Here is a 115,343-nt window from a genome sequence, read left to right as displayed (position 1 = left end):
TGGCACTTCCGCTGATACACGGCGCTTCTGCGTGGGCGGAAGCTCCCGACAAACCGTTTGGAGTCGATGTGAAGGTCACTGCCCAGTCGGAAGACGACCGGGACCTTGGCACCCGCAATGGCGGTGATGTGAGTGGCATAGGTATCGACGTGCGGCCCTGGCTCTTCTTCCAGCGCGGCGACTGGAGCGCCTACGCCATGGCGCAAGCCGTCGCGGCCACCGACACGATCGAAACGGACACCCTTCAAACTGCTGATCTCGAAGAGGACAGCGGCGGCGGCAACAATGACCGCCAGGCCGACGACAGCTACCTGGCCATGCGCGAGTTCTGGATCGGTTACTCCGGCCTTACCGCCTACCCTGGCGAGGAAATGCGCTTTGGCCGTCAGCGCCTGCGTAATGACGACAGCCTGTGGCGCGACACCAACATCGAAGCGCTGAACTGGACCTTCGACACCACGCTGCTGCGCGCTCACCTCGGCCTGGCCGAGCGCTTCTCCGAATACCGCACCGATATCGACGAGCTGGCGCCGGAGGATGAGGACCGGCTGCACGTTTACGGCGACATCGCCTCGCAATGGACACCCGGTCATTGGGTAGGCCTTAACGTCCACTACAGCCATGACGACGGCGACCTGCGCAGCCCCGGCGAAGAGGTCGACGAGCTGGACAAGGACACCACGGGTGACCTGACCTGGATTGGCCTGCAAGCCAACAGCGATGCCTTCAACTGGCGCAACGAGCAGACGTTCAACTATTGGGCCAGCGTGATCTGGCTGGATGGCGACCGCGACCAATTGCTGACCACCAGTGGCCCCGGCGGCCAGCCCATCGCCACTGGCAAGCAAAGTGCCGACGTCAGCGCCTGGGGCACCGACCTTGGCGTGCGCTTCCGCCTCGATCCCAACTGGCAGGCCGGCGTTGCCTATGCACGCGGCAGTGGCGGCGGTGATGATGGCGACGAGAACTTCCAGCAGACCGGTCTGGAAAGCAACCGCAACAGCTTCACCGGCACGCGTTCGCGGGTGCACCGCTTCGGCGAGGCGTTCCGTGGCGAGCTGAGCAACCTGCAGGTCGCGACCCTGTTCGGTTCCTGGCAGCTGCGCGACGAGTACGACGCGAGCCTGGTGTACCACCGCTTCTGGCGCGCCGATGGCGACCAGCCGGTGGGTGACAGTGGCATCAATGCCGCGCTGACCTCCGACGACAAGGACATCGGCCAGGAGGTCGACCTGGTGCTCACCAAGTACTTCAAGGAAGGCCTGTTGCCTGAATCCATGAGCCAGGCAATCGACGAACCTTCGGCACTGGTGCGTTTCCGTGGCGGCTTGTTCTTCGCTGGCGATGCCTACGATGGCAGCGGAGTCGACTCGAGCATGCACCGGGCCTTCGTGGATGTGATCTGGCGCTTCTGACGGGAGGGCAATGAATGAACAGCCGGTGGCGCGTTTACTGCTCCCTGGCCTTACCCCTGCTGGTCGGCTCGCTGCTGACCAGCCTCGTGTTGGCCGCGTCACCGAGCTCCCCGTCCAGTAAAAATTCCGGCAAGGCCGCCCCGGCGGCCAAGACGTACACCGTCACCAGTTCCCCCGTGGAGCGGCTGAACCTGAGCGCACCTGCGCTGCCCGACCTATCCGGCTATACCGCCAACGCCGTCCAGGACAAGATCCAGCGAGACAAGCCCGGCCGCATCGGCGTACGCCGTATGCTGCGGCAACCCGTCCTCAAGCAGTTCGTCGGTGGCAAAAACCGCCTGGCCGAATGGGTCAGGCGCCAGGGCGGCATGCCCCAGGCGATCTTCATCGAAGGCGGCTACGCCGATCTGGCGACCCTGGCCAAGAAGCTCCCCAAGCAATATTTCCGCGCCATCGGAGACGACACCTACCTGGCTCGCCTGCCCATAGTCGTGGCCCGCGGCGCCACCCTGCACATCGATGGGAAGACGTTGCGCCTGTCCCAGGACCGCGGCGCGTTCCTGGTCAACGACGGCAAGCTCTTCGTGACTGATAGCACCCTCATCGGCTGGAATGAAAAAGCCAACGGCCCATCGGCATTTCGCAAGGACAAGGAATTCCGCCCCTTCCTTCTGTCCTGGGGCGGAACAGAGACCTACATCGTCAAGAGCCGCTTCAGCAGCCTTGGCTATAGCGGCGAGAAGTCCTATGGGCTGAGCATTTCCCAGTACACGCCTTCCATGCGCAAGCGCATGGGCCGCACCGCGCCGAGCGCCTGGCTGCTGGACTCGGAGTTCAGCGACATGTGGTTCGGCTTCTATTGCTTCGAGGCCGACGACGTCGTGATCAAGGGCAACACCTACCGCGACAACCTGGTCTACGGCATCGACCCCCACGACCGTTCACATCGCCTGATCATCGCCCACAACACCATCTCCGGCACCCGCAAGAAGCACGGTCTGATCGTCTCCCGCGAGGTGAACGACAGCTGGATCTTCAACAACCAGATCTTCGACAACAAGATTTCCGGCATCGTCCTCGACCGCAACAGCACCAACAACGTGCTGGCCTACAACGAGGTGTTCCAGAACCACGCCGACGGCATCACCCTCTACGAAAGTTCGAACAATCTCCTGTGGGGCAACAAGGTGGTCGGCAACGATCGCCACGGCGTTCGCCTCCGCAACAGCGCGAACATCCGCCTGTACGAGAACCTCGTCCTCGGCAATGGCCTGAGCGGCGTGTACGGGCATATCAAGGACCTCACCGGCCAGCACCGCGACCTCAAGCTCGACCCCTACGAAACCAAGGTGTCGCTGGTCGTGGTCGGCGGCCAGCTTGCCGGCAACGGCAGTGGCCCGCTGGCGGTCGATACACCGCTGTCCCTCGAACTGTATCGGGTGGACATGTCGATGCCGGACAAGGCCTCGGGCATTACCTTCAGCGGCATCCTCGGCGAACGCCAGGAAGAAATCCTCGATCTGCTGGTACGCCAGCGCAAAGCCGTCCGGATAGACCTGGTGGACAGTGGGACCAAACTTCAACCCTGAGGTTGAGCACCATGAACGCAAGCCAATCGATGCACCTGCCGCTGGCTCTCCTGCTCCTTGCCGCGACCGGCACGGTACAAGCCCAGGGCCCCGTCTACCATGCCGCGCCCTGCTGCAGTCTCTGTCCGGCGGCGCACGATGCCAGTCGCTACACCACCAACTATCAGAAGAACTTCGTCACCCTGGTAGAAGCCCAGGGCGACTGGCTGTTCCGCACGCGCGAGGACTTGCGCACGGAGTTCCAGACCACATCCGCTGGCTACCGGCGCCTGAAGCAGCTGCACGACGCCTTTGCGCGCAAGGGCATCGAACTGGTGGTGGTCTATCAACCGACCCGTGGTCTGGTCAATCGCAACAAGCTCAATCCGGCGGAGCTGGCCAGCTTCCAGTACCAGCGCGCGCTGACAAACTACCGGGCCATGCTCGGTCGCTTCCGCGACATGGGCTACCACGTGCCCGACCTCTCGGTGCTGGCCGATGAGCAGCAGACCCCCGCCTTCTTCTTCCGCGGCGACCAGCACTGGACACCCTATGGTGCGCAACGTACCGCCAGACTGGTGGCCGAGACGATCAAGCAGATGCCTGCCTACAAGGGCATACCCAAGCGCGAGTTCGAGAGCAAGGTGGTTGGCCGGATGGGCAAGAAAGGCACCCTCCACAACGTCGCCAGCCAGCTCTGTGGCGGCAGCTATGCCATCGAATACATGGACCAGTTCGCCACCGAGCCGAAGGACTCGAGCGACGGCGACGCAATGTTCAGCGATGCCGGGCATCCCCAGATATTCCTGATCGGCACCAGCCAGAGCGCACAGAACTACAACTTCAGCGGCTTCCTCTCCGAATACCTGCAGGCCGATATCTACAACGCCGCAGTTCCTGGCGGTGGCCTGGAAGGAGCCATGCTGCAGATGCTGGGCAGCAAGGACTTCCTCGAGAATCCACCGAAGATCGTCATCTGGGAATTCTCGCCGCTCTATCGCCTAGACCAGGAAAGCACCTACCGGCAGCTGTTCGCCATGCTCGACAACGGCTGCGTTGGCAAACCGGCGGTCATGTCAGCGAAGACCAAACTGCGGCCGGGCACCAACGAGGTACTGGTCAATGGCGATGGCGGTCTGAAGGACGTGCGCAATGGGCAGTACCAGATCGACGTGCGTTACGCCGATCCCACGGTGAAAACCCTCCAGGCTACCCTCTGGCACCTCAACGGCCGGCGCGAAACCCTCAAGCTCGACAAGCCCAAGACGGTCGACACCGATGGACGCTTCGCCTTCGAGCTGCGCACCGACTCGGACTGGGCCGACATGATCCTGCTCTCCCTGGAGCTGCAAGGCCCCCCTGCCGGCAGCCCACCGCAGGAAGTGGAAGTGAAGGTCTGTCAGCGAAACCGCAACGCCGGCCCGGTCCAGCACACCGCCCAGGCGGAACGTTGAGGACGTCATGATGCGCGCAACGGGCCTGTTCCTTCTCCTCCCTCTCCTGCTGGCCTCGGGTGCGACTCTGGGAGCAGGACTGGTGCCGCCTCCCGGCTACTACGCGGCCATCGAGAAGGAGCGCAAGGGCGAACCCGGAAAGTGCGACCAGGAAACGCCCTCTCCCTATACCGGAGCCCTGGTGTTCCGTAGCAAGTACGAAGGCTCGAACAAGGCCCGGGCGACGCTGAACCCCGAAGCCGAGAAGGATTTTCGCGAGAAGACCCGTGCCATCAACGATCTGGAACGCGGGGTCAACAAGCAGGTGATGCGATTCATGCGCGACGGCAAGCCTGAAAGCCTGCAATGCACCCTGCAGTGGCTCGGCGACTGGTCCAAGGCCGGCGCCCTTCTTTCCACCGAGTTCAATCACACGGGCAAATCCATGCGCAAATGGGCCCTGGGCAGCATGGCCTCGGCCTGGCTGCGCCTGAAGTTCTCCAGCTCGCGGCCGCTGGCGCCCTATGCCCTGCAGAGCCAGCAAATCGAAGCCTGGTTCGCCAGGCTGGCCGAGCAGACCGTCAAGGACTGGAGCGACCTGCCACTCAAGGAGATCAACAACCACTCCTACTGGGCCGCCTGGTCGGTCATGGCGAGCGCCGTGGCGACTGACCGCCGTGACCTGTTCGACTGGTCGGTGGCGCAGTTCCGGGTCGCCGCGGGCCAGGTCGACCCCGACGGCTTCCTGCCCAACGAACTCAGGCGGCAGAAGCGCGCCCTCGCCTACCACAACTACAGCCTGCCACCGCTGACAATGGTCGCGGCGTTCGCCAAGGCCAATGGCGTCGATCTGCGCGAGGACCACAACGGCGCGTTGCGCCGGCTCGCCGAGCGGGTCATGCAGGGTGTGGAAAACCCCGAGGTCTTCGCAGACAAGACCGGCAAAGGCCAATCGGTAGGCGAGCTGAAGGAGAACGGCAAATTCACCTGGTTGGAACCCTACTGCACGCTCTACCGCTGCAGTGACGAAACCCTCAAGTGGAAGCATTCCATGCAGCCGCTCATGAACTTCCGCCTTGGCGGAGACCTGACGCGGCTGTTCGATCCGCAGGCGGCGGAGAAAGCGAAAAACGGTTGACCGTCACGGGGCTGCGCACGGCGGGCGCGGCGAAGGACGTGGCACAGACAGCAGTAACCCGATCGCAACACAGGAGCGACGGGCGCAACACCTTGAACCAGGGGAGAAACGGGTGGGCCGCTTGGCCCTGACAGTTCTTCAATGGAGGAAACGCGGATGGTGTTTTCATCCAACGTATTCCTGTTCCTGTTCCTGCCGACCTTTCTCGGCTTGTACTACCTGAGCGGGCCGCGTTTTCACAACCTGCTGCTGCTGATCGCCAGCTACCTCTTCTACGCCTGGTGGCGGGTCGACTTCCTGGCGCTGTTCGCGGTGGTCACGGTATTCAACTACTGGATCGGACTGCGTATCGGTTCCGCCGGGGCGCGCACCAGACCCGCCCGGCACTGGCTGACCCTGGGCGTGATGGTGGACCTGTGCGTCCTCGGCTACTTCAAGTACGCCAACTTCGGCGTCGACAGCCTCAACGTGATCATCACCAGCCTCGGCATGGCACCCTTCGTGCTCACCCACATCCTCTTGCCGATCGGTATCTCCTTCTACATCTTCGAGTCCATCAGCTACATCATCGACGTCTACCGGGGAGACACGCCGGCGACCCACAAGCTGATCGACTTCGCGGCCTTCGTGGCGATTTTCCCGCACCTGATTGCCGGCCCGGTGCTGCGCTTCCGCGACCTGGCCGGTCAGTTCCATCACCGCACCCACAGCGTCGACAAGTTCGCCGAGGGCTGCACACGCTTCATGCAGGGTTTCATCAAGAAGGTGTTCATCGCCGATACCTTGGCGCCGCTGGTCAGCCACTGCTTTGCACTGGAGAACCCCAGCGCAGCCGACGCCTGGCTCGGCGCACTGGCCTATACCGCGCAACTGTACTTCGACTTCTCCGGCTACAGCGACATGGCCATCGGCCTTGGCCTGATGATGGGCTTCCGCTTCCTGGAAAACTTCAAGCAGCCGTATATCAGCCAGTCGATCACCGAATTCTGGCGGCGCTGGCACATCAGTTTGTCGACCTGGCTGCGGGACTACCTGTACGTCAGTCTCGGCGGCAATCGCGGCACCACCTTCCAGACTTATCGCAATCTGGTCCTGACCATGCTGCTGGGTGGTCTCTGGCACGGCGCGAATTTCACCTTCGTGCTCTGGGGCGCGTGGCACGGCACCTGGCTGGCCATCGAACGAGCCCTGGGCGTCGACGCCGCGCCACGGCGCTTCAACCCGCTGAAATGGTCCTTCACTTTCCTCCTGGTGATCCTCGGCTGGGTTCTGTTCCGTGCAGAGAACCTGCACGTCGCCGGACGCATGTACCAGGCAATGTTCGGCTTCAGCGCATGGCAGTTGTCGGAGCTCGGACGGGTCGGTTTCACCGATCTGCAGCTGGTCACCCTGCTTATCGCCTACGCCAGCCTGGCGCTGTTCGGCCTGCATGACTTCTACACCCGCCCCCTGGCTCATGGCGCGCCGAAGGTAGCGGCCCAAACCGCCGCCGACCAGGTGCCTCTCGTACCGCCACGCGCCCTGGGTGAGCGCGCGCTCGCCTGGGTTGGCGCGGTACAGCGCCCGCTCCTGCTCCTGCTGTTCTGCGCCTCGGTACTCAAGCTCTCGGCGCAGAGCTACTCCCCCTTCCTTTACTTCCAGTTCTGAGGCGGCGCCATGATTCGCTTCTCCCGCAATGCCTACATCGCCCTCTTCCTTGCCCCGTTGCTGGTCCTGGGCGTCTGGTCGGTGCGTGGACTGCTGGATCTGCGTCTGCCCCCCGACGCCTCCCTGCATGACGGCAAGATGGCCAAGGCGGTGGAGAACCACTACGAGGCGCAATTCCCACTGAAACGCCTGGGTACCAACCTGTGGGCAGCGCTCGATTACAGCCTGTTCGGCGAAGGTCGTCCGGGGGTGGTACTGGGTCGTCACGACTGGCTGTTCAGCGATGAAGAGTTCAATCCCGTACCCCGTGGCGAGCAGCAGATTGAGGCCAACCTGGAGCTGATCCGGGGCATCGACCAGCGCCTCAGCGAGCGCGGAGTGAAACTGCTGCTGGTGATCGTGCCGGCCAAGGCCCGCCTCTACCCGGAATACCTGGACGAAGAACAGCCCGCCCAGCAGCAGCTCGGGCTGTATCACCGCCTCCACGAGGCCGCCCAGCACGCCGATATCCTGGCCCCCGACCTGCTGGCCAGCCTGCTGCCGGCGAAGGACACGGGGCTGTTGTTCCTGCGTACCGATACCCACTGGACGCCCCACGGGGCCGAACTGGTCGCCCAGGAAGTCGCGCGAGCCGTGCAACGCAGTGCACCGCTCGATGGAGATCGCCAGCTCTTCACCACCCAACAGGCGGCGAGCAAGCCCTACCTGGGTGACCTGGCGCGGTTCCTGCCACTGGACCCGCTGTTCAGCGCCCTGCTGCCGGCTCCCGACCAGCTCCAGTCGCGCTCCACCCATGCAGTCGACGCGCACCCGAATGACGCCTCTGCGGCGCTGTTCGCCGATGTCCGGGTTCCCGTGGCCCTGGTCGGGACCAGCTACAGCGCCAACCCCGACTGGAACTTCCTCGGCGCCCTGCGTCAGGCCCTTGGCAGCGACATCCTCGACTTCGCCGAGAGCGGTCAGGGGCCGTTGCCGCCAATGCTCGAGTACCTGCAGAACGACGCGCTCAAGAACGCTCCACCGCAGTGGGTGATCTGGGAGTTTCCGGAACGCTACCTGCCGATGCCCCCCGACCTGAGCCAGTTCGAAAGGGAATGGATCTCCCAGCTGGTATCCGCCGGTTCGACCGGGTACCACCAGACCGCAACCGCCGACTCCGTATTCCCTGGGAGAAACCAACCATGAAACCGCTCCACCATCCCCGCCTGATCGCCACCGTGCTAATGACCAGTCTGTGCTGCTGGCAGGCCCAGGCTGACGACGCTGCCCTCTACGGCCCCGCCGCCCCTAAAGGCTCGACGTTCGTGCGCCTGTACAACGCCAGCAACCAGGAAGTCAGCGCCCTGGTCGGCACGGCCAACCTCGAAGATGTCGGTCCACTGGCGAGCACCGACTTCAGCTTCCTTCCCGGTGGCACCTATAGCGCCCGGGTCGGCAGCCAGAACATGTCGGTCCAGCTTGGCGCGAACCGCTACTACACCCTGGTCAATCTGCCCAACGGGCAGCCCCGGCTGGTGGAGGAAAAACCGTTCCGCAACAAGCAGAAAGCCCTGCTCAGGCTGCAGAACCTTTCCGACACGCCGCTCAGCGTGAAAACCGCCGACGGCAAGACCCCAGTGGTGGAGAACGTCGCACCGCAAAGCTCCGGCGACCGCGAGATCAACCCGGTCAAGGTCAACCTTGCCCTGTTCGCCGGCGACCAGAAGATCAGCGACCTGAAACCAGTCGCGCTCAATCGCGGCGAAGTGGTGTGCCTATACGTTACCGGTAGCAGCGGAAAGCTTGCTCCGGTGTGGGTCAAGCGGCCCTTGTCCAGCAACTGAAAACTCATAGCCCAGTAAGGCACTTGCAATTCACCAGCAGGAGATAACCATGATTCCCATTGTGCTTTCCGGTGGCAGCGGCTCGAGACTCTGGCCGCTATCCCGTCGACAGTTTCCCAAGCAGTTCCTCGCCCTTACCGGCGAGTACACACTGTTTCAGCAGACCCTCCAGCGCCTCACTTTCGACGGCATGCAGGCGCCCATCCTGGTCTGCAACAAGGACCACCGGTTCATCGTGCAGGAGCAACTCGACGCGCTGAAGCTCACGCCCCATGCGGTCCTGCTCGAACCCTTCGGGCGCAATACCGCACCGGCAGTGGCCATCGCCGCCATGCAACTGATCAGCGAAGGGCGCGACGAGCTACTGCTGGTACTGCCCTCGGACCATGTGCTGGAAGACCTCGAAGCCTTCCGCGACGCCCTGGTGCTCGCCACCAGCGCTGCCGAGCTAGGCGAGCTGGTGCTGTTCGGCGTACCGGCGACCCGGCCGGAAACCGGCTACGGCTACATCCGTTCCGAACAGGACCCGGTGTTGCCCGAGGGGATCAGCCGGGTCGCCCAGTTCGTGGAGAAACCCGATGCGGATCGCGCGCGGGAGTTCGTCGAGTCCGGTAACTACTTCTGGAACAGCGGCATGTTCCTGTTCCGCGCCAGTCGCTACCTGGAAGAGCTCAAGAAGCACGAATCCGATATCCACGACACGTGCCGGCTGGCTCTGGAACGCAGCAAGTGCCACGAAGACCATATCGATGTCGACGAGGCCACCTTCGCCTGCTGCCCGGACAACTCCATCGACTACGCGGTGATGGAGAAAACCGGACGCGCCTGCGTGGTACCGCTGGACGCAGGGTGGAGCGATGTCGGCTGCTGGGCATCGATCTGGGACGTGCATGACAAGGACGCCGACGGCAACGTCATCAAGGGTGACGTGGTCGTGCAGGACAGCCACAACTGCCTGGTGCACGGCAACGGCAAGCTGGTCTCGATCATCGGCATGGAGGACGTGGTGGTGGTGGAAACCAAGGACGCCATCATGGTCGCCAGCAAGAAGCACGTGCAGAAGGTCAAGCAGCTGGTGGAGAAGCTCAAGGCCGAGGGCCGCAGCGAGGTCGAGAACCACTGCCAGGTCTATCGCCCTTGGGGATACTACGACTCCGTGGACACCGGCGGACGCTTTCAGGTGAAGCACATCACGGTGAAACCCGGCGGTCGGCTATCGCTGCAGATGCACCACCACCGTGCTGAGCATTGGATAGTGGTATCTGGCACTGCCGAAGTGACCTGTGACGACAAGGTGTTCCTGCTCACCGAGAACCAGTCCACCGACATCCCCATCACGTCGGTCCACCGCCTCTCCAACCCGGGCAAGATTCCCCTGGTGCTGATCGAGGTGCAGACCGGCAGCTACCTCGGCGAGGATGACATCACCCGCCTGGACGACGTCTATGGTCGCGAGGAGCACGAGACGCTCGGGATCACGCCCCATCGCTGACTCATCGGTTACCTGTGGGAGCGATTTCAATCGCGGGTGAAATATGTCGAGGGGCAGAGTGGCCGAATGTGTAGGAGCGGGCTTGCTCGCGAATAAAGAAGGCTCGGACTGTTCGCGAGCAAGCTCGCTCCTACAGAAGTTTCTCTACGCCGACGGCTTGACCTTTCGATCAGCGCACAGGGAAATGACGAAATTGCGCAGTGCATCCCGCTCCACGATGCCCAACTCGCCGCGCTGGTAGCCGGCATCGATCAGCCCAATGCAATAGCCGTCGTACTCTTCGCACTGGTCGGCAGCCGAGAAGGCAAGATTGGCCACGGCGGCGTAGAAGGGTTTGATCGCGCCAGTATCCAGGCCGTCGATCATTTCCCGCAGCTCGACCGGGATCAACGCGGCGCCGGCAACGGCCCGGTCGTCTGCAATCTCACGGGTCCAGGAGTAACGATCAGTCATGCGCGGGGCCTCCAGGGGTGTCGGTGAGAGTGGGGACTGGAATGGTGATGGTAGTCCAGCTCCACAGGCCTCACCGGGTAGCGCGACGAGGCGAACCGACCGTTTACATGACCGCCGAGTCGCTCATGAAGGTTTCTAACCGCACCAGGGTATTCGGCGATACCGAAGTGCGGCTCACTGGCCTGACCGACCAGGTACAGGATCCTGGAAATCCCATCGGATCGACAACGCGCGCGGCCGAAGGACGGCTTGCTGTACGTCGAGGGTCCAGAGGCGTTGGGCACCCTCGAAGGCGGCAATCATCGGACTGTCGAACACCAGCTCGATCGCTCCGGACAGTTGCAACACGTTGCCGCTGAAGAAGTCGACGAAAAGCAGTCCGGCAACCGGGTTGAGCTGGAAGTTGCCCAGGGTGTTGAAGTGCTGGTTACCGGCATAGTCCGGAATGGTCAGGTGATTGCCCGTGACCATGATGAAGCCCGGTCGTCCGCCGCGATGGGAGACATCCACCGAGCGTTGGCCATCCTCGTGCTCGACGTAACTGGCGACGAAGAAGGTGTCGGCGTTGCGGATCATCGCTGTCAGGGTCTCGTTCAGCGCCGTGAAGTCCTGGCGCTCGCCCTGCCACCCGCCACGTGTCTCCTCGCGTGTGTAGGTACGCTGCTGGATGTACTGCGGGCAGTTGCCGAAGGACTGCTCGACGGCGACTTCCAGGCGCCCCGCTTCGACTCGTTGGAGGATGCCGTTCATGCGATTGCGCCGCCGCGTGTGCAGCTCGATGCCCAGCAGGCCGATGGTGCTGCCGGCGTCAAATCCGCTGGCAGCCGGGTCTTGCGGGTCGGGTTCAGTGACCAGCACAAGGCGCTGGGGATCGGGAGAACTGACAAAGCCTTCCGGCCCTTCGAGCAGCGTCGCCCAGGGTCGGCCCTGGGTATCCACCGCGCCGACGATGATGAATGGCAGTTGGTGAAAGAAGTCGCGGTGCTGGTCGGGCATGTAATCGCGGATCACCCGCTGACCGTAGGCTTCCATGTGTTCGGAGACGCCGACGCGTTCGTGCATCACCTTTTCACCGGCGTGCCAAGGGGAGAGACGGCGCTCGGGTAGATGGTCCATCGTGAATACCTCGCGGGAAGGCTGCCGGATTACCCGGCAGCGGGCTGCGGTGCGTTCCAAGGGCACGAAGCCAGGCACGCACGGAGGTCAGAGGAGGACGTCAGGCCCGAAGATTCCCCAGTACTTCTCGAATGCGCTGGGCGATATGGTCGACATGGGTTTCCAGGGCGAAGTGCCCGGTATCCAGCAATTCCACCACCGCAGCGGGATTGTCGCGCTTGAAGGCTTCGGCGCCCGGCGGGATGAAGAAGGGATCGTGCTTGCCCCAGATCACCAGGGTCGGCAGCCGGGTATCGCGGAAGAAGGCCTGGAACGCCGGGTAGAGCTTCAGGTTGTTGGCGTAGTCGAGGAACAGGTCGAGCTGGATGTCCTTGTTGCCCGGGCGTTCCAGGAGTAGCGCATCCAGGTAGTACGACTCGGGGGCCACCAGCTCCAGGTCCTTCACGCCATGCAGGTACTGCCAGCGGGTGCCTTCCAGGTGCAGCACGGCATCGTGCACCACCTTGCGGCGTTCGTGATTGTGCGGTTCGGCCCAGTAGGCGCGGATCGGTTCCCAGGCATCACCCAGGCCTTCCAGGTAGGCATTGCCATTTTGCGAAATCAGCCCGGTGACGCGATCCGGATGGGCCAGGGCCAGGCGCAGGCCGGTGGGTGCGCCGTAGTCGAACACATAGAGGGCGTAGCGTTGCAGGCCCAGCTTCTCGGCGAAGGCGCCGAGGGTTACAGCCAGGGCATCGAAGCTGTAGCGGTATTCGCGCTCGGGGGGTACCTCGGTGAAACCGAACCCCGGCAGGTCCGGCGCAACGATATGGAACCTGTCGGCCAGTAGCGGGATCAGGTCGCGGAACTGGTGGGACGAGCTGGGAAAGCCGTGCACCAGTAGCAAAGTGGGCGCGGCCGGATTACCGGCTTCCCGGTAGAAGACACGGACACCGTCGGCTTCGACGAACTGGTGGCGAACCGGGATATGCACGATGGGCGGAATCATGGTGGTCACTCCGTAACTTGTATAAACACTGTTAATGGTTACTTGTGGCGCTGAGTATGAACCCATCACGTAACCTGTCAATAGGATTAATAGTGGTTACAAGCATCGCCTTTCGTAACTATTCACTGATGCTTTACAGGGTTACCATTTCGCCATTCGTCTTCTGGAACGCCATCATGACCAGCGCCGCCTCCTCGCCTTCCCTCGAACCCTTCGTATTGGCCGACCACCCTGTGCTGGACATGCTCAACACCCTGGCCGCGATGGACGGTGCTCCCGTGGAGTTCTGGCGCAGCGATGAGGATGTCCAGGCCTGGCTGGACCGCACCGGCTGGGCCGTCCCCAAGGTGCGCTTTGCCAAGGGCGAGTTGCTGCAGGCGGCGTTGACCTTGCGCGAAACGGTGCGTGGGCTTGTGGAGCGGCGCAAGGCGGGCGGCCAGGGTTCGCCGGACGTACTCAATCGCTTCCTGGCGACACCCAGCTACCAGCAGCTGGACTGGCCGGCCAGTGGAGAACCGCGACTGGAGAACGTGTGGGCAACCGCTACCGCCGAACAGTATTTGGCGCCTCTGGCCGAAGCAGCCGCCAAGCTGCTGGTGGAAGGCGACTTCAATCTGGTGCGCGAATGCGAGCACCCGGACTGCGTGCTCTGGTTCTACGACCGCACCAAGTCCCATCGCCGCCGTTGGTGCAGCATGGCGCTGTGCGGTAACCGGCATAAGGTGGCCGAGTTCCGCAAACGCAAGCAGCAATGATGCAGGTCTTATCGGCCTGGCAGGGCAATGCTCTGCCGCCAACCAGCGGGTGAACGTTCAATTGAAAAAGCGAAAGACCTCCGCGCCAGGCTCTCGATTGCCAGCATCTGCCACTAAGCCACGGGGAGTTCCAGCGGACGAGCCTGTTAGGCGGTAACAAGTTGCGCGCCTCGGTGGTTCTGTTTGTCAGGGGCAGGCTGGCCACTTGAGCGACAGGTAGAGGGAGGAGCCAGGAAGCGAACTCCCTGGCTCCCGCAAAACTCAGCTTCGAACGAAGGCAAGCAGGTCGGCGTTGATCGTATCGGCGTTGATGGTAGGCATGCCGTGCGAGAACCCCGGGTAGATCTTCAGCGTGCTGTTCTTGAGCAGCTTCGCCGACAGCACGCCAGCGTTCTCATAGGGAACGATCTGGTCGTCGTCGCCATGCATCACCAGGACCGGAATCGTGATGCTTTTGAGGTCTTCGCTGAAATCGGTCTGGGAGAAGGCGACGATGCCGTCGTAGTGAGCCTTGGCACTGCCCATCATCCCCTGCCGCCACCAGTTCCGAATGATGCCCTCCGAAGGCTTCGCACCAGGGCGGTTATAACCGTAGAAAGGTCCCGCCGGAATATCCTGGAAAAACTGCGCACGGTTGGCGGCCAACTGGGCTTGCAGATCGTCGAAGACATCCTTGGCGAGACCGCCAGGATTGCTCGCGGTCTTCACCATCAACGGCGGTACCGCGCTGATGAGGACCGCCTTGGAAACAGGGTCTTCACGATGCCGCGCGATGTAGCGGACGACCTCGCCGCCGCCCGTGGAGTGGCCGGCATGGACGGCTCCCTGGACTCCGAGGTGGTTTACCACCGCAGCCGTGTCATCGGCGTAATGATCCATGTCGTGACCATCCCAGACCTGGCTGGATCGTCCATGGCCGCGGCGATCATGGGCGACTACGCGAAAACCCTGAGCCAGGAAGAAAAGCATCTGCGCATCCCAGTCGTCCGAACTGAGCGGCCAGCCGTGATGGAAGTAGATCACCTGGGCGTCCCGCGGCCCCCAGTCTTTGTAGAAGATTTCAACTCCATCTTTCGTTGTGACGTATCCCATGTTCGCTTCTCCTGTGTGATATGGAGGTCTGCAATTGGAGATGTTCGCCAATCGATAACGTTCATGACGTGGGTACTACACCTTTCTCGATGGGCGATACCTGGAAGCGGCTGGCTTTTCAATTGAGTCGGTTGGCCGCTATTGCACTCTAGGATTAAAGGGAACTTTAAGGTCGTGCTTTCTGCCGAGGTGCAGCACGAGAAGTAGCGAACTGGCTTGCTCCGGGTAGCCTCATCGACCTACCCGGAGAATTCAGACGCTGCATACGGGTGCATTTAGCTTTCCCGAAAACGCCTACTCCTTGTCCAGGATCGATTTCAGGGGTTGGGGGGCATAGAGCGCGCTTTGGAAATGGGGCACGTACTCATACTTCATCATTTTCCCCAGCTTCAGGGATTTCATGAACGTAGAAAGGCTGCCTTCATTCAGCGTGAGGCTGACCGACTCTTCATTCGTGCTGGAGGCGTGGCTCAGTTGGCGCGAGACAGCATAGCCGTATGTCAGCTCGCCAGTTCTATCGGTGTTCGTGAAGCCACTGGTCACCAGTTCGACTTCATCCGAAGGCGCGCTCAGCTTTTCTCCTTCAAAGACAACGTCGACCTTTCCGGTTTCGCTATCAAGGATCTCGAAGGTCACGGACTTGCCATCTTCCCGGCGATTGATACCGGTCAACCACTTCGGCAGGTTGTACCCGACCACGCCCCTTACCCTCGCAAGTTCGGTATTGACCGGAAGCTTCAGGACGTACCCCCAGAAATCCTTCGACATCGACTGCCCCATCAGGGAAATAGGCCCCAGATTCGACGTTCCAGGCTTGCTAGTAACGATGGACAGGGCAATCTCGTTGTAGCTGTCGTTATCGCAGTAGTCGTACGAGTAAGCGGTAAAGGCGACCAGGCCCCTGCCCGGCCAGACCTGAAGAGGTTGGACGTTCGCCAGGACTTCAGCGGGCATCAACTCTCTCAGCGTGTCCAGGTCCGCCGTGAAGACCGCGGTAATCCTGTTGTTCTTGTAATAGAAGTTTGGTGAGTAGGATTCGAATCCCATGTCGACCTTCGTTTTCTTGAGTCCCCTGAACCAACTCAGGTCAACATCTGGGGCTTCGGACTCTATGGTGGAAAGCGGAGGATTGGAGCGGAAGCGGTCGTACAGGCCACCTGCGACCACGGGAACTTCATGACCGCCAATGGTCATCATCACGCTTTCCGCCTCCTTCGTTTCGACTGGGCTATCCGCCCATGCGAAAGCCGATACGGCATTCATGAGTACTCCCGTCATTACCGCGAAACTGCCTCTCTTCATTTGCTAATGCCTCCGCCAAGTGCGTGAATGCTGATGTCTTGTGTCAGATGAAATCCGTCTTTATGGCCGGAGCTCGGAACTAGACCGCCATGCTTCTCGAGCCAGTCCAGGGCCAATATCCATCTCTTGGGTCGTGCCCTGTGGAGCCCGCCAACAGAACCCTAACGTTTAACTTAACTTTAAGGTCAAGCACTTACACGCAAACCTGCGAATCCCCTGCCCTGCTGGCTTGAGCCTGTCGGCTAGACGCGGAGGAAACCTCATGCAAAGGAGTGGCAAAGCTGCGCGAGGCAAGTCATCGCGCTTGGGGACTGCTGGCGGGACACTGAGCGGAGAAGTCTTGATATCGGTGTTGCGAAGAAGGTTTCTGGCGCGTCAGTCCTCGCCAATTCCAAGCGGTCTTCCTGACCGAGCAACTTGTTCGCACCCGCTGCCTTGCCTAACCTCGCTGCACTTAGCGAATGGAAGTCTCAGTCATCATGGATTTCATCAAGTACCACGCCGCCAGCAACGATTACCTGGTTTATTCAGGCGAGTCGCCTTTCGGTCTTTCGCCGGAGGAAATCTCAAGGATTTGCGATCGACACAGAGGGCTTGGGGCCGACGGAATTCTTGTTCCTGTCCTCGCACAGGGCGAAATACCCAAGGTGATCATCTACAACACCGACGGCTCAGAGGCTGAGAAAAGCGGCAACGGGCTGCGGATCTTCTGCCGCTATCTCTGGGATCATGGCTACGTATCAGCAGGCGAGTTCCAGGTGCACACTGCCGGTGGCGTGGTGTCCTGCGAGGTCCTGAGCGGAGGCCGGAGCGTCGCCATTCGCATGGGGCGAGCGCAGTTTCCAGACACGGGTGATATGGACGTGAGGATCGATGGACGCGAGCTTCGGCTGCATCCGGTCTCCATGGGTAATCCGCATTGCGTGATCTTCGTTGATCAACCCGATGAACAAACTGCACGGTCGCTGGGGCCGATCATCGAACATCTCGCCCCCTTCCCCAATCGCACCAACGTGCAGTTCGTGAAAGTGATCGACCGCCACAACCTTGAAGTCCGCATCTGGGAGCGGGGCGTTGGCTATACCCTCTCCTCGGGCACCAGCAGCTGCGCGGCGGCGGCGGTCTGTCGGCGATTGGGGCTGGTAGAGTCACAGGTGGACGTTCAAATGCCGGGGGGACTGATCCAGATCGTCCTGGATGAGAACTTCGAAGTCCTGATGCGAGGGCCGGTGTGCCGCGTAGGTCGATACTGCCTGGACAGGGAATGTTTGACCTGATCCTTGCAACTTGGCAGGGCCGATGATCGAACTGTGCTGAAAAGTTCCCGATCTGTTGTTTCACACGCATCGACCTCGGTTGCCTGCCCTTCGTTCTCCCCCGCTACGGCGCGCGCCAGTCAATGCGGCGATGAAGCTCCCATCGGCGCACAGGCTGTGAAATGCGCCGAACCAAGCGAGGAACTGGGGGCTCGAACAATCAGCAGGTGCTCGGGATGAGCCTAGGTCGGGATTGGGAATCGGCTGGCACGCGCAAGGACCGAAGTGGCAGTCTGCGAGAAGGCCTCCACAACGAGCACGAGCGGAGAATGCATCGATGTACGAAAGGGTTGCCCGCAGCGGCATTCGAATGGTTCAAGGTTGGACTGGAACTGGCCCATCCAAGACATCAGGGCGTCCATCGGATCGCACCGATCAACCCATGACGTTGTCCAGTTGAGTCCGCGGCGAGCACACTAAGTGGCAAACGTCTTGCCCTATGGCTGCTTATCCTTTCGCTGTTGCTTCACCTTGTACATTTCGCGGTCTGCCAGCTTGATAGCTTCCTCTGCAGTCATGCTGTCCGGCATCACTGCCACAACCCCAACACTCGCCCCCGCATAGCGGATGTCGTCGAGGCCATGGCCCAACGCATATTGCCCGACTGTCGCTTTGGTCAGGCGGTCCTGCAGCAGCGCGGCAGCATGTTGCATGTCCATTGCCAAGTCCACATGTTCGGACGGCGTACCCAGGGCGATCACAATGAATTCATCCCCTCCAGTACGTCCGATGATGTCGCTGGCGCGAAGGCCATTCTGCAACTGGACGGCTATGCCGCGCAGAAACTGATCTCCTGCCAGGTGGCCATAGGTATCGTTGATGAGCTTGAACCCATCCAGATCGATGACCCCAACCAGCACGTATTTGCTCTCACGCTGGGCCAGGGCGAACAGGCGCGCAGCATCACTCAGGATGGCACGCCGGTTGGACAGGCCGGTCAGGGAATCGGTAAGGGCCAGCCTTGCCAACTCGGCGTTGGCGATCTGGAGTCGCTCCACCAACTGTTCACGTTCAAGGGAATAGCTCAGCAACCCTGATAGCAACATCAGCAAAGGCTCAACGTCCGGAGAGCGCGCCACCTTATCCGAGCTGGCTGCACAGAATGTACCCAGCACTCGCCCGTCCTGGGACCTGATTGGAGCGCTCACGTAGGTCCTGATGCCCAGGGCCGCGGCGGCCTCCGAATCCCCCCAGCATTCGGCGACGTTGTCCGAGTACAAGCGGTTCTCGTCCAGCGCACGCTTGCAGAGAGTATCTGTCCAGGGCACGACCAGCCCTTCAGGAATCACCATGTCACCGACGTTGCGTGCGAACTCGACACGCTGGACACCCACATCGGTATCGATAGTGGTCAGGTAGGTCGACTCCATTCCGGTTACCTGGCTGAGCAGGGTCAGCAAGGGCCGTGTGAGCTGTTCCAGGGTTCGGGCTTTGGGAACGGTTTCGGAAAGAAGAGAAAGTATCTGATCCATCTGGGTGCTTCGGTAGCGAAGGAAAGAACCGATTGTCGGCCAATCGGCGGCTCACTGAACAGGTGTGGTCTTCACCAAAACCCGCAACGGTGCGTCAAAGCCAAATGCCAACGGAACTAGCAAGTACTCAAGTCGTGCGACGGCACTGTAGCCAGCAATCGCCCCCGGGCCGAATTGCCCCGACAGTGCAATCGCATGATGGAACCGAGCAGGGCCATTGCAACGGACCTGTCCGCGAGGGTTGGGTGGATTCAAATGGAGCAATTAACTGGCAACTGCGAAATCCGGAGTCCCGAAATTGCCAGGCCGCTCGGCCGGCGACTAAACTCCGCTAGATGAAACGCCACCTCCGGTTCCTTCTCATCTTTCTGATCAGCCTTGCGCTTCCGTTGAACGGGATGGCGGGCATCGAGGCGCCGACCGACCCCTGCCCCATGCAGGCGGCCGGTATGAGCCAGATGACGAACATGGATATGGATATGGATTGCTGCCAAGACCACGGCAAGATGGCCGAGCATGGCAAGAAAGCCTGCAAGACGGGGCAGGAATGCAAGACCGGCAGCATGCTCCAGGTTTCAATCCTCAAGCCACCGGTCTCCCTGGCCGGCCCCGCACTCCCTGCCCCCTACCCTGAAGCTGCTCCCGACCGCACCCCTGCCGACCTCTGGCGACCTCCCTGCGCCTGATTCCCCTCCCTGACTGAACTCCCACCTGCGTCGCTTGCGACTGCGGGAGGGCATGCGCTTACGCGCTGAATATTCAGAGGAGTCGTCAAATGACTGCCTTGAATCCTTGCTTCGGGCTGCCTGTTGTGGCCGCCCTGGCAATGATGCTCTTCACCCTGCCGAGCCGGGGGGCTTCGCTGTCGCTGGACGACGCATTGCGGTTGGCCGAGCGCAATGCACCGTCCTTGTCCGCTCAGGCGGCCAAGCTGGATGCGGCGAAGAATGCCGCGATACCTGCCGGTGAGCTACCTGATCCGAAGCTCGCTCTGGGCGTGCAGAACGTCCCCGTCGAGGGTGAAGACCGTTGGAGCCTGGATCGCGATTTCATGACCATGCAGATGGTCGGCGTGATGCAGGAAATGCCCAATCGCGACAAGCGCAAGGCGCGAGTCGAAACGGCCCAAGCTTCGGTGGATCGGGCTGCTGCCGAGGCGGAAGCCGAACGCGTGAAAGTCCGCAGGGAAACTGCCCTGGCCTGGATCGCGACCTACACCGAGCAGCGAAAGCTCGCCCGATTCGAGGACTTCTTCCGGGAGAATCGCCTGCTGGCGGAAACCGTTCGGGCCCGCCTGGCCGGAGGTCGAGGCCAGCCGCTTGATGCAGTTGAGCCCCGACAGGAAGCAGCCCAGTTGGCAGAGCAGCAGGACGACCTGACACTCCAGGCGGCCCAGGCGCGTGCGGCACTCAAGCGCTGGGTTGGCCACGAGGCCGCCCTACCCCTTGCCGGCGACTTTCCACACTGGCCCATCGACGCCCCCAGCTATCTGCGCGCCCTCCATCGACACCCCGAACTGGCGGCCTACGAGCCGATGGCACGAGAAGCCGAAGCCCAGGTGCGGGAGGCCGAAGCGGAGAAAAAATCGGACTGGAGCTGGGAGGTGGACTACCAGCGCCGTGGGCGCGAGTTCGGCGACATGATGACGGTGCAATTCACCTTCGACCTGCCACTGTTTCCCGGCACTCGCCAAGACCCAAAGATTGCCGCGCAACGCGCCCGGATGGATCAGCTGGAGGCAGAGCGCGAAGCCCTGGTGCGTGAGCACGCCCAACAACTGGAGGCGGATCTGGCGGATTACCAGCGCCTGGAACGTGCAGTGACACGCAGTCAGTCGACGCTGGTGCCCCTGGCCATCGACAAGGTAACGCTCGCCCTGGCCGGTTACCGCGCCGGGAACACCGAGTTGGCCAGTGTCATCGCGGCACGCCGTGAGCTTGTCCAGGCCAGGCTCAAGGAGCTTGATCTGCAAGGTTTGAAAGCATTGGCCGCTGCCCGCCTGCACTTCACCTACGGGGAGGGTCGGCCATGAGTCGTGCATCCTGGAAGTTGCCGGCGATGATGAGCCTGGCCCTGCTCGCAGGCGCGGCAGGTGGCTACTGGTATGCGGTCCAAGGGCGTATGCAGGAGGCATCCACGGTCACCGAAGGCAATCGCGGCACTCCCGAAGCCGACCGCCAACCGCTCTACTGGTACGACCCCATGTTCCCGCAGCAGAAGTTCGACAGCCCCGGCAAGTCGCCCTTCATGGAGATGCAGCTGGTTCCCAAGTATGCAGACGAAGCAGGCGATAGTTCGTCCGTACGCATCGAACCGGGCATCCAGCAGAACCTCGGCGTGCGGTTGACCACGGTCACCAAGGGCAAACTTGAGCGAACCCTGCAAGTATCCGGCGTCCTCGCCTTCAATGCGCGAGAGGTGGCACTGGTACAGGCGCGGGCCGGCGGATTTGTCGAACGCACCTACGCCCGCGCGCCTGGTGACCTCATCGAAGCCGGCGCGCCCCTCGCCGACCTGCTGATACCGGAATGGGCGGCCGCCCAGGAAGAGTTTCTGGCATTGCGCCACAGCGGCGACCAGGCCCTTTCAGCTGCGGCCCGCCAGCGTCTGCGACTGATCGGGATGCCCGCGGAACTGATCGCGCAGGTCGAGCGCGGTGGTAAAGCCAGGCCGGTCATGACGCTGACCAGCCCCATCAGCGGTGTCATTCGCGAGCTCGATGTGCGCCCTGGCATGACCCTGGCAGCCGGACAGACCCTTGCCCGGATCAACGGCCTGAAACACGTCTGGTTGGAGGCCGCCATCCCGGAGTCCCAGGCTGGCGTATTGCAGATCGGGCAGGCGGTCGAAGCGCGACTGCCGGCCCTCCCCGAGGAGGTGATCCACGGGGCACTCTCCACCGTGTTGCCCGAAAGCGATGCGCAAAGCCGCACGTTGCGCGTGCGCATCGAACTGGCCAATCCCGATGGCCGCTTGCGGCCAGGCATGACTGCGCAGGTTCGGCTGAACCAGCCAAGCCAGGCCGACCTGTTGCTGCTACCCAGCGAAGCGGTCATCCGCACGGGCAAACGCGCGCTGGTGATGCTCGCGGAAGAAAGCGGCCGCTTCCGGCCGGTTGAAATCCGGCTGGGTCAGGAGAGCGCGGATCAAGTGGCGGTGCTCGACGGATTGGCAGCTGGTCAGCGAGTCGTCGCGTCCGGGCAGTTCCTGATCGATTCCGAAGCCAGCCTGCGAGGTATCGAGGCCAGGTCGCTCGGCAAGCCAGCGATGCCCGTGGACCGCCCTACCCTGCATGAGGCCGAGGGCAGCGTCGTCGAAGTCGGCGCCCAGGAACTGACCGTTTCCCACGGTCCCTTCAAGACCTTGGCAATGCCAGGAATGACCATGACCTTTCCCCTGGCCAAACCCGAACTGGCACAGGGTCTGAAGACGGGTGATCGCATCAGGCTGCATGTGCGCGAAAGCGATTCCGGCTTGCTGATCGAGCAACTGGAGAAGCTGGAGGGCTCGCCATGATCGAGAAACTGATTCGCTGGTCGGTCGCCAATCGATTCCTGGTGCTGCTGGCCACCCTGTTTGCCGTTGTCTGGGGAGTCTGGTCGCTGCGCAGCACCCCCATCGACGCCTTGCCCGACCTCTCCGACGTACAGGTCATCATCCGCACGCCCTATCCAGGGCAGGCGCCGCAGATCGTCGAGAACCAGGTCACCTACCCGCTGACCACAACGATGCTATCGGTACCAGGAGCCAAAACGGTCAGGGGCTTCTCCTTCTTCGGTGACAGCTTCGTATACGTGCTGTTCGAGGACGGTACCGACCTGTACTGGGCGCGCTCGCGAGTGCTCGAATACCTGAACCAGGTGCAAGGGCGCTTGCCGGCGGCCGCCAAACCGGCGCTGGGCCCGGACGCCACGGGGGTTGGCTGGATTTTCCAGTACGCGCTGGTCGACCGCAGCGGAAACCACGATCTGGCACAACTTCGAGCGCTACAGGACTGGTTTCTCAAGTTCGAGCTGAAAACCCTGCCCAATGTGGCCGAAGTCGCCTCGGTGGGCGGCATGGTGAGGCAGTATCAGGTCCAGGTAGACCCGATCCGCCTTGCCGGTTTGGGTATCACCCAGCGCGAGGTGACGGAAGCCATCGGCAAGGCCAACCAGGAAACCGGTGGCGCCGTGCTGGAACTGGGCGAAGCCGAGTTCATGGTCAGGGCTTCGGGCTACCTGAAGACCCTCGCCGACTTCCGTGCCGTACCCCTGAAGCTGACGCCCGAGGGTACCCCCGTCACCCTCGGCGATGTGGCGACGATCCAGCTCGGGCCGGAGATGCGCCGGGGCATCGCCGAGCTCGATGGCGAGGGGGAAACTGTCGGCGGCGTAGTGATCCTGCGCAGCGGGAAGAACGCGCGTGACACCATCGCCGCCGTGAAGGCCAAGCTCGACGAGTTGGAAAAGAGCCTTCCCGACGGAGTCGAAGTGGTCATCACCTACGACCGCAGCCAGCTGATCGAACGGGCGGTACGCAATCTCAGCCAGAAACTGATCGAAGAGTTCATCGTGGTCGCATTGGTCTGCGCCGCGTTCCTCTGGCACCTGCGCTCGTCCATGGTTGCCATCGTCGCGCTACCGGTAGGCGTGCTGATCGCGTTCGCGGTCATGCGTTACCAGGGCATCAACGCCAACATCATGTCGCTGGGCGGAATCGCCATTGCGATAGGCGCCATGGTCGACGCCGCCGTCGTGATGATCGAGAACGCCCACAAGCGCATAGAAGCCTGGAACGCCAACCATCCCCACGAAACCTTGCGCGCAGACCAGCACTGGCGAGTTATGACCGATGCAGCGGTCGAGGTTGGCCCGGCGTTGTTCTTCAGCCTGATGATCATCACCCTGTCGTTCATTCCGGTGTTCAGCCTGGAGGCGCAGGAGGGTCGCCTCTTCGGCCCACTGGCCTTTACCAAGACCTACGCGATGGCGGCCGCTGCCGGTTTGTCGGTGACGCTGATCCCGGTGCTGATGGGTTACTGGATACGTGGGCGGCTACCAGCCGAGCAGCGCAATCCGCTCAATCGTGGGCTGATTCGGCTGTACCAGCCGGTCCTGGATGCCGTGTTGCGGCATCCCAGAACGACCCTTGCGATCGCTTTGCTGACATTCCTGACGACGCTTTGGCCAGTTTCCCGACTTGGCGGGGAGTTCCTGCCGCCCCTGGACGAAGGTGACCTGCTCTACATGCCTTCGGCGTTGCCCGGCCTTTCCGTGCAGAAAGCCTCGGAGCTGTTGCAGCAGACTGATCGACTGATCAAGACCGTCCCGGAGGTAGAGGGTGTGTCTGGCAAGGCTGGACGCGCCGAGTCGGCCACCGACCCTGCGCCGTTGGAGATGTTCGAGACCACGGTGCGCTTCAAGCCCAAGGATCAGTGGCGTGCGGGAATGACCAGCGAAAAACTGGTGGAAGAGCTTGATCGCGTGGTCAAGGTACCGGGCCTGACCAATATCTGGATTCCACCGATTCGCAATCGAATCGACATGCTGGCGACGGGTATCAAGAGCCCTATCGGGGTTAAGGTCGCCGGGACCAATCTCGCCGAGATCGACCAGGTGACCCAAGCCGTCGAGCGTGCAGCCAGAACGGTGCCGGGCGTAACTTCGGCCCTCGCCGAACGCCTTACAGGCGGTCGCTACATAGACGTGGATATCGATCGACAGGCTGCCGCTCGCTACGGGATGAACATCGCCGACGTGCAAGCGATCGTCGCCGGCGCCATTGGTGGCGAGAACATCGGCGAGACTGTGGAAGGACTGGCGCGCTATCCCATCAACCTGCGCTACCCGCGTGAGTGGCGGGACACGGTCGGTGCACTGGAGCAACTGCCCATCTACACCTCACAGGGTGGTCAGATCACGCTCGGGACAGTAGCGCGGATCCGGATCACCGATGGGCCGCCCATGCTCAAGAGCGAAAACGCTCGTCCCTCGGGCTGGGTGTACATCGACGTTCGCGGGCGAGACCTGGCCTCGGTCGTGGCCGACCTGCGCCAGGCGGTCGAAGGCTCGGTGAGACTGATGCCCGGCATGAGCCTCAGCTACTCCGGACAGTTCGAATTCCTGGAACGGGCCAATGCCCGTCTGAAGCTCGTGGTACCGGCCACGTTGGCGATCATATTCGTTCTGCTTTACCTCACCTTCGGTCGCGTCGATGAGGCCCTGCTGATCATGGCCACGCTCCCGCTCGCGTTGACCGGAGGCGTCTGGTTCCTCTACCTGATGGGCTTCAACCTGTCGGTTGCCACGGGAGTGGGCTTCATCGCCCTGGCCGGCGTGGCTGCCGAGTTCGGCGTAATCATGGTGCTCTACCTGAAGAACGCCTGGATTGACAAACAGGCGGCCGGACATTCCACGAATGAAGCGCTGCGCGGAGCCATTCGGGAAGGCGCAGTACAACGCGTGCGCCCCAAGGCGATGACCGTCGCCGTCATCATCGCCGGCCTGCTGCCAATCCTCTGGAGCGGCGGAACCGGCAGCGAAGTGATGAGCCGCATCGCTGTGCCCATGGTCGGCGGCATGATCACCGCCCCGCTGCTATCCCTGTTCGTCATTCCGGCAGCGTATTGGCTGATGCGCCGTCGCCCACAACCCCACCTCACTTCGCAAACCACCCTTGGAGAAGCTTCATGAGAACTGCACTCGGCGCTGCAGCGGCGCTCGTCCTTGCTTCGGCCCTACCCGCTCTCGCAGACGATATGCCCGGTATGAACATGGACAGCATGCCAACCGAGCCCTCCCGGGCGCAGGCACAAACTGCCGAGGCCAATGGCACGGTCAAGGCAGTCGATGTAGCCAAGGGCACAATCACGATTTCCCATGGAGCTGTGCCAACCCTGAAATGGCCGCCGATGACGATGGCATTTTCGCTGCCAGCCAGGAGCAACTCAAACGTGTTGAAGCGGGCGAGAACGTCACCTTCGCGTTCAAGGTGAAGGCGTGAATGCCTCCATCCTGAGCATCACCGGGGCGGAGTAACGCCCCGGACATACGAGGGGCCGGTTCTCAGCGTGAACGCATCGCTGTGAGACGGCGCCTCCAACCCGGGCAAGGGCTTGATCTTTATATATGGCGCTCCGTATATTCGAATTTTCGTATATTCAGACCCCAACGATGTTCAGCGCCCTGACCCCATCCGATCTCTTCAAATGCCTATCCGATGAAACCCGTGCCCGCGCGGCGCTCCTGATTGCTCAGGAGGGGGAGCTGTGCGTGTGCGAGTTGGTCTGCGCATTGGGCGATGGCCAACCGAAGATTTCCCGTCACCTCGCCCAACTGCGCGGATGTGGCCTGCTGCAGGATCGCCGCCAAGGGCAACGGGTGTACTACAAGCTCAATCCAGACCTCCCGGAATGGGCACATGCCGTGCTGCAAACCACGCTGGAAGCCAACGCTGTATGGCTTCGGCAGGACAGTTTCCGCCTTCAGCAAATGGGCGACCGCCCAGTTCGCAGCGCAGCCTGCTGCTGACATAGGGTTTCCGAGGAGTTTCCGTGATTTCTGCGTTTGTCATCTTTGCCATCACCATCACACTGGTGATCTGGCAGCCCAAGGGGCTGGGCGTCGGTTGGAGCGCATCATTCGGCGCGCTTCTCGCCCTGGTCACCGGAGTGGTATCCGTCGGCGATATACCGACCGTGTGGGACATCGTCTGGAATGCCACTGCAACCTTCATTGCCGTCATCATCATCAGCCTGCTGCTGGATGAGGCCGGTTTCTTCCAATGGTCGGCCCTGCATGTTGCGCGCTGGGCAAAAGGCAGTGGTCGGCGTCTGTTCGCCTTCACCGTGCTGCTGGGGGCAGCCGTCTCGGCGCTGTTCGCCAACGACGGTGCGGCGCTCATCCTCACGCCAATCGTGATTTCAATGCTGATGGCGCTGCGCTTTTCAGCGGCCTCTACCCTGGCATTCGTCATGGCAGCGGGCTTCATTGCCGACACCGCCAGCCTGCCGCTGGTGGTGTCGAACCTGGTGAACATTGTGTCTGCCGACTACTTCGATCTGGGATTCAGCGAGTACGCCGCGGTGATGGTTCCGGTCAACCTGGTCAGCGTCGCCGCCACAATGTGTGCGCTGTTGCTGTTCTTCCGTCGCGACATTCCGTCTACCTATGACCTGGCGCAACTTAAAGACCCGCAACTGGCCATCCGTGATCGTGCGACGTTCCGGGTAGGCTGGTGCGTTCTGGCGGCCTTGCTGCTCGGTCTGTTCGCGCTGGAGCCCCTGGGCATTCCGATCAGTATCGTGGCGGCCGCGTGCGCGACCGTGTTGTTCGCCGTGGCCGCGCGCGGCCATGTGATCGCCACCCGACGCGTACTACGTGAAGCCCCGTGGCAGGTCGTGATCTTCTCCCTGGGCATGTACCTGGTGGTCTATGGCCTGAAGAACGCAGGCCTGACGAACTACCTGACAGCCGCGCTCGACGCCCTCGCCGGGTATGGCGTTTGGGGCGCGGCTCTGGGTACCGGCTTGCTGACGGCACTACTGTCGTCGGTGATGAACAACATGCCTACCGTGCTGGTCGGCGCCTTGTCGATTCAGGCGACCGACGCCTCGGACGTTGTTCGGGATGCCATGGTTTACGCCAATGTCATCGGCTGCGACCTCGGTCCCAAGATCACCCCGATCGGCAGCCTCGCCACGCTGCTCTGGCTGCATGTGCTGGAACGCAAGGGCATCCGCATCACCTGGGGTTACTACTTCAGGGTCGGCATTCTGCTGACCCTGCCGGTGCTCTTGATCACGCTTTCGGCGCTGGCACTGCGCCTTAGCCTTTGACGTCCGTCCGGAGGCGGCAGAGGTAAAGATGCGCGTCCTGTTCATGTGCACAGCCAACAGCGGCCGCAGCATTCTTTCCGAAGCCATGCTCAACCACCTGGCTCCAGAAGGATTCGAAGCCGTGAGCGCCGGAAGCTTTCCCAGAGGCGCGGTCTTGCCCCGCAGTCTCACCACGCTGCAACAGGCCGGAATCGCCATCGATGGTTTGCGCAGCAAGGGCAACGACGCCTTCGAGGACAACCCGCCCGATATCGTCATCACCGTCTGCGACAAGGCTGCGGGTGAAGCTTGCCCTGTGTACTTCGGCCCGGTGCTGAATGCCCACTGGAGGCTGGCAGACCCCTTACAAGTCAGCGGAGAGGAAAGCGAGGTGGATACGGCTGTCGGGCTCCCCTCACCCCAACCCTCTCCCGGAGGGAGAGGGTGCAGTCGCAGCCAACGTTCGACCTCAGCGCTTTTCCTGCAGGGGCGAATTCATTCGCCAAGCAGGACACGGTCCTGCCGTAGGTTGGTCCGAGGAACGAGACCCAACATTGCAGCGCCTGGGCAACGCAGGTTAGTGGATGGGAAAGGCGGTATCCCTTGAAACCGTCGCGAACCTACAGCCCGTTACCGATGAACCAGCGGTAATAGGGGTTGTTGCCATCGCTGCGGGCCAGCTCGCGGGTTTCACGGGCCCATGCCTGGCGGTTGCCGTTGTAGGCGTGCAGCGTCAGGGCGTAGAAGCGGGCCAGGGAGCGCCACTGGTCGTCCACCGCGCCCCGGAAACCGGCGTCGGCATTCACCAGTGGCGGCGTTGTGCGCAGGGCCAGCAGCTCCGGCAGTACACGCGTGATCTCCTTGTTGCGTACCCAGGATGCGTATTCGATTCGTGGACGATCATCGGTGACCGCAAGCGCATCACCGGCATAACGTTCCAGACCGTCACGGTCAGTTACCCAGGTGGCCAACAGGGCCGCTGCCGAATCCACGCCAACCGCTCCCAGTGCCGCGGCGACTTCGGGTTGCTCGAAGCGTTGGCGGATTCGCGCAACATCCAGCTCCTGAGGCTCCAGCGAGCCGATCAGCAGCATCTCGTGGAACTCGGTGGTCCACAGCGACGCATGGGGGAAGACATCGAGGAAGCTGCGTACCAGGGAGCGGCTGTCCTCGTCGTTCTGGGTCGGCAGCGGCAGCCATTGTGCGACAAGGCCGCCGACCTGGAGTCGCGAAGCCGCCAGTTGGTAGAAGTCGCGCGAATAGAGGTTGACCACCCCGGCTGCCGAGGGTGGCGGCGGTTCCAGGGTGACCAGGTCGTAGCGCTCGGCACTGCGCAGCAGTTCGCGGCGGCCATCGCGCAGGCGGATATCCAGACGTGGGTCGTTCACGGCGTCGAAATTGCCTTTGAACAGTGGCGCGGCCGCCAGCACCTCGGGCAGTAGCTCCGCTACTACCGGTCGTTGCAGGCCGGGGTAACGCAGCATGGCGCCTGCGGTGATGCCAGTGCCGAAACCGATGACCAACGCCGACTGCGGTTTCTGACGATGGATCAGCAGTGGAAGCAGCGCTTGCAGACGCATGTAGCGCAAGGACGGCATGGCGTCGCCGGTATTGGACACACCCTGGATGTAGAGGCGGCTGAACTCGCGCCCCTGGCGTCCCTGGGTGACGACGGCGACGGTGCCACCCCTGCCCTCCTCGTAGAACGTGATCTGCCCGTTGCGTGCACCGGGCAGTAGCTCCGCCAGCCGCTGAGGCGGCGTTAACACGGCGATAGCCAGTGTCGTGACGGCCAAGGCCAGGATCGTCCCACGCATGCTTGGACCGACTTCTGCCCCGCGCCAGGCGGCAATGCAACCCACCAGCGCGGCCAGCACGGCGAGCACTGCCAAGGTACGCACCAGGCCCACGCCGGGTACCAGCAGGAAGCCAGTGAGCATGACGCCGATGATGCCGCCCAGTGTATTGAGAGCGACTACCACACCCACGTCGCGACCGACGTGCCCGCTGTCCACTGCCAGCCGCAGGGCCAAGGGGAAAGCGGCACCCAGCAAGGTGGTGGGCAGGAAGACCATGCTCAACGCCGCCGTGGCAAAGCGCGCGCACATGCCGGCCAGTTCATTGCCGGTGACCTGAAGCACGAGCATTTCCATCTGGGTCTGGGCAATTACCAACCAGCGACCTAAACCGGCGACCTGCAGCAAGGCGATCAAGCCGGCAGCGGCGATCAGCAGGCCAAACAGCCCCCACGGATCGCGAATCCGGTCGGCGCGTCGGGCATACAGGGCGCTACCCAACACGAGACCGGTTAGGTAGGTAGCGAGCACCATTGCGAAGGCGAAGGTGCGTGTGCTCATGAACTGAACGATGGACTGGCTCCAGACCACTTCGTAGCCGAGCGCCACGCCACCGGCCACACAATACAGAGCGATAGCGAGGCGCGCCGCTGTTGAGCGCGGCATCCGCGCGGATACGGGCGGCTGCGCCGGGAGATCGTCACCGCGCCGGAAAAGCCAGGCACCGGCAGCCGCCGCCAGGTTGAGGCAAGCTGCCGCGAACGCGCTGCCGGTAACTCCCAGTTGCGGCAACAGGACGAAGGCTGCCAGCAAGGTTCCGGCAATCGCGCCAGCTGTGTTGGCCGCGTAAAGCCGCCCACCGGCTTCGCCCATTTGACCGTCCGCAGGCGTCAGGGAGCGGACCAGCACCGGAAGCGTGCCGCCCATGAGAAAGGCTGGCAGCCCGACCAGCAGGAAGGGTAACAACCAGGCCAGCAGGCCGATCCGGTCTTCCAATCGCGCGAACAGCCCGGCCGAGTTGGCCAGGGCCAGCGTGGCGCCGACCCCAAGCACGGCCACGGCGAGTTCCAGCAACGCGTAGAGCCGCACGGGACGGCGCAGGCGATCGGCCCAGCGACCGAATACCAGCCCTCCGAGGGCGAGTCCGGCGAAGAACGCACTGATACCGGTGGTGACGGCGTAGACCTCCACCCCCACCACCAGGGAAAGCTGCTTGACCCAAAGCACCTGGTAGACCAGTGCCGCGCCACCGGAAATGAATAGCAGCGCTGCGGGAATCAGTATCTGCAAGGGGAGCCGTTTGCGGGCATCTTCACGCGCCGTGGCTCGGGAACGCGCACGGGACGAACTCGCGGCTGAGGACATCGACTGGCCTTATCGGATTGGGCAACCCGCAAAAGGTAGTTGAAAGGAAGGTGCCCGCCAGCGGGCGGGCACCGGGCCTTGCTACTGCTGTTTCATCTTCTCTTCGATTTTCTTGTCCACGTCGGCGCGGATCTGGTCGATGCTGAAGCTGGCCGGACGCTGACTCGGCGGGTACTCGACGAAGGTCTGCAAGAACTTCGCTGCCTTCTGCGTCCCCTGGAAGAGCAGGTAATCGTTCTTGGTCAGCCAGTCGTAGTACTGGTCGGACACGACATCGGCCCGCTCGTAGGGGTCCATCCGCAAGTTGAACAGTTTGGGAACCCGCAGGCAGGTAAAGGGCTCGCTCCACACCTGCAGACCGCCCGGTGCACGCTGTTCGCACCAGACGATCTTCCAATCGGCAAAGCGCATGCCCACCAACTCTGCCTCGTCATTGAAGTAATAGAACTCACTGCGGGCACTCTTGTCGGTTTTGCCGGTCAGCAGGTCCAGCTGGTTATACCCGTCCAGGTGCACCTTGAAGGTCTTGCCACCGAGATCCGTCCCTTTCAGCAGGCGGTCCTTGATGTCCGTGTCACCCACTGCGGCAAGCAAGGTCGGGAACCAGTCGAGACCGGAGAACATCTGGGTGGAGACGGTGTCGGGTTTGACCTTGCCCGGCCAACGGATGATCGCCGGTACACGGTAAGCGCCCTCCCAGTTCGAGTTCTTCTCGTTCCGGAATGGCGTGGTTGCCGCATCCGGCCAGGACCACTGGTTCGGGCCGTTGTCGGTGGTGTAGACCACGATGGTGTTGTCAGTGATCTTCAGGTCATCGAGGGTCTTGAGCAGCTTGCCGACATCGCCATCGTGCTCGAGCATGCCGTCGGCGTAGTCATTGCCCACCATCCCGCTCTGCCCCTTCATCGAATCGCGAATGTGGGTGAAGGCGTGCATGCGGGTGGTGTTCATCCAGACAAAAAAGGGCTTGTTGGCCTTGACCTGCTTGTCGATGAAGTTGATGGCGGCCTGGGTGGTTTCGTCGTCGATGGTTTCCATGCGCTTGCTGTTCAGCGCGCCGGTATCCTCGATCTTGCCATCGGCAAAGGAGTGGATCACCCCACGCGGCGAGGCAGCCTTGACGAAGGCCGCGTCGTCCTTCGGCCAGTAGGGGCGCTCTGGCTCCTCTTCGGCGTTGAGGTGATAGAGGTTGCCGAAGAATTCATCGAATCCGTGGGCAGTGGGCAGGTACTCGTCCCGGTCGCCCAGGTGGTTCTTGCCGAACTGACCAGTAGCGTAGCCATGGGACTTGAGCGCCTGGGCGATGGTGACATCCCGCGCTTGCAGTCCCACCGGTACGCCGGGCATGCCGACCTTGGACAAGCCTGTACGCAAGATCGCCTGCCCGGTAATGAAGGTCGAACGACCCGCCGTGCAACTGTTCTCCGCGTAGTAGTCGGTGAACATCATGCCTTCCTTGGCAATGCGGTCGATGTTCGGCGTCTGGTAGCCCACAACACCCTTGCTATAGGCACTGATGTTGGTCTGGCCGATGTCATCGCCAAAGATCACCAGGATGTTGGGCGTCTCAGCAGCGTTTGCTGTACAGATTCCCAACGCCGCTGTAGCGGCCAGGGCAAATGTCGTTATCCATCTTCCACTGCGCTTCATATGGCCTTTCTCCGTCTCACGTTGCTGTCGTCTCCACGACTACGTACACGAGAGATGCCGACTGCCTGGCTGGAGTCCCTGTGTTCCTGCGGTTCCTCGTTAGGGGTGGTCAGTTGTTCTCGAAGGGATAGACACGGCTCCACTCCCCTGCCATGTCCACCACTGTCCAGTTGCCGGCTTTCGCCGCGTCCAGCGCCTTGTCCAACCGGCCGATCTTGCTTTCGCGGTCATAGGCCCATTCGCGCGTGGCGTCGGTGTGGTGGACCAGACCGGCGAAGCGCTTGCCATTGCCGGCCATGGTCCACTGGAGCATCTGCAGGTCGCCGTCGGAGTTGCCGAAAGCGAAGATCGGCCGCCGGCCGATGATTGTGTCGATGCTGACCGGTTTGCCCGGCCCGTCGTCGTTGTGCGCCAGCTTCGGCAAGCGCTGGATCGACAGCTGGCCGTCCTTGTCCTGGAACTGGGATTCGAAAGTGGTGCCGATCACCTGTTCCGGGGGAATTCCGTAGACCTCTTCAGCAAAGGCACGCATGAACGCCACTTCGCCGCCAGAAACGATATAGGTCCTGAAACCGTTGGCCCGCAGGTAGGCCAGCAGTTCCAGCATCGGCTGGTAGACCATTTCGGTGTAGGGCTTCTTGCTGCGGGGGTGGACCGCCTTCGCCAGCCAACCCTGGCTCTGCTCGATGAATTGCTCGGTGCTCATGCCCGAGTGGGTAGCGCCAATGATTTTCATCAAGCCTTCGGTACCGCTCTCGGCCAATGCTTTCTGGTCACCTTCCAGCACCGCCTTGAAGGGTTGCTGCTCCTTCCATTCCGGGTGCTGCGGGGCAAGGCGCTTCACTTCGTCCAGGGCGAACAGCACTTCGAAGTACATCGGCTGCTCGCTCCAGAGGGTGCCATCGTTGTCGAACACCGCGATACGTTCTGCGGGGGGAACGTAATCCTTGCCGCCCTCTTTGGTCACAGCGCTGACGAAAGCCTCGATGGCCTGGCGCGAGGGGCCGTCCTTCCAGGAAGGCAACGGTTCCTGCGCCTGCACCAGCAGAGGCAGGATCAGGAGGAGCGTGAACAACCAGCGCAGATTGCGCGAAGCGAGCGACTGGCGCATTTGACGTCCTTGCTGAGTAGCGGTTTGCCTGAGACGACCGGCTCAGGGATTTAGCGGTTTCAGTCCGCGCCGTGCACGGGGTGTCTTCTTCATTGCGGCTACCGCTCGCCCTACATCCGGCAATGCCTGCGACGCGTCGGTTGCTGCTTGACTCTCAGCATGTGCCGCCCCGTAGTGAACTTTGAGGAAGGCTAGCAAATGATTTGTAGTCCGGTCGGGCAACGCACGGGAAAATTCCGACAGTGTCCTACTGCCATTACTGCGGCGAACCCAAAGATACAGACCGCCCAACTGAACAGGACGGGCTTTCAACTGCTGCTGTGCCAGTCGCCGGGCATACTCTGCCGAGTCCAGCCAGGCCTGCTGGCGGGCCGCTCGCCAATGCCGCAGCCAAGTCAGCGTGGCATGCCCCCAGGGCCGACCGAAGTATGCGAGCCCGGCCAGCAAAGACAGCAGCACGGCCAATAGCAACCAGTGGCCGGATATCCTCACCTGCGCCTTCCGCCCGAGGGCACGCAGGTCTTCGTTGATGGAGAACGGAGCCTGGTAAGCACCTTTGGCAGCCTCGAGCGGCACCGCCGGTACCGAGACACTTTGCGCCTCGCCGGTAGCAGCATCCCACCACTTCAGTTCGACGGCCGGCAGGCTGTACGTGCCGATATCGCCAATCACGTACGTGGCCGAGTCCTCGCGGGTGCCACCGCTGGTGCCGCCACGCCCATCGCTGAGGGGTTGCACCTTGGGGGTCTGCACATAGCGTTTGAGCCCTTTCACCTCGGCGAACAGCGGTGGCGGAATGAGCATGGCCTGGGCGCCCTCGGCCTCTACGCGCAGGCGGCGCGTGATGCTGTCTCCCTGGCGCAACGGATCGTGGGAGCGCTGGATCTCCTGGGTGAGTTTCACGCTGCGCGCCACCAGCCGGCTCTCGTCACCCGCTCCGGCCAGGGCCCTGGCGACGAAGGACAGCGGCTGGCCACTGATTTTCACCGGGCCGCTGGCCTGTCCCGGCTGGACCTGGAATGCCAGTGCGGGGATATCGAAACGCTGGGCCGCCTGCGGGGTGATCTGGTACGTGAAGCGCAGGCCGAAGAACGTTTTGCCATCCAGTTGTTCGGTCAGGTGCTGCGCTTCGCCGCTGGGCGGGTCAACCACCGCACCGGGCAGGTCCAGCCCCGGCAGGATGGGCGCTTCGGTGAACCAGGTATCCACCAGGAGATCCACCTCCAGATTGACGATGCCTCCCACCACCGCGCCTTCCGCTGGCACCAAACGCTGCTGTACCCGTACCTCGGGCTCAGTCGCCTGTACCAGCCACGACAGGCAGAGCAGCAGCAGGCATGCCAGGCGCTTCATCGGGTTGCCTCCTGAGCTTTCTGGCGGGCGGCTTCCTGCAACGAGAACTTGCGCTTGAGGAACATCGCCGGCGAGGTAGTCAGGTTGTTCAGCCAGACCTGGTCGGAAGCGGCCTGGGCCTTGTCCTGTTGCACCGACTTGCCGCCCTGCGAGGGCGTCTGGTCTTCCACCACCTTGTCGGGCTTCTCGTTGGGAGTGCCCTCCTCCTGCTGGTCCTCGTAATCCTTCAGCAACGCCTCGGCCAGGGCCAGGTTGGCAGTGGCCTCGGGAAAATCGGGCTGCTTCTGCAAGGCCTGCTTATAGGCGGCGATGGCTTCAGGGAATTTGAATAGCCGGACGTAGGTGTTGCCGAGGTAGAAGTACGCAACCGCGCTGTCCAGCCGCGCAAAGCTGGCCAGCGCCAGGTCGAAATCCGCGGCCTGGTAAGCGGCCAGCCCTTTCCAGTAAGGGTCGGAAAAGTGCGCGGCGGCCTCCGGGTAATGCTGATGTTCGAAGGCCCAGCGCCCCTGCTGGTCAGGGGTGAAGAAAGCATCCGCCAGGGCGCCGGCCCGTGTGGGCGCCGATGTGCCAAGTAGCGACACGGCAAGCATCAGCCCACCCAGCCAGCGAACCTGCCAACCGCGCCGCACGCAGCACAAGGCAATAAGCGCCAGGGGCCAGCACAGCCAGTAGCCGGCGTCTTTCCAGTGCACTTGCCGGCCATCGCCCTGCACTGCCTGGAAGTGCTGCTGGGCGTGCAGTTCGATCCAATCGAGGTCATCGTCGTTGAGGGTCAGGCTGCCCAGCGGGGCATCGGCGGCATCGGCGAGGCGCTTCAGTCCAGCCTCGTCGAAGCTCGCCGCTACCGGCCGGCCATCCGCCGCGATGCGCGGCTGGCCACGAGCATCGCGAACCAGACCGCCGTCCCGACTTCCCACAGCAAGGACGAGCATCTGCAGGTCGCCACCCGCCAGGCGCTTGCCGATCGACTCGAACTGGCTGGCGTCGGCGCCATCGGTAATCAGCACCAGGGTACCGGGTGCCTTCTCCGCATCCAGCAACTTGCGTGCTTCGTCGATCACACCGAGCACGTCCTTGCCGGGTTGCGCAATCAGATCGGTGGCCATGGCCTGGACGAAGGTGTCCAACAGCAGCGGGTCTTCGGTGGCGGGAAGCACCAGGTGGGCCCCACCGGCATAGGCGATCAGCGCAGTGCGGGCCCCTGCGCGGCGCTGGATCAGGTCATGCAGCTTATGCTTGGTGGCGGCAAGCCGCGTAGGCGGCACGTCGTCGGCATCCATGGACGGCGAAAGGTCGACAGCGAGGATCAGCGGCGCCCGGTTATCGAGGAAGGCCGGTTTGTCCTGTTCCCAGGTAGGGCCGGCCGCGGCCAGCCCACCAAGGACCAGCAAGGCGCCGAGCAGATACACCGGGCGCAGGCGCTGGCGGTCCTCGGGGGTGATGAGCAGTCGCTCCATCAGGTGCGGCGCGATGACACCCTCGAGCTGGTGCTTGAGGTCATGGCGACGTATCCAGAGGAGCGGCAGCAGCACGCCAGGAAGGATCAGCAACAACCAGAAGGGTCGCAGGAAATGGAAGGCGCCGAAGTCAATTTCCATCTCAGCGTCCCCTTTCCGTCCGAGCAGCCGGACCTTTGGAAAGCCGGCCGAACGATGCCGCAAGCAGATGACAGCCCGCCAGGAGCAGGAGTGCCGCGCCCAGCGGCCACCAGAACAGGTCCCGCTTGGGCTGATGGCTGAAGGTCTTCACCTTGTGCGGAGTAAGCCGGTCGAGGGTGGCGTAGACGTCCAGCAGTGCGCCGCGATCATCGGCACGGAAGAAGCGGCCACCCGTGGTCGCGGCGATGTCCTGGAGCGTTTGCAGGTCCACCTTGGCATCGCCAGTGGCCTCGGGGTCGCCGATTCCGATGGTGTGCACGATGATCCCGCGCTCCCGGGCCATCTTCGCGGCATGAGCCGGAGTGATAGCGCTACCGGTATCGTTGCCGTCGGTGAGCAGGATCAGCACCTTTTCCTGCTCCTTGGCGGTCTCCAGCAGCTTGATGGTCAGCCCGACGGCATCGCCCAGGGCGGTATTCGGTCCGGCCATGCCGATGCCGACCTCATCCAGCAGCACTCGCAAGCTGGCGTGGTCGAGGGTGAGCGGGGACTGGGGGTACGCGCCGGTGCCGAACACGATGAGGCCGATGCGGTCCTCCTTGCGCCGCTCGATGAAGTCACGCACCACGCCTTTGACTGCCGTCAGGCGGTCCACCTGTTTGCCGCTGGCGTCGGTGTAGTCGGTGGTTTCCATGGACTGGGAAATATCGATGGCGAGCATCAGGTCGCGGATCGGTTGTTCGTGCTGGATGGCCTTCTCGACGAACACCGGGCGTGCGCAGGCAGCCAGCAGCAGGGCCCAGACCAGCATATTGAGCAGTAGCTGCCAGCGCCCTTCCCGCTTTCCGTTGTGTCCCGGTACCTGACCCACGGCCCGGCTCATCGCCGAGAAGAACGGCACCCGCAAGGCGCTGTGGGCTTCGCGGTATTCGTCCAGATAACGCCACGCCAGCCACGGCAACGGCAGCAGGAAGAGCACCCAGGGGTAGTCAAACTGCCACACGGTGCGCCTCTATCCAGTGTCGGCTGGTGATGAAGAGCGAGCGCACCTCCGCATCCGGGATCGCCAGGACTCGGGCATCCGGTGCGTAGGCGATAGTGAACAGGCCTTTGGCGAAACCCTCTGGCAAGGGCGCAGGGGCGCGCTCGGCGAGGAACGCCTGCCATGTCTGGCCCCCCAGGCGCGCCACTGATGGCGCATCGGGCATGGACAGGGCAACCCGCTTGAGCAGCTCGGGCAGTTCACGCAGGGCCGCAAGACGCTGCCCGGCGTCTTCCAGTGCCCCTACCAGGGTATCGAGACGTACCAGGGCTTCCCGCCGGTAGCGGTCACGCTGCCAGCGTCGCCATTTCAGGGCGCCCCACACCAGGGCAATGGACACCACCACCAGCAGCAACACCAGCCAGCCCCAGGTCTGCGGAAAATAATTGTAGGGGGGCACCGGCAGGGCCAGTTCCTTGAGCTGGTCGATACCCGGCACCGGCGTGGCGCTCATCGCGGCATCCCCGACAGCCGGCCCAGCTCGCGGCGCACCTGATCGAGGCTGTCCTCACCGGTACTGATCATCATCACCGGCACCTGGCTGCGGCGCAGCAGCTCGGCTACATCCCGCAGGCGTCCGGAGAGGAACTCACCCAAGGGGCGATGAACCTGGCGACGCTCCACCTCCAGTTCGACCTGCAGCTCTCCCTGTGTGACAGTGACGCGCCCCTTCTCGGGAACATTCAGCGCAAGCGGGTCGTAGACCTGCATGGCGATCACATCGTTGTGAGCGCTGAGCTGGCGCAGCAGTTGCACCGTCTGCGAAGTGACGCCGGCGAAGTCGCTGATGATGCAGATCAGGTGGTCATGCCCCGCCACACCGATACAGCTGCGCAGCACGTTATCGAGTTGGTCGTTGTCCTCGCTGTCCGGCATCGTAGCGTTCAGGCCTTGGTTGGCCCGGACCACCGCCGCGCACAGGGCCTGGACCCGGTTTCGGCTGCGCAGCGGGCGGATGTGCTCCAGCCGCTGGTCGTTGAACACCAGACCGCCCACCCGGTCGCCGGCGTGGAAAGCCACCCAGGCCGACAAAGCTGCCAGCTCCGCCGCCGTGACCGACTTGAAGTTGCGCCGGGAGCCGAAATACATGTTCATGCGCTGATCCACCACCACCAGTGTCGGCCGGTCGCGCTCCTCGGTATAGGTGCGCACGAAGGGCTTGCTGAAGCGCATCGAAGCACGCCAGTCGAGATGCCGCAGGTCGTCACCGGGGATGTAGTGGCGCAGTTCGTCGAAGCTCAGCCCACGTCCTCGCAGGCGGGAAGCGTGGTTACCTGAGAGGATGCTCGACAACGGCTGCCGCGAAAGGAAACTCAGGCCACGGACACGCTGCTCCAGCGCCATCAGTTGGGCGAGCGTGGCGTAAACGAATCCGTCGGGAGCCGATTGGGTCAGTTGCATGGCCTTGGGTCCACTCAGGCAGGAATCGCCACCTTGTCCAGCAGGCGGTCCAGCACCTGGTCCGCACTTACGCCGTCGGCAATGGCGTCGTAGGAAAGCTGCAGGCGGTGGCGCAATACCGGGTGCAGCACGGCACGCACGTCGTCCGGTGACACGAACTCGTTGCCGGACAGCCAGGCGTGCGCCCGCGAAACGCGATCCAGACTGATGCCACCCCGAGGACTGGCACCGATATTGATCCAGCGGGCAAGGTCGGCGTCGTAGTCGGCCGGGTGCCGTGTCGCATTGATCAGGTCGATCAAGTAGCGATCGATGGCCTCCGAAACATGCACGCTGGCCATGTCACGCCGCGCCTCGAAGAGCACCTCCTGGGGCAGGCGTACCGGCTCCCGCTGCTCGCCCTGCGCGGCCTGTTCCTCGCCACGCACCAGGCGTAGGACTCGCGTCTCGTCTTCCACTTTCGGGTAATCCAGTTGCAGCTTCATCAGGAAACGGTCCATCTGCGCTTCCGGCAGCGGATAAGTGCCTTCCTGCTCGATGGGGTTCTGCGTCGCCAGCACCATGAACAGGCCGGGCATCGGGTAGCTATGGCCGGCGACGGTGATCTGCCGCTCCTCCATGGCTTCCAGCAGAGCGGCCTGGACTTTGGCTGGTGCACGATTGATCTCGTCGGCGAGGATCACATTGCCGAACAGCGGCCCCGGCTGGAACTTGATCTGGTTGCCCTCGGCGGTTTGCTGGAGAATCTCGCCGCCGGTGATGTCCGAGGGCAACAGGTCAGGGGTGAACTGGATACGGCGCATTTGCGCTTCGAGATGGGTGGCGAGCGCCTTGACGGTACGGGTCTTGGCCAGGCCCGGCAGGCTTTCCAGGAGTACATGACCATTGGCCAACAGCCCCAGCAGGACGTGGCGAATGGTTTCGGCCTGCCCCAGGACCAACTCCGAAACACTGGCCTCCAACTCGGCAATCTGCTCGCGTGTAGTCACTTATCGATTCCCTGACTGAACGTGGTTCGGAAGGTTGACCATCGACGCCTGCATAGCGTGGCGAACTGCTTCCACTACACAGGCCTGGATCGACCACACGAGACGCATTCGTGAACTGCGGCTTTCGTAACTCTAGCCGCAAGTGCTCCATGCGCCAGCTAGCACCTGACCGGACGATCAGGGAATTCGCTCTGAGAAGTGCGGCGCCAAGTCGAGTTGCACGCAGAGGACGAGCATCTAGGCTGGATAACGTCGACGCCCCACGCAGTCAGGCGGGTACGGCGCCATCTGGTTCGACTGACCGGCAGAGGAAGCACCATGTCCAGTACCCGCTCCCTAGCACCACGCGTCATCAGACTCTCCGCCCTGACCACTGCGCTCTGGACGCTTCCGGGAGCAAGCTGGGCGGGCGGCATCCTGATCTACGAGGCCGGACAGGAAGGCGCCGGCCTGGCCAATGCCGGCGCGGCGGCACTGGCCACCGACCCCAGCGTGTTGATGAACAACCCCGCAGGCCTCACCGAACTGCCCGGCACCCAGATCAGCGCCAACGGCCAGGTGATCTTCGGCGACATCACCTTTTCCCGCGATGCCGGCAACCAGTTCGACGGCAACGAAGGTGGCAACGCGCTCCAGTACCTGCCGGGCACCAGCCTGTTCGTCAGCCACCAGATCAACGACCAGGCAAGCATCGGCTTCGGCATGTACGGGAATTTCGGCCTGGCGCTGGACTACGACGACGACTGGGCCGGCCGATACTTCACCCAGGAGTCCGCCATCATTGGTGTGTCGCTGCAGCCGACCTATGCCTACAAGATCAACGACGACCTCTCCATCGGCTTCGGGCCGCGCATGATGTACGCCTACTACCGGACCGAAGTGGCGGTCAACAACAACCTGCTCGGCCTGGCCGACCGCCCGGATGGCCAGCTCGAATACAAGGACACCGACTTCGGCGTGGGCTTCAACATCGGCCTGCTGTACCGACTCGATGAACGTACCCAGGTCGGTCTCGCCTACACCAGCAAAGTGGACCTTGAGTTCTCCGACCGCCCCAGCGTCGACGATATCAGCAACCCGCTGCTGAACCTGGCGCTGCGGCGCTTGGACGTGGACAACCTGGACATCGACATGGAAGTGCCGCAAACCGCGGTACTGAGCATCGCCCACGACCTGGATCCGCAATGGAAGCTGCTGGCCAGCCTCGGCTGGCAGGACTGGAGCGAGTTCGGGAACATCGGTGTCGAAGTGGACGCTGACAACTTCGGCACCAGCCGGACCGTGAACCGGCAGTACAAGGACACCTGGCACGCCTCGGTAGGCGCCCAGTACCAGGCCACTCATCAACTGCGCTGGAGCATGGGCGTCGGCTACGACAGCTCGGCGGTGGACGACGAAGACCGCACCGTGGACAACCCCATGGCCGAATCCTGGCGCCTGGCTGCGGGTGTGAACTATCAGGTCGACGAAGGGCTCGACCTGCACATGGTCTATACCCTGATCTGGCTGGGCGACATGGACGTTGAGCAGACCAAGCAGCGCTCGGGCAATAGCCTGTCCGGCAGCTATGACAATGCCGCGCTGCACGTTATCGGCGGTGGCGCAACCTGGCGGTTTTGAAAGGCCCAGCCCCCGTAGACAGCCCGTCCGTTGGGCTTCGCTCTGCGCCAACCTACGAGAAGCGGTCGAATTCACCGGCCGTAGGTTGGTCCGAGGAACGAGGCCCAACGTTCGAGGCGCCAAATGCCGGACAACACAGCCTGAAACTACCCGCTCCCCAAAAGGGTGAGGCACAAACAATCCTGAAGCCACCAGCGGCCTGAAGCTGGGCAGCTGATCGCGAGCAGAATTCGCTTCTGCAGATATTCCACCACCCACAAAAATGCCCTCCTAAGAGGGCATTTTCGTTTGCGAGTGGTATCAGCTCGGCAGCTTGGCGTAGCGAGCCAGTTGCTGGTCACGGCTCATCACGTCGAGAGTCGCGGCGAGTACCTCTTCGCCGGTCGCGTCAGGACTTGCGAAGATGCTCGAGAAGTTGGCCTGGGTGACCTTCGCGAAGTGGGCGCGGTCAGCCTGTTCGATGCCCAGCAGGGTGGCATAGGCATCCAGCGCTTCGCCCTGCCCCTGCGCCATGTCCTCGGCGATGCTGTCGAGCATGCCATTCATGGCGAACAGGGAACGGCCGCCGTAGCCCAGCTTCACGCTGGAGTCGCAACCGTTGGTACCCGAGGTCAAGCCAAAGGTGGCGTTGCCCGAGGTGCCGTTGGTGGTGGTGGCCAGCAGGTGCGGAACCAGGCCGCGCTGACCTTCGAACACCATGTTCCCCCAGCCGCAGCCGCCGCCCCCGGCCTGCCCCGCGTACGCCGCAACGCCGGCGGTGCTGAGAAGTCCGAAGATAATGGCCTTGCCAATCAGTTTGTTCGTCATGTTTTTCATTCCTTGGTTGTTAGACAGCAAGTCACGTGACTGCACGTACGACTTCCACACTGAACGACACGTAAACGTTTTGAAGGTTTAGGCGAGAGAACCACGACTTTCAAATGCGATGTCGCCAGTAAGCTCGCCTGTTTGCGCTGCCTGCCGTGTCTCACTGCCGCCAATAGGGCTCGATCGCGTGCAGGCGAGGGTCATCCGGTGCCACTTCACGCATGCGTTTGACGTATTCGAACGCCTCGCTTCGCTCGCCCTCCACAGCGTGCAGATAGATCAGCGAATAGAGCAGGTCCGGGTCCGACGGGGATTGCTCAAGGCCGCTACGCAGCGCACTCAGCGCGTCATTGCGACGGTGCATGCGTGACAGCAGCAACCCCTGGTTGTAGCGGATACGTGAATTGCCGGGCAGTTCGACTGCGGCCTTTTCCATCCAGTTCAACGCCTCCTCCGCCCTGCCCCGTTCCACGAGCAGCAAGGCCAGCATGTAGGCCAGGTTGCCGTGGTCGGTTTCCGGCATCTTTTCCAGCGCCAGGCCTTCGCGCAGCAGCCGCTCGGCCTCGTCGGGCTGCGTCGCACTGGCCAGGGTGACCAGGTTCACTCGTGCCGGCGAGAAGTACGGGTCGAGCCTGAGCGCCTGGCGATACTCCTCCATCGCCTCGCCATCACGCCCCTGACGCGACAACAGTACTGCCAGGTTGAGGCGGCCACCGGGTAGATCGGCATTGCCGCGCAGGCGCCGTTCATAGTCGGCCAGCAATGCCTTGAACGGCTCTCGCCGCTCGACCGGCAATAGATCAGGCGGGACATCCGCCAGGGCACGGACGGTTTCATCCCGCACCGCTCGCGTCGGGTCATCCAGCAATGCCAGCAACGGCTTCAGCCGCTCGGCCGGCGGCACGCTGGTAAAGCCCGAAACGGCATAGGCACGCACCAGCTCGCTGTCGTCCTTGAGCGCCCACTGCAAATTGGAGATGGCCGGCGGGCCGAGGTCGGCCATCTGCTCGGCGGCGGTGGCGCGGACGATGGCCGACTTGCCCTTGTCCGCCAACACCGAGCCGAGCAGGCTCAGCGAGATACCCTGGCCGCTGCGCACCGCATGAAGGTCCTCGCCATAGTGCGGTGGCCGTTGCGGCTTGCCGAACCAGCCTTCAATGGCCTTGGCTGCCCATGCGGGTTTCTGGTTCTGATGGCAGCTGGTGCAAGCATCCGGGCTTCCGTCCTTGTCGGCTAGGTCCGGGCGCGGAATGCGCAGGCTGTGATCGCGGCGCGGGTCCACGACCATGTAAGTCTTGCTCGGCATGTGGCAGCTGACGCACTGCGCACCAGCCGTGCCTGGCTCATGGCGGTGGTGAGCCTTGCTGTCGTAGTCCTTGGACGGGAGGCTGGCGAAGCGCGCCAGCGGCGGATTGCTGTTGTGGCATTGCAGGCAGAGGCCGTTGCCTTCGATCTTCACTTGGGTGGTATGCGGGTTGTGGCAGTCGGTACAGGCAACGCCGGCCGCGTACATCTTGCTCTGGGTGAACGAACCGAACTCATAGACTTCGCCGTCAATCTGGCCGTCAGCGTGGTAGAGGCCCGCGCGCAGCGTGGCCGGCAGGCTCTGGTCCAGTTGCGGCTGCCCCGGTTCCTGCCCCGTGCCCAGCCCCTGTCGGCGGCTATGGCAGTAGGCGCACTGCTCCACCAGACCCTGGCTGCCCAACGCCTTGAAGTCGACCTTCAGTCCCAGGTCGGCGGCCGCAGCGTAGGTCTTGTTGGCCGACTTGTTCTGCTTCGCCCAGTCGACGTGAGCCTGGCCCGGACCGTGGCAACCCTGGCAGCCGACCGTTTGTTCGTGCCAGGTGGAGGCGAAGCTGTCCTGCCTGTCGTCGTAGTTCTTCATCAGGCGCGTCGAGTGGCAGTCGGCGCACATGGCATTCCAGTTCTGGTAGCGGCCGGTCCAGTGCAGCGGGTCGCTCGGCGCAAAACGCTGCCCCGGATAGAGGGAGAACCAGCGTTGGCCACCCTCCCCCTTGGGACGGCTGTCCCAGGCGATCGTCAGGGCCTGCAGGCGTCCACGCGGCAGGGCCACCAGGTACTGCTGCAACGGGGAGAAGCCGAAGGTGTAGAGGATCTGGAAGTCAGCGGACTTGCCGTCTTCACCTTCCGTGTTGACGAAGTAGTCATCGCCCTTGCGGAAGAAACGCGCCTTGACACCAGCCTCATCGAAAGTGGCCGCATCGAAGTCGCCCAGCACATTGCCTGCCTCTGCCTTGCGCATGGCCCAACCGTGGTCGGAGTCTTTCCATTGCCCGGCCTCCGTGGCGTGACATCCCAGACAACTGTCGCTGGCGGCATAGCCTTCCACCTCGCTGGCAGGTCCCGGCAACCTGCCTGGCGCTTCCCCGACAGCCCAGGCTGCCTGCCCCGTCATCAGCGCCAGCGTCAACACTGCGGACTGCAGAACGGCGCAAAGTCGTCCCTCCGAATCTCGCCCCCTCATTCCCTTGCTCCATGATCAGTTCGACTTGCCCCTGGTCGGGCTTATTTCCTGTTTGCAGCGAGTCCAGGACGGATTCGATCACCGCCCGCCTTCTTCCTGATCCACTTCTCTAGCGGGTGCCGTGTACCAGCGCTCCTTTGGCACCCACTTCTCCTGCGTGGGATCGCCCAGGTAGTGCGGCGACATGATCTGCACGCCGTACTCGTTGAACACGTCCTGGATATTGGCGTGCAGCATCGTCAGCAGCTCGGCCCGTGGACGTGGTTCGCTGGGCACTGCCTGTGCCACCAGCCGGTACTCGGGGTAGAAGTCCGACAGCGCCGTCTGGAACACCTGTGGCACGGGATTCTGGAGGATGCCGGGAGTGCGTCGGGCCGCTTCCAGCAGCATGGCCTCGACCTGGCGCCAGGGCGTGTCGTAGCCGATGGTCACAGTGGTATCGACCACATAGCCCCGGCCCTGTACGACACGGGAGTAGTTGCGCGTCACCGAGCCGGTGATCATCGAGTTGGGGATGGTCAGCACCTCACCCAGGCCGGTGCGGATACTGGTGGTGAACATACCCAGCTCGGTGACTGTACCCTCGTTGTCGCCAATGCGGACGTACTCGCCGGGCCTCAGGGTGCGGGTGTAAGTCAGAATCAGCCCTGCCGCTGCCTGCCCGACCACGCTGGACGCGCCCAGGGAAATCATCAGACCGATCAGCACGGACAACCCTTTGAACGCCTCGGTCCCGGCGCCCGGCAGGTAGGGATAGGCCATGGCCAGGGCGAACAGCCAGATGGCCAGTGAAGTCAGACGCGTGGTGGGTTGCAGTGTTTCGTCGTTGAGCCAGGTGATGGTGCCAGGACGGGAAAGGCGCTCCAGCAGACGTTTGCTGAAGGCGCTGATGCCGCGCGCGATGAAGAAGATCAGCAGCGCGATGACCAGCCCCGGTATGGCGCTGACCATGGCGTCCAGTACGTAACGCACCAGGTCCACCAGGTAGTGGTTCAGGCTTTCGCCCCAGGGCCGGGTATAGGGGAATTGCTGTAGTACGAAGCTCAGCCATTCATAGGTGAGCAGCAGCACCAGTGACCAGAACACCAGTGCCAACAGGCGCCGAACCACCGGAAACAGGTTGCTGGTATCCACCAGCTGGGTTTCCCCGATCTTCAGTGCACTGGTGTGCCTGCGCATGTGCCTGGGTAACCAGGACAACGCCTTGCGATGCGCCCAGCCGAGCAATTTCAACAATGCGATATACAGCAGCGTGGCCGCCACCGAGTACCCGCCTGCGGTCAGCAGGAAGCGCAGACTACGGGCTTGCGCAGACTCCGCCACCACCAGGCGCAACCGCTGGGCCGCATCTTCGGCATCCTGCCGCACCGAGGTTTCACCGGCATCCAGATCGTTCGGCGAGACGATGAAGGCGCGCCGGTCACCCAGCAACACCATGTAGTTGTCCTGGATGCTATCGAGCCTGACGTCGGTCTCCTCAGTGCCGTCCAGCATCTCGCGGATCACGGCGCGGGCGCGGCTAGCGCGAGCGGCGGGTGATTCACCCAGGAGCGTGGCACGAAAGACGAAGATGCTGCGATTGGCGATTTTCAGTTCGGAGGGTTCCGCCGCGGCGTTCGCCGCTTCATCGGCGCCATGTGCGGTAGCGGAAAGCACCATCGAGAAAATCCAGAAGATCGTGGCTCCCCACCAACTGATCCGTTTGTCCATGTAGCGCGCTCCAGCCAATTCTTTTTGTTCGCCGGGCGCCCCCAACTCCTGGCCCGGCCAGTTGCAGCCTAGTTCAGTTCGTTGAACCGGGGTTGCCTCCCTGCGCGCCTGATTCACCCCGGCTCGCCAGTTGGGGATTCATCCGCACTCTCGATCTCTACATGCGATGGCCGACCCCGTCACGGTTTCGCCTCGAAAGTAGCGCGTCAGCTGGATTTGCCACGCCTTGTGGCGGACGGATGGGCTGGCGTTTCAATAAAACTTGTGTAGGCTCATCGTGAGAATTTTCTGACAGAAAACGGACTTCTGCTCAGCAAACCGGACTTCAGGACTGGACTCCGCCGCAGACAGGCGAAACTTCCCACCTTGGCTTTTGACGGGTCATCGACATGCCCCGGACGACGCCGGGTTTCTGCGCCGCAGTACCCAGTACAGGTTGAACCCGCATCTTGCACCCTCCGGGGCGCGAGGTGCTCTCGATGTACTGAATCTCAAACGTTGCAGGCCTGCCCATACGTGACAGGTTTCTTGGTGAACATATGGATATTGATACCAAGCCCGGTACCTTTGTGCCGCCCGCATTCAGACCCCAGCGCCGTGCCCTGGCCCTGGAGCCCCGCATTCTCTTCGACGGTGCAGCCGCCACCGCAGCGGACCAGCAGCACCAGGACACTGGCGACGCCGGCAAACCCGTCGCCGATCACGCCACGCCCAGCGACGCCCGCAGTGAGCCCGGCCAGCAACCTTCCGCAAGCCGCCACCTGCTGGTGCTCGACAGTCGCATCGACGGTCGCGAGAAGCTGACGGCGCAGCTCCCAGGCAACGTCGAAGTACTGGTGGTGGAAGCCAACCAGGATGGCCTCGCCGCCATCTCTGCTGCACTGACCCAGCTTGGCCAGGTGGATTCCATCCAGATCCTGTCCCACGGTGCTTCAGGCGAGTTCACCCTCGGCAAGACCACCCTGACCGCCGACAACATCGACCAGTTCGCCCAGCCCCTCAGCCAGTGGAGCCAGTCGCTCAGCGAAGGCGCCGATATCCAGCTTTATGGTTGCAAGGTCGGCGAAGGCAGCGCCGGGCGCACCCTGGTCAACGAGCTGGCGCGCTGGACCGGCGCCGACGTCGCAGCCTCCAGCGATGACACCGGCAGCGCCCGCGCGGGCGGCGACTGGGAGCTGGAAGTCGCCCGCGGCGACATCGACAAGCCCATCGCGCTGGCTGTCGCGGCCACCGCTGGCTACGACCGGCTGCTGGCGGCCGGACCGACCACCACCCTCACTGGTGGCGCGGATGTGCTGCTGGGAGAAACCTTCAGCTTCAACGTTACGTTTACCAATATCACCACCGATACGGGCTACGCGCCCTTCATCGACCTGTTCTTCCCGGCTACGGGCAAGGATGGTGCTGGCGCGGAAATAGACGACGGTGTCACCTTCGTCTCCGCCACCTATCTCGGGCAGAACCTCACCGCCCACGTGCTGACCTTCGACGCCAACGGCCAGGCCAGCCACCCGCTGGCAGTAGGAACCGACGGCAAGCCGCTGATCATCAACGCCGCAGACTTCGGCATGCGTGCCGGCGACCAGATGGTGGTGGTAGAACTGCCGTTCGCCAGTGTCACCCTGGGCCAGCCGCCCATCACCGTGCAAGTGACGGCTTCTCTGAGCGACCTGGCTGACACCGACTTCTCCTTCTCCGGGACGACGCCGGACCTGACCATCCGTGCGCGCAGCGGCTTCCAGTACGGCAATGACTCGCTGAACAACCCGGCCACCGACCCCAGCATTCTGGAGCCATCGGCCAACGCCGACAGCTTCGTGGTGCATCCGACGGTAATCACCTTCGACCAGGTGATCACCACGCCCGAAGGCGAAACCGCGACCGGACCGAACTATGGCCGCGAACTGGACGTCACCATCAATCCGGCCGACTCCCAGACCTTGACCAACGTGGTACTGACCCAGCCGGTACCGGACAACGTCATCGTGACCGCCATCACACCCGGTGGCGGCGGCACCATCACCTCGATCACCCTTCACAACGGCAATACAGTCACCGACCCGACGTTCATTCAGCGCATCCTGGCGCAGAACAGCGACGGTGACCTCAGCAACGACCTGTACATCAGCGAGTTCACTGTCAGCTATGCGACCTTGACCGCACCGACCACCACCAACGTACAGTTCTTCGTTCCGGACGACGACGCCGATGGTGTGCCGGTGCTCAACGCCGCCACCGGCGACGATGTCACCATCACGTTCGCCAGGCCCGAGGCCGCGGGGAACTGGATACCCCTCGACCCGCGCGATGCTCCCAATGGCCAGATCGCCTTCGACGGCACCGGCAACGACGTCAGCTTCGTCGCCAAGTCCATCACCCTGCAGAAGCAGGTCAGCGTACGCACCGATGTCGGCAGCCCCGGCATCAGTCCGGGGGATGTCCTGGACTACAGGCTGAACATCGCGCTGTCGGACTACTTCGCCTTCGGCAAGACCTTCCTCGGCAACGGCAGCTTCCTGGTATCGGACCAGCTGGGCGACGGGCAGAACCTGATAGCCGGCACCGCGACCCTGACGATCACCCAGAACGGCGTGACCCAGACCATCGCCCTGGTCAGCAGCAGCGTGGCCAATGCCGACGGCAGCACCTCGATGCAGTTCGACATTGCCCAGTCGCTGGCCAACGCATTCGGCATCCGCAATTGGCTCAACGGTGACCTGGCCTTCGATGACCTGCTGCAAGGTGCCACCCTGGCGGTAATCGGTTATCAGGCTCGGGTTGCCCAAAGTTACACGCCGCCCGCCGGCGCGCCCCACAGCGAAATCAACGAAGGCGACTCGGTCGGCAATAACGCCACGGTGACCGCCACCATACTGTTCGACCCGAACAACCTTAGCGGTTTCGACGAAAGCGACACCTCCAACACCGTCAGCACCATTCCTACCAGCCAGGTGCAGATCGATCTGGCCGGCCTCAACGGTGGAGGTGCGCCGGCGCCCGGCACCGAATTGCGGCCAGGCGATACCGTCACCTTCCGCCTGACCTACGACCTGGTTACCGGCGATTACGAGAACTTCAAGCTCACCGCCTACCTGCCGCTGCCGCTGTTCGACCTGAGTGGCGTCGATCCCAATGCCATCTGGCGCCTGGCCACGGGCAATACCAACCCCAACAGCCCTATCTCGGTCACCATCGGCGCCGGCAATTCGCTGGTATTCACCTTCGCCGACTACGTGAACCCCGGTATCAACGGCAGCCGCGTCGCCATCGACTTCACCCTCACCGTCAGCGACCAGCCGTTCGCCGACCAGCGCGCCTTCAACGTGCTGGGCGAATCCAGCCAGACCCGTACCCTGGACAAGAGCGTCCTGCTCACCACCGATGACGTGACCCTGATCGCCTCGGTGGCCGAACCGGTGCTCACCATGAGCCACGGCGTGGTTTCCACCAGCCATGGCACGGTGACCGGCACCACCGGCGCCTGGAACGCGCCGGGCACCACCGGCGTGCCCTTCAGCGGCAGCATCACCGATATCCTCGCGGTCAATGGCAATGTCGCTGGCATCGATGCCAGCGACCGCCTGCGCCTGGCTACCGCCATCGAGAACCATGGGGGCGGCAACGCCTATGACGTCAGCACCCGCATCAGCCTGCCGCCGGGCCTGTCCTTCGTGGGTGGCAACCTGGCCAGTTCAAACCTGCTGATCTATCGCGGCGACGGCACCCGACTGATAGCCGGCACCCACTTCACCGTGGACAACGCCACCAACACCATCACCTTCATCGACTCACCCGGAGCTGGCGCCCTGCTGGCCGGCCGCCCCGGGACCGCGGCGGATAACAGCGGCGCCAACGTCGTGGTCATTACCTATGACGTGCAGGTGGCGGCGGCCATCGGCGCCAGCGCCACCCTGCAAAGCACTGCCGAGCTGACCCACTACGCCAGCGCCGAGGGTGGGCAGAACTTCGTGCCGGTGCCGCTCTCCGACCTCGCCAGCCAGCAGGTCGCAGCGCCGGTGATCAGCAAGAACTTCGCCGGCGGCAGCCTGGACAATGGCGATTCCAGTGCCGCTCACACCACCGGTGCGAACCTGGTAGTCGGCGAAAGCATGCTCTACGACATCATCGTCACGCTGCCTGAAGGCACTACCCAGAGTTTGCGCATCGACGACCTGATCCCGCCCGGCCTGCGCCTGGACACCAGCTTCAATGCCAACCAGGGCTACCAATTGATTACCACCGCTGGCGGCGCGTTGACCGCCAACTTCGCCGGCACGGTCACCATCGGTAGTCTCACCGCCCCCACCGGCACCCTGGGTGCCGACGGCGCCGATGCGCGCTTCATTTTCAGCGCCTCCGGCGCCACGGGCGACAACAACATCGGCAACAACAGCTTCGTCATCCGCGTGCGGCTGGTGGCCAGCAACGTGCTCGGCAACCAGGCCGGTGGCGTGCGCCAGAACGACGCCCGCCTGAGCTACAGCGACCCCGATGGGAACACCCCAAACGGCACCGCGCCGCTGAATCGCGATGTGAACCTGACAGGTGCCAAACCGGCCATCACCCTCCAGGAACCGACGCTGCAGCTCAGCCAGCAACTGATTACCGACCCGGGCCTGGGTTTCGACGAGGGCGACCGGGTCGACTTCAGCATCACCATCGCCAATGGCAACGCCGGTAGCGATTACGACGCCTTCGACATCGCCTTCTCCAGCCAGCTGCCCACCGAACTGGACCAGCTCACATTGGTCAGCGTGACCTATACCGTAGGCGGGGTCAGCACCGATATCAGGGGCAGCTTCGTCCTCGACCCGAATGGCCGTACGCTGATCAACACCGGCAACGTCGACATCGCCAAGGGCGGCACCATCACCATCCGCATCAGTGGCGTAGTCAATGCCACCGGTGCCTCCGTCGCTCGCTTCGACAACCTGGCGGATGTGCGCTGGACCAGCCTCAACGGCAGCAACACCAATGGCGCCGCTGACCCAACTGGCGAGCGCACCGGCCAGGACGGCCTGCTCAACACCGGCGTGCTCAACGACTACCAGCGCGACAGCATCCTGATCATCCCGGTGGCGCAAGGCATTCGCCTCTCCCGTGTCGGCGGCCTGGGTGATACCCCCGCGCCGAATCCCACCAACGCGGCGTTCGAAACCGTGACCATCGGCGAGATCATCCGCTACCGCACCGCCGTACTGGTGCCCGAAGGAAGCAACCCCAATTACCAGTTGATCATCACCCTGGACGACGGGCTGACGGTGGATGACCTCAGCACCATGCGCATCGGCTTCGTTTCCGATGGTGGGCTGGTCACCAGCCTGGGGGATCTGATCATCGGCGGCACGCTGCAGATCCTTGGTAACGAGGACAGCCCGCAAGCCCAGCTCATCACCGCCAATCTTTCCGGGCCGGCCCCCACTGGTGTGATCAACCCCATCTACGTCGTTCTGAGTACCGACGCCAACGGCAACCAGGTGGTGACCCTCAACCTGGGCAACCTCACCAACGGGCCGTTCGGTAACGGCAACGATGGCAACGACGATGACCTTGAAGGCGTGGTCTTCGAGTTCAACGCCCGCGTGGACAACAGCCTCGGCAACCAGTCGGCCACGCAACTCGGTGTCACCGTGCAGGACCGGGTGAACGGCAACTTGCGCGCCACCAGCGACACCCTGTTCGAGCGCATCGTGGAACCTGGCTTCGCCAACCTGGACAAGACTGTCACCGACTTCAACGCAAATCCCGGCGGCACCCTCGGCACCGCAACCGTCACCATCGGTTTCACCGCCAACGGCAGCCTGCCGGCCTATGACGTGCACCTGACCGATGGTTTCCCAACCGGCAGCAGTTACACGCTGCTCAGCATCACCATTGGCGGCAACACCTTCGGCCCGGGCAACCTGCCGGCCGGTGTCAGCTTCAGCGGTGCGGGCGGCGTGACCGTGGATATCGCGCGCATCGATCCGGGCACCAGCGTCAGCGTGGTCTACAGCGTCCAGGTGCCGAACAACGCGACCATCGCCAGCACCGATGCCACGCTGAGCTGGAGCAGCCTGCCGGAATCCTTCACCGGTTGGGGCGGCACGGCAGTGGGCCCGGACGGCACGGCCACGGGCGAGCGGACCGGCGCAGATGGCCCCGGTGCCAATGCCCTGAACAACTACGTGCTCCGCGAAGGCGCCGGCCTCGGGATCATCAGCGGCACCCTGTGGAACGATACGGGCACGGCCGCCACCGCCCCCAACGACGCCACACCGGATCCGGACCCGGTTCCCGGCACCCCCGCGTACGAACTGGCCATCGCCAACCAGACCATCAACCTGATCTGGGCCGGTAACGACGGCGTGTTCGGTAGTGGCGACGACAAGACCTTCACCACCACTACCAACACCAACGGCCGTTTTTCCTTCGGCGTGCTACCCAGCGGCCTGTTCCGCATCGATGCACCGACCACTGTGAACAGCATTGCCCAGTTCGGCGAACTGCGGATTCGCATCGACACTGATGCCGGAACCCTCGGCCAGGTCCAGGTGACCCTTGGCGAAGGTGTCACGCAGCAGGCCAACTCCGGCTATGTCGAGCTCAACGATGCGCCGGTCAATACCCTGCCCGGCTTCCAGCAGGGACGAGAAGACACGCCCCTGGCGATTTCCGGCATCAGCGTCAGCGACATCGATGCCGAGCGCGATCCGGTCGTCGCCAGCCGCGCCATCGAGGTCAACCTCAACGTTCTTCACGGCACGCTCACACTCACCGGTCCGACCACTGGCGTAACGGTGACCGGGGCCGGGACGACGAACCTGGTCCTGCTGGGCCGGATCGCCGACATCAACGCGGCCCTGGCCGGCGTCAGCTATCTGGGTAACCTCGACTTCAACGGCGTCGATTTCCTCGAGGTGCTGACCAACGACCTGGGCAACTACGGCGACTTCAACGGCAATGGCATTCCCGGCGAACTGGCGGACGCCCGCACCGACAGCGACTTCCTGGTGATCCGCCTCGATCCGGTGAACGACGCGCCGAACGCCGTGGACGACAACGCCACGGCGGTGGAAGCTGGCGGTACCGCCAACCGCCTCCCGGGCATCGATCCGCGCGGCAATCTGCTGAGCAACGATACCGACATCGATATCGGTACCAACGGCGACCAGATATTCGTCGTATCGGTCACCTCCCCACTCGGCGTAGTGGTTCCGGTTCCAGCGCTGGGATCGGTGGAGGTGTTCGGGCGCTACGGCAAGCTGGTGCTGCAGTCCAATGGCGCCTACCAGTACATCATCGACAACGCCAATCCCGAGGTGCAGGCGCTGCGCCAGGCGGGCGACCAGTTGAACGAGAGTTTCACCTACGTGATCTCGGACATCGGCCTGGGCGGTCCACCGTTGCAATCCTCAGCCAACTTCTCGGTGGTCATCCAGGGCGCCAACGACACCCCGGTGGGTGTCAATGACGTAGGCACAGCCATCGAGAAAGGTGGCGTCAACAACACCGATATCGGTAACCCCGGCGACACCCCGCCGGCCGGCTTCCCCGCTCCCGGTGCCAACGCCACCGGTAATGTGCTGGACAACGACTTCGATGTGGACGGCGGCGAAAACCCGGCGGACCCGATCGACTATGGCGAAACCAAGACAGTCACCGGCGCGCGCGCCCTGCGTGAGCTCGCGCAGGGCGTGCTGACCATCGTCCCCACTGGTGGCAGCGTAAACATCATCGGCACTTACGGCACCCTGACCATCGCGTCCGATGGCACGTACACCTATGTGCTGAACGAGAACGCCACCGCCGTGCAACGGCTGGGGCCCAACGACACGCTGACCGAGTTTTTCAGCTACCAGGTCACTGACACGGCTGGCTTGAACGACCTCGCGGAATTGCGCATCACCATTCGTGGCAACTACGACAACCCCCTGGCCAGCGATGACCAGGCCGTGGCCCAGGCCGGCTCCGGCCCCGCTGCCATCGGTGAAAGCAACCCCAGCGGCAACGTCATCCGCTTCCCCAGCCGCCCCGGCCCGGTCACCCAGCCCGGTGGCAACGGCGTGGACAACGACGTTGACGCGGCCGACCGGCCCAATACCCTGCTCCGGGTCAATGGCGTGCGTTCGGGCCTGGAAACCGCCGGCGGGGTGCTGATTGGAGTAGCGACCGGTTCCACCAGCACCACCGGCGCCACCTTGCTACTGGGCAACTTCGGCCTCCTGCGCATGGGTGCTGACGGTTCCTTCACCTATGACGTAGACAGCGCCAACCCCACGGTCCAGGCCCTGCTCGCCGGCCAGACGCTGACCGAGACCTTCACTTACCAGATCATCGACACCAACGGTTTCACCGACCTGGCGCAACTGGTCATTACTGTCCGCGGCGTAAACGACCCGCCGGTGGCTCAGAATCACTTCAACATCGCCGTCGAACGCGGCGGCGTCGCCAACGGCCAGGCAGGCATCGACCCCACGGGCGACGCTCTGCTGTTCGATGTCGACCCTGACGGCGACCCGATCACGGTGGTCTCCGTCAGCAACGACGAACTGGGAACCACCGGCGTGATCGGCCAGGCCTTCGCGGGCCAGTACGGCACCCTGACCCTGAACGCCGATGGCACCTACAGCTACGTCCTGGATAACACCAATCCCGAAGTGGAGGCCCTGCGCCTGCTCTCGGATTTCCTCATCGAGCGCTTCACCTACGCCATTTCCGATGGCCAGGAAGCGCCTGAATCAGCGCAACTGGTGATCCTCATCCTTGGCCGCAACGACAACCCGGTGGCGACCGACGATGACGCCACGGCCGTCGAAGCAGGTGGAGTGAACAACGGCAGCGCCGGGGTCGACCCGAGCGGCAATGTGCTGGACAACGACACCGATGTCGACGGCGGCGCCCTCGACACCATCGACTACGGTGAAGCCAAGGCGGTGGAATCGGTACGTACCGGTATCGTGGAAGGTGCAGGTACGGCGGGCGTCCTCGGCAGCGAGCTGCGTGGCCAATACGGCTGGCTGACCCTGAACGCCGACGGCAGCTACAGCTATCGCCTGGACAACAGCCTGGCAGCGGTTCAAGCCCTACGCGCCGGCAACACGCTGATCGACACCTTCAACTACAGCGTCATCGATACCGCTGGCGCCACCGACATTGCGCTGCTCAACGTCACCATCGAAGGCGCCAACGACGCCCCTGTCGCCAACGATGACAGTGCAATCGCCGTCGAGGCCGGCGGCCTCGACAACATCCTGGACGGCGTCGACCCAAGCGGCAACGTCCTGACCAATGACGTCGATGTCGACCAGTTCGGCGAGACGCTTACCGTGGTCGGTGTACGACACGGTGTCGATGTCGGCACTATTGGCAGCGCACTGGTGGGCGAGTACGGCACCCTGACCCTCAACGCCGACGGCAGCTACACCTACATCGTCGATAACGACGACCCGCGTGTGGAGGCCCTGCGCATCATTGGTGACACGCTGAGCGAAACCTTCACCTACACCATCCGCGATCTGGCCGGCGCCACCAGCACCGCCACCCTCACCATCACTATCCAGGGCCGTAACGACAACCCGCACGCCATCCGCGTGGACGTCATTGCCGTGGAAGCCGGTGGTACCAACAACGGCACGCTTGGTATCGACCCGCGCATCAACGTCCTCGATAACGACCGCGACGTCGATGCCGGCGATACCAAGACGCTCATCGGCATCCGCGTCGGCGACGAGCTGGGAGGCGCGAACTTCACCCTGGTCACCGGCAGCCAGAGCATCGACGGTCTCTACGGCACCTTGATCGTGCAGCCCAACGGCGAGTCGCATTACGTGGTGAACAACGCCCTGGAGGCGGTCCAGGCCTTGAAGCCGGGCGACACACTGCGTGAAGTCTTCTCCTATCGCATGCGGGACACCGCCAGCGCCCTGAGCATCGCCCGCATCACCATCACCATCCAGGGCGCCTGGGATGCGCCGGTCGCCGCGGACGACCTGAACGTCGGCGTCACCGACAATGGCGACGGCCTGGTGCTCAACCCCAGCGGCAACGTCCTGCCCAATGACACCGATATCGACCAGGGCGACCAGCTCACCGTCACCGGTATCCGTACGGGGCCGGAGAACGGCAGCGGCACCGCCGGCTCGGTCGGCAGCGTGCTGGTCGGCCAGTACGGCACCCTGGTGATCAATGCCGACGGCAGCTACCACTACACCATCGACATATCCAACCCGGACGTGCTCGCCCTCGACCTGCTGGACACCCTGGTGGATCACTTCACCTATGAGGTCACCGACCTGGGCGGCCTCACCGACCTGGCGCAACTGTCGATCATCGTCGTCGGCCGCAACGACGTGCCGGATGGCTTCGACGACGAGGCCACCGCTATCGAGGCCGGCGGCTTGAACAACGACGTACCGGGCGTGAATCCCAGCGGCAATGTGCTGAGCAACGACACGGATCTCGAAGGGCAGCAGCTGTCGGTATTGGCCATTCGCACCGGCAGCGAAGCCGGCAGTGGCACCAGCGGGACCGTCGGCACGGTGCTGCGCGGCCTCTACGGCGATCTGACGATGAATGCCGATGGCAGCTGGACCTACGTGGTCGACAACAGCCTGGCTGTAGTCCAGGCGCTGCGCATCAGTGGCCAGACCCTGGTGGACACCTTCACCTACACGCTTGCCGACACGCATCTGGCCACCGATACCGCCGAGCTGCGCATCACCATCGATGGTCGCAACGACACGCCGGTCGCCCAGGATGACGACACCACGGCGGTCGAGGCAGGCGGCGTGGGCAACGACGTCCCTGGCAGCGACCCTACCGGCAATGTCCTGACCAACGACCAGGACGTGGACAGCGTCGCCAATGGCGAGACCCGGCAGGTCCTTTCGGCCACCAGCGAGCTGGGCAGCGGCGCTCTTGCGGGACAGGCCCTGGTGGGTCGCTACGGCACGCTGACCCTCAATGCCGATGGCAGCTATGTCTATGTGCTGGATAACACCAACCCGCTGGTGCAAGCCCTGCGCACTGCCGGTGAATCCCTGCGCGAGTCCTTCACCTACGTCATGCGCGACACGACAGGTGCACAATCGGAAGCCCGCCTGAACATCCTGATCCAGGGTGCCAACGACAATCCGGTCGCCCGGGACGACAGCAACGTCGCCAGCGACCAGACCCCGGCGCCCCAGGCTACGGGCAATGTGCTGCCCAATGACTCGGACGTGGACGGTGGCGAACAGTTGCAAGTGGTGGGCATCCGCAGCGGTGCGGAGAATGGCAGCGGCACGACCGGGCTCGTCGGCCAACCCATCGCCGGTCGCTACGGCACCCTGGTGATCAATGCCGACGGCAGCTACACCTACAGCATCGACCTGACCAACCCCGAAGTGCTCAGGGCCGCCGGCCTCGGCCGCGTCCTGCAGGACGTCTTCACCTACACGCTCGGCGACCGCGCCGGTGCAACCGACCTGGCGCAACTGGTGATAGACCTGGATATCGCCGCGCCCTTCATCCCCGCTCCCAACCATGACCCCATTGGCCCACACGAGGACCGTGGCGATCTCGATCCATTCCGGCGTCTGCCTCTGCCCGGCGTGGACCCGGTGGTCTTCGTCGGCCCGGTGGTGGAACGGAATGATCGCCAGCTGATGTTGTCCGGCTGGGACGCTGACGGCAGCGATCTGCGGCTGGGGCTGGAGCCGGAAATCGAGAGCGAAACCCTGAGCGCGCACTTCGGCCAGGTCAAGGGCCAGTTCGTCTCCCACGCCGTACGCGATAGCAGTGCCAGCAGCGACCTGGACCTGGCCTGGATTCTCGGTCGCCACGGCCGAATCAGCCTGAGCGCCGACGGCCTGCTGCCCGACCCCTCGGTGTTCGCCACCACCCCGGACAACCTGACCCAGGGCGATGCCCAGCTGCCGCCGCCTTCCGACTCCCGTACCGCCCCCGGCTTCCGTGCCCAGTTGCGCGAGGCCGCCGAGCGCCTGCGCGCGCTGGGCAACCGGTCAACCGAATAAGCAAGGAACAAGGATCGACCATGCCAAGAACGCCCCAAACGCTCCTCAGCGCCGCCATCGCCTCCAGCCTGCTGCTAGGTGCCTGCTCGGCCATGAAACCCCACGAGTACACGGATGAGGAAAGCCGGCAGCGCATCATTCGCGATCAGTCACAGATGTATTCCAATCAGGAGCCGGTGACCGCCCCGATCACCTTCTACGAGGCCGCGGCCCGGGCCCTGAAATACAACCTGGACTATCGCCTCAAGCTCATGGAAAGCGCCCTGGCCAGTGACCTGCGCGACGTCTCCAGTCACGAAATGCTGCCGCGCCTGGTCGCCTCGGCCGGATATGCCGGGCGTAACAACGACTCCGGCGGCACCTCCATCGGCATCGAGGACCGTGAAGAAAGCTTGCGGGCTTCCACCTCCGAAGAGCGCTACCGCGAACTCTACGGCCTGGGTCTGTCCTGGAGCCTGCTGGACTTCGGCGTCGCCTACTACCGTACCCAGCAGAAGAGCGACCAGATCCTCATGGCCGAGGAACGCCGCCGCAAGGTAGCGCAGAACGTCCTGCAGGACGTGCGCAACGCCTACTGGCGCGCCGTCGGTGCCCAGCGCCTGATGCCCCAGGTCGACCGCCTTCTGGTACGTACTCACCAGGCACTGCTTTCCGCCCGCGAGGCCGAGACCAAGGGCCTGCTGCCGCGCCAGGAAGTGCTGTCCTACCAGCGCGCCCTGCTCGACTCGATCTACCTGCTCACCGTACGCCGCCAGGACCTGGAGTTCGCTCAAGCCGAACTGTCCGCGCTGATGTCGCTGCCGCCAGGCTCGAAGCTGATCCTCGCCGACCAGGCCGAGCCGCCACTGCCGGAACTGAATCAGGACATCAACCGGCTGGAACAGATCTCCCTGGAGAACCGTCCGGAAATCATGGAGGAGTGGTACCGCAAGCGGGTCAACGAGAATGACCTGAAGATCGCCAAGGCCCAGCTCTGGCCTAACGTCAGCCTGGACTTCGGCTACAAGTACGACTCCAACAAATTCCTCTACAACAGTCACTGGACCGAGACCGGCCTGCAGGTGTCGCTGAATCTGCTGCGCCTGCTGCAACTGCCGTCGCTGAACGCGGCTGCCGAATCCCAGGAGCAGACCGACGACATGCGCCGTGTCGCACTGTCCATGGCCATCCTCACTCAGGTACGGGTGGGCACCCTGCGCTATCAGCTGGCGCGCCAGGAAGTGGAATTCGCCGACCAGAGCCTGCGGGTGGACCAGAGCCTGCTGGACTACGCCCAGGCCGCACGTACGACCTCCTATGGTTCGGAACTGGAGCTGATCCGTGCCGAAGGCCGCTACCTGCTTTCGCGCTACCAGCGCGAGGCCGCCTACTCCGACGCCCAGGCGGCCTGGGGTCGGCTGTACAACTCCATTGGCCTGGATACCCTCCCGGAGCAGATCGAAAAGCACGACATCCAGACGCTCGCCCGGGAAATCCAGCGCACCCTGGGTGAACAGGAACACAGCAAACTTCTCGTCAGCAAATAAGGAACACCGCATGCCGTACAACGCTGAGCGCAGTCTGCTCGCCCTGTTTGCGTCCCTTGTCCTGTCTTTTCCATTACCCGGCGCCTTTGCCGATGACCTGCCGCCGGCCAACCCTGCCGAGGACCCCGGCGCCATCCGCGTACTGCTCAGCGCAGACCTGGAGACCACGCTCTCAAGCCAGATGAACGGCACCCTCGGCGAGCTCAAGGCCTCCCTCGGCCAGCCGGTAGCAAAGGACGCCCTGCTGGCCCAGCTCAATTGCGAGGAAGCCCACGCTCGCGCCAAGGTTGCCGCCGCCGAGCTGACCATGGCCCGGCAGAACCTCGATGCCAAACGCAATCTGCGCAAGCTGGATGCGGTAGGCGACCTGGAAGTGGCCATGGCCAACACCGAAGTCCAGAAGGCCGAAGGCGCACGCTCCCTGGCCCAGGCCCAGAGTGGCTACTGCCGGATACAAGCGCCCTTCTCCGGACGGGTCGCCAAGGTCCACGTGAAGCCCTACCAGACGGTGGCGGCCGGAACGCCGCTGTTCGACCTGGTCAGCGACGGCGCCCTCAAGGTGCGCCTCAACGTGCCGTCGAGCCTGTTGCCACAGCTCAAGCCCGGCATACCGTTGGAGGTCAGCATCCTGGAAACCGGCAAGTCCTATGGCGCCCATATCAGCGCCATCAACTCGCGGGTCGACGCCGTGGCCCAGACCGTGGAACTGGAAGCACGGCTCGATGCCGAGCACCCGGAACTGATCGCCGGCATGAGCGGCACTGCACGATTCCCGCAAGCCCATGAATGACCGCCTGCCGCACCCGCAATTGCTGCTTGCCCTGGCCGCACTGCGCGACCGCGCCCTGGCCGCCGACTCGCTCAATGCCCTGGCTTTCTCCATTGCCAATGACCCCTATGCGTTGCTGCGTTACCACCAGGCACTGGTGCTCGCGCAGCGCGGCGCGGACCTGGAACTGCTCTGCGTATCCGGCCTTGCCCGGCCCAGCGAAGATTCGCCCTACCTGGTCTGGTTGCGCCGCGCCAGCCGCTGGCTGAACACCCAATTGACCGACGCCCAGCCACGCTGGCTGGCCCGCGAGGCCGTGGAGCCCCCCGAGGACATCGCCGAAGGCTGGGCCGAGTGGTGGCCGTCCGGACTCTGGTGCATTCCCCTGCATGACCGCGAAGGCACGCGCCTGGGGCTGGTGCTGTTCCTGCTGGATGCGCCGCCGGCCGAATCCCTGGCGCCGCTGACCGATGGGCTCTGGCAGACCTGGGCCCACTGCTGGGCCGCCTTCGCTGGCCGGCGCCGTCTGTTCGGCTGGCGCCCCAGCAAGCGCCAGCTCCTGGCCGCACTGGCGGTGGCCGCTGCGCTGATGCTGGTGCCGGTGCGGCAAACGGCGCTGGCGCCGACTGAGATCGTCTCGCGCCAGGCGGAGGTCATCAGCTCCCCCATCGATGGGGTGATCGAGCGCATGCAGGTGCGGCCGAATCAACCCGTGGAAGCAGGCACCCTGCTCTTCACCCTCGACGAAACCACCCTGAAAAGCCGCGCCGAAGTGCTCGGCAAGGAAGTGGCGGTAGCCGATGCCGAGCTGATGGCGGCCAGCCAGCGCGCATTCGACAACCCGCAGAGCAAGAGCGAGCTGACCTTGCTCAACGGCCGCGCCCAGCAGCGCCGAGCCGAACTGGCGGCGGTCCAGGCGCAGTTGCAACGTACCCGCGTGCGCTCGCCGCGCGCTGGCGTGGCTGTGTTCAGCGACCCCAACGATTGGCTGGGCAAACCGGTGGCAACCGGGGAACGCATTCTCCAGGTGGCCGACCCTGCGCAACCGGCCATGCTGATCCAGCTGCCGGTGGCCGACGCCATCGCCCTGGAACCCGGCGCCGAGGTCACCCTGTTTCTCACCGCCTACCCACTCTCGCCGCTAAAAGGCCAGGTGCTGGAAACCAGCTACCAGGCCCGCGCCAATGAAGAGGGTGTAGTGGCCTACCGGCTGCTCGCCAGCATCGAAGGCCAGCCGGAACACGCCCGCCTCGGCCTGCACGGTACCGCCAAGCTCTACGGCGAGCGGGTGGTGCTGGGCTACTACCTGCTGCGCCGGCCATACGCCGCGCTGCGTGCCTGGACCGGGCTGTGATCGTCGACGCGGCGCAGATGCCGCTCCCGCCTTTGCGCGAAGACCTGCGGCTGCTGGAGACCGCGCCCGGCAGCGACGGCGAGCCGGCGTGGGTGATCCAGGACACAGTGATCAATCGCTTCTATCGCATTGGCTGGCTGGAGTTCGAATGCCTGCTGCGCTGGGAAGACACGCCGCAACGGATCTGCCAGGACATCCAGCAACAGACGCCACTGCGCCCGGATGTGGAGCAGGTACTGGAGCTCCGCCAGTTCCTCGAACAGCACCAGCTGTTGCGCCCGACGCCGGATGCCGCCGCCCGCTTGGCGTCCCGCAGTGAAGGCAATGCCTGGCTCAACTGGAAATGGTGGCTGCACCACTACCTGTTCTTTCGTATCCCGTTGCTGCGCCCGCAACGGCATCTGGAACACCTGGCGGGCTATCTGGACTGGTTGTTCCGGCCACTGACCGGGGTGCTGGTGGTGACCTTGGGCGTGATCGGCGTGCTACTGGTATTGCAACAATGGGACGCCTTCACCACGGCGGTGGTGGAATCCTTCTCCGCGTCCGGGCTGGTCAGCTTCGCCTTGGCGCTGGCCCTGGCCAAGACCCTTCACGAACTCGGCCACGCTTTGGTGGCGACACGCCTCGGCCTTCGCGTCGGGCACATGGGCATCGCCTTCGTGGTGCTCTGGCCAATGCTCTATACCGATACCGGTGAGAGCTGGAAGCTGCGCAGCTCCCGGCAACGCCTGGCCATCGCCTCGGCGGGCATCCTCACCGAACTGGCCCTGGCGGGCCTCGCCACACTCGGTTGGGCCCTGTCCGACCCCGGCCCGTTGCGCAACGCCCTGCTCTACCTCGCCACGACCAGTTGGGTCCTGTCGCTGGCCCTGAACGCCAGTCCGTTCATGCGTTTTGACGGCTACTTCATCCTGTCCGACCTGCTGGACTTCCCCAACCTCCATGAGCGCTCTTCGGCCCTGGCCCGGACCACCCTGCGGCGCATGCTGCTAGGCCTTGACGAAGACTGGCCGGAAGCCTTCAGCCCCGGTAAACGCCGCGCCCTGGTGGCGTTCGCCATCGTCACCTGGGTCTATCGCCTGGTGCTGTTCCTCGGTATTGCCGTGGCGGTTTACCTGCTCTTCTTCAAACTGCTCGGGATACTGCTGTTCGCCGTGGAAATCTCCTGGTTCATCGTCATGCCGATAGCGCGCGAATTGAAACACTGGTGGGCCAATCGAGCCGCCATCCACAATAGCCGCAGGTACTTCTGGTGGGGCGTGCTGGCCGCGCTCCTGCTACTCCTGGCGGTGCCCTGGCGCAGCGAGATCCATGCGCTTGGCGTCGCTCGCGCGGAGCAGCAATTGCGTGTTTTCGCGCCCTACCCCGCGCGCTTGCAGGCCATTCACCCGGCCGGTGAGGTTGAGGCTGGCGCGACCCTGGTCACCCTTGAGGAACCGGACATCTCGTCGCGCCTGTCCAGTAGCGAAGCCAGCGTGAAGAGCTACGAGGCGCGCCTTGGCGGCCTGATCGCCGACCCGAGTGGCGCCGACCAGGCCCTGGCCACTCGCCAGCGCCTGCGCGTGCAGTTCGAGGAGGCCCGTGCCGCACGCTCGGAGATCGCCCGGCTCAAGCTCCAGGCCCCCTTCTCCGGGCGCTGGCTGGACCTCGACCCCGACTGGCGCCCCGGCCAATGGGTGCACAGCCGCGAGCCCATCGGCATGCTGGTGGACCCGAGCCGCTGGCAGGTGGATGCCTACGTCGACCAGGATGACGTGCAGCGTCTGGTGCAAGGCAGCGCGGTGAGTTTCTATCCCGAAGGCCAGCCGACGCCCATCCCCGGCAAGGTGGTGGCCATTGGCAGCACCCGCGTCAGCAAACTCGAACACCCGATGCTCGCCTCCCGCTACGGCGGCCCGCTGACCGTGGCCAGCCAGGGCAAGGAACTGGTGCCGACGCCGCCGCTGTTCCATGTGCTGGTGCAGCTTGAAGCCGCCCCGCACACCCTGCGCGAAACCCGCGGCCATCTGCAGATCGACGGCAACCGCCGCAGCCTGTTGGCCGAAGGCCTGACCCATGTAGCGGCGGTATTGCTGAGGGAAAGCGGGTTCTGAGCTTTGTGTAGGAGCAAGCTTGCTCGCGAAACGCCTGCCCTGAAGGTTCGCGAGCAAGCTCGCTCCTACAAGTGCGCCGTGGCACCCCGTAGGGTGGAAATCGTTTTCTATCTCCACCACACGAGGCCAACCGCTGACATCGGATTCCAAGGCTTTGTGTAGGAGCGAGCTTGCTCGCGAAAGGCCGGTGCTGAAGGTTCGCGAGCAAGCTCGCTCCTACAAGTGCTCCGTGGTACCCCGTAGGGTGGAACTCGTTTTCTATCTCCACCACACGAGGCCAACCGCTGACATCGGATTCCAAGGCTCGCTCCTACAAGTGCGCCGTGGTACCCCGTAGGGTGGAACTCGTTTTTTATTTCCACCAGACGAGGCCAACCGCCAATGGTGGACCGGTGAAGCGTGGTCCAGCCTACGAGAGCTTTTCAGATCGATGATGGCTCAATTCCCCGCCGACACCCCCCTATCAATCGCCATGTCCGCACCGGTGATCGAGCGCGCGCCTGGCTGGCAGAGGAAGTACGCCAGCTCGGCAACCTCCTCGGGCTGGATGAAGCAGGCCCGGTCGCCCTGCGGATACTTGGCCAACAGCTCGCGGTAGTAGCCTTCGGGGTCGCCCTGGCCGTAATGCTCGGCCTGGAACTTCAGCATCGGCGTCTCGATATCACCGGGCGACACGGCGTTGCAGCGCACGCCGCATGGCGCCAGGTCCAGAGCCAGGGTCTTGGTCAGCAACGTCACCCCGCCCTTGCTGGCGCAGTAGGCCGCCGCATTACGGTTGCCCTGGCGGCCGGCATCGCTGGAGATGTTGACGATGGCGCCAGCGGATGCCTTGAGCGGTGGAATCGCGGCCGAGCACATGAAGAAGGTGGCCTTCAGGTTCACATCGAGCACCAGATCGAAGTCCTCTTCGCTGAAGGATTCCACCGGACCTTCGCGCCACACGCCGGCAGCGTTGACCAGCGCATCCAGCCGGCCGAAGGACGCCAGTGCCGCGGCGACCACTGCGGTGCAGGTCGACGGCCGACGGATATCGCCGGCGAAGATGCCGCAGGCAGGATGCTCCGCTTGCAGTCGTGCCAGCCCCTCGGTCGAGAGGTCGGTGGTGAAGACCTGCCAGCCGCCCTGAATGAAGCGTTTGACCAACGCCCGGCCAACACCGCCTGCCGCGCCCGTGACCAGTACAACGGGATTGCTCATGGTGACCACCTCCCTCAAGGCGCTTTGTTCTCGATCAGGCAGTTGCCGCCATCCACCACCAGCGTTTCGCCGGTGATGTAGCTGGCTTCGGGCGAAGCGAGGAACGCCACCGCTGCCGCAACCTCTTCGGGCCGCCCTGCCCGGCCCACGGGAACGTAGCTGGCCGCATGACGCTCTTCATCCGTGCTGGAGCCAGTGCCGATCCAGCCCGGCGCAACGCAGTTGACAGTGATGCCCTGGCGCGCGACTTCCAGCGCCAATCCCATGTTCAGGCCCACCATGCCGGCCTTGGCAGCACTGTAGGCGGCTTCGCCCGGATTGCTGCCACGGGTGCCGGTGGTTGAGCTGATCTGCACGACACGCCCATATCCCCTCGCCTGCATGCCCGGCAGCACGGCGCGGGTCAGCAGGAAGGCGGTAGTCAGGTTTCGCGAGATGGACAGGTTCCAGGTTTCCAGGTCCATGCTGGCGACTTCAGCGAAAGGCTCGGGGCTGCCTTGCATGGCCATGCCGGCATTGTTCACCAGGATGTCGATGCGGCCCCAGAGTGCTTCGGCCCAGTCAGCCAGCGCGCGAACCTGGGTTTCATCGGTCAGGTCCGCCGCCCGGCCTTCCGCCTCGAAGCCCTCCGCGCGCAGCTCGGCCACCCGTTCGGCAATACGCGCGCTGCTCGCCGTGACGATCAGCTTCGCCCCGGCAGCCCCGAGCCTGCGGGCAATGGCCATGCCGATTCCCAGTTCGCTGCCGGCACCACTGACCAGTGCCACCTGGCCCTGCCAATTCGTTTGGGTCATTTCAAGCTCCTCATGCTCGTTGTCATCGCTGGAGTAGAAATTACGTGCGCGCTCCTGATAGAAAAAGACAACTATCATCAGGAAAACTGAAAACAACATGGCCTTTACCAGCGAATCCCTGAAAGTGTTCCTTGCCGTGCTGGACGGCGGTTCCTTCTCCGCGGCCGCGCGAAACCTTGGTCGCGTGCCATCCGCCGTCAGCATGGCCATCGCCCAGCTGGAGGCCGAACTGGACATGCCGCTGTTCGATCGCGCCACGCGCAAGGCGCTGCCAACAGCGGCGGCCCTTGCATTGGAGCCCCAGGCGCGGCAGGTCGCCAGCCAGCTCAATCTGCTGGACGCCCATGCGCTGCAATTGCATCAGGGCCTGGAGCGACGCCTGGTCCTGGCCATGGCGCCCGAGCTGCAAACGGGCGCCTGGAGCCGCCCGCTGGCGATCCTGGCCCGTGAGTTTCCAACACTGGAGATCGAGGTGCGCTCGGCTTCGCAATCCGAAGCTGTGCGCATGCTGCATGAGGGTAGCGTGCAACTGGCACTGGTATTCGAGCGACCAGGAATCGACGAGCGCGAGGCCTTTCTCGAGGCTGGCAGCCAGTTGCTGGTCGCCGTGGCGGCGCCCGGTTTCCCGGCTGCGGGTGGGCAGTTGCCCCTGGGTGAAGCGCAGATGGCCGACACCCGCCAGATCATCGTCGCCACTGGCGAACCCACCGCGTCCGATCCGCAGATCGTGCTGTCGCACCGGGTCTGGCTGACCGACAGCTACCTGGCAACCCTAGACCTGGTGCAGGCGGGCCTTGGCTGGGCATACCTGCCGCAGCCGCTGATCCAGCCCTTGCTGGCATCGGGCACGCTCACCGAAGTGGTCTTCGACAACATGGCCAGCCAGTTGCGGCTCTGGGTAGACGTGGTGTGGATCAAGGCCCGTCCGCGCGGGCTGGGTGCCACCCGTTACCTGGAACTCTTGCGGGAACAGTTGAGGGGCGAGCCCGCAAGACCCTGACGCCATGCGATAACAGCGTCAGCGGGACGTTGCCGAAATTACTGAGCTGAGGGTTCCGGCAATATCGATACCAAAGATGTCATTCTCGCCAATATCGATACATCCAGTCGTGGCCGTACCTTTGGGCCGTTCCCATGTGGGATCGCCTTTAGGAGAAAGCGCAATGATCAAGCTCGCACTGTTCGCCCGACTGGAAGCCAAGCCCGGCAAGGAGGCCGATGTGGCCGCCTTTTTGGAGACCGGACTGGCCCTGGCCAACCAGGAAGCCACCACGCCGCTCTGGTTCGCCCTGCGTTTGTCGCCAACGACCTTCGGTGTATTCGATGCCTTCATCGACGAAGCCGGCCGCCAGGCTCACCTGAACGGTCCCATCGCCGCCGCACTGATGGCTAACGCAGCGGAAATGCTCGCCTACCCGCCGAGCATCGAGCCCATCGAAGTACTGGGTCTGAAGAACACCGCAGCCGCCTGAGCCGCAATGCCGTGCCGCGAGTGGGCATCCCCTCTCGCGGCACGGCAAGCGTCAGGACGCGCCGTCCAGCGCCATCGCCGCTTCAGGCGATGCAGGCGAATGAACAGCCGGTACGGCGGAGAATTGCAGGCAGGCATCGGCGACCGGGCCTTTGCGCAGCAGCTTCACATCCTTGAAGTAATCCATGGACATCACCCAGGGCATGCCCGGCCCCTGGCGCGGCAGGTTGGCCAGGACACGCTGCACGTAGCCGGCACCGAAATCCAGCAGCGGCCGGGTCTCCATGCCCGCTGGCGCAAGGGGCTGGCATACGGCGTGGTCGTGGTCATCCATGTAGCCCAGCAATCGGCAGAAGTGCTCGCAGAGCAGGCTCACCTTGAGCGTCCAGGATGCGTTGGTGTAGCCCACCGCGAAAGCGAAGTTGGGAATGCCGGACAGCATCATGCCCTTGTAGGCGACCGTTTCGTTCCAGGCGATGGGCTGGCCGTCGCGGGAAAGCTGGACACCGCCGAACACCTGCACGTTGAGGCCCGTCGCAGTGATGACGATGTCCGCCTCCAGTTCCGCGCCGGACTTCAGGCGTACGCCCTGCTCGGTAAAGATCTCGATGTGATCGGTGACGATGGACGCCTTGCCGCTGCCCAGCGCCCGGAACAAGTCGCTGTCCGGTACGACGCACAGACGCTGGTCCCAAGGGTTGTAGGGCGGGTTGAAGTGCTGATCGACCGGGTAGTCCCTGGGCAACGCACGCTGGTTGACGAAGCGGATGATGCGCCGCGCGGCATTGGGAAAGCGCTGGCAGAAGCGCCACATGGCCAGCGCCACCTTGGCGTTCTTGTAGCGAACCAGGGCGTAGGCGGTTTGCTCCGGAAGCAACTTGCGCAGCAGCAGTGCGATCGGATCCTTCGCCGGCAGCGGAATCACGTAGCTCGGCGTGCGTTGCAGCATGGTCACGTGGGCTGCCTTTTCGGCCATCGCCGGCACCAAAGTCACGGCGGTGGCGCCGCTGCCGATCACCACGACGCGCTTGCCGCTGTAATCCAGGTCCTCCGGCCAGTGCTGCGGATGGATCACCTGCCCTCGGAATCGTTCGACGCCCTCGAAAGCAGGGGCGAAACCCTGGTCATAGCGGTAGTACCCACCTGCCGAGAACAGCCAGCGGCTGCGTACGATGCTGCGCTGGCCAGTCGCGACATCCTCCACCAGCACTTCCCAGCAGCCACGTTCGCTATGCCAGTCCGCCGACACCACCTTCTGGCCGTAGCGAATGTGCTGCTCGATGCAATGCTCCGCCACGGTTTCGCGCAGGTACCCCATGATCGCGCTGGCATCGGCGATCGCCTTCTCGTCCTTCCAGGGCTTGAACTCGAAGCCGAAGGTATAGAGGTCGGAATCCGAGCGGATGCCGGGATAGCGGAACAGGTCCCAGGTACCGCCCAGGTCGTTGCGCGCTTCGAGTACCTGGAAGCGTTTGGAGGGTTGGTCCCGCTTCAGGTAACAGGCGGCGCCGATACCGGATAGACCGGCGCCGACGATCAGCACATCGAGTAGATCGGACGATGGGTTCGATTGGGCGGTCATGGCGGTTCCTTGTGCTTGTTGTCAGGACCACGCGTGGCAAAGCCATGCTTGAGGCTAGAGCCGGACTATGGTTCCAACAAGCACCGGTCGGCACCATCCAAAAGCATGGAATCGCGGGTCCGTCCGCCAAGGATGTGTGCCATGCCCGCGGGTGCCTGTGGTCGCCGATGCGATTGCCAGTGCATTCGAGACCGTTACTGGAAAGTAGCTGCCTGCGACAGCGAACACTCGGTAGGTGCTGGTGACACGAACTCAATGCCTGTCAGCCATTCGTTGGCCACGATCGAGGAGAACATGCCGCACACCGGCTCGGCGCACGGATCGATGCAAAGGTGCAGACGCCAGGCGCAACCTTCGGCCGATATCGACTGGAGCGTCCAGGCGACGCCGGGCAGGCACTGGCTGATGATCTGTTCGATGGCTGCGGCAGCCAGGGGGCGGGTGAGAATCATGACCGTCAGGCTCATGGCAGGCTCCGGGCATGTAGATCGGGGCCTGGGATCGCCCGTTACAGGACGGGCGACCCAGACGATTGGTTAGCGACTACGGGTATCAGGCAACAACCGGGATCAGCGGATCGGCGGCAGCCAGCGCGGTGGCGCGATCAGCCGCCGGCGGATAGATCCACACGGAGTTGATCTGCTGCTTGATGGACTTGCCTTCCTGGCGTTCGAACTTGATCTGGCGGTCCCAACCTTCGGTGAACACGGCCCCCCAGGCGCCGAGATCCAGGCAGGTGACGTACTTGGGCTGGCTGTAGGGGATCGATGCGACGCCCAGCAGGCTGGCGGCGACGTTGTTGCCGGCGGAACGCCCCAGGGCGATCGCGTGCTGGCAGGACATCAGTGCATGGTTGCCCTGGTCGTCGCATGCCGCGCGGGCAACGTCGCCGGTAGCGAACACGTCGTCATGTCCATGCACCTGCAGATTGGCGTTTACGTGGAGACGGCCCTGGCCGTCACGCTCCGCCGGAACCTGCTCGGTCAGCGAGCTGGCGCGCACGCCAACGGTCCAGATCACGGTGTCCGCTTCGATGCGCTCACCACTGAAGAGGGTTACCCCGGCGGCATCCACCGAAGCCACGCCGCTGTTCAGGCGCCACTCGATACCCAGTTCGGTGGACGCCTCGACGATGGCCCTGCGCGGCCCCTCGCCCAGTGCTGCACCGATTTCGCTGCCACGGTCGACGACGATCACTCGGACATCAGCGCCCTCGCCAAGCACTGCACGTAGGCGGGCCGGCATTTCGGCAGCGGTCTCGATACCGGTGAAACCGCCACCGGCGACAACCACGGTGTTGCGACTGATGGACTGGGGACGCTCGGCCAGGGACTGGATGTGGCGATCCAGTCGAATTGCCTCATCCAGTTGGTCGACATCGAAAGCGTGTTCGACGCCAGACATTGCCGGGCGCACTACGTGGCTTCCAGTGGCCAGGACCAAGCGGTCGTAGCTCAGTTCAGCGAACTGGCCGTCGACACCACGATAACCGACGCGCTTGCCCTCGACATCGATACGTTCGGCGAAGCCTTTGACAAAGGTAACGCCCACTGCGTCGAACAGCTCACCCAGCGGTGCCACCATCTTGTGCACCTCGGGTTCGTAGAAGCGCGGACGTACGCGCAGCTCGGCCTGGGGTGCAAGTACCACCACTTCGACGTCGTGGCGGCCATGCTGGTCCAGCAAGCGAGTCGCGCTCAAAGCGCTCCACATACCACCGAAACCGGCGCCGACAATCAGAATGCGTTGTTTCATAGTTTTCTCCACAAGGCGAAAAGCGAGGTTATTCCGGGCGGATGCGCCCGACATCTACATGCCGGGCTGTGAGGTCATCGCCCCTAACCACACCGGCTAACTACGACTGTATTAGTCGCAGTTACTTTCGGCAAGCGTTTTTTCTTGCCGGGGAGTGCCGCTCGTCGCCATCATTCGCTTCACGCCGCGACAAATCTGGGCGTTAAGGCTTCAATCCTTTAGCATTAAGGCGTATGAAGTGATAGAAGGCTTCCTGAAGGAAGCTCGAAACACGGGAAGAGCAATAGAGAACAGTCGCAACAATGGCGACACAATTAGTCGGAGTTACCCATGGCTTTGTACAGTGCAGGCGTGGAGTACGGCATCCATTGCCTCCTCTACCTGGCGGACGAAAAAGGCGACGGTCGCGAAGCCAGCGTGCGCACCCTGGCCGAATTGCAGGGCGTACCACCAGAATTGCTGGCCAAGGTATTCACCCGCCTGGCGCGAGCGGGCCTGGTGGCAGCAACCGAAGGCGTGCGCGGCGGTTTCCGCCTGGCACGGCCTGCCGACCAGATCAGCGTGCTGGATATCGTCCGCGCCATCGATGGCGAAAAGCAGATCTTCGAATGCCGGGGCGTGCGCGAGCGTTGCGCCATCTTCGGGAGTGACTGCCCGGCGCCGAACTGGGCCGTTGCCGACCCCTGCTCCATCCACGCCGTGATGCAGCAGGCGCAGAAACGCATGGAAGAAGCCCTCGCCCAGCAAACCGTGCTCGACCTGGTGCGTCGCGTCGCACGCAAGGCTCCGCCCGAATTCGGCGAACAGGTACTGCGCTGGATGAACGACCGTCACGACGGCAAGGTGGAAATCGGACCGCTCTGATAACGCCCAGTGGCAATGATCCCTGTGGTGCCCCTGTGAGACATTCGTAGTGATTGACCTTCTAGACGATCAGTCTAAAATCTCCTCCCCATGACCGACACTCCACCCAAACCCCGCCGCGGCCGGCCGCCCAAGGTCGACCGCGACTTCGCCGATACCCGTGCCGCGCTGATTCGCTGCGGCATGGAGATCCTGACCGAGCAGGGATTCATGTCCACTGGTATCGACGCGGTGCTCAAACGCGTGGGTGTGCCGAAGGGCTCGTTCTATCACTACTTCGACAGCAAGGAAGCCTTCGGGCAGGCGGTGCTGCAGAGCTATGCCGGCTACTTCGCCCACAAGCTCGATCGCTACCTGCTGCAAGAGGACGTGCCCCCGCTGCAACGCCTCGACAACTTCGTCGAAGATGCCAAGGCCGGCATGCTCCGCCACCAGTTCTGCCGAGGTTGCCTGGTGGGCAACCTTGGCCAGGAAGTGGCCATCCTGCCGGAGGGTTTCCGCCTGGAACTGGAGGCCATCCTGTGCAGTTGGCAGGACCGCCTGGCCCAATGCCTGCGCGAAGCCCGTGCGGCTGGTGAGTTGTCGGCGAAGGCGGACTGCGACGGGCTTGCGGCATTCTTCTGGATCGGCTGGGAAGGTGCTGTGTTGCGTGCCCGGCTGACGCGGGACAACGTTCCGCTGGATGTTTTCTTCAAAGGCTTTTTAGCCGGACTGCCGCGCTAGCCCAACGGGCGCGCGGTTTTCCGGGGCTATTTATAGACGAGTGGTCTAATTGGAGGTGCAAGCATGTTCGACGCAATCCTGATCGAGAAAGACGAGGCCGGTTACCGCGCCCGCAATACCCAACTGGATGAAGCGCAGTTGCCGGAAGGCGACGTCACGGTTCGCGTGGCCTACAGCACCCTGAACTACAAGGATGGGTTGGCCATTACCGGCAAGAGCCCGGTGGTACGGCAGTTCCCCATGGTGCCGGGCATCGACCTGGCCGGCACGGTAGAGAGCAGCAGCCACCCGGACTACCAGGTGGGCGACGCGGTCGTGCTCAATGGCTGGGGCGTGGGCGAAACCCATTGGGGCGGACTGGCGCAGAAGGCCCGCCTGAAAGGTGACTGGCTGATCCCACTGCCCAGCGCCTTCACCCTGCGCCAGGCCATGGCCATCGGCACTGCCGGCTACACCGCCATGCTCTGCCTGCTGGCACTGGAGCGCCACGGCCTGAAACCCGGCCAGGGTGATGTGTTGGTCACCGGCGCCAACGGCGGCGTGGGCAGTTTTTCCATCGCACTGCTTGCTCGCCTCGGTTACCGCGTTGTCGCGGCCACCGGCCGTACCAGTGAAGTGGATTATCTGAAGGGCCTGGGTGCTGCCGAAATCATCGACCGCGCGGAGCTGTCCGAACCAGGTCGCCCGCTGGCCAAGGAACGCTGGGTCGCCGCCATTGATTCGGTGGGCAGCCATACCCTCGCCAACGTCTGCGCCGGACTCCGTGCCGACGGTGCTGTTGCCGCCTGTGGCTTGGCCCAGGGCGTGGATTTCCCCGCCAGCGTGGCACCGTTCATCCTGCGTGGCGTGAGCCTGCTGGGCATCAATAGCGTCACCCGCCCACGCGCCGAGCGCATCGAAGCCTGGGACCGACTGGCACGGGACCTGGATATCGCCCAGCTGGACGCCATCACCCGCGAGATCGGCCTGGGCGATGCCATCGCCGTGGCAGACGACCTGCTGGCCGGCAAGGTGCGCGGCCGGGTGGTGGTTAACGTCAACGCCTGACGCCGCAGGGCGTCCTCAGGCGCCCTGTTCCAACAACCCCGCCATCCGTTGTGCCAGCCCTCGCTGCCCGGCGAGGCGCTGGACGATCCGTTCGACGATCTCGACCCGTGCCGCCGCACCGGCCCTCATCTCACCCATTGCATGGAGGGCCGCGGCGGACTTTTCCAGTCCCGCGCGGGTTGATCCGCTGACATGCTCCATGCCCGCCCTCGCCTCCTCGGCCGCCTTTTGCAGGCCCTCGGCAATCAGGCGAATCTGCCCACTGGACTCATTGGCGCGCAGCGACAGGTTGCGCACTTCATCCGCCACCACGGCGAAGCCGCGACCATGGGAGCCGGCCCGCGCTGCTTCGATGGCGGCATTCAACGCCAGCAGGTTGGTCTGCTTTGCGATGTCCTGGATGCTGCCGACGATGGCGCCGATGCGCATGGACTGGCTGCCCAGCTCGTTGAACACCTGGCCGATGTGGGCCATGTAGGCATCCAGCTCGCCGATAGCCCCGGCCGTGGCCTGCATGCTTTCCGCGCCCAGCTGGACCTTCTCGCCTGCGGCGCGAGCGAGGGCGTTGGCGTACTGCATGTCTGACTCGCAATGGAGAATGGCATCGAGCAACTCGTCCAGTGGACCTTGCAGGTGAGCATTCGAGGGGATGCGGACCGGCTCCGGCTCGGTAGCGGCGACTACTCGGGCGACTCGCTCGACCGGCACCTCCACGCGCACTTCAACCACTAGCGGCGGCTGGAAGTGATACAGCAGGCCAGCGGCAACGAGGGCGGCGAGAGTACCGGCCATCAGCCATCCGCTAGCCGTCAGGAAGGCCAACAGGGAGAGCACGCCGCCACTGCCAAGCAGCAGTGCGGCGAGGGGTTTGCGGGGCATTGAAAGGAACTCCTTCCATATCGCGGGATACAAGATCCTGTAGGGGCGAATTCATTCGCCAAGGGCAGCGCGGCTGCCCCCATCTGGGCCTGAACGTGGCGGGCCTATGTCCCGCTTGGCGATTGAAATCGCCCCTACAGGTAAAGCAGTCCGTGCCCATGCCGGGCAGCGGCGCTCGAACTCAGAACAGCGTCCAGGTGTAGGACAGGATCAGCCGGTTCTCGTCGATATCGGTGCGGTAGTTGGAGCGCGCCATAACGTTGCGCACACGCACGCCGAGTCCCTTGAGGGCGCCGCTCTGGAAGGCGTAGCTGATGTCCAGGTCGCGCTCCCGGTCCTTGCCTTCGAAGCCCTGGCCGGTATCCACGTTGTCTCCGGTGATGTAGCGGGTACTGGCCACCAGGCCGGGAATGCCGAGGGCGGCGAAGTCATAGTCATAGCGCACCTGCCAGGAGCGTTCGTCGGCGAAGGCGAACTCGTAGGTGGGCACTTCGTTACCTAGCGGGCTGACGTTGGCGAACACGCGCGGGAATGAGCTGTCGCCATACATCGCCTGATAGCCGACATAGAAGGTATGGCCGCCACGCTTGGCCGACAGCAGTGAGAAGAAGGCCTGGTTGTCGATGTCGCCAATCAGTTTCTTGCCGTCTTCGCTGGAGTCGAAGTAGCCGACGTTGGCGCCCAGCACCCAGTTGCCCACCGGCTCGCTGTGCTTGAGGCCGAAGAAGCGCTGGTCGTAGATATCTTCCAGCTGCGCATACCAGGCGCTGAGCGTGGTGCGATTGGAATTGAAGGCGTAATCGGCGCCAGCGTAGTTGAAAGCGTCGCTGGATACCTGACGCTGCGGCACGTGTCCGAGCATGGCCTGCATCTTGTCGTCACCCGCCTCGTTGCGCAGGCTGGTGCTGGTGAGGTGGCCGCCCTGCAAGGTCAGTCCGGCGACTTCGTTGGAGGTGATGCTCGCGCCCTGGTAGCTCGGCGGCAGCAGGCGGATATCGCTGAACACCAGCACCGGCAGATTGGGTTGCAACTCGCCGACTTTCAGCTCGGTCTTGGAAAAACGCATCTTGCCGGCCACGCCCAGGCGACTGTAATCGTCGGCTGCCCTGCCGTCTTCCTTCACCGGCAGCAGGCCGGTATTGACCCGGTCAGGGCTGCTGTCGAGCTTGATGCCGAGGGTGCCGATGGCATCGAGGCCGAAACCCACCGCGCCAGGCGTGTAGCCGGACTTGAAGTTAAGGATGAAGCCCTGGGCCCATTCTTCGGCCTTGGACTGCTTGTTAGCGCCGACGATGTCGGAATAGTCACGGCTGAAGTAGTAGTTGCGCGCCTGCAGGGTCGCGGTGGAGTCCTCGATGAATCCGGACTCGGTGGCCTGGGCGAAGCCGGCGCTGACGCTGGCGCAAAGCATTACGGAAAGCTTGCTCGTGGTGTTGGTCATTTCGTCGCTCTTGTTTTTATTGGGACAAAGCTTCCCCGCCGACCCTCTTTCGGGGCCATGCACGCAAGTCGGGGAAGGTGTGGCGATGGCTGCGGACAGCTCCCGCAGTCGTTCCATCACCGGGTCAGGTCAGGGATTGGGTTCGAGCACCTCCTCCCGTTCCGGTGAAGCCTTGGGTATGCGGCGGGCAGTCAGCAGCAGGTGGGCGAAGATGCCGAAGATCAGCCCCCAGAACGCAGCCGACAGACCGAGGAAGGACATCCCCGACGCTGTGACCAGGAAGGTGATCAGGGCGGACTCACGGTCTTCGGGCACAGCCATGGACCCGGCCAGCGCACCGGCGATGGCGCCGAACAGTGCCAGGCCCGCGAGTGCGGCGATCAGCTCCTTGGGCAGCGCGGTGAAGATCGATACCAGGGTTGCGCCGAAGACCCCCAGCAACAGGTAGAACACCCCACCCACAACGCCGGAGACGTAACGCCGGGCTGGGTCCTCATGGGCCTCGCGGCCAGTGCAGATGGCCGCGGTGATGGCCGCCAGGGTCAGGCCGTGGCAACCGAAAGGCGCCAGCAACAGACTGCCCAGACCGCTGGCGGAAATGATCGGGCTCGCCGGGGTCGGGTAACCGGCATTGCGCAGCACGGCCACGCCAGGCACGAACTGCCCGGTCAGGGCCACCATTACCAGCGGCAGCGCGATGTTGAACAACCCGTGCCAGCTGAAAGCCGGCGTCACCCATTCCGGGGTGGCGAAGCCGATCACCAGGGCCGAGGTGTTGAGCTGGCCACTGCCAGCGGCGATGGTGCAGCCCACCAGCAGCACGGCCATTACCGCGTAACGCGACGACAGGCGCCGCACCACCAGGTAGGTGATGAACATCGCCATCACCATCGCCGGTTCGTCCTTGAGGGAGGTGAATAGCCGGGTGCCAAAGCTGAACAGGATGCCCGCCAGCATCGCCGCGGAGATGGCCGCCGGCAGCTTGCCGACGATGCGGTCAAAGGCGCCTGACAGGCCCACCAGCAGGATGATAGCGTTGGCCATCACATAGGCGCCCACCGCCTCAGCGGCGCTGATACCCGGCAGCATCGACACCAGCAGTGCCGAGCCCGGCGCCGACCAGGCGATGATCACCGGCACCCGGTAGCGCAGGCTGAGGACGATTCCCAGCACCCCGCTACCGATGGAGATGGCCCACACCCAGGAAGACAGTAGCTCTGCCGGCATGCCGCCGCTCTCGGCCGCCTGGAACACGATGACCAGGGGGCCGGCGTAGGAAATCATGGTGGCGATGAAACCCGCCACCACAGCGGACAATGAACATTCCTTGAACAAGGTGCGCATGCTGCCTCCTGGCCAGTGGTGCGACGCGTGGTTGGACTCAGCCCTGTGCAGCGGTCGCCAGCGGTGCAACGCGGGTTTGCTGCAGGTGGACGAAGCACATGGCCAGGGCGGCAATGGCACCGGGAATGGCGAAGGCCATGAAGTTCAGTTGCAGCGGCAGGTTGATACCCAGCAGCGCACCGCCCAGCAGCGGGCCGACGATGGCACCGTTGCGACCGATACCCGAGGCCCAACCGAGACCGGTCGAACGGATCGCCAGGCCGTAAAACTGCGCGGCGGTGGCGTACAACAGGATCTGCGTGCCGATGGTGGTGGCACCGGCGATCCCGATCAGCAGGTAGAGCACCGGAGTCGGACTCTTGAAGCCCAGCAGGCTGATGGAGACGGCCGCGACGATGAAGAAGGCGGCAACCACCTTCGGCAGGTTGAAGCGGTCACCGAGGAAGCCGCCGGCAATGGCGCCGAACATGCCGCCGAAGTTCAGGGCGAGCAGGAACGACAGGCTGGAGCCCAGGCTGTAGCCGGCGTTGGCCATCAACTTCGGCAGCCAGGAACTCAGGGCGTAGACCATCAACAGGCAGCAGAAGAACGCTACCCAGATCATCAGGGTGCGCAGCGCACGGCCTTCGCGGAAGAGCTCCAGCACCGGAGCGCCTTGTTTCTTCGCTTCGGTGAGTTCCAGGAGGTCGTCATCACGCAGTTCGAGCTGCGGGTTGACGCGCTTGAGGATGGCGCGCGCCTGCTCGACACGGCCCTGGCGCAGCAGGAAGCCGACCGATTCGGGCAGGTACCAGAGGATCAGCGGCAGCATCAGCAGCGGAACGGCGGCGGCGAAGAACATGGCTTCCCAGCCGAAACGCGGGAGCATGTAGATGCCCACGCCGGCGGACAGCATGCCGCCCAGGGAATAGCCGCTGAACATGATGGCGACCAGGGTGCTGCGCAGTTTCTTCGGCGCATACTCGTTCATCAGCGCCACCACATTGGGCATCAGCCCGCCGATACCCAGGCCCGCCATGAAACGGCAGATACCGAACTCGGTGGGCGTGCTGGTGAAGCCGTTGAGCACGGTAAAGCCGGAGAAAAGCACGAAGCAGATGGCGATGCCCTTCTTGCGGCCGATCCTGTCAGCCAGAGGGCCGAAGAACAGCGCGCCGAACATCATCCCGAACAACGCGTAGCTGCCCAGGGCGCCGGCTTCCAGCGGGGTCAGGCCCCACTCCTTCATCAGTACCGGCAGTACCACGCCGTAGATGAACAGGTCATAGCCGTCGAAGATGAGCAGGAGTGCGCACCAGCACATCACCATCCAGTGGAAGGGCGTGAAGCGCGCGTTATCGATGATCTCGTGTACGTCGAGTTTTCGCATGGCATCTGTCTCTTTTGTTTTTGTTGTGTAGAAACCGCAGGGACGGGCGCGTGACGGTGCCTGTCCGGTATTGCTCTGCAGGAGACCTCTTGTGGGAGCGAGTTCATTCGCGAATGAATTCGCTCCCACTGGCTGTTATCCCAGGTCACCTCCGCCCACCGGCAGGGTCACGCCGGTGATGTAGGAGGCGTCGTCGGAGGCCAGGAAGAGGATGGCGCCGGCCTGCTCGTCGATGGTGCCGTAGCGCTTCATCAGACTGCTGTCGATCGTCTGGTCGACGATCTGCTGGTACCAGACCTTCTCCTGTTCGCTCTGCTGGGTCGTGTTGCGCGGGATGCGACGCGGCGGCGCTTCGGTACCACCCGGCGCGGTGGCGTTGACGCGGATACCGCGCTCGGCGTTCTCGAAGGCGAGGCAGGCAGTCAGGGCGTTCACTCCGCCCTTGGCGGCGCCGTAGGGGACGCGATTCACCCCACGGGTGGCGATGGAGGACACGTTGACGATGGCGCCCGCGCCCTGCTCCAGCATGTAAGGCAGCGCGGCGTGACAGCACCAGAGCGTGGGGAACAGCGAGCGACGCACTTCGGCCTCGATCTCGTGCTGCTGGTAATGCTCGTAGGGCTTGGCCCAGATGGTCCCGCCCACGTTGTTGATCAGGATGTCCAGGCGGCCGAAGCGCTCCACCGCGGCGGCAGCTACACGGTGGCACTCGGTGAACTGTTCCAGGTCGGCGGTGAGCGCCAGCATCGAGGCGGCGGCACTCAGTTCGTCCTGCAGCTCGAAGACCAGTTCAGAGCGATCCACGGCAACGACGTGCGCGCCCTCTTCCACCAGCCGCTCGACAACGCGACGACCGATGCCCTGCGCCGCGCCAGTAACGACCGCGACTTTGTCTTGGAATCTCTTGTACATGGCAGCCCCTGCAATTGGGTTCTGGTATCGCGGATTCGATCCGGGATACGGATCAGCCCCCTCTCCCTTCAGGGAGAGGGTTGGGGAGAGGGTGACGTCCGAGTCAGCTGAACGGCCCTCTCCCCGGCCCCTCTCCCGCAAGCGGGAGAGGGGCGCTTCAAGCCGCGCTGGCGGCGAACTTCTCGTAGTAGAAGTTCGCCGGCGAAATGCCCTGCTCGCGGATGTACTGGCTGACCGCCTCGACCATGGGCGGCGGGCCACACAGGTAGACATCCACGTCGCCGTCGTTGAGGTGCTTGGGCGCGATGTGCTGGGTCACGTAGCCCTTCTGCGGATAGCTGCTGTCCGGACTGGCCACGCAAGCGCTGAAGGTGAAGTTGGGGATGCGCGCGGCGAAGGCTTCCAGCTTGTCCATCTCGACCAGGTCGTGGTCGTGGGTCACGCCATAGATCAGGTGCAGCGGGTGCTCGCTGCCCTCTTCCGCAATTTTCTCCAGCATCGCGGTGAAGGGCGCAAGGCCGGTACCGCCAGCAAGCAGCAGCAGAGGACGACGGATGTCACGCAGGTAGAAGCTGCCAAGCGGGCCGGCCAGGGACATGCTGTCGCCAGCCTTGGCCAGGCCGGTGAGGAAGCTGCTCATCAGGCCGCCGGGGACATTGCGGATCAGGAAACTGACTTCACCGTCCTTCTGCAAGGAGCTGAAGGAGTAGGCGCGGGTCTGTTCGCTGCCCGGCACTTGCAGGTTGACGTACTGGCCCGGCAGGAAGGCCAGCTTGCTCAGGGACTCGCCCTTGATGGACAACGCGATGGTGCTGTCGGACAGCTGGCGGACCGCACTGATGCTGGCCTCGAAGCTGGCCTGCTGGGTCTTGCAGACGTCGGAGGACGCAGGTACGCGCACCACGCAGTCGCTCTCGGCGCGCATCTGGCAGGTGAGCACGTAGCCCTGTGCGGCTTCGTCCTCGCTAAGGGCGTCCTCGATGTAGTCCTGGCCCAGGTCGTAGCGGCCGGCTTCAGCGAAGCACTTGCAGGTGCCGCAGGCGCCGTCGCGGCAGTCCAGCGGGATATTGATGCCCTGGCGATAGGCCGCATCGGCCACGGTTTCGCTCGGGGTGGCGTCGATGAAACGGGTGACGCCGTCTTCGAAAGTCAGTGCGATTTTGTGAGTCATGACCGTGCCCTCAGATGTGGTAGATGTCGATCACTTGGCGAACGTAGTCATTCTTGAGAACGACCTTCTTCGCCTTGATCAGCGGGCTCTCGCCGCGCACGTCGAGGGTGTAGAAGCTGGTGCCGAAGTAGCTGTCCACGGTCTTGTAGCGGAAGCTCAGGGTGTGCCAGTTGAAACGCACCTTGCACTGCCCGTCGGCCACTTCGAGGATCTCGATGTTGCTGATGTTGTGGGAGGTGCGAGTGTCCGGCATGGTCGCGCTGGAACGGTCGGTCTTGATGCGGAAGACGCGGTCTTCCAGGCCGCCGCGGCTGCCGTACCAGATCAGCGAGATTTCAGTCTGCGGATCGATGGTCAGCTCGTCGCGATCGTCCCAGGAAGGCATCCAGAAACTGGCGTCGCTGGCGTACAGCTCCAGCCAGTTGTCCCAGTCCTTGTCGTCCAGGTAGCGCGCTTCGCGATAGAGGAAGTCGCGCACGGCGTCGTAAGAGATGCTCATTGCACGGCCTCCACGGGGATCAGTTGCTGCTCGGCCGCGGCGGCCTTGAGCATGGTCTCCTGCCAGTACTTGTGCTGCAGCACGAACAGGCCTTCGTCTTCGGTGCGTACGCCGGAAAGCAACGGGTGCAGGTCGATTTCCTGGGCGGCGGCATCGGCGCCTTCGACCCAGTGCTCGGCACCACGGGACATGTCGTTCCAGCCACGGCTGCCCTGATAGCCCAGCTGACAGGAGCGGAATTCCTCGAGGTCGTCCGGGGTGGCCATGCCGCTGACGTTGAAGAAGTCTTCGTACTGGCGGATGCGCTTGGCGCGGGCGTCCGGACTCTCGCCTTTCGGCGCGATGCAGTAGATGGTGATCTCGGTCTGGTTGACGGAAATCGGCCGGGCGATACGGATCTGCGAGCTGAACTGGTCCATCAGGTACACGTTCGGGTACAGGCAGAGGTTGCGGGAGTTCTCGATCATCCAGTCGGCACGAGCCTTGCCGAAGTCCTGGACGAGTTCATCGCGGCGCTCGTAGAGCGGACGATCTTCGGGGTTGGCCCAGCGGGTCCAGAGCAGCAGGTGGCCGTGGTCGAAGGAGTAGAAGCCGCCGCCGTTCTTGGCCCAGCTGCCAGCACTCATGGTCTTGATTTCTTCGCCCGCTTCGCGCTGCTTGCGCTGGTTCTGGGTGGCGGCGTAGTTCCAGTGCACGGAGCTCACGTGGTAGCCGTCGGCGCCGTTCTCGGCGGTCAGCTTCCAGTTGCCCTCGTAGATGTAGCTGCTTGATCCGCGCAGGACTTCCAGGCCCTCGGGGGACTGGTCGACGATCATATCGATGATCTTGGCGGACTCGCCGAGATGCTCGACCAGGGGTTTCACGTCGGCATTCAGGCTGCCGAAGAGGAAGCCGCGATAAGACTCGAAGCGAGCCACTTTCGTCAGGTCGTGGGAGCCCTCGCAGTTGAAGCTGGACGGATAGCCGGCTTCGGCCGGGTCCTTCACTTTCAGCAGCTTGCCGGAGTTGTTGAACGTCCAGCCATGGAACGGGCAGGTATAGGAGGAACGGTTGCCGCTCTTGTGCCGGCACAGCTGTGCACCGCGATGGCTGCAGGCGTTGAGGAAAGCGTTGAGTACCCCGTCCTTGTTGCGCGCGATGAAGATCGGCTGGCGCCCCATGTTGAGGGTGAGGTAGTCGTTCTTCTCGGGAATCTGGCTCTCGTGGGCGAGATAGATCCAGTTACCTTCGAAGATATGTTTCATTTCCAGTTCGAACAGACGCGGGTCGGTGAACATCTCCCGCTTGCAGCGGTAGACGCCCTTCTCTTTGTCATCCTCAAGCAGCGAGTGCAGGAAATCGAATCCCAGGGACATGGCCAGGGCCTCCGTTGTTATTGTTCAGGCCAGGTCAGGTTAGGGATGCGGGGCAAACGGCAATATCCGCTTTGTGCAGATCGCTATCCGTTTTTTGCAAAGCGGTGGTGAACGCCTGTAGGAGCGAATTCATTCGCGAAGGCAGCGCGCAGCATTGCCGTTGTCGTCGCCGCTGAGGGCCTGATCGCGAATGAATTCGCTCCCACAAGGAGGAAAGCAGGTGGGATCAGAGCCCGCGCCGCTTCAGCGTATCCGACGGCAGTTCGCCGAACAGGCTCTTGTAGCTCTCGGAGAAGCGCCCCAGGTGCAGGAAGCCGTAGTCCAGCGCCAGCTCGGTGACGTTGCGTACGTTGCAGCTGGGGTCGGCCAGGCAGGCGCGGATGCGCTCCAGCTTCTTCTGGCGGATGTAGTGCTTGGGCGTGGTGCCCAGGTGGCGCTCGAACAGCGCGTAGAGGGAGCGCAGGCTCATGCTGGCCTGGCGGGCGAGGAATTCGCTGCTGATGTCCTGTTTCAGGTTGTGCTCGATATAGGCCAGGATGCGATCGAAGGAAGCCTCCTGGCAGCCCAGGCTCTCGCGGCTGACGTTGGTCTTCATCAGGCTGAGCATCTTGCTCGCGACGATCTGCGCGTAATGCTCCTGCACCCTTGGCAGCGCGTCGCTGGCTTCGGCCTCCTGGCAGACCATCGCCAGCAGGTTGACGAAGCCTTCCAGCTCTTCGAGCCGGTAGTTGTTCTGCAGGAAGCGCACGCCAGGACTGGGACGGTGCCAACGCTGCTCATCGCAGATGCTTTCCAGCAGTGTGGTGGGCATCTTCAGGATGAACTTCTCGCAATCGTCCGAGTAGGTCAGGTCCACCGGGTCGTCGGGATTGATCAATAGCAACTCGCCCGGCGCCAGGTAGTGCTCCTGCTTGTGACCGCGCCACAGGCAATGGCCGCTGAGCAGTATCTGCAGGTGGTAGATGGTTTCCAGCGCCGGTGAGGTGACGCGCACGGCACCGCCGTAGCTGATGCGGCACAAATCGAGATTGGCGAACTTGCGGTGGTTGAGGCTGGCCTCGGGATGGCCCGCGGCGGGCAGGCGAATGCAGTGCGAGCCGACATGCTGGTTCACATATCCGGACACGGCATAGGGGTCCGCACGCTCGAACACCTTACTGCGTTCACTCAGCAGGCGACTATCCATCACAGGCACTCTTTCTAGTTGTTGTAAGTCGCGGGCGTCATGCCGGTTGGCAAGCGCCCGCGATCATCATTACGCGATTCTATGTGAGCCTTTTCCTACACGCCCTCAATGGAGATAAACGGTTACGAATCAATCGCCGGACGTCATGTAGCGTCGGCGTGGCTCACGAGCCCCTTTATCACCACGGCTGTGGTTGCGATGGCAGCAGGCACCACCAGCGCGGTCAGCACTTGTTCGAAGTTCCAGCCCAGGCCCAGCAGGGTCGCGCCGATCCAGGCTCCGAGAATGGCACCGAAGCGGCCGATGCCGAGCATCCAGGACACGCCTGTGGCACGACCCTGGGTCGGGTAGAAGCGCGCCGCCAGGGACGGCATGGCCGATTGCGCGCCGTTGACGCACATGCCGGCCAGCAGCACCAGAGTGGCCAGCAGGGTCACTTCACCCAGGCTCTGACCGACAAAATAAGCGAAGACACCGGCCATCAGGTAGAACACGCCAATGACCTTGTGTGGGTTGAAACGGTCCATGGCCCAGCCTACGCCGACGGCGCTGAGTACGCCGCCGAACTGGAACAACGCGCCGATGAACGCGGCCTGCTCCATGCTGGCACCGCTGTCGCGCATCAGGGTGGGCAGCCAGCTGGTGAGCAGGTAAACGATCACCAGGCCCATGAAATAGGTCAGCCAGAGCAGCAGGGTTCCCGCGCTGTAGGTGCCGGAGAAGATCACCTTGAAGACGTTGCGGCTCTGCACGGTCTTCTGTTCCGGCACGCTGAAGCCGGTGGCCGTCGCCACTTCAGCCGGCGCAATGGGGGCGAGTGTCTTGCGTATCTTGTCCGTGCCCTTGTTGCGCACGACCAGGAAGCGCGCCGATTCCGGCAGCCAGATCAGCAGCACCACGGCCAGCGCCAGCGGCAGGATGCCGCCGAGCAGCAGCAGGCTGTGCCAGCCAAAGGCCGGGATCATCGAGGCGGATACGAAGCCACCGGAGGCCATGCCGAGGTTGAAGCCGCAGAACATGCTGGTGACCAGCAGCGACTTCAGGCGCTCGGGGGTGTATTCGGACAGCAGCGTCGTGGCGTTGGGCATGGCGGCGCCAAGGCCGAGGCCGGTAAGGAAGCGAAGAATCAGCAGTTGCTCGAGGTTGGCGCTGAAGGCGGAGATCAGGCTGAACAGCCCGAACAGGAACACCGCGGTCACCAATACCACCTTGCGGCCGAAGCGGTCGGCCATAGGACCGGAACCGAGGGCCCCGAAGACCATGCCGATGAGCGCTGCGCTCATCACAGGGCCGAGGCTGGCGCGGTCGATACCCCAGTCCTGGGTCAGCGCCGGGGCGATGAAGCCCATGGCGGCGGTATCCAGGCCGTCGAGGAAAACGATGAGAAAACACAGCAGCACGACACGCCATTGATAGGCGGATAGCGGCTGGGCGTTGATGAAGGATTGAACGTCGAGCGTGCCCGTGGCGGGCAGATGGGCTGGGCTGGTCATGCAAGGATTCCTGCGATTGGCCTTCCTCCGCATGCGGGCCGTTCTATGCGGCCTCTGACGGGGAAGACTCGGACTGGACAGGAATGAGGGCGTTTCCGGTAATACAGGCTACGACCGAAACAGACTCTCATTGTTGTTATTGGCCGCGCTGGCTGGTGGCGCGGCTGTGCAGACCTTACGAATAGACGACTGAGGGTTCAATTCGATAATCGGCAAAGCGTTCGATAGTCGAACAAAGATTGGCTGGAGCGATGAATCCCTTGTGAGGGGCGAACTCATTCGCCAAACAGGCCGAAGGTCTGCCGTCGAAACATGGGGCTGCGTCGCAGCCCTTGGCGATCGAAATCGCCCCTACAGTTGAAATCACCGCACCACTCAATGGAACAACCGCGTGCTCAGATCCTTGCTCGCTTCCAGCAACGCCGGGAGGAAGCGGGTTTCCAGTTCCTGGCGGCTGACGCGGCCGACGTGGGTGCCGACGTTCAATGCGGCGAGCACCTGGCCGGCGGAATCGCGCACCGGCACCGCCACAGACCGCAAGCCCATTTCCAGTTCCTGATCGATGATCACCCAGCCCTGGCGGCGAATTTCCGCAATGCTGGCGCGCAGCCCGTCGACGGTATGCACGGTGCGGCTGGTCTTGATCTGCAGGTCGGCGTGCTCGAGGTAGTCGTCCAGGGCGGCGTCATCCAGCGCGGCCAGGAGAATACGACCCATGGAGGTGCAATAGGCTGGCAGCCGGCTGCCAACGCTCAGGTCCACCGAGATCAGCCGGTTGGGCGTGGCCGAGCGGGCGATATAGAGGATCTCGTCGCCTTCCAGGGTGGCCATGGAACAGGCTTCGTGGAGCTGATCGCTGAGTCGGTCGAGGATCGGCTGGGCGGTTACCGCCAGCGGGGTCGACGACAGATAGGCATGGCCCAGGGTCAGGACCTTGGGCAGTAGCGAGTAGGTGCGCCCGTCGGTCGTGACGTAGCCCAGCTTCATCAGGGTGTGCAGGCAGCGGCGCACGGCGGCGCGGGGAATCTCGGTGCGGTGACTGATCTGGGCAATGGTCAGGTGACGCTTACGTTCCTGGAACGCATGGATCACCGCCAGGCCGCGGGCCAGCGAGGTCATGAAGTTGGGATCGCCGGTGAAGGCTTCGATGCGCTTGGCCGGCGAGGCGATGATCGGCGGGGCCAGGGGCGCCAGAGGGGCACGCAGTTCTTCGGTCATTCTTGTTGTCCTTGGTGGATCGCGGTCGCGGCAAGTCGGCCGATTATCGAACCAAAGTTCGATAATCGCAATTGACCCTGATGCCTTCGGCTCTTACTTTTGCCGCCGCCAACCAGCGCCCCGGTTTGATCAGGTACCTCGGCGCCCGGCATCGGCTTCGCTCATGAGGCGCAGCCGGACTCCCCCACCGCGGCAAACGTCAACACCCCGGCGTGCCATGTGGGGTCGATTTCATTCGCCAAGGGCAGACCTGTGGTCTGCCTGGCGATTGAAATCGACCCCCACAATTCCCGTGGTCCCATCCCTACAACAGCTTGCACACCTCGTCGAATTCCAGGCGCGGTCCGCGCGCATGCAGCTTCGACGGATCGCCGTAGCCCAGGTTGCACAGGAAACTGGACTTCACCTGGCTGTCCGCGAAGTGTTCCAGCTGGAAGGCATCCCCCGCACCATCCGCGGGGAAGAACTCGTGGTCTACCAGCGCATTGTCGAATCCCGACATGGGGCCACAGTCCAGGCCCAGGGCCCGCGCCGCGATGATGAAATAGGCGCCTTGCAGAGAGCTGTTGCGCCGCGCGGTGAGGCCGGCGAGCTCTGGCGTGTTGGCGAACCAGGCGCGTGCATCGGTGTGGGGGAAGAGCTTGGGCAGCTGTTCGTAGAACTTCAGGTCATAAGCAATGATGGCGGTGACCGGCGCCGCCATGGTCTTGTCCACGTTGCCTGGTGCCAGGGCCGGCATCAGGCGATGTTTGGCCTCGGGAGTACGCAGGAAGAGGATACGCACCGGACAGCAATTGGCGCTGGTCGGGCCCCACTTCATCAGGTCGTAGAGCTGGCGCAGGGTGTCGTCACTCACGGGCTTTTCCAGCCAGGCACTATGGGTTCGTGCGTTGCGGAACAGCAGGTCCAGGCCTTCCTCGCTCAATTTTTCGCTCATCGCTGTCTCCTCTGGTCAGGATTGGCCGCACGCGCGTGCGGATGACCTAGTGAGGATAGTCAGTGCCGAGCTCCACTTGTGGGGGCGAAGCAGCCCCCAGGCTTTAGCCGTTACCTCAAGTCAACAGACCGATGAAGCTGCTGATGCTGACAAAGGCGAGGATGGTGCAGACCACCAATGCCGCGGCGCAGCGACCTTCAAGCCCGTAACGCTGACCGAGGATCGGGTAAATGCTCATCATCGGCGAACACGCGAAAAGTACGCCCGCGATCCGTAGTACAGGGTCTACCGGTGGCAGCAACTGAAAGCTGAGCAAGACCACCAGCGGGTGAAGGAGCAGCTTGCCGATGCTGAGCTGGGCAACATCCTTGATCAGGCCACCGGCCCGGAGGCCGTTGAGGCTGGCGCCGATGACGAAGAGCGCAACCGGCGCCGAGGCCATCGCCAGCATCTCCACCACTTTCGCCGGCACGCTTGGCAGGCGTACCCCGAGCAGGGCCAATCCCAGGCCGATGCTGATGGAGATGATCACCGGATTGCGCAGCAGGCGCAGGAAGGTATCCAGCAGCGCTGCGCGCAAGCCGCTGCCGTTCTGTCGCCCCAGTTCAGCCAGGGCCAGTGCCAACGGGATCATCAGCAGGTTCTCCACCAGCATCCCCAGGGCTAGAGCTACCGCTGCCGGCGAACCGAGGACCATGGCCACGATGGGATAACCGATGAAGCCACTGTTGGACACCGACATGCCAAGGCCTGCCAGGGCACTGCCGCTGAGGCTGTCCTTGCGCACTAGCCGGGAAAACAGGAAGCCACCCCAGAACACCACCTGGGACCCGATGCCGTAGGCCAGCAGGTAGGTCGCGTCGAACACCTCGTCCAGGGGTTTCTCCAGCAGCGCCCGTATGACCAGGGCCGGCAGGGCGAAGGTAATGACGAACTTGCCCATGCCCAGCACCTGCTCCGGGCTGACCAGCCGTCCGCGGGCTGACAGGTAGCCGATGCCGATGAGGATGAAGATGGGCGCGGTAATACCTAGTATCTGGAACATTCGGGGCTCTTCGGTCAGCAGGTCCCGTCCGCGGGCTGGATCGGCTTCAGTTGCTGCAACCGGCTGCGGGTACGGGAAAAGTCCATATGGGGTTTGCCCCGACACAAGTCGTCCAGACTGGCTTCGCTGGCCAGCAGGAGCCGGGTACCGGCGTCGTAGGCGATGTCGATCAGATTGACGAAGCGTTGCTGCACGTCGATGGCTTCCTCACCCAGGCGAGGTACGCCGCTGATGGCGAGCTGCTGGAAGCGCCTGCTCAGCCATAGGAAATCGGCGCTGGAATGGGGGCGCCGGCACAGCTCGTCGAAGTCCAGCCAGGCACGCTCGGCGTCCATGGCGCGCAGCCTCAGCGGATGGTGGTTGACCACCACGACCGCATCCCGCTCGGCGGCGGAGCTCAACCCCAGCTGGCGCTCGATCCAGGGCTCATCGGTGGCTGACAGCGGCCAGCAGTATGTGCCCCAGGCTTCGAGCTCCCCACGCCGCAGCCGATAGTCTTCGCCGCCGTCCAGATTGAGTACCTCGAAGCGTTTTTCGATCAACGCAATGGCCGGTTGGAAACGTTCACGGTACAGCGGGTTCGGGCAAAGCCCGTCGGGGTCGTAGTTGGAGGTGCAGACCATGCCCACCCCCTCCTCTACCAGCACCTTGAGCAGGCGCCCAAGGAGCACGGCATCGCCGATGTCGTGGACGTGGAATTCGTCGAAGCAGAGCAGCCGTGTATCCACGGCAAGTGCCCTGGCCGCCAGCGCCAGCGGATCGGCCTGGCCGGCGAAGGCACGCATGCGCTCCTGCAACTCCTGGAGGAAGGCGTGGAAGTGCACGCGACGCTTGGCGGAAAGCGGCGCGGCGGCAAAGAAGGCGTCCATCACGAAGCTCTTGCCGCGCCCTACTCCACCCCAGAGGTACAGGCCGGCGACGGGACGTCGCAGCCAGCCCCTTTTTCCGGCCATGAACGACTCCAGCCATTGCCCAAGATGGGCAATGGCTGTGCGTTGCGCCGTGTCGGCCCGATAACCACGGGCTTCCAGCAGTGCATCGAAATGCCTTCCGATGCGCTGGCCGACGGCTTCGGCCGGCACATCGAATGCGAGTTCCCGCTCCCTAGAAGTCAAAGAAGACCGTTTCCCCTTCTCCCTGGATACGAATGTCGAAGCGATAGGCCAGTTTGCCGTCCACTTCGCAGCGACGCGCCACCAGGGTTTCGCGGCGTTGTGGCTGCTCGATCAGGTTCAACACCGGGTCGACGGCATTGGCGCTGGCTTCGTCGTCGAAGTAGATGCGCGTCTGCAAGTGGATGTTGATGCCACGGGCGAACAGCGACAGGTTGATGTGCGGCGCCATGGCTACGCCAGCGGCGTTCTTCACCACGCCTGGCTTGATGGTGTGCAGGGTCCACTCGCCGGCGTCGAAGGTGGTCGCGGTGCGGCCGAAGCTGTTAAACGGCTTTTCCAGGTCGAAGGCGGTGTCATACACCCCTTCATGGTTGGCCTGCCAGAACTCCAGGAAGGAGTCGCGCACCAGGTGGCCGTTGCCGTCGTAGACACTGCCGAGCAGCAGGATGTGCTGGCCGGGAGCATCTGCCTTGGCCATCTGGTTCCAGATTTCCTGGTCGCGGGTCGGGTTGCCGGCCGCATCCAGGGCCAGGCCGATATGCACGTAGGGGCCGGCGGTTTGCGAGGGGGTTTCCGGCAGCAGTTCGATAGGCATGCGCGTGCCTCCTCAGCGGTTTTCGAAGTGGGTCTTGCGCTGGCCGCGCAGGACGATGTCGAAGCGGTACGCCAGGCAATCCATCGGGATGGCGTTGCTCATGTCGAGCTTGGCGATCAGCGTTTCTACCGCGTCGGGGTTGGCGATGCTCTTGACGATGGGGCACATCGGGATCATCGGATCACCCTCGAAATACAGCTGGGTAATCAGGCGGGTAGAGATGGACGGCCCGCTGATGGAGAAGTGGATGTGCGCGGGGCGCCAATCGTTCGGGCCATTACGCCAGGGATACGGGCCCGGCTTGATGGTGCGGAACTGGTAGTAGCCGTCGCGATCGGTCAGCGCACGGCCGACACCACCGAAGTTCGGATCGAGCGGCGCCAGGTAGCGGTCATTCTTGTGGCGATAGCGGCCGCCGGCGTTGGCCTGCCACATTTCTACCAGGGTGTGCGGAACCGGCTTGCCGTATTGGTCCACGACCCGTCCGGAAACGATGATTCGCTCGCCGATTGGCAGTCCGCCGTTATTGAAGTTGAGCAGCAGGTCGTTGTCGTGCTGACCCATCTTCAAGTGGGAGAAGTCAGGGCCGCTGGTCTCGGAAACGGACTGCGGAATGCTCACCAGCGCCTGGCGCGGCGACCGGGCGATGGAGGTCTTGTAGTCGGGCGTGAAGGCTTTCGGGTGCCAGTTTCGGTCACGAATGACGAAGCGGCTATTTTCCGCATCGGACATCACGGTTTCCTCTTATTGGATTTGTCGGGCGGCCCATCGATACACAGGGCAGTGGGCCGTGACGCGCAGTCTCATCCAACAGAGGCTGGCAGAAAATTGAAATCCTGCCGGCCTTCCATAACCATTTGGTTATGGAAGACGCCCCTCGCGATAGTCCAGCGCCACCTCGCGCAGGGTCTCCACCGCCCAGTGTGCCGCCAGCGAAAGCGGCAAGGACGCATTGCTGCAGATGCCGACCGAGCCTCCGGGCTCCTTGAACCCCAGGTCCAGCTCCACCAGTTCACCGCTCGCCAGGTCCAGGCGCACGGCATCCAGCGGAGCAATCCATACCGCATCGCCGTTCAACACATAGCGTCGACTCAGGGCCAGGGAAAGCGTTTCCAGGCGTTGTCGCGGCGGGCTGATGCCGCTTTGCACGAAGAAGCCGTCGGCATGCTTGCGGATGGTGGTTCCGGCAAGAGGCAGTACCAGGGGGAATCCGTCCAGCGAGCGGCGATCGGCGCCCTCTTCCAGCAACGGGTGGCCGGCGCGCACAACCAGGGTCATGGATTCGCTGTACAGGTGTTCGAAGGTCAGGCCATGAATTTCCGGGTTGTCGGTCATGCGTCCGACCACCAGATCCAGCTCGCCTACCCGCAACTGCGACAGCAGGTAAGCGCCCGGCCCGGTCAGCACACTGACCACCAGCGAGGGATGACTGTGATGCAGACGCCGCACGACTTCCGGCACTAGCAGGCCTTCCACCGTGGAGAGCACGCCAAGACGCACGGTGCCGGCGGCATATTCGCCTTCGCGCAGGCTGTTGACCCCGTCACGCAGCGCCTGCACGCAAGGGCCGGCATAGCGCATGAAGGCCAGGCCCGCCTCGGTCAGGCTGACGCCGCTCTTGCTGCGATCGAACAGGCTGGCGTCGAGGACCTCTTCCAGCTCCTTCAGGGTCTTGGAGATGGCCGGCTGACTCACCGCCAACTGGTCCGCAGCACGAGCCAGGCTGCCCTGGCGTGCCACTTCTAGGAAGCACAGCAGATGGCGGAATTTGATGCGGGTATCGATGTTCAACGTCGCGGTCCTGTTGCGGCTGGCCTGCGAAGGCTAGCGCAAGGACGGGCTGTGGAGCCATTCGTTGGCGGCATTTGTGGGAGCGAATTCATTCGCGATTGAAATCGCTCCCACAGGAATAGTCAGACGGTCAGGCCGCGCACACCTTCCCGGCCAGTTCCATTCGTCCGAAGCGTGCTCCGGGCTCTAGCGGCGTAATCGCCAGCAGTCGGTCCATGCGCACTGAACAGGGTCCGTCCTCCACTTCCAGCACGAAGAATTCTTCCTTCTCCGCGCTGGTGTGGGTGGTCAGCGCCCTGGCCTCGAACCCGCCGCCGTCCACCAGTTCCACCTTCACCAGGTAGCGATAGAGACAGGCGATTTCAAGGAAATCGTGCAGGTCGCAATCCAGGGGCTGATACATCGCGAGCTCCTCAGCAACCTTGCAGTGGAATGATCGAGTAGCCGTACTGGCCGATGGCTTCGGCCACCTGCGGGCTGGCGATCTCGCTGTGGCAGAACAGGCATTCGCTGGCGGCGATGTCGGCGTCCTGCACACCCCGGCTGGCCAGCCACTCGGCGGCGAAGCGTCCAGCCTGGATCTTGTCGCCGCCGTCGGTGAGCACGTCGAAGTGCAGGTAACGGCCATCGCGGGTACGGACATGGGTATCGAAGACTTTCACCTGCATTTCGATGCCCTCCTTACTTCAGGTCCGCAATCGCGGCGCCAAAGTTGATGTGCAGTACCTGGTCGTCCACCACCAGGGCAGGAACCGATTTCACGCCGGCGGCTTCAGCTTCGGCGACGCGGGCCGGGGCCTCGCCCAGGTGCACCACTTCCACCTTAACCTCAGGGGCGAGCAGGTTGAGCAGGGTCTGTTCAGCGGAAACGCATACCGGGCAGCCGGCGTGGTAGTAACGAGCGGTAGTCATCTTCAGTCTCCTGGTTGATTTGGTATCGAATCGATACGTTATTCAGATTACCCGGAGGCACCCCTTTGTCAATATAGTTTTTACTCGATACTATCTATCGACGGAGGTGAACATGAGCACCCTATTCGACCTGTTCGAAAGACTGACCAGCCTGATGCGCATCTGGCACCGCGAGCACCCGCTGCTCGCCGACCTGCAGCCGGTGCAGCTCAGCGCGCTCGAGTACCTGGCGCGCTGCAACCACTACTCGGATACGCCGCTGGCGGTGACCGACTACCTCGGGCTGACCAAGGGCACCGTGTCGCAATCGCTGAAAGCACTGGAAGCGAAGGGGCTGATCGAGAAGCGTCAGGACCTCAACGACAAGCGCAGCGTGCACATGGTGTTGACGCCTGCGGCGCGGGAGTTGCTGGCTGCGGTGACGCCGCCGGCATTCCTGGCTGACGCCGCGGCGGAAATGGGGGCGGACGCGGCACAACTGGAGCGGCTACTGGGAGAGTTGCTGCGTACTGTGCAGCGCCAGGTCGACGTGCCCGGTTTCGGCCTGTGCAAGACCTGCCGCTTCCACCAGCAGCGGGACGGCGAGCCCTTCTGCGGACTGACCCGGGATCCCCTGAGCCGCCCCGCCATCGAGCTGATCTGCCGCGAGCACGAACCTCTCGACAGCGCGGCCTGATCGCGCCAGTACCTGATGGGCAGGCTGGGGCCTCCCTGCCCCACATGAATTCAGGCGGCGGTGTCGAAAAGTTCGCGGCCCTGATCCAGGTACTGATCCACCAGCCACCTGCCGTGGGCCAATGATGCCTGCTGGGCCTTGCCGAGTTCCGCCAGGAAGGAATAGCGGACCGGAAGCGCAATGCGGCGCGTGGTCTGGCCGTCAGGCGCGATGATGTGGCAGCCGGCTGCCCAGGGCGTCGGAATGCCCGGATGCTCGAAGACGTCAGCGACTACGGTGTGGTTGCGGTGAACGCATTGCAGGGTGCTCATGGGGTCTACCTCTTTGTTGAATGCCCGGAGCCATGGAGTCGGCCAGCCCGGCGGGCGTGAATGAAGTTCAACTGAAGGTCGGCGCATGCCTTGCTCACTTCCGGATATAGCACAGGGAGCAATCCGGGACGTTTCACCTGACCGGGGGTCATCCCATTGGCCTGCCGGGTTTCCCGCAAATTGGCTATTCGACGGCACCGGACCGCACGATAACTTACGTCCATCCCCGCAACCTGCGGGTCCCGACTGGAGAGAGCAAGATGCGAATCGAGTGGAAGCAGCAAGCGCCCGAAGTCTTCAAGGCCATGCTGGGCCTGGAGCAGGCCCTCGCCAAATCCGGCCTGGAGAATTCCCTGCTTGAGCTGATCCGCCTGCGCGCGTCGCAGATCAACGGTTGCGCCTACTGCGTCAACCAGCATGCCAATGACGCACGCAAGGCGGGTGAAACCGAAGCTCGCCTGCAGACCCTGAGCGTCTGGAAGGAAACCCGCTTTTTCAGCGAGCGAGAGCGTGCTGCCCTGGACTGGGTCGAGAGTCTGACATTGCTGCCCGAACGCCACGCGCCGCAACATCAGTTCGATGCCCTGCGCGAACACTTCAGCGAAGTCGAGATCGTCAACCTGACGCTGGCCATCGCCACCATCAACGCCTGGAACCGCTTCGGCGTGGGCTTCGAGCTGGTCCCCTGAGGCAATATCCGCACCTTTCCAATGGGCCGCCGCGTGCGGCCCATTGCATTTCCGAGCCATCCACAACGACCGGCAATGCGGTATTTTTTCTGACAGTCCCTCGCCGGAGCCATGCATGGAACTCCACATCGTCATCCAGGGCAGCAAGGACCTGTCCGGTCAGCTGTATCGCCAGTTACGCGAAGCCATCGAGTCCGGCCGCCTGAAGGCGGGAACCCGGCTCCCACCCAGCCGCTTGCTGGCCGAGCAGCTCGGCATCTCGCGCAAGACGGTGTCCGATACTTATGCCCTGCTTACCTACGACAACCTGCTCACCGGCAAGGTTGGCTCGGGCACCTTCGTCAATGCCCAGTCCGCCGGACAGGGACGCAAGCAGGGGCACGAATCGCTGGCCAGCGCGGCGATCATTTCCCGGTGGCGCAATATCTCTACCAGCCTGCGCCATCCATCCCCCGACGCGATGTTGCGCTACGACTTCATCGGTGGCGCGACCACCCGCAACCAGTTCCCCCAGGACGATTGGCGCCGCTGCACCCAGCATGCCCTGCGCCAGACGGCGAAATCTCGGGGCCTCTACAGCGAAACAGCCGGCTTGCCCGCCCTGCGCGATGCCATTGCGCGCCATGTGGCCTTTTCCCGCGGCGTGCGCTGCAACGCCGAAGATGTCGTGGTGTGCAATGGCGCGCAGCAAGCGTTGGACCTGCTCGCCCGTGTGCTGATCGAGCCGGGGTGCAGCGTGGCCGTGGAGGACCCCGGCTACCCGCCGGCACGCCAGTTGTTCGCTGCCCAGGGCGCCGAGGTAATTGGCATTCCGGTGGATGCGGAAGGCATCTGCGTCGACGCCATCCCCGAGCATGTGCGGTTGATCTACGTGACCCCGTCGCACCAGTTCCCCCTCGGCATGCCCATGAGCCAGGCCCGGCGCGAAGCGCTGCTGGAGAAAGCCCTGCGTATCGGCGCGGTGATCATCGAGGATGACTACGACTGCGAGTTCCGCTACGAAGGCCGCCCCACAGAAACCCTGCAGAGCCTGGACAGCCAAGGCGTGGTGGCCTACGTCGGCACCTTCTCCAAATCCTTGCAGCCCGAGCTTCGCCTGGGCTACTGCATCCTGCCGCCGGCACTGATCGCTGCCGTTACCGCCGCCAAGCAGCTCGCTGACTGCCACTGCTCCACCTTGACCCAGTGGACCCTGGCCAAGTTCATCGATGAAGGCTGCCTGCTGAAGCATATCCGCCGCAGCCACATCCTCTACACCAGCCGGCGCGAGCGCATCCACGAGCGTTTCAAGGGCGACCTGGCGCGCTGGTTCGAGCTGGTGCCTTCGGTGGCAGGGTTCCACCTCGCAGTGCTGGCGAAGGTGCCGGTGGACATGCCGCTGCTGGTGGAACTGGCCCGCAAGGTGGACGTCGGCCTCTATCAACTGGCCGCCTTCTCCTACCAACTGCCGCCGCGCAGTGGCCTGATGCTCGGCTACGGAGGCATCGAGACCCTGGACATCGACCCGGCACTGGATCGGGTGCGGGACATCCTGGAGCAGATTGCATAGGGAGGTTGGATAACCTCCTTTGTGGACTAAGGACTGGCAGGAGCGAGCTTGCTTGCGAACAGCTTGAGCACGATCCTTCGCGAGCAAGCTCGCTCCTACAGAAAACCACGGCCCAAGGATGTGGTTTCCCACGTACAAATTGAAAAGGGACTGCACTTGGCAGCCCCTTTCTCATTCAACGCCAACTGTCAGCGACGATCGCGCCAGATGGTCTGCACATTGAGGAACTCGCGCAGGCCGAAGTGGGACAGTTCGCGACCGTAACCGCTTTTCTTCACGCCACCGATCGGCACACGCGGGTCGGAGGCGGTGAAGCCGTTGATGAATACGGCGCCGCTGACGATACGACGGGCCAGCTTCTGCGCCTTTGCGGCATCGGTAGTCCAGAGCGCACCACCCAGGCCGAACTCGCTGTCGTTGGCCAGCTCGACCGCATGCTCGGCATCGCGGGCGACGATCAGGGACGCCACAGGGCCGAAGATTTCCTTGCGGAATGCAGTCATGTCCGGGGTCACGTCAGCCAGGATGGTCGGTGCGTAGAAGTTGCCTTCGCCTTCCAACTTGTGGCCACCGAGCAGCAGGGTCGCGCCCTCGGCCAGGGTCGCCTGCACCTGGCCATCGAGTTCATCGCGTAGGTCGAAGCGGGCCATGGGGCCGACGAAGGTGGAATCGGCTTGCGGATCACCGATCTGCAGCGCCTTGACCGCCGCCACAAAACGCTCGGTGAAGGCTTCGGCGATAGGCGCTTCGAGGATGATGCGCTTGGCCGCGATGCACACCTGCCCGGCATTGTTGAAACGGCTGGAGACCGCGGCTTTCACGGCCTGGTCCAGGTCGGCGTCGGCCAGGACGATGAAGGGATCGGAACCGCCCAACTCCAGCACGCACTTCTTCAGCGCCGCACCGGCCTGGGAGGCGATGGCGGCACCGGCGCCCACGCTACCGGTCACCGCCACCATGGCAATGCGCGGGTCGGCAATGGCCACGGAGACCAGCGGCGGCTCGACATTGATCACCTCGAACACACCTTCCGGCAGGCCAGCCTCGGCCCAGGCGGTGCCCAGCAGGCGAGCGCAGCCCATTACGTTGGGTGCGTGCTTGAGCACATACGTGTTGCCGCCGAAAATGATCGGCACTGCGCCGCGCATCACTTGCCACACGGGGAAGTTCCAGGGCATCACGGCCAGCACCGGCCCCAACGGCAGATAAGCGACCACAGCCTTGTCGTCTTCCACCAGGGTCGGCTCGTCGGCCACCATTGCGGGACCATGCTCGGCGTACCACTCGCAAAGCTTGGCGCACTTCTCGATCTCGCCACGGGACTGGCTGATCGGCATGCCCATTTCAGTGGTGGTCATCCGCGCCATGGTTTCGGCGTTGGCACGCAGCGCCTTGGCCATGCGCAGCAGCGCCGCGCTGCGCTCTGCCACGCTGGACTGGCTCCAGACCTCGAACCCGCGCTGGGCAGACGCCAGGCTGGCTTCCAGGGCGGCGGCATCCTGGTAGGGATAACGGGCAATTTCTTCGCCGGTGGCAGGGTTGCGGGAGATGGCGGCGGGCTGAGTCATGTTGTCCTCGTTCTACGTGAGAGCCGGTCAGGGCTCGCGATCAATCATGCGGCGACGTTAAGGCAGCGACCGATTCACGTAAAACGAATAATCAAGAAGAAAGTATTCACAAAAAGAGAATGGGTGGTGGACCACTTCGTCATTGAAATCGCGTCAATGACGATCGGGTCATTCGCGATAGCTCAAGCAGAGGCCAAGGTGTCACGCCGATTGCAGCGCCACTCGCGCTTTTCCCCTGTAGCCACGCGTCAGCGGCCAACTGCGGTGTAGTTCATCCGGCGATTGAGTGGTGACCACGTACACCCGCTGCTCGTGACCATGGCGCAGCAGCAAGCACTGCAGCGATTTGCCGTCTTCCACATCGAACCATCGGGGTTCGCCGTCGTGGGTCATCTCCATGAAGCGCGCCACCCGCGCCAATACCGTGGCAGGGCTGAAGCGGTCCCAGCCTTCCGGCAGCGAGCCCTCCCCCTGTAGCCAGCCAGTGGCCGGGAGTTCTCCGTATTCCTGGCTTCGACGCCCCCACGGAATCCACACCACGCCACGTTGTGGGTCATGGATGGGCAATGCGGCATCGGCATCCGGGTAATTGATGAGTTGCCGACATCCTTCGACGGTGAAGAGCCCACTGACTTCCACTGAATGACACATGACTGCCTCCCCTAGCCGAAGCAATTGTCATCGTTGCCAGGATTGCTGGTTCAGGGGCGGTTGTTGGCGTATCGATATTTTTCGGCCCCTGCCGCCTGAGTTTCGTAACCGGGGGGCAGGAGTCAAGACGCCGCCATACTGGCTTTGACAGGAGGGCCAGAGACGCGACGAAGCGCAGTGAAACGCAGTTCACGAAGGCTGCCCAGCCAGTTGTCATTATTTTGACTGACAGCAATTTCATAGTGATATCGTCATTGGAATTCCAGAAGCATGACGGAACCCCCAACACTCCCTTACGGCACGAAGCACATCGGTATTTCCAGCCCCTGAGCAACAAGAATCCCCTGGGGGAGGAGGCGTCTCATGAACAGGCCCTACCCCATCCAACTCACGTCCGCCGATTCCCGCAGAACCTTCCTCAAGTTAGCCTCAGCGGCAGTGGCCGCCCCCCTCATCGGGCACCCGCTGGGAAGCCTCGGCAAGGACGACGAAGAGGAAGAGGTCCTTCCAGTCATCCCGCCCAGTCCGCCCACCATTCCCTGGACCCTCGAACTGGCGGAACGGATCACCCCGCTGGCCCCCGTGCTCCTGACTCCCGCACCCACCGAGCGGGCCAACGCCGCAGCCGGAGAGGCCGGCCGGGCGGCGCATCAGCGCTGGGCCGAACTGGCCTTCAGGGTCACCTACGAACTGTCGGCACGGGAGAACCCGGAATGGCTGTTCAATGACGCCTACCCACGTCAGCCGATATGGGGCTTCCAGGGCAACGAAGCGGAACCGATGACACCAGGGCCGGTGATCTTCGCGCGCTACGGCGAGCCCATAGTCGTGCGTATCCGCAATGGCTTGCCGCCCGACCACCAGGGATTCGGTTCACCGGAAATTGCCACCCACCTGCACAACGCCCACACCGGATCGGAAAGCGACGGTTTCCCCGGTGACTTCTACAGCGCGACAAAGGCAGGTCCGACGCTGTCCGCTCCGGGGGAGTTCCTCGACCACCTGTACGGCAACATCTACGCCGGCTTCGATGAGTTCCAGAATGGTATCGGCGACCCGCGCGAGGCCCTGGGCACGCTCTTCTATCACGACCACACCATGGATTTCACCGCGCCAAACGTCTACAAGGGCCTGCTCGGTTTCTACCTGTTGTTCGATGACGTCGATTCCGGCGACGAGCACGATCCCAACCCATCGGCGCTGCGCCTTCCCAGTCATCCGTATGACTATCCACTGGACTTTGGCGACAAGCGCTTCGCGCCCGACGGCACCCTGTTCTGGGACCAGGTCAGCCCGGAAGGCGTGCTGGGCGACAAGATCACCGTCAACGGCATCATCGAACCCGTCCTCCGGGTCGCCGCGCGCAAATACCGCCTGCGTCTGCTCAACAGTGGCCCGAGCCGCTTCTACGAGTTCTATCTGGTGGATCGCCGTGGCCGCGACCAGCGCTTCACCTACATCGCCAACGACGGCAACCTGCTTCCGGCACCGCTGCGCAACCAGACGCGGGTCCGCCTGGGTGTGGCGGAGCGCGGCGACATCGTGGTGGACTTCTCCGTCTACCCGCTGGGAACCGAGCTCTACCTGGTCAACCGCCTCACGCACAAGCCTGAAGACACCCGACAGCCCAAGGACGTTCGCGAACCCGGTGTGCGGGTGCTCAAGCTCATCGTCGACCGCATGCCCCCCGAAGCCGATATCAGCCAGGTGCCCGATCGGCTCCGCGAGCTGCGCCCACTCACTGCCGAAGAGATCGCCGCGGCACCGATTCGACGCTGGGTGTTCGACCGCGACAAGGGCTTGTGGTCCATCAACGAGCGCTTCTTCGACCCCAACCAGGTCAACGCACGTATACGCCAGGGCAGCGCCGAAGTGTGGGAGCTGGTCAACCCCGAGGATGGTTGGGACCACCCCATCCACATTCACTTCGAGGAAGGTCGCATCATCAGCAAGACGGTGCTCGGCCGTGCCGTGCCGGTACCGCTCCACGAACAGGGACGCAAGGATGTCTTCGTGATTGGTGAGGATATGACGGTACGGGTATTCCTGCGCTTTCGTGACTTCCTCGGCAAGTACCCCATTCATTGCCACAACCTGATCCACGAAGACCACGCCATGATGGCTCGCTGGGATATCGAACTGGACACCAGCGGGCCGTCGCCCAACAGCGGCATGGCGCGCAATCAAGCGCCGCTTCCGGGAGGCCGCGCATGAACACTCGACGCATGGTAATCGGCGGGCTGGGTCTGGCCGCCGTTGGCGGCACCCTGGGTTACGGCCTTGCGCCGAAGTCACCATCAACGACGCGCCAGGCCGAAAGCCGCTTCCCTGATGTTCCCGTGCAAGCCCATGACGGCCGCCAGTTTCGTTTCTACAGCGACCTGGTGCGCGGCAAAGTGGTGGCGATCAACATGATGTACGTCCAATGCGAAGGCAGCTGCCCGGCGATGATCGCCAACCTGCGCAGGCTCCAGTCCCTGCTCGGCGAACGCCTGGGCCGCGACGTATTCCTCTACTCCATCAGCCTGCAGCCTGCGCTGGACACCACCGAGGTCCTCAAGGACTACGCCGAACGCCAGGGTGCACGCCCCGGCTGGCTGTTCCTCACCGGCAAGGAAGCGGATATCCGTCGCCTACGCTACGGCCTGGGTTTCTACGATCCCGTGCCTGAGGTGGACGACGATCTCACCAGCCATATCGGCATGCTCCGTATCGGCAACGACCGCACCAACCGCTGGACCATGGCACCGGCCCTATGTGACGCCGAGCGCATCATCGCTACCATCAACCATGTCGATACAGCGATGGTGGCGACGGCCTATCAGCGCGCAACCGCACCCGCCTGACGACGGGTGCGTTACGCCGCCTGGGAAACGACTGACGAAAAAACCTATCCTGGGATGTAACGCCGATTCTCGCTCCCTGTCTCCTGTTTCGAAGGCGGTGCTTCCAGCGCCCGGGCAACCGGGAATGCCCCGCCCCCCTTGGGCACTACGCCCCGATCGACCCATCAGAAACGGAGAGAACAACCATGAAAACCCCGACTGCCAGTGTCGTATCCGCAACCGGCCTCGCCCTTGCCCTGAGCACCGCTCTTGGCCTGGCCATGGCGCCTGTGAGTGCCCAGGCCGCCGACAACGAGAAGTGCTTCGGCGTCTCCATGAAAGGCAAGAACGACTGCGCTGCCGGCGCCGGCACTTCCTGCGCAGGTACCGCGAAGATGGACTACCAGGGCAACGCCTGGAAGTACGTCCCGGCAGGCACCTGCGAGAAGACCGCGTCCCCCACTTCGCCCACCGGACATGGCCAGCTGCAAGCCTTCAAGGAAGAGAAAAAGAGCTGACCATAACCGGCAGGAGCTCGCGCCATGACTCCGTGCTCACTGCTCCTGGCTCTTGCCGGTCGATTGCCGGCGCGGGCCGGAATCGGGCTGAAGTCCCAGCACCACCGGGACTTGCTCGATGCCCGCCCGGCCCTCGGCTTCGTTGAAATCCACGCAGAGAACTACATGGTGGAAGGCGGCCCTTTCCACCATTACCTGGGGTTGATCCGAGAGGATTACCCGCTCTCCATCCACGGTGTCGGCCTGTCCATCGGCGCCAGCCAGCCCCTCGACACGGCCCATCTCGATCGCCTGGCCACGCTGCTCCGGCGCTATGAACCAGCGTCATTCTCCGAGCACCTCGCCTGGTCGACCCATGGCGACTACTTTCTCAACGACTTGCTGCCACTGACCTACGATCAAGACAGCCTGGCAAGAGTCTGCGCGCACATCGACCAGGTCCAGGACCATTTGCAACGACCGATGCTGCTGGAGAACCCGGCTACCTACCTGGAGTTCAGCGACTCCAGTCTGGAAGAAGCCGAGTTCATCAGCGAGGTCGTGAAACGCACGGGCTGCGGCCTGCTGCTGGACCTGAACAATGCCTACGTGTCGTGCATCAACCACAACCGCGATGTGCGCACCTACCTGAATGCCCTGCCCTTGCATGCGGTTGGCGAGATCCACTTGGCGGGGTTCGCCGAGGATTGCGATGCCACCGGTGCGCGCCTGTTGATCGACCATCATGGATCGGCGGTAGATGACGCAGTCTGGGCCCTTTATGACGAAACCCTGGAACGTCTCGGCCCGTTGCCGACGCTGATCGAGCGGGATAACGACATTCCCGCCCTGGACGTTCTGGTCCGCGAGGCCGATCGTGCCGAGCAGCGGCTGAGACAGGAGCAGACGGCATGAACGTCGATGCCTTCGCCACTGCGCTGCTCGCTCCTGATCCAGACTGTCCGCCCGGCCTTGCGACATGGAACGGCTCCGATCCGATGCGACGTTTCGCGGTTTATCGCAACAACGTTCTGGCCTCGCTGATCAACGCGCTGGCGGACACATTCCCGGTGGTGAAGCAACTGGTGGGGGACGAGTTCTTTACCGGGATGGCGCGCCTGCATGTACAAGCTGCGCCACCGCGCTCCCCCCTGCTGGCTTACTACGGCGAGGATTTTCCCGCCTTCATCGCAACTTTCCCACCGGCTGCCGGGCTGCCTTACCTCGCTGACGTGGCACGGCTGGAATTGGCCCAGGTGCATGCCTACCACGCCGCTGACCTGCCACCGCTGGACAGCGCCGGCCTTGCCGCCGTCCTGGCCGATCCGCAGCTCCTGCCCGGCATGCAACTCTGGCTGCACCCGTCGGTGGCGGTAATCGGCTCCGACTTCGCCATCGCCTCGCTCTGGGCCGCCCACCAGGGCTTGCTCGAACTGACTGCAGTCGATCCCGCTCAGCCCGAATGCGCCCTGGTACTGCGCAATGGCCTGGAGGTGGAAGTCAGCCGTATCAGCTCCGGTGCAACGGTCTTCATCCAGGCCCTGCGCGCGGGCAGCCCACTCGGTTCGGCCGTGGGCGCCGCGCTGACCGTCGACACCGATTTCGACCTCGGTTCCACCCTCGCCTGCCTGCTGGCAGGCGGAGCCATTACGCGGTTCACCCTCCACTGCGGGAGTCAGATGCCATGAACGCCACCATCCAGATCCACTACAGCCACCTGCCGGCCAAGCTGGTAGTCCAGGCCATCGAACTGTGCAAGCGAATTCCCTACAGCCTGGTGGCCTTCGTCGCGCGCTTCTCCATTGCCGCGATCTTCTGGAAATCCGGGCAGACCAAGATAGAGGGCCTGGTTATCGACCTGGTGGACGGCACCTTCGAGCTGGGCATCCCGCATCTCTCCGCATCCGCAGTGCCACTGTTCACCGACGAGTACCACCTCCCCTTTTTCTCACCTGAACTGGCTGCTCATATGGCGGCATTCGCGGAGCACTTTTTCCCTCTGTTGATTTTGCTCGGTCTGGCCACGCGCTTTTCCGCCCTGGCCTTGCTGGGCATGACCCTGGTGATCCAGACCTTCGTCTATCCCGACGCCTACCCTACCCACGGCGTCTGGGCAGCCAGCCTGTTGTTGTTGGTCAGCCAGGGGCCGGGGGTGTTGTCCATCGATCACCTGATAGCGCGGCGGTACCAGGGTTGAAATGCCCCGGCGCCCCATATCCGTAGGAGCGAGCTTGCTCGCGAACAGCCCAGAGAAGAGCCTTTCGCGAGCAAGCTCGCTCCTACAAAAAGCTTCAACGGGAAATGCGGAATTCCTTCGGCGACTGCCCCGTTCCGCGCTTGAAGAATCGGGAGAAGTAAGCCGGCTCGGAGAATCCCAGGCTGTCCGACACCTGGATGATGGTCATCGCCGTGTACACCAGGCAGCGCTTGGCCTCCAGCAACAGCCGCTGATTGATCATCTGCAGCGCGGACTGTCCGGCCAGGCGCCGGCACAGGGCATTCAGGTGGGCAGCGCTGATCCCCAGGCGCTGCGCGTAATGCTCAATGGGCAGATGCTCGCGGAAGTGTTTCTCCAACAACCGGGTGAACTCCTGCAGGTGCAGCCGCCCCCGGTCCTGATATTGAGCTTCTGACTGGGACCGGGCCAATGAGCAGCGGCCGATCCACACCAGCAGCACACTGATCAACGACTGCAGCATCAGCTCCCGTCCCGGCGCGTGTTGGGCGTATTCGCGGCTGATGGCTTCGAACAAGGTGTCCAGGTAGGGCTGGCTGTCGCCGGCGGCGAAGCAGGCCGGAGTCAGCAACGCATTGCTGTCGAGCAGCCCCGCCACCTGCTCCACCAGTGGCAGCGCGAGGGTCAGCACGTGGCCATCGACGTCATTGGAAAAGCGGAAACCGTGTACGCAGAGGGCCGGCACCACCTGCAGCGAAGCGCAGTCGACCCGGTTCACCTGCCCCTCCACTTCCAACTCCGCACGGCCAGAACGCACATAGAGCAATTGCACCAGGTCGCCATGCTGGTGCGGCTTGATCTCCCATTCGTGCAGGCGGCTGCGCGACTCGATCGACTCCCAGTGGATCAAGTCCGGCGTCGGCCAGGCGGACGTCTCGCCATAGAGCTTGAAGACCGGTACGGGGGAATAGGTCTGTTCGATCATCGAACCTCCAACGACATGAATCCACGAAAAATCCATGAATGCCGTTGGATATTGCCTTCAAAGCGGATGCTCATCCACAAAAAATACAGGCCAACCACAACACGAGGTGAGCCGCGACTGCGTTGCGCCGGCCCCCCGGAACCCTTCGAGAGGACAACAACAATGAAGACTCAGGTCGCCATCATCGGCGCCGGCCCCTCCGGCCTTCTCCTCGGCCAGTTGCTGCACAACGCCGGTATCGACAACGTCATTATCGAACGCCAGAGCCCGGACTATGTCCTCGGCCGCATCCGCGCCGGTGTGCTGGAACAGGGCATGGTCGATCTGCTGCGCGAAGCGGGTGTCAATGAGCGTATGGACCGTGATGGCCTGGTGCATGACGGCTTCGAGCTGGCCTTCGACGGTCGTCGCGAACACATCGATCTCAAGAGCCTCACCGGCGGCAAGAGCGTGATGATCTACGGCCAGACCGAGGTCACCCGTGACCTGATGGAAGCCCGCCAAGCCTGCGGTGCGCGCAGTTTCTACAATGCTGCCAACGTCCTGCCCCATGACCTGAAGTCCGCCGCACCCTACGTCACCTTCGAGCAGGACGGCCAAACCGTACGCCTCGACTGCGACTACATCGCCGGGTGCGACGGTTTCCACGGCGTATCGCGCAAATCCATTCCCGCTGGCGTGCTCAAGGAGTTCGAACGCGTCTATCCCTTCGGTTGGCTGGGTGTGCTGGCCGATACCCCGCCGGTGCATGACGAGCTGATCTACGCCAACCATGAACGCGGCTTCGCCCTGTGCAGCATGCGTTCGCCCACCCGCACCCGCTACTACGTGCAGGTGTCTGCCGAGGAAAAGGTCGAAGACTGGAGCGACGAGCGCTTCTGGGACGAGTTGAAGAGCCGTCTACCCGAGCAGACCGCGGCGAAACTGGTCACCGGGCCTTCCATCGAGAAGAGCATCGCCCCGCTGCGCAGCTTCGTGGTGGAACCCATGCAGTACGGCCACCTGTTCCTGCTCGGCGATGCCGCCCACATCGTTCCTCCCACCGGTGCCAAGGGCCTGAACCTGGCGGCCAGCGACGTGAACACCCTGTTCCGCATCCTGGTGAAGGTCTATGGCGAGGGCCGCACTGACATGCTGGAGCAGTATTCGGCCATCTGCCTGCGGCGCATCTGGAAGGCTGAGCGTTTCTCCTGGTGGATGACTTCCCTGCTGCATCGTTTCCCGGAAACCGACGCCTTCGGCCGCCGCATGCAGCAGACCGAACTGGACTACTACGTCGGTTCCGAAGCGGGCCGCAAGACCATCGCGGAAAACTACGTCGGCCTGCCCTACGAGACGATCAGCTAAGGCGCCTTCCCGACAGGGTGTGCCTTGCTGTCGTCACCAATGGGCCTGGCGGCCTCCCGCTCATGACCTAGGCTTGCAAGGGCGATTCGCAAGAATTCCAGAAGCTCGGTTCCTGCCGTTCAAAGGAGTGCAGTCATGGCGCAGCAGAATTCCGTTCAGGCCAATCCCCACCAGAAACTGCGCGGAGTGAATCTGGGCGGTTGGCTGGTTCTGGAGAAATGGATGACCCCCAGCCTGTTCGAAGGGCTGGAGGCTACCGACGAAACGACCTGGTGCGCCGAAATGGGCGCACGAGCTCCGGAGAGACTGAAGCGGCACTGGGAAACATTCGTTACCCGCGATGACTTCGCCTGGCTGCACGAGCACGGCATCAATGCTGTACGAATCCCCCTCGGCCACTGGATATTCGGGCCCGATTACCCCTACCACTCCAAGTACGGTGAAATCCGCCACCCCTTCGTCGTAGGCGGCATCGAGGTGCTTGACCGGGCCTTCGCCTGGGCTGATGAATTCGGCCTGCGAATCGTGCTTGACCTGCATGCCGCTCCTGGCTGCCAGAACGGCTTCGACAATGGCGGTATCAAGGACATCTGCGAATGGCACACCCAGGACGAGTACCGCGCCCATTCGCTGAGCGTGCTGGAGCGCCTGGCCGAGCGTTATCACGACCATCCGGCCCTGCATGCCATCGAAGTCCTCAACGAACCGCGCTGGGATGTGCCGACCGATTACCTCAAGGGCTACAACGTCGACGCGTACCAGCGTATTCGCCGGCATTGCAGCGCGGATAAGGTCAGCGTGGTCTTCCACGACGGCTTCCGCCCCTTCGAGCAGTACCTGGGATTCATGCAGGCACCGGAATTCGCCAACGTGGTCTTCGACATCCACCGCTACCAGTGTTTCGAGCGCGGCGACATCGACAGCGACATCTACACCCATGTGCACAAGGCCAGTGGCCAGTGGAAATCCGAAGCCGATGCGATCATCCAGCAGCTGGGCATTCCGGCGTACTGCGGCGAGTGGAGCCTGGGGCTCGACTTGAAAGTGGTTTCGCTCTGGGCCGAAGGGCCGTTCAACCACGCGCTGGAGCACATGGACCGCTTCCAGCAGGACGTAGCCTATCGGGGCTACGCCGCCGCCCAGCTACTGACCTTCGAAAAATACCTAGGCTGGTTCTTCTGGAGCTACAAGACGGAAACCACACCGGCCTGGTGCTTCCGTGAATGCGTCCAGCGCGGTTGGTTACCGTCAGTTTTTTCGTAGTGCACGCAGCGGTGTGCCATAGCCGACCACCGCGTCGTTCGGCAGGTGATTGAGCAGCAACTTGCGCTGGTAGTTGCGCTCCAGGCCGGCCTGGAAGCTGATGGCCAGCAACGTCGTATCCGGCAATTCGCGATGCAGCATGTCCATCAGGTATTCCTCGCCCTGGGGCTCGAAGGCACTGGTGGCCTCCTCGATGAACACCCAGGCGGGCTGATGCAGGATCAGCCGGGCGATACCCAATCGCTGCTGGGCGCGCAGTGGTAGCACGCTCTGCCAGTTCTCGACGTCTTCGAGGCGCTTTGCCAGCCAGGCGATCCCCGCGCATTCAAGGGCAGCGCGCATTGCGCTGACGGCGTAGGTTTCGGCCGGATGCGGATAGCAGAGCGCCGCACGCAGACTTCCAACGGGCAGGAAGGGGCGCTGCGGCAAGAAGCACATGGCCGGCCCCGCCGGTAGCCAGACCTCGCCATGCCCCCATGGCCACAAGCCGGCCATGACCTTGAACAGGCCGATGGTGATCGTCGGATCGCCGGATATCAGCACCCGTTCTCCCCGCTGGATCACGACGTTGAGCCCCTCGATCAGCACCTGTCCGTCAGGGTTGGAAATGCACAGGTCACGCAGCACCATTTCCGTCTTCGGCGACTGCGCCAGATTGATCCGGTGCGCCTGCGCTTCGTTGCCCTGCTCTTCCAGGCTCACCAGGTCGCTGTAGAGGCTCATCACGCGATCCGCCGATGCCCGGCATCGAGCCAGTTCCGCAAGATTGTCGATTGGCCAGGACAGCGCCGAAGTCAGCTGCTGGAATGCCTGCGCCGCCTGCATCAGCACCCCCAACGTCATGCTTCCGGCGACGTACTGGGGCGCCATGATCAGGATCGGGAATACCGGCAAGAGCACGCCGTAGCCCGAGGAAAACGACACGATTCCAAGATAGGCGCGGGTCTGGCGATACCAGCGTTGACCCAGTTCGGCGAAATGCACTGAAGATTGCTGGCGCTCGGCCGCTTCCCCTTGCATCAGCGCAATGGACTCGGAGCTTTCCCGGGCGTGAGCCAAGCCAAAGCGGAAATCAGCCTCCGCGGACTGCAACCTGTTGGTCGCCCTGATCAGCGGGCGGCCGAGGAGCATGCCGAAGATCGTACCGGCGCCGGCGTAGGCGACCGCCAGAATCACCATGTAGCCGGGCACCATCAACGCGGTTCCGGGAAAGTTGGCACTGCCGGTGACCGTCAGCAGGATGTCGGCGAAGCTGCCGAAGATCAGCAGCGAGTAAACCAGCGAGTGAGTCAGGGAAATCGAGCTCTCGGTAAAGACGTGAATGTCTTCGGCGATGCGACCGTCTGGATTGTCATGCTCCCCTTCGGTCAATTGCAGTTGGTAGTGATGTCCGTGCGCCATCCACTTGTCGAGAACCCTGGCCGTCAGCCATTTGCGCCAGTCCAGCTGAAGCCAGCGCTTGACCCGCATGTGCAGCGCAGTGACGCCCACGGTCAGCAGCAGGATCACCACGAAGGTACCGATCTGGACCATCAGGCGATTCAGCGACCTGGCCTCCAGCGCGTCGAACAGCGCCCGGTTCCAGTAGTTCAGGCAGATCACCAATGCGACCTGGGCCAGGGTGAGCACAAGCAACGCCAGGGTGTAGCCGCGCGCCTTCCATTTCCCGTTGGAGTTCCAGTACGGCATCACCAGACTCAGGAACTGCCAGCGCGACCTTGCCGCCGGCCGGGTCATCTAGCTGCCGCTCGATTCAGAGAAAGGACGAGCGGGAAACCTGGAAGAGTCAGGGCCCACCTTGTGCTGCGCACAGGCGTCGCAGCAGTTTCCCCAGCGCGGGCGAGCCTGTGTTGCCGCCCAGTCCAGCATAAGAAGCATCATCTGACCCCCTGCTGCTCGAGGCCGTAGCCTCAGGTTGCTCAGCGAACTCCGGGGAGCGCGTTGTCTGCCCTGCCGATCGTTGGCATTCGGCGAGGGGCTGTCGCGGGGCGCGGCTTCAACGCAGGAGCGGACGAAGATCGATCATCATGATCGCGTCTCGTCGGACTCGTTGCGTGGCTACGCCGGTAAGGTTGATTCAAGCACACGGAATCTGATCCACCGCTTTTTTACAGACCGTCGAGCACCTCTGGCCGAAAAAGGTGGATCAACGGACTCGGTGGATATATCACCACGTCAGCCCGCATTGCCGATCAGTTGGCTGATCACCGCCCTCAGCTTGCCCGGCTTGACCGGTTTGTTCAGCAGCGGCACACCGAGCTTCTGCAGTTTGCGGCGGCACTGGTCGCTACGGTCAGCGGTGATGATCACCGCCGGGACCTGCCGCTCGAAACGCTGGCGAAGGGCCAGGATCACATCGCAACCGACCATGCCGTGGTCGAGGTGATAGTCGACCAGGATCAGGTCCGGCGCCTGATCTTCCAGCACTTGCTGGGCGGTGGCCAGGTCAGTGGCGGTCATCACTTCGCACCCCCACTGCCCCAGCAGCGCCGACATGCTTTCGAGAATGTCGGGTTCGTTATCCACCACCAACAGGCGCTGGCCGGGCAGTGGATCGCCGGTTACGGAACGTGGCTCCCCGAGGGCTCTCGCCTCGGGTTGCGACCTGGCCAGTGGCACTTCAATACTGAACACCGAGCCTCGCCCCAAGTGCGACTTCACCTCAACCCGATACGCCAGCATGCTGGCAATCCGATCGACTATCGCCAGGCCCAGTCCCACGCCCTTGCGTTCCGCTGCACGACCGACGTCCAGCTGATTGAACTCCAGGAAGATCGCCTGCAGTTTGTCCTCCGGAATGCCGCGACCACTGTCCCAGACCTCCAGGCGCAAATGGTCACCACGGCGACGGGCGCCCATCAGGACGCGTCCGCGCACTGTGTAGCGGCAGGCATTACTGAGGAAGTTGCGCAGGATACGCGTCAGCAGGCGAAAGTCCGTGCTGATGCACAGGCGCGGAATGCGCACGCGCAACCCCAGCCCGGCGGCCTCGGCGACGCTCTCGAACTCCGAGGCCAACGGGCCCAGCACCTCCTCCAGTCGATAGACATCCACATCCGGCTTGATCGCGGCCTGGTCCAGCTTGGAAATATCCAGCAGGTCGGTCAGCAGGTCCTCAGCCCCTTCCAGCGCCTGGTGGGTGCGCTCCACCAGCTGATGCTCGGACGCCGGCAGGTCGCGCTCGCGCAGGGTGGAAACCAGCAAGCGCGCAGCGTTCAGCGGTTGCAGCAGATCGTGGCTGGCAGCGGCCAGGTACTTGTCCTTGCTCAGGTTGGCCGCCTCGGCCGCGTCCCGTGCCTCGCGCAACTGCTCGTTCAGCGCCTGGAGTTCGCGGGTGCGGTCCAGCACGCGTTGCTCCAGTTCGTCATTGAGGGTCTGGTAGCGGTTGCGCTCGGCTTCCAGCTCCTCCAGGCGTGCCAGCAGTTCTGGGTAATGACTCTTGCGCGCGGAGTGACTGCCCAGGCCTAGCAGCCCGGTCAACGCCTCGCGTGGGTCGTCAGAGGGCCTCGGCATACACCACCTCGACATCCCGCTGGCTGGATTCGCGCGGGTTGGTGAGGATGCAAGGGTCGTGCATGGCGTGGCGCGAAAGGAACGGAATGTCCGAAGTGCCAACACCTTGCAGGCCGAGGGTCTCATGGAAGCCCACCGCGCGCTTCAGGGTCACCAGGTGCTCCACCAGGCGCTGGCGCACCTGATTGTGGGTCAGGCCACGGCAATCGATGCCGAAAGTCTCGGCGATCACCTTGAAGCGTTCCGGCGCAGCACTGTAGTTGAAGGCCACCACGTGCTCGACCAGCACCGCGTTGCACAAGCCGTGTGGCAGGTCGAGGAAGCCACCCAGGCTGTGGGACATGGCATGCACGGCGCCGAGGATCGCGTTGGAGAAGGCCAGCCCGGCCTGCATGCTACCGAGCATGATCTTCTCGCGCAGGGCGATGTCCTGGGGATTGGCGATCATCGCCACCAGGTTGCCGTTGATCAGGCGCATGGCTTCCAGCGCGTGGGGGTCGGTGAGCGGGCCGTGCCCCGTGGAAACGAAGGCCTCGATGGCATGAACCAGGGCGTCGATGCCGGTACAGGCAGAGAGGAACGGGTCCATGCTCAGGGTCGTTTCCGGGTCGATCAGCGACACGTCGGGCACTACCGCCTTGCTGACGATGGAGAACTTCATCCGTTCCTGCTGGTTGGAAATGATCACGAACTGCGAAACGTCGGCCGAGGTGCCGGCGGTGGTCGGGATCAGGATAAGCGGGGGACTGGGCACGGTCAGGGTGTCCACCCCTTCGAACTCGAGGATGCTGCGCCCATGGGCGACCACGATGCCAATGCCCTTGGCGCAATCCATGGGGCTGCCCCCGCCCACGGCGACAATCACGTTGCAACCCATGGTGCGGTAGTAGTCGGCCCCTTCCATCACCTCCTCCACGCGGGGGTTGGGCGATACCTGGGTGTAGAGGCAATGATCGATGCCCTGCGCCTGGAGGCTGGCCTCCACATCGGCGACCCAGCCAGCGGCTTGTACGCCGGGGTCGGACACCACCAGCACCTTGCGCGCGCCGAAGGTACTGGCGTAATTGCCGACATTGTGCCGGCAACCGGCGCCGAAAATGATCTCGGGAGAAACGAACTTGCGAAGCGAGCTGATATCGTGACGCATCAAACGGCTCTTTCTTGTAGTTATCGGGTGAGTAGGATTCAGCGTACTGGAATCGCGGAGCATTTCAATCCGACCTTGGATGGCTTCCCCATACTGCCGGAGGTGGGATCTTACCGGTGTGTAGGCGAATTCATTCACCAAGGGCAATGAAGTGGCCCCAGGAGGCTCGTTGGGCAGACCTGCGGTCTGCTTGGCGATTGAAATCCCGCCCACAAGGTTGCCGTCTCTCAAGCATTCAGTAGCCGCAGATAGAACCCCAGCTCCGCCTCCAGCGCGTGGGACAGGTTGGCGGCCTTTCGAAAGCCGTGACGCTCTTCGGGATAGACATGGCACTCCACCTGCCGTCCGGCCGCTTGCAGCGCCGCGACCATGCTGGCGGTCTGCTCCGGAACCACCACCGCGTCCTGTCCGCCCTGGAAGAAGATTACTGGCGCACCGATCTCGCCCGCCCGTAGCACCGGCGTACGCTGCCGGTAGCGCTCAGCGTCCTGTTCAGGATCGCCGATCAGCCAATCCAGGTAATCGGCCTCGAACTTGTGAGTCTTCTGGCGCAATACCAGTGGGTCGCTCACACCGTAGTAGCTGGCGCCGCCTCGGAAAGGTGTTTCTCCGACCAATGCCAGCAGCGTGGTGAAGCCACCAGCGCTGGAGCCCCGAATGAAAGCCCTGTCGCGATCCACCAGCCCCTGGCTGGAAAGATGGGCCAGCAGCGCCTTCGCGTCATCGACATCCAGCTCGCCCCAGCCATTTGCCAGGCGCTGCCGGTAGGCGCGGCCATAGCCGCTGCTGCCGCGGTAATCCAGGTCTGCCACGGCAAAACCACGCTGGGTCCAGAACTGGATGCGCGGATCGAGCACCGGCTGGCAGGCGGAAGTGGGCCCGCCGTGGCAGAACACCAGCAACGGCGGGAGCTGACCTCCTGGAGGTTGGAAGTGCTCGTTGCACGGCGGATAGAAGAATGCATGGGCCCACTCCCCCGCCGCTGCGGCAAACCGCAGCGGCTGCGGGCGGGAAATACCCGCGGCCGGCAATCCCGAACCTCCGCCAGCCAGGACCTGCCGCGAACCACTTGCGCGGTCGATAGCCAACACGGCACTGGCGCTCTGAGACCCGGCGGCGATGCAGTAGTAGTGCCTGTCATCCGCCGCCAACTGACGGAAACGGCTGTAGTCGGGCACCAATGGCAGGCCATCGCCGGCGGCCAGATAACCCTGCCCATCGACCAGCCAGCTCCGCAACCCAACATCTGGCAAATAGCTGCAGGCGCCCAGCTGCCATGGTGCCGGCGCATGGTCCGCCAACACCGCGGGCATTGCCCGGAAGCCGTGGGCGTCGAGCCGCCACGGCTGCCACCAGCCATTACGGTCACTCAGGCAGTAGAGACGGCCTTCGTCATCGAAGCGTGGCTGCTGCAGGGACTCACCGCCTTCCCCCCCAGCGAGCGTTTCAACCATGCCCCAACCATTGTCCTGGCGGCGGCGCAGGCAAAGCCGCGTTTCCGTCCAGGGTTGCGCTGGGCGACTCCACTCGATCCACGCGAGGGACTGGCCGTCCGGGCTGATGCGCGGGGCAGCGTAAAAATCAGCGCCCTCGGCCAATACCTGACGCGAGCCTGCCAGGCTGATCTCCACCAGGCGATGCGTCCCCTGCTCTTCCTCCACCGCCAGCACTGAATGGCCTGATGGCTGGAGGTCGCCGTAGCGGCGCCGGGGATCGACAGTCAAGCCGCGCGGCAGAGCAGACAATGACTGGAAATAGAGCTGCTGGTCGGATTCGTTGACGAATGCAACGCCCTCGTCGAACAGGCAAAACGCACCGCCGCCGTACTCATAAACCCGGCTACGCAGGGAGAAGCCGTCTGGCGTCAGGCAACGTGCTGTCCCACCCTGCCAGCGCCACAGGGTAGTGCGGCCATCGGCGGGGTCGAACAGGCTCCAGAACAGGCCGGCCACGCCACAGCGCAGTTCGGCGAAATCGCGGCTTGCCGCTACCGCGTTCTCAGCGCTCCAGTCGCTGTCCCAAAAACCAAAGGGGCGAATCTCAGCCGCGGCAGATGATCTTGGAGGTGCGCTCATTGCGATAGGTCAGTTGCTCCAGGGTGCGAGGAGCATGCTCCGCTTCTTCCCGGGCCGCCAGTATCTGGCCGTGGTGTGCCGACTTGGCGCAGACCGGGTCGGCGTTGCTGGCGTCGCCGGTGAGCAGGAAGGCCTGGCAGCGGCAACCGCCGAAGTCCTTTTCCTTCTCGTCGCAGGAGCGGCACGGCTCGGGCATCCAGTCGTAGCCACGGAAACGGTTGAAACCGAAGGACTCGTACCAGATATGCCGCAGCGAGTGCTCGCGCACATTCGGGAACTGCACCGGCAACTGGCGGGCGCTGTGGCACGGCAGCGCGGTGCCATCCGGGGTGATGTCGAGGAACAGGCTGCCCCAGCCGTTCATGCAGGCCTTGGGGCGTTCCTCGTAGTAGTCCGGGGTGACGAAGATCAGCTTGCACGGATGCTTCTCGGCGGCGAGCTTGTCCCGGTATTCGTTGGTGATGCGCTCGGCCCGTTCCAGCTGGGCGCGGGTCGGCAGCAACCCGGCGCGGTTCAGCTCGGCCCAGCCGTAGAACTGGCAGGTGGCGAGTTCGACGAAGTCCGCCTCCAGCTCCAGGCACAGTTCGATGATCCGCTCGATGCTGTCGATGTTGTGCCGGTGGGTGACGAAGTTCAGCACCATCGGGTAGCCCTGCGCCTTCACCGCGCGGGCCATCGCCAGCTTCTGCGTAAAGGCCTTGCGCGAGCCGGCCAAGAGGTTGTTCACCTCCTCGTCGGCGGCCTGGAAGCTGACCTGGATATGGTCCAGCCCGGCGTCCTTGAAGGCGGCAATGCGCGCCTCAGTGAGGCCGATGCCGGAGGTGATCAGGTTGGTGTAGTAGCCCAGCTCCCGCGCGGCGTGGATCAACTCTTCCAGGTCCTGGCGCACCAGCGGCTCGCC

89 protein-coding genes and 3 pseudogenes (1 of these 92 running past the window's edge) are annotated in these 115,343 nt (G+C 63.4%); 40 read left to right on the top strand and 52 right to left on the bottom strand.

What is annotated here, in order from left to right; genetic code table 11:
- From E8E75_RS11650 to E8E75_RS11615, 8 genes are all read left to right on the top strand, one after another.
- Positions 1–1,415: the 3' portion of an alginate export family protein gene (locus tag E8E75_RS11650; RefSeq protein WP_153920029.1), read on the top strand. Its footprint begins 31 nt before the window's first position; 1,415 of the gene's 1,446 nt are visible here — the last part of the coding sequence; its start codon lies off the left edge, out of view; its stop codon occupies positions 1,413–1,415.
- Positions 1,416–1,429: 14 nt separating this feature from the next.
- Complete coding sequence (gene algG / locus E8E75_RS11645) at positions 1,430–3,004, top strand: mannuronan 5-epimerase AlgG (RefSeq protein WP_120651056.1); 1,575 nt, start codon at positions 1,430–1,432, stop codon at positions 3,002–3,004.
- An 11-nt stretch (positions 3,005–3,015) separates the two neighbouring features.
- Entirely contained in the window at positions 3,016–4,437 is a 1,422-nt protein-coding gene (locus tag E8E75_RS11640; RefSeq protein ID WP_120651055.1) for an alginate O-acetyltransferase, read from the top strand.
- Between the two features lie 10 nt (positions 4,438–4,447).
- Positions 4,448–5,554: a mannuronate-specific alginate lyase gene (locus tag E8E75_RS11635; RefSeq protein ID WP_120655196.1), complete on the top strand. Its 1,107-nt coding sequence runs from the start codon at positions 4,448–4,450 to the stop codon at positions 5,552–5,554.
- Positions 5,555–5,710: 156 nt separating this feature from the next.
- Entirely contained in the window at positions 5,711–7,201 is a 1,491-nt protein-coding gene (locus E8E75_RS11630; RefSeq protein WP_280358833.1) for an MBOAT family protein, read from the top strand.
- A 9-nt stretch (positions 7,202–7,210) separates the two neighbouring features.
- Entirely contained in the window at positions 7,211–8,386 is a 1,176-nt protein-coding gene (locus tag E8E75_RS11625; RefSeq protein WP_120651053.1) for an alginate O-acetyltransferase, read from the top strand.
- Between the two features lie 38 nt (positions 8,387–8,424).
- Entirely contained in the window at positions 8,425–9,024 is a 600-nt protein-coding gene (locus E8E75_RS11620; RefSeq protein WP_256661021.1) for an alginate O-acetyltransferase AlgF, read from the top strand.
- A gap of 49 nt (positions 9,025–9,073) precedes the next feature.
- A complete protein-coding gene (locus E8E75_RS11615; protein ID WP_120651051.1) occupies positions 9,074–10,516 on the top strand; it encodes a mannose-1-phosphate guanylyltransferase/mannose-6-phosphate isomerase in 1,443 nt (480 codons plus the stop codon).
- 144 nt (positions 10,517–10,660) lie between these two features.
- Here E8E75_RS11615 and E8E75_RS11610 read toward each other — a convergent pair whose 3' ends face one another.
- The 3 genes and pseudogenes from E8E75_RS11610 to E8E75_RS11600 form a co-directional block, all read right to left on the bottom strand.
- Complete coding sequence (locus E8E75_RS11610) at positions 10,661–10,969, bottom strand: hypothetical protein (protein ID WP_280358831.1); 309 nt, start codon at positions 10,967–10,969, stop codon at positions 10,661–10,663.
- Between the two features lie 201 nt (positions 10,970–11,170).
- Positions 11,171–12,085, bottom strand: a pseudogene (locus E8E75_RS11605) (pyridoxamine 5'-phosphate oxidase family protein); the annotation flags it as partial.
- A gap of 100 nt (positions 12,086–12,185) precedes the next feature.
- Complete coding sequence (locus E8E75_RS11600; RefSeq protein WP_280358829.1) at positions 12,186–13,073, bottom strand: alpha/beta hydrolase; 888 nt, start codon at positions 13,071–13,073, stop codon at positions 12,186–12,188.
- Between the two features lie 176 nt (positions 13,074–13,249).
- Between E8E75_RS11600 and E8E75_RS11595 the strand changes: the two genes are divergently transcribed.
- Positions 13,250–13,828 carry an ABATE domain-containing protein gene (locus tag E8E75_RS11595; protein ID WP_153920040.1) on the top strand — a complete coding sequence of 193 codons (579 nt, stop codon included), beginning with the start codon at positions 13,250–13,252 and terminating at the stop codon, positions 13,826–13,828.
- A gap of 261 nt (positions 13,829–14,089) precedes the next feature.
- Here the strand turns inward: E8E75_RS11595 and E8E75_RS11590 are convergent, their stop codons facing one another.
- Complete coding sequence (locus E8E75_RS11590) at positions 14,090–14,920, bottom strand: alpha/beta hydrolase (RefSeq protein ID WP_120651046.1); 831 nt, start codon at positions 14,918–14,920, stop codon at positions 14,090–14,092.
- A 294-nt stretch (positions 14,921–15,214) separates the two neighbouring features.
- Positions 15,215–16,222 (bottom strand): acetoacetate decarboxylase (ADC), encoded by a 1,008-nt coding sequence (locus E8E75_RS11585; RefSeq protein ID WP_280358824.1) that lies wholly within the window; start codon positions 16,220–16,222, stop codon positions 15,215–15,217.
- Positions 16,223–16,701: 479 nt separating this feature from the next.
- Between E8E75_RS11585 and dapF the strand changes: the two genes are divergently transcribed.
- Positions 16,702–17,499 (top strand): diaminopimelate epimerase, encoded by a 798-nt coding sequence (gene dapF / locus E8E75_RS11580; RefSeq protein WP_120651045.1) that lies wholly within the window; start codon positions 16,702–16,704, stop codon positions 17,497–17,499.
- A gap of 476 nt (positions 17,500–17,975) precedes the next feature.
- On the opposite strand, the gene E8E75_RS11575 is transcribed toward dapF, so the two are convergent.
- A complete protein-coding gene (locus tag E8E75_RS11575) occupies positions 17,976–19,010 on the bottom strand; it encodes a sensor domain-containing diguanylate cyclase (protein ID WP_280358822.1) in 1,035 nt (344 codons plus the stop codon).
- 335 nt (positions 19,011–19,345) lie between these two features.
- Here E8E75_RS11575 and E8E75_RS11570 point away from each other — a divergent pair, with 335 nt between their 5' ends.
- The 8 genes and pseudogenes from E8E75_RS11570 to E8E75_RS11535 form a co-directional block, all read left to right on the top strand.
- Positions 19,346–19,696, top strand: coding sequence for a hypothetical protein (locus E8E75_RS11570; protein ID WP_153920048.1), 351 nt, complete (start codon positions 19,346–19,348; stop codon positions 19,694–19,696).
- Between the two features lie 89 nt (positions 19,697–19,785).
- Complete coding sequence (locus tag E8E75_RS11565) at positions 19,786–21,042, top strand: TolC family protein (protein ID WP_280358819.1); 1,257 nt, start codon at positions 19,786–19,788, stop codon at positions 21,040–21,042.
- Positions 21,039–22,526, top strand: a complete 1,488-nt coding sequence (locus E8E75_RS11560; RefSeq protein ID WP_280358818.1) for an efflux RND transporter periplasmic adaptor subunit — start codon at positions 21,039–21,041, stop codon at positions 22,524–22,526. The genes E8E75_RS11565 and E8E75_RS11560 overlap by 4 nt, the downstream gene beginning before the upstream one ends.
- The gene (locus tag E8E75_RS11555; RefSeq protein WP_280358817.1) at positions 22,523–25,684 is read left to right on the top strand and encodes an efflux RND transporter permease subunit; all 3,162 of its coding nucleotides are present in this window, start codon (positions 22,523–22,525) and stop codon (positions 25,682–25,684) included. The genes E8E75_RS11560 and E8E75_RS11555 overlap by 4 nt, the downstream gene beginning before the upstream one ends.
- A pseudogene (locus E8E75_RS29370) lies at positions 25,681–25,881 on the top strand (heat-shock protein HtpX); the annotation flags it as partial. The gene E8E75_RS11555 and the pseudogene E8E75_RS29370, both read left to right, overlap by 4 nt.
- Before the next feature lie 283 nt (positions 25,882–26,164).
- Positions 26,165–26,521 carry a metalloregulator ArsR/SmtB family transcription factor gene (locus tag E8E75_RS11545; RefSeq protein ID WP_280358814.1) on the top strand — a complete coding sequence of 119 codons (357 nt, stop codon included), beginning with the start codon at positions 26,165–26,167 and terminating at the stop codon, positions 26,519–26,521.
- Positions 26,522–26,544: 23 nt separating this feature from the next.
- On the top strand, positions 26,545–27,828 hold the full coding sequence (locus tag E8E75_RS11540) for an arsenic transporter (protein ID WP_280358812.1): 1,284 nt from the start codon (positions 26,545–26,547) through the stop codon (positions 27,826–27,828).
- Between the two features lie 28 nt (positions 27,829–27,856).
- Positions 27,857–28,201 (top strand): annotated as a pseudogene (locus E8E75_RS11535) (arsenate reductase ArsC); the annotation flags it as partial.
- A 226-nt stretch (positions 28,202–28,427) separates the two neighbouring features.
- Here E8E75_RS11535 and E8E75_RS11530 read toward each other — a convergent pair.
- From E8E75_RS11530 to E8E75_RS11490, 9 genes are all read right to left on the bottom strand, one after another.
- Positions 28,428–30,968, bottom strand: a complete 2,541-nt coding sequence (locus E8E75_RS11530) for a fused MFS/spermidine synthase (RefSeq protein ID WP_280358811.1) — start codon at positions 30,966–30,968, stop codon at positions 28,428–28,430.
- A gap of 81 nt (positions 30,969–31,049) precedes the next feature.
- On the bottom strand, positions 31,050–32,618 hold the full coding sequence (locus tag E8E75_RS11525; protein ID WP_153920058.1) for an arylsulfatase: 1,569 nt from the start codon (positions 32,616–32,618) through the stop codon (positions 31,050–31,052).
- Between the two features lie 109 nt (positions 32,619–32,727).
- Positions 32,728–33,729 (bottom strand): HAD family hydrolase, encoded by a 1,002-nt coding sequence (locus E8E75_RS11520; RefSeq protein ID WP_120651035.1) that lies wholly within the window; start codon positions 33,727–33,729, stop codon positions 32,728–32,730.
- A 42-nt stretch (positions 33,730–33,771) separates the two neighbouring features.
- A complete protein-coding gene (locus E8E75_RS11515) occupies positions 33,772–35,082 on the bottom strand; it encodes a BatD family protein (RefSeq protein ID WP_120651034.1) in 1,311 nt (436 codons plus the stop codon).
- On the bottom strand, positions 35,079–36,680 hold the full coding sequence (locus E8E75_RS11510; protein WP_280358808.1) for a VWA domain-containing protein: 1,602 nt from the start codon (positions 36,678–36,680) through the stop codon (positions 35,079–35,081). Before E8E75_RS11510 ends, E8E75_RS11515 begins: the two co-directional genes overlap by 4 nt.
- A gap of 1 nt (position 36,681) precedes the next feature.
- Complete coding sequence (locus E8E75_RS11505; protein ID WP_280358807.1) at positions 36,682–37,683, bottom strand: VWA domain-containing protein; 1,002 nt, start codon at positions 37,681–37,683, stop codon at positions 36,682–36,684.
- The gene (locus E8E75_RS11500; RefSeq protein ID WP_280358804.1) at positions 37,670–38,176 is read right to left on the bottom strand and encodes a DUF4381 domain-containing protein; all 507 of its coding nucleotides are present in this window, start codon (positions 38,174–38,176) and stop codon (positions 37,670–37,672) included. The genes E8E75_RS11505 and E8E75_RS11500 overlap by 14 nt, the downstream gene beginning before the upstream one ends.
- A complete protein-coding gene (locus tag E8E75_RS11495) occupies positions 38,173–39,123 on the bottom strand; it encodes a DUF58 domain-containing protein (protein WP_280358803.1) in 951 nt (316 codons plus the stop codon). Before E8E75_RS11495 ends, E8E75_RS11500 begins: the two co-directional genes overlap by 4 nt.
- A gap of 14 nt (positions 39,124–39,137) precedes the next feature.
- Positions 39,138–40,112, bottom strand: a complete 975-nt coding sequence (locus E8E75_RS11490) for a MoxR family ATPase (RefSeq protein WP_280358802.1) — start codon at positions 40,110–40,112, stop codon at positions 39,138–39,140.
- A 318-nt stretch (positions 40,113–40,430) separates the two neighbouring features.
- On the opposite strand from E8E75_RS11490, the gene E8E75_RS11485 reads away from it, so the two are divergent.
- The gene (locus tag E8E75_RS11485) at positions 40,431–41,732 is read left to right on the top strand and encodes an outer membrane protein transport protein (RefSeq protein ID WP_280358799.1); all 1,302 of its coding nucleotides are present in this window, start codon (positions 40,431–40,433) and stop codon (positions 41,730–41,732) included.
- 300 nt (positions 41,733–42,032) lie between these two features.
- On the opposite strand, the gene E8E75_RS11480 is transcribed toward E8E75_RS11485, so the two are convergent.
- The 3 genes from E8E75_RS11480 to E8E75_RS11470 form a co-directional block, all read right to left on the bottom strand.
- Positions 42,033–42,539, bottom strand: a complete 507-nt coding sequence (locus E8E75_RS11480) for a DUF3015 domain-containing protein (RefSeq protein WP_120651027.1) — start codon at positions 42,537–42,539, stop codon at positions 42,033–42,035.
- Positions 42,540–42,699: 160 nt separating this feature from the next.
- Positions 42,700–44,955 (bottom strand): tetratricopeptide repeat protein, encoded by a 2,256-nt coding sequence (locus tag E8E75_RS11475; protein WP_280358931.1) that lies wholly within the window; start codon positions 44,953–44,955, stop codon positions 42,700–42,702.
- Between the two features lie 147 nt (positions 44,956–45,102).
- Complete coding sequence (locus E8E75_RS11470; RefSeq protein ID WP_280358929.1) at positions 45,103–46,683, bottom strand: mechanosensitive ion channel family protein; 1,581 nt, start codon at positions 46,681–46,683, stop codon at positions 45,103–45,105.
- 590 nt (positions 46,684–47,273) lie between these two features.
- Between E8E75_RS11470 and E8E75_RS11465 the strand changes: the two genes are divergently transcribed.
- Genes E8E75_RS11465 through E8E75_RS11445 form a run of 5 tightly spaced genes read left to right on the top strand, consistent with a single transcriptional unit; the run spans position 47,274 to position 64,475 of the window.
- Positions 47,274–58,730 carry a VCBS domain-containing protein gene (locus tag E8E75_RS11465; protein ID WP_280358797.1) on the top strand — a complete coding sequence of 3,819 codons (11,457 nt, stop codon included), beginning with the start codon at positions 47,274–47,276 and terminating at the stop codon, positions 58,728–58,730.
- Positions 58,731–58,750: 20 nt separating this feature from the next.
- Positions 58,751–60,256 carry a TolC family protein gene (locus tag E8E75_RS11460; protein WP_120651024.1) on the top strand — a complete coding sequence of 502 codons (1,506 nt, stop codon included), beginning with the start codon at positions 58,751–58,753 and terminating at the stop codon, positions 60,254–60,256.
- A gap of 10 nt (positions 60,257–60,266) precedes the next feature.
- Entirely contained in the window at positions 60,267–61,046 is a 780-nt protein-coding gene (locus tag E8E75_RS11455) for an efflux RND transporter periplasmic adaptor subunit (protein WP_280358796.1), read from the top strand.
- Complete coding sequence (locus E8E75_RS11450) at positions 61,039–62,379, top strand: HlyD family efflux transporter periplasmic adaptor subunit (protein ID WP_280358795.1); 1,341 nt, start codon at positions 61,039–61,041, stop codon at positions 62,377–62,379. The genes E8E75_RS11455 and E8E75_RS11450 overlap by 8 nt, the downstream gene beginning before the upstream one ends.
- A 17-nt stretch (positions 62,380–62,396) precedes the next feature.
- Positions 62,397–64,475 carry an HlyD family efflux transporter periplasmic adaptor subunit gene (locus tag E8E75_RS11445; RefSeq protein WP_153920082.1) on the top strand — a complete coding sequence of 693 codons (2,079 nt, stop codon included), beginning with the start codon at positions 62,397–62,399 and terminating at the stop codon, positions 64,473–64,475.
- Positions 64,476–64,913: 438 nt separating this feature from the next.
- On the opposite strand, the gene E8E75_RS11440 is transcribed toward E8E75_RS11445, so the two are convergent.
- Together E8E75_RS11440 and E8E75_RS11435 are read right to left on the bottom strand one after the other, a co-directional pair.
- Positions 64,914–65,672, bottom strand: a complete 759-nt coding sequence (locus E8E75_RS11440; protein WP_280358794.1) for an SDR family oxidoreductase — start codon at positions 65,670–65,672, stop codon at positions 64,914–64,916.
- Positions 65,673–65,686: 14 nt separating this feature from the next.
- A complete protein-coding gene (locus E8E75_RS11435; RefSeq protein ID WP_153920086.1) occupies positions 65,687–66,466 on the bottom strand; it encodes an SDR family NAD(P)-dependent oxidoreductase in 780 nt (259 codons plus the stop codon).
- A 97-nt stretch (positions 66,467–66,563) separates the two neighbouring features.
- Between E8E75_RS11435 and E8E75_RS11430 the strand changes: the two genes are divergently transcribed.
- Entirely contained in the window at positions 66,564–67,466 is a 903-nt protein-coding gene (locus E8E75_RS11430) for a LysR family transcriptional regulator (protein WP_120651020.1), read from the top strand.
- Positions 67,467–67,629: 163 nt separating this feature from the next.
- Positions 67,630–67,938, top strand: a complete 309-nt coding sequence (locus E8E75_RS11425) for an antibiotic biosynthesis monooxygenase (protein WP_153920090.1) — start codon at positions 67,630–67,632, stop codon at positions 67,936–67,938.
- Between the two features lie 51 nt (positions 67,939–67,989).
- Here E8E75_RS11425 and E8E75_RS11420 read toward each other — a convergent pair whose 3' ends face one another.
- From E8E75_RS11420 to E8E75_RS11410, 3 genes are all read right to left on the bottom strand, one after another.
- On the bottom strand, positions 67,990–69,519 hold the full coding sequence (locus tag E8E75_RS11420; RefSeq protein WP_280358791.1) for an NAD(P)/FAD-dependent oxidoreductase: 1,530 nt from the start codon (positions 69,517–69,519) through the stop codon (positions 67,990–67,992).
- 194 nt (positions 69,520–69,713) lie between these two features.
- On the bottom strand, positions 69,714–69,986 hold the full coding sequence (locus E8E75_RS11415; protein ID WP_120651017.1) for a hypothetical protein: 273 nt from the start codon (positions 69,984–69,986) through the stop codon (positions 69,714–69,716).
- Positions 69,987–70,071: 85 nt separating this feature from the next.
- Positions 70,072–71,274, bottom strand: a complete 1,203-nt coding sequence (locus E8E75_RS11410) for an NAD(P)/FAD-dependent oxidoreductase (protein ID WP_120651016.1) — start codon at positions 71,272–71,274, stop codon at positions 70,072–70,074.
- A gap of 330 nt (positions 71,275–71,604) precedes the next feature.
- Between E8E75_RS11410 and E8E75_RS11405 the strand changes: the two genes are divergently transcribed.
- The 3 genes from E8E75_RS11405 to E8E75_RS11395 all read left to right on the top strand — a co-directional run bounded on the left by E8E75_RS11405 (position 71,605) and on the right by E8E75_RS11395 (position 73,908).
- Positions 71,605–72,138 (top strand): Rrf2 family transcriptional regulator, encoded by a 534-nt coding sequence (locus tag E8E75_RS11405; RefSeq protein ID WP_120651015.1) that lies wholly within the window; start codon positions 71,605–71,607, stop codon positions 72,136–72,138.
- A 90-nt stretch (positions 72,139–72,228) separates the two neighbouring features.
- Complete coding sequence (locus tag E8E75_RS11400; RefSeq protein ID WP_120651014.1) at positions 72,229–72,861, top strand: TetR/AcrR family transcriptional regulator; 633 nt, start codon at positions 72,229–72,231, stop codon at positions 72,859–72,861.
- A 63-nt stretch (positions 72,862–72,924) separates the two neighbouring features.
- A complete protein-coding gene (locus E8E75_RS11395) occupies positions 72,925–73,908 on the top strand; it encodes an MDR family oxidoreductase (RefSeq protein ID WP_280358787.1) in 984 nt (327 codons plus the stop codon).
- Between the two features lie 15 nt (positions 73,909–73,923).
- Here E8E75_RS11395 and E8E75_RS11390 read toward each other — a convergent pair whose 3' ends face one another.
- From E8E75_RS11390 to E8E75_RS11295, 20 genes are all read right to left on the bottom strand, one after another.
- Complete coding sequence (locus tag E8E75_RS11390) at positions 73,924–74,787, bottom strand: methyl-accepting chemotaxis protein (protein ID WP_153920098.1); 864 nt, start codon at positions 74,785–74,787, stop codon at positions 73,924–73,926.
- Positions 74,788–74,968: 181 nt separating this feature from the next.
- Positions 74,969–76,198 carry an OprD family porin gene (locus E8E75_RS11385; protein WP_280358927.1) on the bottom strand — a complete coding sequence of 410 codons (1,230 nt, stop codon included), beginning with the start codon at positions 76,196–76,198 and terminating at the stop codon, positions 74,969–74,971.
- 159 nt (positions 76,199–76,357) lie between these two features.
- Positions 76,358–77,572 carry a benzoate/H(+) symporter BenE family transporter gene (locus tag E8E75_RS11380; RefSeq protein ID WP_280358785.1) on the bottom strand — a complete coding sequence of 405 codons (1,215 nt, stop codon included), beginning with the start codon at positions 77,570–77,572 and terminating at the stop codon, positions 76,358–76,360.
- Positions 77,573–77,609: 37 nt separating this feature from the next.
- The gene (locus tag E8E75_RS11375; RefSeq protein WP_280358783.1) at positions 77,610–78,941 is read right to left on the bottom strand and encodes an MFS transporter; all 1,332 of its coding nucleotides are present in this window, start codon (positions 78,939–78,941) and stop codon (positions 77,610–77,612) included.
- Between the two features lie 135 nt (positions 78,942–79,076).
- A complete protein-coding gene (locus tag E8E75_RS11370) occupies positions 79,077–79,853 on the bottom strand; it encodes a 1,6-dihydroxycyclohexa-2,4-diene-1-carboxylate dehydrogenase (protein WP_280358782.1) in 777 nt (258 codons plus the stop codon).
- A gap of 157 nt (positions 79,854–80,010) precedes the next feature.
- Positions 80,011–81,024: a benzoate 1,2-dioxygenase electron transfer component BenC gene (gene benC, locus E8E75_RS11365; RefSeq protein WP_153920106.1), complete on the bottom strand. Its 1,014-nt coding sequence runs from the start codon at positions 81,022–81,024 to the stop codon at positions 80,011–80,013.
- 10 nt (positions 81,025–81,034) lie between these two features.
- Positions 81,035–81,523, bottom strand: a complete 489-nt coding sequence (gene benB / locus E8E75_RS11360) for a benzoate 1,2-dioxygenase small subunit (RefSeq protein WP_120651006.1) — start codon at positions 81,521–81,523, stop codon at positions 81,035–81,037.
- Positions 81,520–82,878, bottom strand: coding sequence for a benzoate 1,2-dioxygenase large subunit (benA, locus tag E8E75_RS11355; RefSeq protein ID WP_120651005.1), 1,359 nt, complete (start codon positions 82,876–82,878; stop codon positions 81,520–81,522). Before benA ends, benB begins: the two co-directional genes overlap by 4 nt.
- Before the next feature lie 226 nt (positions 82,879–83,104).
- Positions 83,105–84,067, bottom strand: coding sequence for an AraC family transcriptional regulator (locus tag E8E75_RS11350; protein ID WP_280358780.1), 963 nt, complete (start codon positions 84,065–84,067; stop codon positions 83,105–83,107).
- A 140-nt stretch (positions 84,068–84,207) separates the two neighbouring features.
- Positions 84,208–85,557 (bottom strand): MFS transporter, encoded by a 1,350-nt coding sequence (locus E8E75_RS11345; RefSeq protein WP_120651003.1) that lies wholly within the window; start codon positions 85,555–85,557, stop codon positions 84,208–84,210.
- A 375-nt stretch (positions 85,558–85,932) separates the two neighbouring features.
- Complete coding sequence (locus tag E8E75_RS11340) at positions 85,933–86,775, bottom strand: IclR family transcriptional regulator C-terminal domain-containing protein (RefSeq protein WP_120651002.1); 843 nt, start codon at positions 86,773–86,775, stop codon at positions 85,933–85,935.
- Between the two features lie 304 nt (positions 86,776–87,079).
- The gene (locus tag E8E75_RS11335) at positions 87,080–87,712 is read right to left on the bottom strand and encodes a malonic semialdehyde reductase (RefSeq protein WP_153920110.1); all 633 of its coding nucleotides are present in this window, start codon (positions 87,710–87,712) and stop codon (positions 87,080–87,082) included.
- Positions 87,713–87,827: 115 nt separating this feature from the next.
- A complete protein-coding gene (locus E8E75_RS11330; RefSeq protein WP_120651000.1) occupies positions 87,828–88,757 on the bottom strand; it encodes an AEC family transporter in 930 nt (309 codons plus the stop codon).
- A 14-nt stretch (positions 88,758–88,771) separates the two neighbouring features.
- Complete coding sequence (zapE, locus tag E8E75_RS11325) at positions 88,772–89,839, bottom strand: cell division protein ZapE (RefSeq protein WP_280358777.1); 1,068 nt, start codon at positions 89,837–89,839, stop codon at positions 88,772–88,774.
- Between the two features lie 22 nt (positions 89,840–89,861).
- The gene (gene pcaG, locus E8E75_RS11320; protein WP_120650998.1) at positions 89,862–90,467 is read right to left on the bottom strand and encodes a protocatechuate 3,4-dioxygenase subunit alpha; all 606 of its coding nucleotides are present in this window, start codon (positions 90,465–90,467) and stop codon (positions 89,862–89,864) included.
- 12 nt (positions 90,468–90,479) lie between these two features.
- Entirely contained in the window at positions 90,480–91,199 is a 720-nt protein-coding gene (gene pcaH / locus E8E75_RS11315; protein ID WP_153920116.1) for a protocatechuate 3,4-dioxygenase subunit beta, read from the bottom strand.
- Positions 91,200–91,328: 129 nt separating this feature from the next.
- Positions 91,329–92,258, bottom strand: coding sequence for a pca operon transcription factor PcaQ (gene pcaQ / locus E8E75_RS11310; RefSeq protein WP_120650996.1), 930 nt, complete (start codon positions 92,256–92,258; stop codon positions 91,329–91,331).
- A 130-nt stretch (positions 92,259–92,388) separates the two neighbouring features.
- Positions 92,389–92,661, bottom strand: coding sequence for a Rho-binding antiterminator (locus E8E75_RS11305; protein WP_120650995.1), 273 nt, complete (start codon positions 92,659–92,661; stop codon positions 92,389–92,391).
- Positions 92,662–92,671: 10 nt separating this feature from the next.
- On the bottom strand, positions 92,672–92,926 hold the full coding sequence (locus E8E75_RS11300; RefSeq protein WP_120650994.1) for a DUF2024 family protein: 255 nt from the start codon (positions 92,924–92,926) through the stop codon (positions 92,672–92,674).
- A 13-nt stretch (positions 92,927–92,939) separates the two neighbouring features.
- Positions 92,940–93,170, bottom strand: a complete 231-nt coding sequence (locus E8E75_RS11295; RefSeq protein ID WP_120650993.1) for a glutaredoxin domain-containing protein — start codon at positions 93,168–93,170, stop codon at positions 92,940–92,942.
- Positions 93,171–93,276: 106 nt separating this feature from the next.
- On the opposite strand from E8E75_RS11295, the gene E8E75_RS11290 reads away from it, so the two are divergent.
- Complete coding sequence (locus E8E75_RS11290; RefSeq protein ID WP_280358772.1) at positions 93,277–93,846, top strand: MarR family winged helix-turn-helix transcriptional regulator; 570 nt, start codon at positions 93,277–93,279, stop codon at positions 93,844–93,846.
- A gap of 50 nt (positions 93,847–93,896) precedes the next feature.
- On the opposite strand, the gene E8E75_RS11285 is transcribed toward E8E75_RS11290, so the two are convergent.
- Positions 93,897–94,157, bottom strand: coding sequence for a hypothetical protein (locus E8E75_RS11285; protein ID WP_120650991.1), 261 nt, complete (start codon positions 94,155–94,157; stop codon positions 93,897–93,899).
- Between the two features lie 260 nt (positions 94,158–94,417).
- Here E8E75_RS11285 and E8E75_RS11280 point away from each other — a divergent pair, with 260 nt between their 5' ends.
- Both E8E75_RS11280 and E8E75_RS11275 read left to right on the top strand, forming a co-directional pair.
- A complete protein-coding gene (locus tag E8E75_RS11280) occupies positions 94,418–94,846 on the top strand; it encodes a carboxymuconolactone decarboxylase family protein (RefSeq protein WP_120650990.1) in 429 nt (142 codons plus the stop codon).
- A 115-nt stretch (positions 94,847–94,961) separates the two neighbouring features.
- Complete coding sequence (locus E8E75_RS11275; protein WP_120650989.1) at positions 94,962–96,395, top strand: PLP-dependent aminotransferase family protein; 1,434 nt, start codon at positions 94,962–94,964, stop codon at positions 96,393–96,395.
- 188 nt (positions 96,396–96,583) lie between these two features.
- Here the strand turns inward: E8E75_RS11275 and E8E75_RS11270 are convergent, their stop codons facing one another.
- On the bottom strand, positions 96,584–97,963 hold the full coding sequence (locus E8E75_RS11270) for an aldehyde dehydrogenase family protein (protein ID WP_280358770.1): 1,380 nt from the start codon (positions 97,961–97,963) through the stop codon (positions 96,584–96,586).
- Between the two features lie 201 nt (positions 97,964–98,164).
- Positions 98,165–98,614: a hypothetical protein gene (locus tag E8E75_RS11265; protein WP_120650987.1), complete on the bottom strand. Its 450-nt coding sequence runs from the start codon at positions 98,612–98,614 to the stop codon at positions 98,165–98,167.
- Positions 98,615–98,977: 363 nt separating this feature from the next.
- Here E8E75_RS11265 and E8E75_RS11260 point away from each other — a divergent pair, with 363 nt between their 5' ends.
- The 6 genes from E8E75_RS11260 (at position 98,978) to E8E75_RS11235 (ending at position 104,133) form a co-directional block, all read left to right on the top strand.
- Positions 98,978–100,828, top strand: a complete 1,851-nt coding sequence (locus E8E75_RS11260) for a multicopper oxidase domain-containing protein (RefSeq protein ID WP_280358768.1) — start codon at positions 98,978–98,980, stop codon at positions 100,826–100,828.
- Positions 100,825–101,460: an SCO family protein gene (locus E8E75_RS11255; protein WP_120650985.1), complete on the top strand. Its 636-nt coding sequence runs from the start codon at positions 100,825–100,827 to the stop codon at positions 101,458–101,460. Before E8E75_RS11260 ends, E8E75_RS11255 begins: the two co-directional genes overlap by 4 nt.
- Positions 101,461–101,645: 185 nt before the next feature.
- Positions 101,646–101,957, top strand: coding sequence for a DUF2282 domain-containing protein (locus tag E8E75_RS11250; RefSeq protein WP_120650984.1), 312 nt, complete (start codon positions 101,646–101,648; stop codon positions 101,955–101,957).
- A 24-nt stretch (positions 101,958–101,981) separates the two neighbouring features.
- Positions 101,982–102,851, top strand: a complete 870-nt coding sequence (locus tag E8E75_RS11245; protein ID WP_280358765.1) for a DUF692 domain-containing protein — start codon at positions 101,982–101,984, stop codon at positions 102,849–102,851.
- Positions 102,848–103,624, top strand: coding sequence for a DNA-binding domain-containing protein (locus tag E8E75_RS11240; protein ID WP_280358762.1), 777 nt, complete (start codon positions 102,848–102,850; stop codon positions 103,622–103,624). Before E8E75_RS11245 ends, E8E75_RS11240 begins: the two co-directional genes overlap by 4 nt.
- Positions 103,621–104,133 (top strand): DoxX family protein, encoded by a 513-nt coding sequence (locus tag E8E75_RS11235; RefSeq protein WP_280358760.1) that lies wholly within the window; start codon positions 103,621–103,623, stop codon positions 104,131–104,133. Before E8E75_RS11240 ends, E8E75_RS11235 begins: the two co-directional genes overlap by 4 nt.
- A 94-nt stretch (positions 104,134–104,227) precedes the next feature.
- Here the strand turns inward: E8E75_RS11235 and E8E75_RS11230 are convergent, their stop codons facing one another.
- Positions 104,228–105,097, bottom strand: coding sequence for a helix-turn-helix domain-containing protein (locus E8E75_RS11230; RefSeq protein ID WP_153920127.1), 870 nt, complete (start codon positions 105,095–105,097; stop codon positions 104,228–104,230).
- Positions 105,098–105,259: 162 nt separating this feature from the next.
- On the opposite strand from E8E75_RS11230, the gene pobA reads away from it, so the two are divergent.
- Entirely contained in the window at positions 105,260–106,444 is a 1,185-nt protein-coding gene (pobA, locus tag E8E75_RS11225) for a 4-hydroxybenzoate 3-monooxygenase (RefSeq protein ID WP_280358758.1), read from the top strand.
- 135 nt (positions 106,445–106,579) lie between these two features.
- Positions 106,580–107,707 carry a glycoside hydrolase family 5 protein gene (locus tag E8E75_RS11220; protein ID WP_120650978.1) on the top strand — a complete coding sequence of 376 codons (1,128 nt, stop codon included), beginning with the start codon at positions 106,580–106,582 and terminating at the stop codon, positions 107,705–107,707.
- Here the strand turns inward: E8E75_RS11220 and E8E75_RS11215 are convergent.
- From E8E75_RS11215 to pqqE, 5 genes are all read right to left on the bottom strand, one after another.
- Entirely contained in the window at positions 107,693–109,444 is a 1,752-nt protein-coding gene (locus E8E75_RS11215) for an ABC transporter ATP-binding protein/permease (RefSeq protein WP_120650977.1), read from the bottom strand. The two genes, E8E75_RS11220 and E8E75_RS11215, sit on opposite strands and share 15 nt — an antisense overlap.
- Positions 109,445–109,882: 438 nt before the next feature.
- Complete coding sequence (locus E8E75_RS11210; protein ID WP_280358755.1) at positions 109,883–111,220, bottom strand: hybrid sensor histidine kinase/response regulator; 1,338 nt, start codon at positions 111,218–111,220, stop codon at positions 109,883–109,885.
- Positions 111,204–112,367, bottom strand: coding sequence for an alcohol dehydrogenase-like regulatory protein ErcA (gene ercA / locus E8E75_RS11205; protein WP_120650975.1), 1,164 nt, complete (start codon positions 112,365–112,367; stop codon positions 111,204–111,206). The genes E8E75_RS11210 and ercA overlap by 17 nt, the downstream gene beginning before the upstream one ends.
- A gap of 227 nt (positions 112,368–112,594) precedes the next feature.
- Positions 112,595–114,442, bottom strand: a complete 1,848-nt coding sequence (locus E8E75_RS11200; RefSeq protein ID WP_280358754.1) for a S9 family peptidase — start codon at positions 114,440–114,442, stop codon at positions 112,595–112,597.
- The coding region (gene pqqE, locus E8E75_RS11195) for a pyrroloquinoline quinone biosynthesis protein PqqE (protein WP_280358752.1) at positions 114,408–115,343 on the bottom strand (936 nt) is incomplete at its 5' end. The genes E8E75_RS11200 and pqqE, both read right to left, overlap by 35 nt.

The sequence above is a fragment of the Pseudomonas sp. BN606 genome, assembly GCF_029873115.1.
In the GTDB taxonomy this organism is placed as follows: Bacteria; Pseudomonadota; Gammaproteobacteria; order Pseudomonadales; family Pseudomonadaceae; genus Metapseudomonas.
This window is presented reverse-complemented; position numbering and strand designations above follow the sequence as displayed.

Bases quoted from the DNA above. Each gene is read 5' to 3' on its own strand.
- E8E75_RS11235 (WP_280358760.1), top strand. From the start codon at position 103,621: ATGAACGCCACCATCCAGATCCACTACAGCCACCTGCCGGCCAAGCTG.
- E8E75_RS11630 (WP_280358833.1), top strand. From the start codon at position 5,711: ATGGTGTTTTCATCCAACGTATTCCTGTTCCTGTTCCTGCCGACCTTT.
- E8E75_RS11275 (WP_120650989.1), top strand. From the start codon at position 94,962: ATGGAACTCCACATCGTCATCCAGGGCAGCAAGGACCTGTCCGGTCAG.
- E8E75_RS11395 (WP_280358787.1), top strand. From the start codon at position 72,925: ATGTTCGACGCAATCCTGATCGAGAAAGACGAGGCCGGTTACCGCGCC.
- E8E75_RS11305 (WP_120650995.1), bottom strand. From the start codon at position 92,661: ATGTATCAGCCCCTGGATTGCGACCTGCACGATTTCCTTGAAATCGCC.
- E8E75_RS11285 (WP_120650991.1), bottom strand. From the start codon at position 94,157: ATGAGCACCCTGCAATGCGTTCACCGCAACCACACCGTAGTCGCTGAC.
- E8E75_RS11530 (WP_280358811.1), bottom strand. From the start codon at position 30,968: ATGTCCTCAGCCGCGAGTTCGTCCCGTGCGCGTTCCCGAGCCACGGCG.
- E8E75_RS11335 (WP_153920110.1), bottom strand. From the start codon at position 87,712: ATGAGCGAAAAATTGAGCGAGGAAGGCCTGGACCTGCTGTTCCGCAAC.
- E8E75_RS11370 (WP_280358782.1), bottom strand. From the start codon at position 79,853: ATGTACAAGAGATTCCAAGACAAAGTCGCGGTCGTTACTGGCGCGGCG.
- E8E75_RS11380 (WP_280358785.1), bottom strand. From the start codon at position 77,572: ATGCGCACCTTGTTCAAGGAATGTTCATTGTCCGCTGTGGTGGCGGGT.
- E8E75_RS11435 (WP_153920086.1), bottom strand. From the start codon at position 66,466: ATGACCCAAACGAATTGGCAGGGCCAGGTGGCACTGGTCAGTGGTGCC.
- E8E75_RS11495 (WP_280358803.1), bottom strand. From the start codon at position 39,123: ATGCAACTGACCCAATCGGCTCCCGACGGATTCGTTTACGCCACGCTC.
- E8E75_RS11640 (WP_120651055.1), top strand. From the start codon at position 3,016: ATGAACGCAAGCCAATCGATGCACCTGCCGCTGGCTCTCCTGCTCCTT.
- E8E75_RS11300 (WP_120650994.1), bottom strand. From the start codon at position 92,926: ATGCAGGTGAAAGTCTTCGATACCCATGTCCGTACCCGCGATGGCCGT.
- E8E75_RS11445 (WP_153920082.1), top strand. From the start codon at position 62,397: ATGCCGCTCCCGCCTTTGCGCGAAGACCTGCGGCTGCTGGAGACCGCG.
- E8E75_RS11245 (WP_280358765.1), top strand. From the start codon at position 101,982: ATGACTCCGTGCTCACTGCTCCTGGCTCTTGCCGGTCGATTGCCGGCG.
- benB (WP_120651006.1), bottom strand. From the start codon at position 81,523: ATGAGCATCTCTTACGACGCCGTGCGCGACTTCCTCTATCGCGAAGCG.
- E8E75_RS11625 (WP_120651053.1), top strand. From the start codon at position 7,211: ATGATTCGCTTCTCCCGCAATGCCTACATCGCCCTCTTCCTTGCCCCG.
- E8E75_RS11330 (WP_120651000.1), bottom strand. From the start codon at position 88,757: ATGTTCCAGATACTAGGTATTACCGCGCCCATCTTCATCCTCATCGGC.
- E8E75_RS11375 (WP_280358783.1), bottom strand. From the start codon at position 78,941: ATGCGAAAACTCGACGTACACGAGATCATCGATAACGCGCGCTTCACG.
- E8E75_RS11570 (WP_153920048.1), top strand. From the start codon at position 19,346: ATGAAACGCCACCTCCGGTTCCTTCTCATCTTTCTGATCAGCCTTGCG.
- E8E75_RS11415 (WP_120651017.1), bottom strand. From the start codon at position 69,986: ATGAGCCTGACGGTCATGATTCTCACCCGCCCCCTGGCTGCCGCAGCC.
- E8E75_RS11595 (WP_153920040.1), top strand. From the start codon at position 13,250: ATGACCAGCGCCGCCTCCTCGCCTTCCCTCGAACCCTTCGTATTGGCC.
- E8E75_RS11615 (WP_120651051.1), top strand. From the start codon at position 9,074: ATGATTCCCATTGTGCTTTCCGGTGGCAGCGGCTCGAGACTCTGGCCG.
- E8E75_RS11510 (WP_280358808.1), bottom strand. From the start codon at position 36,680: ATGGAAATTGACTTCGGCGCCTTCCATTTCCTGCGACCCTTCTGGTTG.
- E8E75_RS11440 (WP_280358794.1), bottom strand. From the start codon at position 65,672: ATGAGCAATCCCGTTGTACTGGTCACGGGCGCGGCAGGCGGTGTTGGC.
- E8E75_RS11280 (WP_120650990.1), top strand. From the start codon at position 94,418: ATGCGAATCGAGTGGAAGCAGCAAGCGCCCGAAGTCTTCAAGGCCATG.
- benC (WP_153920106.1), bottom strand. From the start codon at position 81,024: ATGACTCACAAAATCGCACTGACTTTCGAAGACGGCGTCACCCGTTTC.
- E8E75_RS11430 (WP_120651020.1), top strand. From the start codon at position 66,564: ATGGCCTTTACCAGCGAATCCCTGAAAGTGTTCCTTGCCGTGCTGGAC.
- pcaG (WP_120650998.1), bottom strand. From the start codon at position 90,467: ATGCCTATCGAACTGCTGCCGGAAACCCCCTCGCAAACCGCCGGCCCC.
- pobA (WP_280358758.1), top strand. From the start codon at position 105,260: ATGAAGACTCAGGTCGCCATCATCGGCGCCGGCCCCTCCGGCCTTCTC.
- E8E75_RS11560 (WP_280358818.1), top strand. From the start codon at position 21,039: ATGAGTCGTGCATCCTGGAAGTTGCCGGCGATGATGAGCCTGGCCCTG.
- E8E75_RS11610 (WP_280358831.1), bottom strand. From the start codon at position 10,969: ATGACTGATCGTTACTCCTGGACCCGTGAGATTGCAGACGACCGGGCC.
- E8E75_RS11485 (WP_280358799.1), top strand. From the start codon at position 40,431: ATGTCCAGTACCCGCTCCCTAGCACCACGCGTCATCAGACTCTCCGCC.
- E8E75_RS11385 (WP_280358927.1), bottom strand. From the start codon at position 76,198: ATGCTTTGCGCCAGCGTCAGCGCCGGCTTCGCCCAGGCCACCGAGTCC.
- E8E75_RS11520 (WP_120651035.1), bottom strand. From the start codon at position 33,729: ATGCGCCAGTCGCTCGCTTCGCGCAATCTGCGCTGGTTGTTCACGCTC.
- E8E75_RS11455 (WP_280358796.1), top strand. From the start codon at position 60,267: ATGCCGTACAACGCTGAGCGCAGTCTGCTCGCCCTGTTTGCGTCCCTT.
- E8E75_RS11345 (WP_120651003.1), bottom strand. From the start codon at position 85,557: ATGACCAGCCCAGCCCATCTGCCCGCCACGGGCACGCTCGACGTTCAA.
- E8E75_RS11260 (WP_280358768.1), top strand. From the start codon at position 98,978: ATGAACAGGCCCTACCCCATCCAACTCACGTCCGCCGATTCCCGCAGA.
- E8E75_RS11565 (WP_280358819.1), top strand. From the start codon at position 19,786: ATGACTGCCTTGAATCCTTGCTTCGGGCTGCCTGTTGTGGCCGCCCTG.
- ercA (WP_120650975.1), bottom strand. From the start codon at position 112,367: ATGCGTCACGATATCAGCTCGCTTCGCAAGTTCGTTTCTCCCGAGATC.
- E8E75_RS11590 (WP_120651046.1), bottom strand. From the start codon at position 14,920: ATGGGATACGTCACAACGAAAGATGGAGTTGAAATCTTCTACAAAGAC.
- E8E75_RS11500 (WP_280358804.1), bottom strand. From the start codon at position 38,176: ATGAGCGCCACGCCGGTGCCGGGTATCGACCAGCTCAAGGAACTGGCC.
- E8E75_RS11600 (WP_280358829.1), bottom strand. From the start codon at position 13,073: ATGATTCCGCCCATCGTGCATATCCCGGTTCGCCACCAGTTCGTCGAA.
- E8E75_RS11470 (WP_280358929.1), bottom strand. From the start codon at position 46,683: ATGGTGCTTTCCGCTACCGCACATGGCGCCGATGAAGCGGCGAACGCC.
- E8E75_RS11450 (WP_280358795.1), top strand. From the start codon at position 61,039: ATGAATGACCGCCTGCCGCACCCGCAATTGCTGCTTGCCCTGGCCGCA.
- E8E75_RS11210 (WP_280358755.1), bottom strand. From the start codon at position 111,220: ATGCCGAGGCCCTCTGACGACCCACGCGAGGCGTTGACCGGGCTGCTA.
- E8E75_RS11635 (WP_120655196.1), top strand. From the start codon at position 4,448: ATGCGCGCAACGGGCCTGTTCCTTCTCCTCCCTCTCCTGCTGGCCTCG.
- E8E75_RS11525 (WP_153920058.1), bottom strand. From the start codon at position 32,618: ATGAAGCGCAGTGGAAGATGGATAACGACATTTGCCCTGGCCGCTACA.
- E8E75_RS11405 (WP_120651015.1), top strand. From the start codon at position 71,605: ATGGCTTTGTACAGTGCAGGCGTGGAGTACGGCATCCATTGCCTCCTC.
- E8E75_RS11270 (WP_280358770.1), bottom strand. From the start codon at position 97,963: ATGACTCAGCCCGCCGCCATCTCCCGCAACCCTGCCACCGGCGAAGAA.
- E8E75_RS11555 (WP_280358817.1), top strand. From the start codon at position 22,523: ATGATCGAGAAACTGATTCGCTGGTCGGTCGCCAATCGATTCCTGGTG.
- E8E75_RS11390 (WP_153920098.1), bottom strand. From the start codon at position 74,787: ATGCCCCGCAAACCCCTCGCCGCACTGCTGCTTGGCAGTGGCGGCGTG.
- algG (WP_120651056.1), top strand. From the start codon at position 1,430: ATGAACAGCCGGTGGCGCGTTTACTGCTCCCTGGCCTTACCCCTGCTG.
- E8E75_RS11465 (WP_280358797.1), top strand. From the start codon at position 47,274: ATGGATATTGATACCAAGCCCGGTACCTTTGTGCCGCCCGCATTCAGA.
- pcaH (WP_153920116.1), bottom strand. From the start codon at position 91,199: ATGTCCGATGCGGAAAATAGCCGCTTCGTCATTCGTGACCGAAACTGG.
- E8E75_RS11265 (WP_120650987.1), bottom strand. From the start codon at position 98,614: ATGTGTCATTCAGTGGAAGTCAGTGGGCTCTTCACCGTCGAAGGATGT.
- E8E75_RS11340 (WP_120651002.1), bottom strand. From the start codon at position 86,775: ATGACCGAAGAACTGCGTGCCCCTCTGGCGCCCCTGGCCCCGCCGATC.
- E8E75_RS11295 (WP_120650993.1), bottom strand. From the start codon at position 93,170: ATGACTACCGCTCGTTACTACCACGCCGGCTGCCCGGTATGCGTTTCC.
- E8E75_RS11585 (WP_280358824.1), bottom strand. From the start codon at position 16,222: ATGAAGAGAGGCAGTTTCGCGGTAATGACGGGAGTACTCATGAATGCC.
- E8E75_RS11200 (WP_280358754.1), bottom strand. From the start codon at position 114,442: ATGAGCGCACCTCCAAGATCATCTGCCGCGGCTGAGATTCGCCCCTTT.
- E8E75_RS11545 (WP_280358814.1), top strand. From the start codon at position 26,165: ATGTTCAGCGCCCTGACCCCATCCGATCTCTTCAAATGCCTATCCGAT.
- E8E75_RS11480 (WP_120651027.1), bottom strand. From the start codon at position 42,539: ATGACGAACAAACTGATTGGCAAGGCCATTATCTTCGGACTTCTCAGC.
- E8E75_RS11255 (WP_120650985.1), top strand. From the start codon at position 100,825: ATGAACACTCGACGCATGGTAATCGGCGGGCTGGGTCTGGCCGCCGTT.
- E8E75_RS11215 (WP_120650977.1), bottom strand. From the start codon at position 109,444: ATGACCCGGCCGGCGGCAAGGTCGCGCTGGCAGTTCCTGAGTCTGGTG.
- E8E75_RS11240 (WP_280358762.1), top strand. From the start codon at position 102,848: ATGAACGTCGATGCCTTCGCCACTGCGCTGCTCGCTCCTGATCCAGAC.
- E8E75_RS11425 (WP_153920090.1), top strand. From the start codon at position 67,630: ATGATCAAGCTCGCACTGTTCGCCCGACTGGAAGCCAAGCCCGGCAAG.
- E8E75_RS11575 (WP_280358822.1), bottom strand. From the start codon at position 19,010: ATGGATCAGATACTTTCTCTTCTTTCCGAAACCGTTCCCAAAGCCCGA.
- E8E75_RS11460 (WP_120651024.1), top strand. From the start codon at position 58,751: ATGCCAAGAACGCCCCAAACGCTCCTCAGCGCCGCCATCGCCTCCAGC.
- E8E75_RS11230 (WP_153920127.1), bottom strand. From the start codon at position 105,097: ATGATCGAACAGACCTATTCCCCCGTACCGGTCTTCAAGCTCTATGGC.
- E8E75_RS11400 (WP_120651014.1), top strand. From the start codon at position 72,229: ATGACCGACACTCCACCCAAACCCCGCCGCGGCCGGCCGCCCAAGGTC.
- E8E75_RS11410 (WP_120651016.1), bottom strand. From the start codon at position 71,274: ATGAAACAACGCATTCTGATTGTCGGCGCCGGTTTCGGTGGTATGTGG.
- E8E75_RS11620 (WP_256661021.1), top strand. From the start codon at position 8,425: ATGACCAGTCTGTGCTGCTGGCAGGCCCAGGCTGACGACGCTGCCCTC.
- E8E75_RS11515 (WP_120651034.1), bottom strand. From the start codon at position 35,082: ATGAAGCGCCTGGCATGCCTGCTGCTGCTCTGCCTGTCGTGGCTGGTA.
- benA (WP_120651005.1), bottom strand. From the start codon at position 82,878: ATGTCCCTGGGATTCGATTTCCTGCACTCGCTGCTTGAGGATGACAAA.
- E8E75_RS11220 (WP_120650978.1), top strand. From the start codon at position 106,580: ATGGCGCAGCAGAATTCCGTTCAGGCCAATCCCCACCAGAAACTGCGC.
- dapF (WP_120651045.1), top strand. From the start codon at position 16,702: ATGGATTTCATCAAGTACCACGCCGCCAGCAACGATTACCTGGTTTAT.
- E8E75_RS11250 (WP_120650984.1), top strand. From the start codon at position 101,646: ATGAAAACCCCGACTGCCAGTGTCGTATCCGCAACCGGCCTCGCCCTT.
- E8E75_RS11420 (WP_280358791.1), bottom strand. From the start codon at position 69,519: ATGACCGCCCAATCGAACCCATCGTCCGATCTACTCGATGTGCTGATC.
- E8E75_RS11475 (WP_280358931.1), bottom strand. From the start codon at position 44,955: ATGACGGGGCAGGCAGCCTGGGCTGTCGGGGAAGCGCCAGGCAGGTTG.